Here is a 114,749-nt window from a genome sequence, read left to right as displayed (position 1 = left end):
TTCGCCTTTCTCAATCGCAAATTGCTTGTCGAGATGCTTGTTGTCGCCCTTGCCACCGGACGGGATACGTTTGTACTCTAAATCTTCGAGCTCACGACCATATATCAACACTTCAGAAAAACTGAGCAAGGATTCAGGCATATCTCTCTCTCCCAATTATGGGATCGACGAAGCCAGAACCCTCATCTCCCCCTCAAAATAAACTCGAAAAATATTCGAGCAAATGCGTTCCAATAAACTTCTTCCGATTGCATGCCATAAAACCGTTTAAAAATAAAGGAATTTGCAAGTTACCCTGGCACCTGCGTGCGAACCGAGGCCGAGTGGCTGTCTTCTTCGGGATCGGGAAGACGTGGACCGGCAGATGTCAGACCAATATCGCGCATGCGGAAGTTGCCTTCGATGATGTTGCGAAACGCACCGCCAGTGATTTCCTGATCAACCGCCAACAGGGCCTTTTCAACACCGAAATAGCTGAGCATATCTGCATCCAGCCGCTCCCAACTGTCGGCCAGATAGGTTCCCAGAAAATCGCGCGCCTCAAGCAAAGCAATCCGGAAACCTTCGGGGTTTTCGGCATAACGGGCATCAAACACACCCTGCATGACTTCGCTGTAATCCGGAGAGTCTTCTAGCTGATCGGACAGATGTTCTTCTTCGGGTGAGATCAGTCCATGCAGCAGCAGGCGCTCGTGATAAATGTCTACGAAAATGTCGAACATCGCTCCGGTCAACGGTTCGGAGAGATCGTGTTCGCTGGTCCATCCGGCCGCAAACTCTGACATGGACCGTGTGTTGGCGGCAATTCGGATTTGCGCGTTTTCCCCCAGTTCGGCAAACCGGTTCAGACGATTGAATGTGTACAGGTTGCCCCGCGTGTTTTTTAACAGTGCGTCAACAACCGAACCAAAATGCAGCGACGCAAGAAGGGCGACCATATCGGCAGCGGACTCGTGAAATCCGTAATATTCGCCCGACGCATCCCCGTCTGACGGCATACCAATGACGCTATAAATAATGGCATGTCCAATTTCATGGGAGACAACGTCAAAGTTCAGGCTGTATGGGCGGTACTCATCTCCATGTTCGTGTGTGCCGCCCGTTTCCAGAAACCCCCAGCCAATATGTGCGTTGTCCAGACTTGGTAGCAGGGACAGTTCAAGCCGGTCGAAATCGGGCGCGAAATGCCACGGGATTGGTCGATCAAAATACCCTTGCCACACATCCATTGTGAAATGGGCCGACCCGAACAAATGTGCCGCCTCAAATGCGGGGTCAGTTGGGGCAATATGAAAAAAATTTCCAAACTCATCGGGCATTGCGGGCGGCTGAATGTACCCGTCCCATGGCGGCAGATACATGCCCGGTCCATTCGGACCCGGAACGATGGCACCGTAAGGTGTGGTTTTGCCAACAGGATTGACGGTGTACATGCGCGGTCCGGACGGTCCCGGCCCGATACTGCCTTGCGGAGCCGAAATTTCGACAAGCTCCGGTTGCGCGCCTGGTTCCAGAAAAGGTGATTGCGGATACAGCAGGAACCGTGTTCCGGGTTCTTCGTCGCTTACAGTCTCATGTGTGTTCATCAATCGACCCCTCGTGCCGGGCGGAAGTCACCTTGCTTTTTGGGACGTCCGCACAGGCACTCCTGTGGCAAAACAAATACTCTGCTTCGATCAACGCACCAAGTTCCGCGCGCCCAGATAGGCCAAGCGAGGTCGCATAGCTGTCCAGGTTATCCGGCACTTCCCGATCAAGGCGCGTTTCAAAATACCACACGACCATTCGCAGACGATCTGCGCCCGAAATTTGCCCATTCACAATCGCAGCCTTTTCCTTGGCGGCCGCCCGTTCCCGTAGATCGATATACTTTCCGGTTCGTTTCAGTTCGGCCAGCAATGGCCCATCTAACTGGGTCAAACGCGCGGCGACCGTCGCATCGATCCGGGCGGCATCCGCCAGGATGTCCTCATATTCCACAAGGTTCAGATCATTGGCGGCCAGCCATTCCATCAAATGCGTTTTATGAGACAATTCAGCTTTGGCCCTATGGTCCGTCATCTGCAGGATCAGGTCTTCACGATCAGGTTGCCGATCCTGCTCGGCGGCTTCTTCCTGTGCCATCACGCTCAGCACTGCGCGGTTGCGCAATTCGGCGTACAGTTCCGGGTCTAACCTCAACTCGTCGATCACCGCGTGGTTCCTGGCCTCGTTGGTGTCGATGCGGTTGCGCAACTGTTTCCACACCAATGTTGGTTCGGTCCGCGTTACAGGACTTGGGGGTAGGGTGCCCTGCGACAGGCAATCCGCCATAAGGGCCAGCATCGCCCGGGCGTCATCTGCCTTGGCATCAATTTGGCCGTCGGGCAGCCAATCTAAAAAGGCCGCTATTCCGGGCAGGTCGCTTAACTCTTTGCCGATGTTCTGCCAGATGCGGTGCCGATAGTGTCTGGATTTCGCATGCTCTAGGATGGTGGCGACGCTTTCAGAAGGCAAAATCCCCTGGGCTTGCGCCTGTTTGACTGTGGCTCGGATAGACACCATCGGTGTACTGAGCGGTTGAAACCCCAGCTCTGCCGGGCTGTGCAGAACCGCGACCTCATCGTCATCCTGCAAAACGCCGCTGAGGAAGTCCTCAAAGATCCCGCCAACACCGATCATTCCAAAATCGGCTAGTTCCGCGGCACGCAGTGCGCCCATGCTGGCGCTGCCAAAGACCGGTATCCCTTGTTCCATCGCCCACAAGATTTCCTTGTGCCAGACCGAGGGCACACCTTCAAAGAACCCATCTATGATCCCGATGGCGTGCGGTTGGTCCTTTGCTGCACGATAAACATCACCCTGCTGAACAGGGGGCAGAATCGCGGCATTCAATTGTGCTGTGACTTCCTGTGCCGGCAGGGTAGGGCCCACAAATACGACGACGGTCATGCGGTTTCCTGCCTGATCTGCAGTGCTCTTAGGCCCGGTACATAATCCGCATCGTCATGTGGTGCTTCCAAGCCCGGTATGACCGCCCGAACAACCGATAGATCATATTCCGGCCGAGACAAGTCCACGATCACCACCTGAGAAATCCCGACGGTCTCTAACCTGTTCAGCAGCAAAGCCAGGTCATCCTCGAATGTCTTGGTTGAATGCGTCGGGCAGTCCTGGAAATTCTCTGTCAGAGGGGCACGATCGATCAGATCCCGCACATATCTACACCGATCCGTTTGCGCCTGGTCAGTGAATTCTGCCGGATCCAGATCATCGCGGGCGCCCGAGATATAGGTCAGCCGGGTCTGAGCAGCTTCTGTCACCGCGCGCAGCAACGCGATTGCACGATCCGGATGGCATCCGTCGCCGATGCCGATGTGACCAGGCTGCCCGCCGGCCTCACAGATCACGCAGCGAAAACTGGCAATTCCGATATCCGACGTGGTGTTCCACAGCCCGATCTCCAGATTTGCGCCGGTGATTTTTTCAATGGCCGCCTGACATCGTGGGTCGTCGACAGTGCCGAGATCAACGCGCGCGGTCGTGGTTTGATGAGACCACAGCGTCGTTGCATCGCGCTCAATCAATTCGCAAATCGCATGACAACTGGCTTCGGCATCATTATTGCCCGAAGCCAAACCGTTTGTTGTTCTGGGAAAGGCGCGTTGTCCGGCGAGTGGAGCGGAAGTGTAGTCAGTGTCCACCATCTCAAGCGGAACCCAGCAGGCATGTTGGCTTTTCAAATCCCGGCCTTCTACCCACAGCATGTTGCCGTTGGGATCAAACTGCGCGCCGGTGACCTTAGGCAATCGCTCCACATCCACAACGGTCGCTTCATCAGCCAAATCGGTAAATCTGGCAAGCCGTTGCGGAAGCCGCACACGTTCGGCATGCCAGGATTCGATCGCCTCCATAACGCCTGAAGCTTGTGCTGCCTGCAGTGACAGTCCTTTACCAAGTGACACCGCAACAGATCGGGAATTGGGACGAGCAACCATGACGGTAGGCAAACCAATCCGATCCAGGCCGGTCAGATTCGCGATCCGAGTTATGCCCATTTCCCGAAGAAATGGTTGCACGATGCTTAAGGTGTGCGCGGGGTCGCGCAGACGGTGGGTGTCATGCACGTAGGTCTTTTGTGAATTCTCGGTCATTTCATCGACCTTGCCAAAAAAACGTGCAGGTTAGCACAATACAACAAGCTATACGCAAATAGGATGGTAGATGAATTCGCGTGGGTCAACCTTGCAGGTATCCGGCGTTGATTTTCTAACTTGGCGACAACTCAAACACAGAATTATTAACATAAGACTGATTACACGACTTTTGAATGTAACCGCAAAGCTGAAATGTCACTTATGAGCAAAGCAGAAGTGTCACTCTACCCTCAAAACAAGATGAGGACGAGCTGGGATGTGTGATGATGAGCGAGCGCGTGTTGTATCGTGTGGATGTTTTGGTGCAGGTCGATGATGGTCGGCTGAGCGTTGATAATGCGGCGAACATGCTGGATCTGACGCGGCGGCAGATTTTCAGGCTGTTGAAGCGGTACCGCCAGGACGGTGCAGCTGCGATCAGGCACAATGCGCGCGGACGCCCGCCGAACAATCGGATCCAGGCGGCCAAGCGCGATTATGCGATGGCACTGATCAAGGAGAGCTACGCGGATTTCGGGCCCACACTGGCAGCTGAGATGCTGGCAGAACATCACGGGTTCAAGGTCTCGCGCGAGACGGTTCGCAAATGGATGCAGGAAGATGGCCTCTGGCTGTCGCGTAAGCAGCGTCGAACGTTTCATCAGCCGCGGCTGCGCCGGGAGTGTTTTGGCGAGCTCATCCAGATCGACGGCTCGGATCATCGCTGGTTCGAGGATCGGGGCGATCCCTGCACCCTGCTCGTCTTCATCGATGACGCCACCAGCACCTTGATGGAACTGCGCTTCGTCAAATCTGAGAGCACGTTCAGTTATTTCGAAGCGCTCGAGGGCTACCTAGTTCAGCATGGTCGCCCGGTGGCGTTTTACAGCGACAAGCACACGGTGTTCCGTGTGGCCGAGGAAGATGCCAGGGGCGGCGCGCGCATGACCCAGTTCGGCCGGGCGTTAAACGAGTTGAACATCGAGATTCTCTGCGCAAACAGCTCTCAGGCCAAGGGGCGTGTTGAACGTGCGAACCGGACGCTGCAAGATCGTCTGGTCAAGGAACTGCGCCTTGCCGGCATCTCTGACATGAAGGCCGGAAACGCCTATCTGCAAGGGTTCAAGGGGCGTTATAACGCCAAGTTCGCAAGGACTCCATCCAAGTCCTACAACCTGCACCGCGCTCTCAATGTCGAACCGGATCGGCTCGCGGATGTGCTGTGCTGGCGTGAGAACCGCTATGTCGGCAAGCAACTCACGTTCTCCTATGACCGCAAACGGATCATGCTGGAAGGGAGTGACATCACGCGCGACCTCGTCGGCAAATACGTGGACACCTATGCCTTTGTCGACGGCCGGTTCGAGGTGCGCTGGAAAGGCCGCACCCTGCCCTATAGCATCTTCGACATGGACCAGCGCGTCACTCACGCGGCCATCACAGAGAACAAACGCCTCGGCGCGGTGCTGGCGCATATCAAGGACATCCAGGACAAGGCGCCACCTAAATATCCGGTCAGGACAAACTCCGAGAAGATGGGTTATAAACCGCGAGACAGAAAGCCCGGCCGTCCCTCCGGATCACGCGCCAAAAAGACGATTGTGCAGGCGGCGGAATAACTTACTGATGTTGAGATATTTATTGAGAGAGAATTCATGGCTGCATTGAGCGGTTCAGCCGCATCCCTTCGGTTCTTTGGTGATGATCTGGACCACGATGAACTCACCAAGCTGCTCGGGTGCCCGCCAACCAAATCCGAGAGGAAAGGCGAAGAGATTGTTGGCAAAGTAACGGGGCAAAAGCGAATTGCCCGAGGCGGTGGCTGGCGACTGAGTGCCGAGCGGCGTGGACCTGGCGACTTTGACGATCAGATTTCAGAGATTCTAGATCGGCTCACCGATGACATGAACATCTGGCAAAATCTCACCTCACGATATCGGGCGGACATCTTCTGCGGCCTGTTCATGAAAGAAGGCAATGAAGGTGTCAGCCTATCGAACGAGACGTTGCAAAGGCTTGCTGAACGAGGTCTGACAATCGATTTCGACATCTACGACAGTTCAGGCAAATAGTCTCCGCAAGGCTTTTCAGCCCTGCCATATTTGAGGTCTCCGGGCTGCCAAGCCTTGCTACCGCCCGTGCTCTTGGTGACACTTCTCCATTGCAAACCCGGTGACATTTCTACTTGGTTGCAACATATCGCTGTTGAGGGTGCGCGCTATTTCCAAGTGTGACTCCTGTTAGAAGCCAATGAGTTATCTAATGAGGAGATCATGGCAAGAGCACAGTGTATTCGTAACTCAGCATCGAAGAACGCCGTAGAATTGAACGTTGGCGGCAAGCAAGAGTCCCGGACCGAGAGATGGCACGCGTGTTGAAGCGCTCGAAGGCAACCATCCATCGTGAGCTCAAACGGAACTACTTTTCGGATCCCTGTCTGCCTAAATGCGATGGATATTACGGCGCATCCGCTCATCGGAAAGCCGCAGATCGGCGTGCCCGACAACGCAAGCTGATCCGTTATCCTCAATTGCGTGAGTGCGTTGTTGAGCCGCTGAAGAATGGTTGGACACCGGAACAGATCGGCAATCGGATAATCTATGAAGGCGCCATGGTGCGCGTGCGTCAGGAAACGATCTATCGTTATATCTATTCTCAGGAAGGTTTGGCCGAAGAACTTTGGTGGTATCTGCCTGCGTACAGAATGTGTCGTTGGCCGCGCCGTGCCAGAAAACGTCGGGCCCCCAAGTTCGACCGTGATTTCAGCATTCTGAATCGACCGGATGATGTCGCGTACCGCCGCCATTTTAGGCATTGGGAAGGCGATTTGATGCTATTCAAGCAGGTGCTTGGCCAGTTGAATGTTACGTCGCTAGTCGAGCGCATTAGCCGGTTCACAGTGCTGCTGGAGAACCCGAACAAGCGGACGAAACCAGTCATGGGCAAGATCAAGAATGCTGTCCGCTATCTGCCCCACCTGGCGCGCAAATCCATCACTTTTGACCGCGGCACCGAGTTCGTGAGTTGGCCGCACCTTCAGGCCGAGATCCGAACGCAAACGTGGTTCTGTGATCCCTCATCACCGTGCAAAAAAGCACCGTCGAGAATACCAACCGCAGGGTTCGGCAATGGCTTCCCCGCAAGCGCGACATCACGGCAGTCTCAGATCACGAATTGAGAACGATCTGTGACCGCCTAAACAACACGCCTCGCAAATGCCTCGGATGGAAAACACCGGCCGAGGTCTTCCGCGAAAAGATGATGGAGGAATTGCGCTGAGACCCCTACCCTGACCTCAACAATAGTCGCGGTTCAGGTATCGCTCACTCCCCCATAATGTGAAAAACCAACTGGCCGCCTGCGGTCGTCGTATCGATCCCGTCTGTCAGACTCCGGAACTCGATTCCGCGATCTCCGAAAAGCTTCAGAATGTGGATGAGATCTGCGATGGACCGCCCTATCCTATCAAGCTTCCAGACCACCAGAAGATCACCTTTGCCAAGCAGTTCCAACGCTTCGGCAAAACCGGCGCGGCTCTCAGCAGCTGTTGCGCCGCTTTGCCTGATCGGGGATGATATGATCGCTTCCGGGTTCGGTCAGAGCCTCGACTTGTAGGTAGAGGTTCTGTCCGTCGGTAGATACTCGTGCATGGCCAATTTTGACGGATTCATTTTGCACTAGGTTTTTGCGGCAGTCCAGCACTAGCGAAATCAAGCACTTGGAACCCCGTCAAAACTGCCACGAAAAGGGTCGTTTTCGCATCACTCCGAACGAGAACATCCCTTCGCTGCGCCGCGTACGAAGTCGAAAGATGCGGACAGAGCCGGCTTCGCCAATCTTAGCTACCGTTCATGCAAGCTTTTGTCGTCGATCATGTTCAAGTTTGGTTTCGATAAGTAGCTTATTTTGCGTGGATTTACCGTATTTTAGTTCTTTATGGCCTAACCAATGCGGAGTGACACTTTTTGATCGCGGCAGGCCGCAGTCCGGTGATAGTAGGTTTCGCGGTAGTCCTTCAAATCAAAAAGTGACAGCAGCGCATCGGCGTTTAGATTTGACCCGATTGCGACCAGATCCCAATCTTCAGCGACCCCGATGAACATAGTGCTGAAAGGTGCAACCAGTAGAAAACGGCCTCCTACCTTTTCAAGACTTGGCATGCTGACGGCTGCGTAGCGCTGGAATGCATCGTCGCCTGATATACCAACCTCACCCATAGCAAGGCCCACCGGATAAGACGCAATGTCCCGCATCTTGAAGAAATCCTCCACCTCAGATCCCTTGCAACAGCCCTAAGTTTGACAATTGCTGCAACGGCGCTGCCCGCAATGGCGGAAACTCCAGTGATCAAAACAGTGGATGGTGTCGCTAACTACCCTGAGGACTATCAGGGCACGCCGGTGCGGGCCGCTGACGAAGACCCTTTTCTGTCAGCAACCAACTCGGCGCTGATCCTTATCGACTACCAGCTGCCGATTTTGGCTGGGGTAAAGAATATCGACCACGAAGAACTGATCAACAACGCCACTGGCCCGATCAAGACTGCGGTTATTTATGACATCCCGGTCGTCTTCAGCCATGTTGCCGTCGGCTTGAATGGCTATGATCCGATGATCGAGGAACTTAAGGAGCTGCCTCCAAAAGCTGTATTCATTGACCGGACCAATGTGAACGCTTGGAAAGAGCCCGAGATTGTTGCTGCCGTGGAAGCAACCGGGCGGAAGAAGCTTATCATGGGTGGCCTTTGGACCGACGTATGCCTGGCATACCCTGCGATTGAAGCCGAGAAATCTGGTTATGATGTTTACGTGCCCGAGGACGCCGTCGGCTCAATCTCGCAGTTAAGCCATGAAAACGGTAAGCGTCGTATGATCGAAGCCGGCGTCGAGCCGATCACCTGGAACGTCGTTCCCGCGGAACTGCAACGCGACCACGCCCGCCCGGACAACCTACAGGCGGTCACCCGAGTGTTCATGGAGCATCTGTTCAAAGTTGACCCAAACTCAACCTGGTAACCGTCAGCAGGTCAGGATCATCTGCGTCTATCCGCTGCCGTTCTCTGCGCCATGGATGGCGACCATTGACAGCCCGAAGCGGACATCCAAACCAAACTTTGCAGTTTCCGGGATCCGCAACAAAGCGGTCATAAGCGCCCCGTGGCACTTTTGACTGCTTTTGATATTCTCTTCGCGAAATGTTAGATCAAATTGGATATGCCGTTTGCCGCGACCCAAAGCCCAATTCCAAAGCTGAGATGTGCAAAGACGCTCTTGAGCCGCGCAGCTCGTGGTTCGGGTGTTAACCGTGCCGCCAACCCCGCTCCCATGCCCGGCTGAAGGATCAGAAAAGGCGCCAGCACTGTCAGTATTCCAAACGCAATCGCAGGCAGCAGGCTGGGCGCTTCAAGCCAGCCCCGACCGACCACGGCCAAAAAACCCAGCGCGAACACGACGCCCGTCAGATAATGTGCGCTCCAGCCCAACAAACGCTCCGCCGGAACAGGGTCGCTGGCCATGATGTGCCTATGAACAAACCGCCCCTGGGCGACATGGCCGAGCCAACGGCCCACCATCGCGTAGTTGAGCGATTGCTGAGAGAAGATCAACTTCTGGGCAAGGGCGATCACATCCATGAAGGCTGTCGCGCCGATGCCGATCAGAACCGCGCTGAAGAAAATTTCTGTTGTCATGGATGTATCGACCTTAGTTTCTGTTGATGTTTTGCAGTGGAGGGGCAACATGCAACTTCAAGTCCACTTGAGGTCAAGGCCATGCTCGACATTTCTGAACTTTCTCGCGCAAGCGGATTTTCACCGTCAAAACTCCGCTATTATGAAGAAGTTGGCCTGATCCGGTCGGTGGGTCGAAGGGGGTTGAAGCGTCTCTATGAGGATGAGGTGAAGACGCGGATTTCCCTCATTTCTCTGGCGCAAACCGCCGGGTTTTCACTCGTCGAGATCAAAGAGACGATGGGTTCAGAAGGCAGGCCCGATCTGGATCGTACAGCTCTGGCAGCAAAGGCTGATGCAATTGACGTGAGGATCAAGGAACTGACGGCCTTACGGGACGGCCTTCGACATGTCATGAATTGCACGGCCGAAAACCATCTGGATTGCCCTCGGTTTCAGCGCATCATCCGTGTTGCACTGACGAAGAAGCAGGTCGATGCGAAACGTTCCAAAAAGAACCCCATCAAATGGTGAAGGGATTGAGCGCGGACCTGACCCAACATTTTGGGGCTGTTGACGGGTCAAGATACTGGGACCCTTGCCGACCGGACGTCACGCATTTCTGGTGTTCAGCGCGGTAATTCGCTGAATGGGCAGACATCGTCCTCGAACGGAACATGCCGCCTCCGGAACGATGTTCCCTCGACGATCTCGGGGCGGCTGATCCTATCCATGCGAAAATGCCGGAAATCCTCACGGCTGGGATCCCAGGCTACGAGATACCAGAGCGGCGGCAGGATGAGCATAGCTTGCGGTTTGACTTCGCGGCTTGTTTCCGCGCCCTTGGCGTCCCGGTAGCCGAAGCGCAGGCTTTGCCGTTGCAGAAACGCGGTCCCGAAGGCAGGCAAAAGCGCAGGGTCAATAGTGCCCATGTCCGAGATGTCCTGTTTGGGCGAAAGTTGTCCGACATGCAGACAGTCAAGGAACCTGCGCAGATCCCGCACCTTGTCCGACGGCAAGGCCTTCTCGATCTTGGCGAGCCCCGCGTCGGCGAGACCGGAGAAGGGAAGGCTTCGCGCCGCACGCATGGCTGCGACACTGACGAGAAGTGCAAACACTTCTGTGACTGAGAGACGGGCGGTGGTCTGCACGGATTGCGGATCAAGTTGCACGCCCCCGCCGCGCCCACATTCGGAATGGATGACAAAGCCCTGGTCACGCAACGCCCCGATATCGCGCAATACCGTTCGTCTGGACGCACCGACCTGACTGGCCAGCTCGTCGACCGTTGCGGTTCCGTTACGGCGAAGGGTGCGCACGATGGCGTCATGTCGGAAGCGGATGTTCATTTATTCACTATAGAACTTTCGGTGACAAATTTTGTCACTGTAGGATTCTAAACCGCTCGCGGACCACTCAGCAAGGAGAATGAACATGACGTCCCGAAACCAGAATACATCCAACGGCGCATTACCGATCATCGTCAAACCACCGCATCTGCATGATCCCACGCCAAACGGCTATAGCACGGCAGTCGTGTCTCCTGCTGCGGGACGGCTTGCTTTTGTATCAGGACAGGGCGGACAGGATCAAAACGGAAGCCTATCGCCGGAGTTCAGCAATCAGGTTGAGCAGACCTATGCCAATCTGGCTGCGGTCCTCGACGCGCTCGGCGCACGCCCCCGTCACGTCGTGAAGCTGACCGTGTTCGTGGTCGACCACGATATGTCGAAGCTGGGTGTGCTGACCGAAAACGTGAAGCGGATGTTTGGCGATACATTGCCCGCGCAAACGCTGATCCCTGTACCGAAGCTCGCCATCGACCCGATGCTTGTCGAGGTAGATGCCGTCGTGCATTTGGATTGAGCGCTCGAATACGGCGGCGACTTGCCGTCGTATTCATTAACGCGACCTAGTTTGCGCAATTGGCCAGCCGATGTACCGACCTTGGGGGAGTTCTCTACGTATACGCCCCCAAAAAAGTCCAGCACCTGCAGTGGTAAAATTGGATAATTTCGAGAGTCGCGAGGTGGAAGGAGTAAAATTGTTTAGCTTGTCCTACTGTACTATCGCGCCCAAGGACTAAACATCGGGACACTATTAGAGCTGAGTTGAGGTTCACCATCCATTCATCGGGCGGCATTACCGGCCATTTGCGTAGCGCAGGCGCGGGCCGTCAAACAGGCCGTTCGCTGCGGGCGCAATACTTACGACAGACCAATCTGACGCAAACTTTGAAGCGGTCTTAATGTGATGTGAATAGCTTGTACCGCCCGGGCGCTTAGCCATTCCCCAGACGATCAGTTTGCAAAAAGGGCTATCGAGCAGGGTTCTACCCTGCGGAATCATACCTCAGATTTGTACACTGTCCGCTCATCCGGCACACCCTTCAGTTTATGCGTGCCAAAACTCGAGAACTTTATCCCTGATCCAGCAACCAAGTCCTTGACCGTGCGCGAAACAAGCACGTCAGCTTCGTTTCCAAGCTCGGAAATCCGTGACGCAATGTTGACCGCGATTCCACGAACATCATCGTCAGCAATTTCAACTTCGCCTGTATGAACGCCAATTCGGACATCCAAGCCGATCTGGGCTACTCCGCGACAAACGGCCTGAGCACATTGGATCGCTCGTGCAGGGCCATCGAAAGTTGTCAGGAAACCGTCACCCAAAGATTTAATCTCACGGCCTCGAAAACGAGCAATTTCCTGACGAACAATCTTGTCGTGGACAGAAATCAGGTCATTCCATGCCTGATCTCCCATCGCTTCTGCCTTTGCCGTGGAACCGACTATATCGGTGAAAAGTACAGTGGCCAGCACGCGGTCAAGTCTTGGTGCCGGGGTCGACCCTGTTACAAAGGTTTCGATATCGGATGCGATCTGGTCGGCATTCTCCCCCACGAATAAGATGTGGTCAGTACCCGGGTACTCCAAGAGGCGCGCGTTTGGGATCAGCTCTGCCAACATACGGCCCCCCGTCACATCGACGTTCACATCTTCTGTGCGATGAAGCACGAGCGTCGGAACCTGTATGATTGGGAGCACATCGGTTATATCGATCTCACTGTTCATGCGCATGATCTCGGTTGCAGCTCCCGGGTTTGCGCCCAGACTTTCGAATTTACCCCACCATTGCTGGAAGGCCGCATCGCCCACCATGGACGGAGCGAACATCGGTAGGCTTTCCCCGCTTCCCCAAGCTGTGTCGATATACTGAAAAAGCGCTTCCAGTGCTTCGTCAGTTGGGAACCAGGACTTAAACTTGGCGAATGCGCCATAAAGAATAAGACTTTGGCATCGTTCGGGATGATGCGCCGCAAACAGGGATGCTAACGAGCCGCCTTCGGATATGCCAAATACGATGGCTTCTTGTATGCCTGCCGCGTCCATAACGGCCCGAACATCATCCATGCGCTGATCCATGCTCGGAAGATTACCAGCCCGATCCGAAAGCCCGGTCCCTCGTTTATCGAAGATTACGACGCGCGCGAATGTCGCCAATCTATCTAACCACCGGGCACATCTGGGTTCGTCCCAATAGTTTTCGATATGAGAGATAAACCCAGGAACAAAAACAAGGTTTTTTGGCCCATCGCCAAAAAGCTGATAGGCGACATGCACGTCTTCACTCTTTGCGTATCGCGTCGTTGGCTGCATTTCTTCCCCTGCTCGACAGCTTCCAACTTAGCCAAGGTGTATCAGGATGCGGTCGCAAAAAATAGTTAGGTAGAAAACAGTTAAGAGCGTTTGTGTCTCGCCCAGGTTATTCCTTAAGCGGTGCATGTCCAGGCACGATAAGTTTTTTACTCCGTAAAACCAAAACGCCTGGGGGGCCAATAACAAGTACGCAAATCCGCTTGCTATCAAGCGCAATCCTATCCTCTCGTGGCTGGAAACTGCATTGCGGTGTGGCAGGAAACTGCTGATGAATCCAAGCCCCATTTTCAAAGCGACCTGGCCCGTTCCAGACATTCGTACACTGCATAACATCGTACGGTTAGTTCGTCGTTCAGCAGGACCATAAAGACCTTGGCCGCTTATCTCTCGGATGGATTTCCGAATTGGAAGTTCAACTGGCGGTTCGTCCTGAGATAGGACAACGGCGTCCCCAAGGTCTCCTCTGCTTTTAAGATCACAGAAGCCGAAGCACGGGCGTCTTCACCTGCATCATGGTGATGAAACTCGAGGTCGAGGTATTTCTTAAGATTTGCCAACCCGTGCCCACCGGCACCTTTCAACGATGGCCATGCTCGACGGGCAATCGACACGCTATTCGTCCAATGCGACGTGATCATTGGCAGGCCATACCGGGCACAAGCAACCGTCATCGCCTTTTCATCAAACGTACTGTGCTGCACAAGATTGTGGGTGTTCAGGACTTCAAATAAGGACGCGTAAACCGTTGGGAATGTTCCAGCCCCAATCACGGTTTTGGCAGAAATCCCGTGAAGCTCAGTATTGAACTCCTCAAATGGTCCCTCGGGGTCAATCAGTACAGAATAGGTTTGCATGGAACCAGTGTCGCTAACAAAACAAAGCCCAATCTGGCATATGCTACCGATAGATTTGTCCGCCGTTTCGACGTCCAATGCAATAAACCGAAAAGGTCCGGCAGGCAGCGTGCTGAGATGTCCAAATCTGTTCAACGTGTCCACCGTTTGAGCGCTCTGAATCTGTCAGAATTTCTTAACCCTCGCTGCCAGACCGACAACTGAGAATCCTAGTTTCTGCGGGTCGAATGGGTCTTGGCAAGTCATTCTCGCTTTCAAGGAGTGCATTCTGCCTTAATGAAGCGTCACTCACGGCCCCTACCAGTCGTTCACTCACCGCGCTGGTGTCGCATTGCGGCCCTTCTTCCTGACATTCGCTGCAACGGAACAGACTGGACGAGAAATAGTTCACACATTGTTTCCACGTGGTCGATCCGGCTTTAAGAGTGGATTCCACTTACTCGAGTTCTCAGGTAATACGTAACTATGGATATCGTCGTCATTACGACCATCATCACTTCTCTTTTTGTTGTAATCGGCGTGGCGGAACCGTTGGCCGCGCGAATGCGCCTGCCTTACAGCGTTATCCTTGCCGTCTTGGGGATAGTGATCGGGCTTGGAGCGACGTTCTTTCTCGACACTGACCTGACGGATGCGCTGAACCCGGGTGCGCAGGCAATTATCGATCTGCCAATCCGATCAGACGTCTTCCTTTATGTTTTCCTGCCAACGCTGCTCTTTCAGGCGACGCTCGGCATGAACCTGCGCAGGATGCTGGATGACTGGATGCCCATCCTGATGATGGCCGTTGTGGCAGTGATTGTCGCGACCCTCTCCATTGGCTATGCGCTGAGTTGGGCAAGTGCGCTGCCGCTGGCCGCCTGTCTGTTGATTGGCGCGATTGTGTCGACAACGGATCCCTCGGCAGTTGTCAGCATTTTCCGGTCGATTTCGGCACCGCGCAGGCTGTCGCGAATAATTGAGGGTGAAAGCCTTCTTAACGATGCTGCTGCGGTTGCTCTTTTCGGGCTATTCATGAGCTTTGTCATGCTCGGGAGACCCGATCCATTGCTAAGTGAAGCCGTGGGGCAGTTTCCGCTGTTGATCGTAGGCGGAGCACTCACCGGTTGGCTCATGGCGCGCATGGCGGTCTGGCTAATGGCTTTTGTAGATCGCTGGGAAATGGCGCAGATTTCAATTTCTATTGCGCTGCCTTACCTCGCCTACATCGTTGCAGAGCAAAGCGTCGGGGCTTCGGGTGTCATTGCGGTGGTGGCTGCAGGTCTTACGCTCAACCTCACAGGCCCCGGTCGTCTGTCACCGGTCGCCTGGACAAATCTGCAAGAAGTTTGGGATCTTCTGGCACATTGGGCAGGCGCGCTGATCTTTATTCTTGCAGCCTTGCTGATACCACGATTGCTGGAAGAGGTGCGGCCGTCCGACTTTGGCCTGCTGGTTGTAGTGGTTCTGGCCGCCATGTTCGCGCGGGCGGCAATTCTGTTCGGGTTGCTGCCATTGCTTACGGCAATCGGTCTGTCGCCCGCTGTCGAACGCCCCTATCGCACCGCAATACTGTGGGGTGGGCTGCGTGGTGCCGTTACGCTGGCTCTGGCTCTGGCAGTCACCGAAAGCACGCACATCCCGCTTGAGACCAAGCGCCTAGTCGGCATTCTGGCCACTGGCTTTACGCTGTTTACACTGATTGTTCAGGGTACAACCTTGCGCATGGTGATCACAAAACTGGGGCTCGACAGGCTTTCTCCACTTGATACCGCCCTGTCGCGTCAGGTGGTCGCCGTCGCCTTGCAATCGGTTCGCGAGGACGTTTCCCGCACCGCAGAAAACTATAACCTGACGCACGATATCGTCAGAAACGAAGCCAAACAGTTTAGTGAACGCCTGGACGAGGCCGTAAAGGCCGCCGAAGACAGTGCGCAGATCCTGGATCGTGACCGGGTCACCCTTGGTCTTATTGCGCTGGCCGGTGCAGAGCGGGACTCTGTTTTGGCCCGGATGCGGGAACGCACCATGTCATCGGTTCTGAGTGAGAAGATATTGTCCGATGCGGATCGGCTCATTGAAGGCGCACGGACTGGCGGGCGGATCGGCTATCAGCGCGCAACAAATCGGTCGGTCGTTTACGGCAGATCTTTTCGAATCGCCGTGTTTCTACACAACCGGCTTCGAATTTCGTTCCCACTCACGCGTATCACAACGGATAGGTTCGAAAGATTGCTCATGCAACGTCTGATCCTGCAGGACCTCGATGGGTTCGTCCGCGGCCGCATCCGTCGGATCCACGGCCGCCGGGTTGCGGAATTGCTGGATGAAGTGTTGGCGCGTCGATCCGAGGCGGTTGAGACGGCGCTTGAAGGCCTGCGACTGCAATTTCCCGGTTACGCCGAAAAGTTAGAACGACGATTCATCCAGCGAACCGCGCTGCGCCTTGAAGAACGTGAATATGCGGTCATGCGCGAAGACGGCCTTGTGGGCGAGGAACTTTATTCTGTGTTGATGCAGGAAGTCGCGACGCGACGAACGTTATCTGAAGGGCGTCCGAAGTTGGACATCACTCTTAAAGGACGGGATCTGGTCAGGCAGTTCCCACTGTTTTCCGATCTCGACAAGTCTTCGCTCAGGAAACTCAGCCGGGCGCTGCGTACCCGATATGCCAACGCAGGTGATATCATCATTTCCAAAGACGAATTCGCCCAGAGTGTATTCTTCATTGCTTCCGGAGCGGTTGAAGTGGAACTCGGCCGGCACACCTCGCGGCTGGGTCGTGGTGAAATGTTCGGGCAATTGGCCATGTTATTGAAACGGCCCCGTCGCGTAAACGTGCGGGCATTGGCACCGTCGACGCTGCTTATGCTCGACGAGGCAAGTTTCCGACGCTTGCTGCGACGAAGCAAGGCCATGCGAAACTCTGTCAAGATGAGCGCTGACAAGCGCATGATCGACCCCGCGGTATTGGATCTGGATGAGGCAGAGGGATCCCCTGGAAAAGGGACCAAATCTTGAGAGGTTCTCAATTGGAAAGGGGCCGCGAAATCAAAAGTGTTGTTTCACGGACACCAGTCGGGTCCTGTTTTGTTGAATGTCGATTCCTATCAGAGGTTTGTTCACTCGAAAAAACCGTCACTACCCTCAACATCTCGGACAATCGCCCCAGTTTCCGACCTCCCGTTTTTGGAGCGTCAGTCAAAAAGTGCTGCTGTACTAGACGGCTGGGTACGCGATCTGTGACAAATCCGGAACGATGCGACTATTCGTTGCGGCTTGCTCCAAGATCGGTTTTGCGGGGCTTTGCCGCCGTTGCCCCTCTGGGTGTTTGCTGGTGCAGCATCGACGCGCAGGTGCGGCACGCTCATCGCTGCATTATAGTCGATGTCGCCAGACCGGTCATTCAAAGTCAGTCTGAGGCGCGATATTCGAACCGCTCTTACCCTGCAACCAGGACCAGCTTTCGAGGAGCGGACAAACTGGGCTTTCGCTGCGGATGACCGAATGTCAGGTTAAGGCATGCGGCGTTGGAGCCGACGTCGCCGCGATTTCGAGGCCGCAGCTTATGTTACTTCATCCAATACCAGTTTTTCTTGCCCGTTGCTAAGTCCGCAAATCAGGCCTTGTCACGCCTTGCCCGATCCCATTTTAAGAGTAGTTCAAGTGTTTCCCGCAGAGGACGGGCTTTGAGACCTGCATTTCGCGCGCGGCTGGCATCCACTTCGAGAAAATGGCGGAAAGCTGGGGCGTCAGGCGCCATAAGAGGCACGTCTGTCCAAGGCTCGGCACCTGCATCCAAGGAAACACCGGCAGAAACTCAACGAATTTCACCGCCGATGCAGTGGTTCCATGGATCTCGTTAAGAATATCCTACATCGTCATGACATCGTCATTCACATTCCAGATGCCGCCAAGGTCGTCTTTGGCACAGAGCACTGCGAATTTTGCGGCGTCACGCGCATCAAGCACTTGAACGGGGCGGTCCGTTGGCAGCAGTGCAACCACTGTTGGACTTTTTGAGCGCCCGGCTTCATCAATTCGCCGAACCCACCAGGTAAGTCTGTCGGTATTGTCTCCTGCGCCAACGATTAGCCCTATCCGCAACGCAGTTGTTCTGTCTCCTTGTTTCTGTTCGGCAACGATTTCGCAAGCGCGTTTCAGCGGACCATACGATGGTCCGTAGGCAGCAGCTGACCCACGATTTTCAAGTGGCACAGCGTCCGCCCGTTCAAAATCATCTCGGGTCGCGTCTGGTACGTCAGCGGCTTCAATCAGGCCGGGCTTGTCATAACAACCGTACGCCGAAAGTGATGAAGCGAGAACGTATCGCTCGGGCTCATTTTCCAGTGCGTCCAGAAAAGTTGACACGGCATCCGGCGCGAATGCGCAGGTGTCAAAGACCTAATCGAAATGACGTCCCTCAAGCGCGCTCAAGCTGCCATGGCGACTAGCTTTCACGACTTCGACACCATCCGAAAGTGTTCGCGTGGTAGCACCTCTCGAAAGCACGGCGACCCGATGTCCATTCTCAACAAATGCGTCAACAATGGCTCCCCCGAGGAAACCCGTGCCGCCGACCACAAGTTTTTGAATGTCGCTTTGCACCATCTCATTTCCGGAACTTCATAGAGCGATAAATCGCGGCATAGGGGACATTTGCTGCGCCGCCAACGCTGGGGAAGTAGGGTCCACAATGAAATTTCGCCGCTGACTGTGCAAATCTCAGCATTCTGAATGCCCAATGAACGCGCATCGACAGAGATCGCAGTGGCGACTTTCGCAGCCCGTTTTGGAAACAGCCACTTAGCCATAACCATGCAAGCCCTGCCATCGCTCCAACGAATGTTCCCAGTGCGGGGTCTGGAATGTCTTCCAATCCCAAGCTTCGCAGGCAATACGCCAAAGCATAAAAAGCAGCAAACCCTATTGCCACCAGATAGCCCAGTGGCGTGGCTGTAGATAATTTCCGTAAAGGCCCAAAATACAGCAACACTCCGGCTAACACAATTCCGCCGCCAAGAACGTCGCGCCATTCAGGGACGCTTCCGAAAATGACAAAGGCAAATAGTACCGCGAAGACTGGGGGCAAACGCCTGAGAAGGCTTGCCCTTACAGCTCCAAGCAATTCGGTCGCACGATATAGGCAGATACGGCCAAAGAATGTGGAAAAGATCCCCGCAAAGGCAAAGATCATTAGCCCCCAGCGGCCCTCAAGCGTTTTGGCCTGCTCTGCTCCTGCATGCCCGTAGAACACCCAGATTAAGCCACTCATCACCACCGTCAGAAGCACTGACAAAAGACGCCATTGTCACGGTACTTGGTGCTATTGCCGCGTACGATCGCGACGCTGGCAGCGCTGAAAAAGAATGCCGCCAACAACGCGAGGACTTCACCCGGCATTAGCGCCGTGTCCGGTCCGTGCGTAGTGTCATGGCTTCAGGCCACAGCCTTCGAACGCAGCCTGCGTGGCGGTTTTTTCAGCGTCGCTCAACTCGAGCATCGGATGGCGTACAGAGCCACCGACTTGACCCAAAAGCTCTTGCCAGTACTTGCCGTGGGCCGTGGGTTTGCCACCTGGTTTTGTACGGCTTATGGCCTCTCGCACCGGATTTAGGCTATCGCGCACCTTGCGCGCTTCGGTAAATCTGCCTTGAAATGCCAGTTGGGTGTATTCGTGCATTCGCATGTCGTTCTTCGTTTGCAACTGATAGGGCGGGGATGAGCAGAGGTAGAGCTTCCAGTTCAGCTCTTCGATGTTATCCAGCCATTCAGGCTCGGCAGATGTTGAAACGTGGATCTTGTCGCCAATCATTCGGCTTAAGCGCACATACATCTCACGGGGCACCGAATATTTGATCGCCATTATGTTCGGAAGCTCAGCGATGCGCGCGCAGGTTTCCGGCTCCATCAAGTAGCCACTGTCGGGATGGCTCCACATTGCAATGCCGATATCCAGGCGGTCACACAGGTACTTGTAGTAGTTATAAAGAACCTCATCACGATCGCTGCAAAAGCTGAGCACCGGCGCGTGCACAACGACATAATCTGCGCCGCAGTCTTGAGCATGCCGTCCCAATTCAAGCACGGTGTTTACGTTCTGATCCGAGATCGACATGATAGTTCCGGCTTTGTCGCCACATTCTTCTACGGCAACAGTCATATTGCGTTTGCGTTCTTCAAGGCTCATTGAAAAGAACTCGCCTTGCTTGCCGGCTATGAACAAGCCCTGAATTTCCAGATCGTCAATCCAGTGGCGGATGTTACTGCGCAGCCCAGCTTCATTGAACGAACCATCTAAGTGAAATGGATTCAGGGCTGCGGCCCAAATTCCACGCATGTTTTCGCGGGCGTACTCCTTGGCGTCAAACTTGGAATATTTCATAGCGCGAGCCTTATGTAAAAATGGTTGTATTCATCGCCTTTTCTGCGCGCAAATTGAGGTGCTGGCCAATTCAATCACCTAAACTGGATATCAAAAAAGCATATAGCAGTTTTGATTGAGTTACTGATAACTTGCATCAACACAGCGGAGGTGGCAATGAGAGTTGGACTTATCGGCGACGGAGCGATTGCGCGCCATGTAAGGGAGCATATTGCATCATCCGATCATTCCCTAAGCGCTGTTTTGATGCGACCCAAGCACGCATCCGAGTATCAGGAAGAGCAATACGTCTTCTCAGTAGGAGAATTGCCTGATGGTATTGATATCATGATCGACTGTGCCGGACACACCGCCCTGGCGGCGAACGGTGCAGACATATTGCGGCGCGGTATTGACTTGGTCACAGTCTCTTTAGGCGCATTGGCAGATCACAACCTGCATGATGAATTGCGACGTGCTGCATTGCAAGGCAACACAAAGCTTCACCTTGCGAGCGGCGCGATTGGAGCTTTGGATTGTCTTCAAGCGGCACGAACAGGGCAATTGGAGAACGTTACTTATATAGGGCGAAAACCCCCGGCGGGTTGGGTGGGATCACCCGCAGAACAGGTGGTTGACCTTGCAGCCCTGACCAAAGGGGCTGCCGTTCATTTTGAAGGGAACGCACGGGAAGCAGCGATTAGTTACCCTAAGAACGCTAATGTTGCTGCCGCAGTGGCGCTGGCTGGCGTGGGCTTTGACAAGACCAATGTAAGACTCATCGTGGATGCAGACGTGCCAGAAAACATACATGAAATTCAGGCAAACGGTGACTTTGGCAGCTTTCAGTTCCAGATCCGCGGCAAATCCCTTCCTGACAATCCGCGTAGTTCCGCGTTGGCCGCTATGAGTGTGGTCAGTAAGCTGGAACAGCTTGCTAACCCCATCAGACTATAGGGCCTGATATGGTCGCCAATCACACCCGCATTGTTGATCGTGCTCTAACCCGCCTGAAACTGCGGCAACTTCGGCTGCTGATCGCCGTCGGGCGGCACGGTAACATTCAAAATGCAGCGCTTGAATTGGGTGTGTCGCAGCCTGCAGCTACCAAGATGATTCAGGACCTAGAACTTGATTTCGAGGTTAAACTGTTTCAACGCACCAATCGCGGCGCGATTCCAACCGTCTTTGGTGACACGCTAATTCGCCATGGTAAACTGATCTTTGCACAGGTCTCCAGTGCTGCTCAAGAACTGGATGATCTGAATGAGGGCAGTAGTGGTCGCGTGGTCATCGGAACCCTACTGGCCGCATCCCCCAATCTATTACCGGCAGCGATCGAAATCCTTTTGAAGGATCGACCAAAAGTCGCAATCAAGGTTGTCGAAGGCACCAATGAAACTTTGATGCCAGCCCTGTTGTCCGGTGAGATTGATTTGGTTGTGGGGCGCCTGCCGTCCCATCGTTTCAGGGACAAGATTATTCAAGAAGAGTTATATGATGAATACATCCAAGGTGTTGTGGGCAATCAACATCCTTTGGCTGACGCAGCATCGGTCACCTTTGAACAGATCAAGTCCTTCAGTTGGATTTTGCCCCCACTAGAGACAACATTGCGCCGACAGATAGATCAGTTCTTTGTAAGTCAGACGCAGTACGCGCCACCCCAATATGTTGAATCCGTTTCATATCTTGCCAACCGCTCTTTGCTGCAATCATGTGATCTGATCAGCCTCATGCCTGCGCATGTTGTGTCCGATGATATTGCGAGCGGGGTGTTGAAACCGTTGGCTTGGAATGTTCCCTTTGGGGAAGGGCCTGTTGGGGTATCGTTTCGAAGCGACGAGAGCATTTCCCCTGCCAGTCGCGCATTTGTGCGGGCGCTACGACGGGCAGCCAAAGCACTGTAGAGACAAATACTCTAGTGGTATCATAGCCAAGTTAGTGGGTTGCAGCCAGAAAGATATCGGGCTGGAGTATCAAGTTATGGAGGCTGGTGGGCTTGAACGCAAAATCAAAGTGTTCCGCCTGCCTGACGCGCCTTTGGAGAACCGGATCACGCATGAAGTGGATATTGATTTACATCAAGATGGAGACAATCAAATCTGGATTGCCGTTTATACTGAGGATGGTTTTCAGGCTTGGTCCAGCCCCATATATGTTCAGGCCATTTAAAGCTACTCAGCAGTACAAAGAGAATTGAAATACCCTGCCAGATTTGGCAGGGTATTCAGTTTTCCGGACAGCGTTATTTTCGTTTCAGGTCACTAACCCACGTGCCTGAAAACGATCTTCACGCCATGTTTCGTTCTTGATAATGGCTTCCATCGTGTCGACGGCCTTGTGGATGTCCGCCTCGCCGATGAACAGCGGCGTGATCCCAAAACGCATGACATTTGGCGCACGGAAGTCGCCGATGACTTTTTCGGCAATGAGTGCCTGCATACAAGCGTACCCGTGCTCAAACCGGAAAGAAACATGGCTGCCACGCGCCTGCGGGTCCCGGATCCCGGCATAGGTGACACCTTCGCAACGCGCTTCTACTTCTTTGATGAACAAATTGCTCAGCTCAATGGACCGTTCCTGCAAGTCGTTCATGTCGACGTGGTCCCAGATGTCCAGTGCGACCTCAAGGATTGCAAATGAAGCAATGGAAGGTGTCCCGATCCGCATACGTTCAATCGCGCCGGGCATGGGGCGAAAATCTGTGTCAAAGGCAAAGGGCGCTTCATGGGCGTACCAACCTGACAAGGAGGGTTCGACAACATCCATCAACCGCTGGGCGACATGGATGAATGCCGGAGCGCCGGGACCGCCGTTGAAGTATTTGTACGTGCAGCCGACTGCAAAATCAGTATCCAACCCGCCAACGTCCACGGGGATTGCACCTGCCGAGTGCGCAAGATCCCAGACCACCACAGCACCACACTTATGCGCCTTTTCGATGATTGCTTTCATGTCGTGTTTGCGCCCGGTCCGGTAATCCACTTCGGTAACCATGATCACCGCCACCTCTTCGGTGATGCTGTCCAAAACCATTTCGGGATCGGGGATGCGAAGCTCGTACCCGTCATCTTTGAGTTTCATCAGGCCTTCGACCATGTAAAGGTCGGTTGGGAAGTTCCCGTTATCCGACAAGATTACCCTGCGATCAGGGACTAGGGCCAATCCGGCAGATACCGCTTGAAAAACCTTGATCGACAATGTGTCACCCACCACCGTGGTACCTGCCGGCGCGCCGATCAACTTCCCAACGCGGTCCCCCAAGGTATTGGTCTGCATGAACCAACCCTTGGTGTTCCAGCCTTTGATGATTTCTGTGCGCCATTCATCTTTCAGAAAGCGATCCATCGCCTCTGGAGCGGCCTTTGGCATTGGGCCAAGCGAGTTGCCATTCAGATAGGTCATCCCGTCTGGTATATCGAACATCGAGCGAGTCTTGCTAAAGTCGGTCATTGGGTCTCTACATTTATGTGAGGGGATTTAGGTGCCGTCGGTTGCGTACCATACGTTTTTGATCGTCAAATAGCTCTCTAGCCCTTCAGTACCGCCTTCGCGCCCGTAGCCGCTGGACTTGACGCCACCAAAGGGCGTTTCTGGCAAAGAGGCTTCAAGGGTGTTTATGGAGAAATTACCCACTTCAACCTCATCAATCATCCGGTCGATATAATCGGCACGATTGGTAAAGCCGTAACCGGCAAGCCCGTATGGAACGGAGTTGGCTTGTGCGATAGCATCATCCAGATTCCTTACAGGGTTGATAATGGCGATTGGGCCAAAAGGTTCTTCTTGCATTATTTGCGCCGTGTTGGGCGCATTGGTCAGAACCGTTGGTTCAAAGAAATACCCCTTGTCGCCGTGCCGTTTGCCACCCGTGCGCAGTTGCGCTCCCTTTGAAATTGCGTCCTCCACCAGCGCCGAAAGGACAGGAATCCGGCGTTCATTGGCCGTAGGGCCCATTTCGACACCAGCGTCAACGCCATTGCCAACTACGGTTTGCGCCGCCCGTTTTGCGAATGCTTCGGCAAATTCATCAAAGATACTTTCATGCACAAAGAACCGCGTAGGTGAGGTACAGACTTGTCCCGCGTTGCGCATCTTGCGCACAGCGCCGCTGATCGCTGCTTTCTGAACATCTACGTCTTCACAAACGATGACAGGCGCGTGGCCGCCCAGTTCCATCAAAACACGCGTGTCATGTTTTGCGGCAAGACTTGTCAGATGCCTGCCCACCGTCGTTGATCCAGTCAAAGCAACCAAACGCACCGCAGGATGCGGGATCAGAAATTCCGAGATTTCCGACGGAATACCAAAGACCAAGTTCAAGACACCCGCTGGCAGGCCTGCTTCTTCAAAGGCGCGAACAATGTGGATAGCCCCGGCAGGGGTTTCTTCGGCGGCCTTCAGAATAATAGAACAACCAGAGGCCAGAGCACCTGCAATTTTGCGGGCCGGCTGGCTCATCGGAAAATTCCAGGGAGAAAATGCCGCGACCACGCCGATAGGGTGGTGGTGGACTGAAATTTTGGTGCCGGGCGCCGATGGGATGACCCTCCCATAAACCCGCATCGCTTCGCCTGCGTCCCATTCAAAGAATTCGGCACCTCGGATGACTTCCAGCCGGGCCTGTGCCAGCGGTTTACCATGTTCGGCTGTAATCGACTGCGCGATTTCTTCCTGATTTGCACGCATGATCCCGGCGGCGCGAAGAATGGTGTCAGCGCGTGTGCGAGGCGATGTTCTCCGCCAAATTCCCAATCCGGCTTCGGCGGCACTCAATGCGTCTTTCAAATCCGAAACTCGCGCGCGTGGTAGGCGCCCAAGCTCTTCTTCAGTGGCTGGGTTAACAACAGCAATATGCTCAGGCGTATCTCGCCATTCGCCGCCGATAAACAGTTTTAGATCCGCGTAGTTGCTCATTGCCACCTCGTTAATGCCTTATGACATAACCAAGTTTCGTTTGGTCGAGACATATCCACAACCGAATTGAACAAATACTGATATCATAAATGTTTATATCGAATTGTTGGATGCAAGTGAGTCAAATTGGCTGCAGCGCTGAGTAAGGAGTTTGAGGCTGCGATGCTTGTCCTTGATTAGTAATGTTTCGCCAAAAAGACCCACTGGCCATGGCTGCACCTAAAAGTCGTCCTTGAAACTACCGTAACCAGTCATTTGAAGAACGCGCAGCGAAAGGATGTTAAGTCCGCTCCATGTGAATTGACCGTTCCAGCCTGGATGCGCGCAGAGAATAATCACAATGACAGGGTTGGGCTCAGAGCCGCTTATCGTCCCGATCCGCACGAACGGCCGGTTCGGTGGTGCTAAATTTTGCTCAACCTTGTACATAGCTGAAATGCCTTCCTCCACAGTACTAAAAATTAGCACGGATCGTCCGCTGTATTCGATGATGATCCGCCATCATTCATACAACTGCAATATGGGTCTTTTGAGGGCTTACAGCAAACCTCAGAGCAAGTGCCACAATGCCCCTGCCCCACCAAAATCTGACCACGTAGACGGCCTAGAGCCGCCTTTCGTTCTCATTGGATTTAGGGTCGCAATCCAAACAACTTCAACTCTGTTCGCCTCGCACGTCATCAATCGATGTTGCGCGAGGGTTTGCCGTCACCGCCTCCAACTTCCTCAGCACTTCGGCTTTCCAGCCTGCTTTGATCTGTATTGCCAATTGGGATGGTGGCCTGTGGTCGGGTTCGAGGAGAGCGTATTCATATCTTAACGGTTTCTCGAAAGGTAAAAACACAAGCTTTCCGTTGGATAGATTAAGCTCTCGCTCGGTTGCAACTGTCAGCGGATCAACGATGCTGCAACACTGCCCCGAACTGACAAAGGGGATAAGAGGTAGAAAATACTGGCAGGTAACTGTCTGATTGTACTCCGCGGCAACGTCCTCGAACTCCTGCCGGACTTTACGTTGGAACGGGTGTGAAGGATGCAGACCGCCCATTGGCGTTCCGTCAAGATCCGATAGTGTCAGAACCTTGCGCGACGCAAGAGGATGTTCACAGTCAATAGCACAAAAGCAATCAGCCCGGATAAGTTCAGCGGAATACTGGGGTTCTTTGCCGGCTGAATGCTCGAAGTCAGCAAAGCCGAAGTCGATATTTTGCGTCCCGGCAAGCTCCATAATCTGCGGTGAGCTGCGTGTCGAAAGCGTGATGCGAATATCGGGGTTTTCACCAACTGACTGGCTTATGAAACGTGGAAACAAAAAGGCAGATGGACCCGGCATCGTTGCAATATTCAAGCTTCCGGCATGCCCTTTGATGAGTCCTTCCATCGTGCTGGAGATCGTCGCGAGACGGTCCAAAATACCCGTAGTTTCGGCTAAGAGATAGTGCGCCTCGGGGACTGGGACCAATCGTCTTCCCTTACGTTCGAACAACGTCAGGCCCAATGTCTTTTCAAGGTTTTTCAACGCAAGGCTAATCGCAGGCTGCGTGCGATTTAGTTTCTTGGCGGTTTGAGAGATGGAGCCGGTCTCCATCACCTCACGAAATACGGTTAGCTGAGTCAGATTCATAATCTTAAGCATAAGCAAAACTTTAGTTTAGTGAAATATAACAAATTTGTATTTATGCAGTTTGTCTCTACGCTTGCAGGATCGAAGTTTGGGAAAACCAAAACCGAATTTCCAACAAGGGAGATGATAATGAAATTTGTGAAATGCTTGACTGGTCTTGCATTGGCGGGCGCGCTGGCAGCCCCCGCGCTGGCGCAGGACCCAACGTTCTTCCGTATTGGCACCGGTGGCGCTGGCGGAACCTATTTCCCCATCGGTGGCACCATTGCAAATGGAATCTCTGCCCCTCCGGGATCGCGCCCGTGTGAAGAAGGCGGCCAGTGCGGTGTTCCGGGCCTGATCGCGATCGCGCAATCCACCACCGCTTCGGTCTTCAACAATGCCGCCGTGCAGAACGGAGAACTTGAGGCCGGGCTGGCTGCAGCCGACGTCACCCGTTCGATGTATCTGGGTGAAGGTAAGTTCGAAGGCAAACCCCATCCCAAACTGCGCATCGTGGCCAACCTGTTCCCCGAAGACCTGCACCTTGTTCTGCCGGCCGGCTCGACGATCAACGATCTGAGCGATCTGGAAGGCAAGCGCGTTGGTATTGCGCAGGCTGGTTCCGGCACGCAGGTTGCCGTTTTGCAGATGCTGGATGCTTGGGGCGTCAACCGTGACAACATGGATGAGGCTGAGCTGAACAACAGTCAGAGTGCCGAACGTCTGGCCGATGGTCAGCTTGATGCCTATTTCTATGCCGCAGGCTGGCCGGTTGCAGCGATGGTGCAGCTATCGTCGACCAAAGGTATGAACCTGCACTCCTTCTCCGACGAAGATCTGGGCAAGATCAACGAGATCATTCCGGCCTATATCCCCTCAGCCATTCCAGGTGGCGTGTATGAAGGCATCGACGGCGAAACCAAGACCCCTGCGGTTAGCGCGATGCTGGTTGTGTCGTCAGACCTGTCCGACGACCTGGTCTATGAGCTGACCAAGGCGATGTGGAACGACAACACCCGCAAGCTACTGGATAACGGTCATGCTAAGGGCAAGCAGATCACCCCTGATACTGCTTTGGATGGAGTCGAAGCACTAGGCGTTCCGCTGCATCCGGGTGCTGAGAAATTCTACAAAGAAGCCGGACTTCTTCAGTAACCCGTTCTCATCTCAACTCATCGTCCGGTGCCCCTATTTGGGGCACCGCACACTCGAAATGCGCGAAATCAGGGGGCCATCATGTCCACGACTCAAAATCTTGATGACCACGAACTCACAGCCGAAGAACTAGCGGCTATCGAAGAACAATTCGACGAGGGTGCCGCCGTCCGGCAGGTTACGCCGACAACTGGCAAAGTCCTGCGCGTTGTGGCCCTGATCTTTGCATTTTACGAATTTTTCACGGCCGGTTTTGGCCTGCCGGCCGATCACTGGCACATGGGTATCTATCTGGCACTGCTGTTCATTCTGGTCTACGCGACAATCCCGATTATCGGAGCCAAAAGCCTCTATGCGCTTAAGGTCAGCCGGTTCCGCATCGGCAACATCCCACTTTACGATCTGGTCTTCATGGCCCTTGGGATCATTGCAGCTCTGTATGTTGGTGTTGCCTGGCGTGGCATTCCGTTTCTGGGAATTGAGGAACAGACCTTCCGCATGGGCAACCCAAATAGCTATGACGTAGTACTGGGCGTCATAATAATCCTGCTGGTGCTCGATATCGCGCGCCGCACGTTAGGCTGGGTGCTGCCACTGATTATCTGTGTGTTTATCTCGTATGCGCTGCTAGGCCCTTATTTCCCCGGATTGCTACAGCACCCCGGCGTGAACTTTAAAACCTTCGTATCGTCGATGTATTTCCCGCAGGAGGGCATCTATGGCGTCACGCTGTGGGTCGTCTCGACAATCGTTTTCCACTTTGTGCTGTTTGGCGTGATCGCGCAACGCACCGGGTTGGGGCAACTTTTCATCGATAACGCTACAATTTTGGCGGGCCGCTATACCGGCGGTCCGGCAAAAGTGTCGGTGGTATCCTCGGCCTTCTTCGGCACGATCTCGGGCTCTTCGGTGGCCAACACCGTATCAACCGGCGCGCTGACAATTCCCAACATGAAGCGCCTTGGATACCCCGGCCATTTTGCGGGTGGGGTCGAGGCTGCTTCCTCGGCGGGTGGTCAGATCACTCCGCCGATCATGGGGGCCGCTGCCTTTATCATGGCAGAGTTCCTCGAGGTTCCATACACCACCATCGTAATCGCTGCGATCTTCCCAGCACTACTGCACTATGTCGGTGTATTCGCCGTCGTGCATCTGATGGCACGCAAGCTGAATCTCAAAGGTCTGACCAAAGAGCAACTGCCGCAGCTCAAAGCCGTCTGGGCCGAAGGCTGGGCCAACATAGTGCCCCTGATCGGCCTTCTAGTGGTTCTGTTCACGGGTTACACGCCCTTCATGTCGGCCTTCTGCGGCATATCACTTGCGGTAATTGCTGGCATGTCGCGCTTGAGGCAACCTCCGACACTGATCTATGCGGCAGCGTTCCTCAGCTTTGTACTGTGGAAGTTCTCAGACGGCGGCTTTGACCTGACCATGACAACAATCCTGTGCGGATTGACGGTGGTCGCAACTATGAACCCTCAGAAACGCGTCGAAGTGCCCGAGATGCTACAGGCGGTAGAATTGGGTGTGAAATACTCGCTGGCCGTGGGCGCCGCCGCTGCTGCGGTTGGTATCGTGGTAGGCGTGATCAACACCACTGGTATCGGTTTTCGCATCGGTTTCATGGTTACACAAGGCGCAGGCAACCTGGCATCGGATCTGTACAACATGATCTCGTTCGGCAGCTTCCAGTTCTTTGCGATGGAAGACTTACAATTGTTCATCTCGTTGGTGTTCATCGCCGTCGTCTGTATCCTGATGGGCGCCGGCATTCCGACCACCGCGCTGTATATCATGCTGGTGTCCGTGGCGCAGCCTGCGCTGGCGCAACTGGGTGTTCCACCCATCGCCAGCCACCTTTTCGTGCTCTACTACGGCGTGGTGTCCGAGATTACACCGCCGGTCTGTACTTCAGCCTATGCCGCGGCTGCCATTGCGAACTCGAACCCGTTCCGAACTGGTCTTTCTGCCTTCACCCTTGGATTGGGCAAAGTGATCGCGCCCATGGCCTTTGTCTATGCGCCGGTGCTGCTATTTGTGTCCTCAACCGGGTTTAACCTGTGGGAGTTCACCTATACCGCAACCAGTTGCATCGCCGGGGTTATTGCCCTGTCGGCGGCTGTGGTTGGGTATTGGTTGAGTCCGCTGAATATCGCATCGCGCATTCTGTTGGCCATCGCTGGGATTATCTTTGTAGCGCCCAGCCTGACTGCTGATCTGATCGCGCTGGTCGTGGCATCACCTGTCATCGTCACCCAACTGATCGCCCGCAACCGAAGCCACTCTCCGGCCTGATGCGATGACAGAACAAGTGACCATCATCGGCGCAGGGATCGTCGGCATTTGTTGCGCGTTGTCGCTACAACAGCGCGGCATTCCAGTTCGGCTTATAGACCGCGGTCAACCGGGGCAAGAAACCTCCTTCGGGAATGCAGGTGTAGTGTCGCCGTGGTCAATCATTCCGCAAGCGATGCCGGGCATATGGAAATCACTGCCCCAGATGCTACTGGATCCTAAAAGCGCGCTTTCGGTCAGACCCAGTTTCTGGCCAAAAATGATCCCCTGGGGGCTGCGGTTTCTGGGAAACTCCAGCGAAAGGTCAGTGCGCGAAATCTCAGACGCGATGGAGCTTTTGTGCCGCCCTTCTATCGACCTGTATCGTCGTCATCTTCAAGGCACCGGGCACGAAAACCTGATCACTGACAGCTACTATATTCACGCTTTTCGCCACCGGAAGCAGGCTGATCTGAATGGGCTTGGATATCTGATCCGTCAGGAAAAAGGAGGCGATCTGGAGCTTGTCGATGGTGCCGAGTTGCGCCGCATGGAACCTGCACTGTCAGAGGAATTCCAAGCCGCGATCGTGATCAAAGGTCAGGCACGCGTAATCTCACCGGGACGTGTGGGGGCAGTTCTGGCTGAAAAAGCGCGCTCGCAAGGCGCCGAATTAGTAAAAACCGAAGTCACCAAGCTGACATCTGCTGAAGATGGTTGTTGGCAGCTTGCGACCTCGCAAGGCACAATGCGTGCCGCCAGCATCATCCTCGCGGCAGGTGTATGGTCCGCCGACCTGCTGAAACCAATGGGGATGCCTGTGCCGCTTGTGGCCGAGCGGGGCTACCATGTCGAATTCCCGACCCCGTCGGCCCAATTGAACAACTCGGTCATGGATGTGGATGCAAAGGTCGTCGCAAGCTCGATGCTGGGCGGCCTGAGAGTCGCCGGCACGGCCGAATTTGGCAGCGTCGATGCGCCCGCTGATCCGCGCAAGAAAGAAATCCTGACCGAACAGGCAAAGGCGATGTTGCCAGACCTCGATACCGGCGAGGCACAGTTTTGGATGGGTCGCCGCCCGTCCTTTCCGGACAGTTTGCCAGCGATTGGACCAGTTAAAGGCAGAGAAGGGCTCTATACTGCGTTCGGGCATTCTCATTATGGGCTGATGATGGCCCCGAAAACCGGCGAGCTTGTGGCTGATCTTGTGTCCGGTCGCAGCCCAAACATCGATCTGGCCCCGTTTTCGCTGGCCCGGTTTTGAACCTTCAAATCAAAAGGATCAGATGACAATGCCAATCTACCAAGGTGGCCAGAACATTTGCGGGGCGTCAATTGGTGTTCTGTGCCTTGAAAGCTATTTTCCAAAACCACCGGGCCATATCAAGAACCCTTCCAGCCTGCCATTTCCGGTTCTGTATGAGATGATCGACGGTGTGACTGTCCCAACCTTGCTGAACAACCCTTCGCCCGAGTTACTGGCACCGTTCATCGAAGGCGCCAAGCGGCTTGAGGCTGAAGGCGTGCGAGCCATCACTGGCAGTTGCGGCTTTCTAGCCTTGTTTCAAAAAGAGTTGGCAGCTGCGGTTTCTGTGCCTGTCTTTGCCTCCAGCCTGATCCAAGTGCCGCTGGCCTTTCACATGACCGGTGCCAACGCGCCAGTGGGCGTGCTAACCGCGGATGCATCCGCATTGACGCCCCGGCATTTCGAAGGTGTCGGTGCATCAGGTGTTCCTGTGGCCGTGAAGGGATTGGAGGATACAACAGAATTCGCCGAAGTGATCTTGCGGAACACACGGACCCGGATGGATACGGACCTGATCGAAACCGAGGCCTTGGATGCGGCCCGTAGTCTGGTTCTTGAAGCTCCGGACATTCGGTCGTTGGTTTTGGAATGCACGGACCTGCCGCCTTACGCATCGCGGCTTCAGGAAGAATTGCGGCTTCCTGTTTTTGACCTGACCACACTGGCGCAAATGGCGCACGCTGTAACCACTCGGGCGCCATATTCGGGGCTGATGCCGTGGCAGCGCTGACCGTGCCAAAATAGTCAATGAAAGAGAAATAAAATGGACCCTGGCCGGGAATTCAGGATATCTGAGGCCTTGCGACATTGCTTTGGTCCATAGGAGGTTTGAGTGTCCGTTGACCTGTCCATCCTGATGATTGCCATCTGCCTTGGCGCAATGCTGCAAGTCGGCGTTGGTATCGGGTTCAGCATCATCGCGGGACCGCCCATGATGATTTTGCTTGGCACGTCGACGGCAGTTCCAGTCTTGCTCTTGTTGAACACGTTTGTTTCAGTGGTAGCGACGGACCGGCATGTTCTAAAAAACAACCGTCAACTAATCCGCTCCGCGGTCATTGGATGCTGTGTCGGAGTGGCCGCTGGCCTTGTTGTGTATCCCTTTTTGAGCGAAGCATTTGTTCTTGCTCTGACGGCGTGTCTATTGCTGATCGGGTTGATTACAACCTTGCTCCCCTTGCGGGGATCCATTGGCAACGCTGGGTTTTCAGCCGTTACAGGACTGTCTGGGCTTGCGACTGTTTGGGCGGCGACACCGGGCCCTCTTATGGTGTTCGGTTTGATAGCAAAGGGTCATTCCGCCAAAGAGGTGGCAAAGTTGGTTCAACCGATAGCGCTGGTGGCATATGGCATCGCATTTTTGTTGCACAGCTTGTCCAACGCGCAGGTAATCTCATATGAACCGCAAATACTGGGGTTCGTTGCTATAACTCTGATCGGCAGCCTACTTGGTCGTGCGGCAGGCCCTTACTTACCACAGTCGGTCGTCATAACAGTGATCCGCGTGGTATCTCTGATTGCCTGCTGTGTTTTGTTCTATCGCGCGCATTTATTGGCTTGGTCTTGAAGGTTACACAATGACACGAAACGATAATCTGCACAGATTTCCACGCGCCCAACTCATGTCCGGTCCAACTCCTGTGGAGCGCCTGGACAACTTGTCGGCAGAACTGGGCATCGATCTCTGGCTGAAACGTGATGATCTGACTGGGCTTAGTTTTGGTGGCAACAAAACACGGCAGCTTGAATTTTATCTCGGAGATGCGCGTCAGCAGGGTGCCGACACCATTCTGATCACCGGCGCCGTCCAATCCAATTTCGTTCGATCGGCGGCCGCTGCGGCAGCCAAACTGGGCATGCAATCCGTGCTTCAATTGGAAGAGCGTGTCGCTGACATGGGGGCGGATTACTATTCGTCCGGGAACGTGCTGCTGGCACAAATCCTGGGTGCCGAGCATATGGGTTATCCTGAAGGTGAAGACGAAGCGGGAGCCGACGCAGCGCTGCATGCGCGCGCAGTTGAATTGAAAGCCAAAGGTCACAAACCGTACGTTATTCATCTGGGGCTGGGCCATCCGCCCTTGGGTGCCTTGGGCTACGTCGTGGCCGGACAGGAATTGTATCAGCAGATGCCGGATTTCGACGCGGTCGTCGTCCCCTCAGGTAGCGGTGCCACACATGGCGGACTGCTGACCGGTCTGGCGTTAGAAGAAAGCACTGCCTCGGTGTTTGGGATTTGCGTGCGCAGAGATCGTGAAAAGCAGCAGGCCCGAATGAAGGTCGTTCTGCAGAAACTTGCGGACTTGCTGGATGTCGACGCAGGACTTCTCCAAGGCAAGATTGATGTTTTTGACGAAGCATTGCCGCCGGGTTATGGCAAAGTGAATGCAATAACGCGCGCTGCATTGGAAAAGATGGCCCGGACGGAAGGGGTATTCCTCGACCCGGTTTATTCTGCAAAAACGTTCGCTGGTTTGCTGAACCTGGTCGAAAGTGGGAAGATCAAGCCAGGCGAAAAAATCGTATTGTTACACACGGGCGGATTGCCCGCGCTCTTTGGATATCAAAGTGAATTGATCGATAACCCAACTTGAAGCGTTCGCAGTCTTCATACGTTTCAGAAACTTTCTTGCCTCCATTTTTGGTGCCCAAACGAAATTCCTGAAACTCCAGTGCTGAGCCATCTGTGTCTCTGTGAAACTCGAAAGACCATTTCAGGATTCGCGTAACCAGACCAGCCAGCATCACAGCCAATTTCAACAACGAGAAGATACTAGACATGACAATCACTCGTATTGAAACCAGTCAGCGCATGAGCAGGATCGAGAACCTGTTGAATAAGGCGGGCAGCGATAAGTCCCGCGTTCTGAAATGCGAGATATGGCTGGCAGGCATGGCGGACGTTGCTGAGAAAAACGCCGTTTGGGACACATGGATACCCGAGGGCCACGCTCCTGCTCGGGCTTGCGGAGAGTCCAAGCTCGCCCGCAGTGTATTGAAGGTCGAAAAGACTGTAACGGCTGCGTACTCCTGAACCACTGCCGAATGGCACCAATGGGATCGGCTATTTTCTGTTGAGGAACTGTTAGGCGAAGTCCTGAGCGTTGAACGTGTTGTCGGCTTTTAAATTACAGTCTAGCGTCTGTTTTGATATGCGGATGACTGTTTTGGCAATGCTGACAATTGATCCATGCTTGCGCAGCGAGCGTCTTGTTCCAGCCCTAACCCGACAATTCCGTCCGACAAACGTCGGTATGACCTGTGGTTCGTTTTTTGAGAGAACTACAGGCCATACCACCCATTTATCTGACTAAGTTGAAGAGCCTGGTGCTGATTAACTATGTTCCCGGATCCAGGCCGTTTACTCTCATTTTTCGTTGTTGTTGTTTGTGTTGTTGCCTTGAAGATAGGTGAATGGGGTCATCGCAACTGCCTAAACAACTTTGCGAAACATCCGCAAAAGACCCACAACATGACAAAGCCCCAGCATGTCTCACCGACGCCTGATCGTTTTCTCTATTACGTCGTAGGGCAATTCACGCTCATCATAAACACCGATAAAAATACCGACATCAGCCGCACTCCCGTCTCGCTTCTTCAGCAACGTATCACTTGAAACCGTTGTACGTTGCGATGGACGGCGCGCCCATTCTGACAAGCGCTTCATGAACATGTTGATCACTTCGGCATGGCCTAGGTCGGCACCGAGATCATTCAGCTCATTAGGATCATTTTTCAGGTCGAACAATAACGGGCGGAACCCGCCATCGGCAAAGATGAATTTCCAGCCCTTGTCCGCCAGCATGAACAGGCGCGCCTGTTTGGGATCAAGGCCCAGAGCCGCTGCTTCGGGCGTGGCGGAATAATCATATTCGCTAACCACATATTCGCGCCATGTCTCGGGGGGCTGACCATGCAGGAAAGGCAGCAACGAGCGCCCTTCAATAATGTGATCTGGCACATCGCCACCTGCCAGATCAACAAACGTAGCTGCAAGATCGATACTTTCGACCAGCGCGTCACAGACAGTCCCACGTGTTGCGTCAGCTTCGTGTGACGGGTCATAGATGATCAGGGGTACACGCACCGACGGGTCATGGAACAGATCCTTTTCACCCATCCAATGATCGCCGAGGTAGTCCCCATGGTCGGAGGTCACGACGATCATCGTATCTTCCATGTGACCAGCCTCTTCAAGCCAATTGAACAGGCGGCCCATCTGATCATCAGCCTGTTTGATCAACCCCATATAAGCAGGGATCACCTTTTCACGCACACCCGGTTTGCTGAATGTCTGGCCGATTTCGTTCTGCATGAATTGTTCATAGACCGGGTGTGGATTCTGCAATTCGCCATCCGAGCGGACCACCGGCAAAATCTCTTCTGCACGGTACATGTCATGATACGGCGCAGGAACGATATAGGGCCAGTGCGGCTTGATATAGGATAGATGGCACATCCACGGTCCGGCGGAATTGGCATCCTGCGTTTGAATAAATTCAATCGCCTGTCCCGTCAGCCACGGCGTTTCGCTATCTTCTTCCTTGATGTTTGCGGGCTTATCAGCGTGCCGCATAAACCAACCCGAAGCAACGCTGCCATCTTCGTCCAGCCCCGCATTGGCATTGTGCTGCCAGGGGTTTTCGGCCTCATACCCCTGCCCTTTCAGATACTCGTTGTAAGGCGAGCGTCTCTTGTCATAAAAGCCTTTCGGCCCCTCACCCCACAAGCCGTCATCACGGAGGAAGACATCAAAACCACATTCTGCCACACGTGCTCCGATCACGCCGTCGCGCGAGATGCCAAGGCGGTCCATACCTGCCTGATCCACATTCATATGCGTCTTACCGATCAACCAACTATCCATCCCACGTTCGCGCAGATGATCGCCCAGAGTAACCTCTCCGACCTTGAGCGGAAAATTATTCCAAGCCGCGCCGTGGCTGTGTACGTAACGCCCTGTGTAAAAGCTCATCCGTGAGGCACCGCAGATGGGCGACTGAACATAGCAATGGGAAAACCGCACTCCCTTGCCCGCAAGCGCATCCAGATGGGGGGTGTTCAAACTCGGATGTCCGGTGCAGCTCAGGTAGTCGTACCGAAGCTGATCGAACATGATAAACAAGATGTTCTTGGCTTTTTTGGTCATGTTGCCTTAACCACCCTCTCAGTCACCCATTTATCGAACTGTTTGAGTACAGCTTCGCAGAAGGCGTCGTCATTGATATGAGCGCCAATTTCCGTAGTTGATGCAACCGCAGGCATCACGTTACGGGCCTCGTCAACCATTTCGGCAAGCGCTTCCGGGTCATGCGCTTCCTGACCTTCGCGATCCCATTCCTCAACACCGCCGGAGGGCAGAAAAAAATGGGTTGGGCCCGTCGCCTGTTTTAGACGATCAGCCATTTCCCGAATAGCGGCCCGTCGCTCTTTTGCATTGAACACCGCACTTTTGATCAGGCGATTATGTTCGTGGAACGAACGGTTGGCATATTGGTCGGGAATGTCCTGCCAACCGGCAAAATCCAAAAGATCGAGCGCGCCCGGAGCCACCATTTGCGGCACGCCCGCGCGCCCGGCATTTGTCAGCCGGTCCTGCCCCGAGGACACCAACGAACCTGCGAGCATGTTTGCGAATTCCTGCATGCAAAAATCCATTACGCAGCAGAACGCACCCTCTCCCGCAAGTTTCTCAAAGGCCATACCGCCCATGCCCGTGGAATGGAACACGGCCACTTCATATCCCCGATCTTCCAACGCGGGTTTCAGGGTTTTCATATATCGCAGGCAGGATGAGCCCAACGAGGTCATTCCGATCATCGGGCGATCGTGCCGTGGGCGTTGGACGGCGCGGGCAGCGCCCAAAACAGCGCCTGCCGCCTGGCTCAGCGATGAACGACAAACCGAGTTCATACCATAGAGCCCGCCTGCCCACAGGATCATCTGAATGTCCGGTGCCAAACGGTGCGGCGGAATCAGCGGTGAAAAACTGACGGTGGAGACGATGTATTTCGGCACACCCATTGGCAAAGCCTGCGCGCAATCCAGCGCCAGATCAGTGCCCATTGTGCCTCCGGTGGCGAGCATCCCATCAAATTTGCCCTCTGCGTGGACCTGCGCAACCAGTGCTGCTGCGCCCCGCGACATCACGCGAAAAGCCTTGTTTTCGTCACCCAGCGCGATCACCTCTTCTATGGTCATGCCGCCGGCGGTAGCAACATCATGCTTGGAAATGTCCGTGGGCTTGGTCGGATCCCCAAGAACCGAGACATCCATGGTCAGCACTTTGCCACCCTGCGCCGTGATGCACTCTTCGATGTAGCGCATCTCGGGGTCTTTGGTGTCATAGGTGCCGATCAGCAGAATTGTCTTTTCGCCCATGGTAATCTTCTCCTCGCAGGCTATCGTCTTACAGCTGAATCCAGGCTGTTTTCAGATCGAAATACTTTTCCATTGCGTGCAAAGACTTGTCGTGACCATTGCCCGACTGCTTTACTCCGCCCAAAGGCACTGTGCCGTCCGCGCCGCCATAAGTATTGACGTGAACAACGCCAGAGCGGATGCCCGCTACCATGCGATGCGCACGGCTCAGGTTTGCAGTCCACACGCCCGAGGCCAATCCATAAACGCTGTCATTTGCCAGGCGCAGTGCCTCATCTTCGTCCCTGAACGATGTCACGGCCAGAACCGGACCAAAGACCTCGTTGCGGAACAGATTGTCGGTGGGTTTGACCCCGTTCATTACAGTGGGTGCCATGTAAAAACCCCCCGTTTCGGTCAGTATTCGGTCACCGCCGGCACGGCGCTCAGCACCTTCAGCTTCAGCTTGGGCGACGAAATCCAGATTGCTTTCCAGTTCCGGCAATGAGTGCACTGCCCCGATCTGTGTGTTCAGGTCCAGCGGATCGCCAACTCGGAAGGCCTGCGCGTGTTTAACGATCTCGGCGACGAAGTCTTCGTGAATATCCTCCTGCACCAGCAAGCGCGATCCCGCGACGCAAATCTGACCTGAATTTCGGAAAATACCTGCGGCGGAGACCTTGGCTGCCTGCGCGAGATCGGGGGCGTCGTTGAACACGATATTGGGGGACTTTCCGCCAAGCTCCAGGTAGCAGCGTTTCAAGTTCGAGCGCGCGGAATACTCCAAAAGCCGCCGCCCGGTCGCGCCCGAGCCGGTAAAAACCATGATGTCTACATCCATCGACAGGGCCAGTGTTTCACCAACAACGCTGCCTTTGCCTGTGACGACGTTTAGGACACCGTCCGGCACACCTGCCTCAAGCGCCAACTCGGCCAATCGCAAAAGTGATAGCGAGGCCGATTCCGCAGGTTTCAACACCACCGAGTTACCCGCCGCCAGCGCCGGCGCGATTTTCCAGGCACCTATCATCATCGGCATGTTCCAAGGCACAATCGCCCCCACAACGCCGACGGGCGCGTGATGCACAAGACCCAGCACATTTTCAGCTGTGGGCGCAATCTGACCATAAATCTTGTCAATGGCCTCGCCATAATAGCGGAACGTGCCCGCAGCCGACATCGGCTCGGCCTTCATGGCCATATTGATCTCAGTGCCGTTGTCCCGCACGCCCAGAACGGCCAGTTCCAAAGCGTGTTTTTCAATCAGATCGGCTAGTTTCAACAACACCTTCTTGCGTACGGGGGGTGCAGTCCGCGACCAGCGCCCGTCTTCAAACGCCGTGCGGGCCGCCGCAATAGCCCGCTCCATATCTTCGGACGTGCCCTCAGCAATTTGGGTTAGAACCTGACCGTCAATTGGGGAAATGACATCCAGTTGCCCACCTTCCGCTGCGGCCTCGTGACGCCCGTCAATTAGAAGGCTCCGGGCCGGTACGGGCTGACCACGTAGCGCGTCGATGGCAAGTTGATCCATAGGTCGTTTATCCTTGCTGGTTCGGACTATCGGAATCCACGGGTTGCATCGTAGGTTCCGGTCGCAGCTTGTTTTTGAATTCGAAATACAGCGTTCGGCAGTGCAGGATCAGGATCAGAACGATCAGGCCAAACAGAATGGCCGCGATGGGCCGGTCGATGAAGTCGAGTGGCGTCTTGACTCGTGCCATTGCGCTGCGCAACTTGGTTTCCATAATCCCGCCAAGAACCATGCCCAAAATGATTGGAACAATCGGCAGGTCCAGCCGTTTTAGGATCAGCCCAAAAACCCCGAACCCGGCAGCAATGGCACAATCTGTGATCGAGTTGCGTAGGCTATAGACCCCCACGAATGCCAAAATCAGGATCATGACACCAAGGAACCGGGTCGGGATTTGGATAATCTTCAGCAGCAGGTTCGTCGAAAATAACAAGAACACAAGAACGATCACGTTAAGCAGGATCAGCGCCATATACAGGGCCAATACGAAATCCATCTGGTTTTCGAACAGCTGCGGTCCGGGGATCACGTTGTGGACATAAAACACCGACAGCATCATCGCCGTCAGCGCCTCACCCGGAATACCCAGAGCCAGTAGCGGAATCATAGCAGCGCCAGGAACAGCGTTGTTCGCAGCCTCGGACGCCACAAGACCCTCGGGTGAACCATCACCGAACTTTTCCGGGTTTTTCGATGTCTTTTGAGCATAGGTGTAGGACAGAAATTGCGATGTAAACTCGCCCGTGCCCGGCACCATGCCCATAACAACACCGATACTTGAGGACACGGTGGCAACGCGCTTCACGCCCAGAAGTTCTTTGAGGCCGGCAAAGATATTGCCACTTACATGGGTGTCGCCTGGCGCGTGATTCTTTTCCAATAGCAGCAGAAATGCCTGGCTAATCGCAAACAGACCCAGCACGACCACAATGAGATCAATGCCCGAAGCCAACCAACTTTGATCAAAGGTGAACCGGCGGGTGTATTTCACGGGCTCCAGCCCCACCGAATTCAGGAAAATACCGAAGGCCGCCAGCATACCAGCGGCAAAAATCTGCCCCCGGTGGGCCAGCACAACCAGAATGATGCCCAATAGCGCGGCCAGGAAAATCTCGCGGCTGCCGAAATGTGGGGCGACAAGGGCCAGAACCGGTGACAACACCATCAGACAGATGATCGCAAACACGCCCCCGAAAAACGAGGCCGAATACGCCAGAGACAGCGCACGGTGGCCCTGCCCCCGTTTGGTCATGGGATATCCGTCATAAGTGGTCAGCGCGTTCACCGCTGTGCCGGGGGTGTTGATCAGAATCGCGGGAATGGCTCCGCCATACATGGACGAGCCGTAGATACCCAATAACAGGGTTAGTCCTACGATGGGCTCGAACGCAAAGGTGGCAGGCAATAGGATTGCGATGGCCACCGCCGCACCCACGCCGGGCAATGCACCGATGATGACGCCGCCGATCGAACCGATCAGCAGGGCGACGATGACCTGCCATTGTAGCAGGATTGAAATACCGGAAAGAAGCGTTTCCATAGTGGCCCCTTACAGATAGGTCAGCGCAAAGGCGCGCACGGAATCCGGAAGGTATTCATAGACCGCTCCGGCGGGGATTTTGACCTGAAGAAAGCCACGGAAAACGATGGTGACCACAAAGCCGAACAACGCAGCTATGCCGACAGCATTTACACCGCGAAATCCCACACGAAGGGTCAGGAAGACTGCGAACAACATGGTTGAGGGCAGATATCCTAGCTGCGGAACCACCAGCACATAGATCAGGAAATAGGCAACATATTCGAACGACCGAACCCAGAACCCGACCTCGGTCCAGCGGCCGCTGATCCGGTCTGACAAGGCCGAGCTAAGCCAATGAAGAAACCCGAACACCACCATGCACCAGATTGCAATTGTGGGCCAAAGGCCCGGCTGCGCGAACCATTTGGTTCGTTTGACGACTTTGGTCTGATCACCCAGCTGGGATAACAGAAACACCGCGAATGCCAGAAACAGTACGGCGAAAACGACATCGCCGGGTCGGCGATATCTTTTGAACATGTCCTGTAAAGTCTTTGCAATCATCGTTTCCTCCCAACCTGAAAGAGGCGTGAGGCAGTGCCCCACGCCCGATCTGGATCTTACTCGCCCAGAATTTCTTCAATCTTAGCGAAAGAGGATTTGTCTTGTTCAATCTGAGCATTGGATGCGTCTGGGTCCTGCCAGTAGATCAAAGCACCGGTTTCCTCGGCAAGCTGCTTGGCCTTGTCCGACTGCACCGCCTTTTGTGCTGCTGCGGTGATTTTTTCGCGTGCCTCGGGTGGAGTATCCTTGTGAACGAACAGGCCGTTCCACAATGCCAGCGGCAGATCCGGGTTAAGCTCGACGATCGTCGGCGTATCGGGGATCAGCGAAATCCGCTCGCCACCAATGCTCGCCAGAATGTTCACGTCATCCAGGCAAGGTAGTACAAGCTGCAACGTGGTGTTGATGACGTCCACGTCACCCGATGCCAGCGTGTTGCAATCCAACGCGTCAAAGGCTGCTTCACTTGCAAAATCAAATCCACTGCTTACAGCAGCAGCAAAGGTGACCTGCGTGGGCGGCAAGACCGAGCCGAAGTGACCAAGCGCCAAATCGTTATCCTTGCCGTGTTCCGCCAGTTCTTCCCAGTTCGAGAACGGTGCATCCTTGCTGGATGCGATTACGAATGGGTAAGTCAGAAAAATACCGATCGGATCAAACGGGTTCGGGTTCAGTTCAGGGATACCGATTTCCGGTCCAATGACGGGAACGCCAATGACGAAAGAGCCGATGGTGTAACCATCCGCCGGGGCGGTGGCGACTTCGACCGCACCTGGGAACGGACCGCCGCCGCCGCCGGGCTTGTTCACGACCGCAGCCGGGACGTCGTACATGGCCTGAAATTCGTCCGCGATCATTCGCGTCAGCACGTCCTCAAGATCGCCCGGAGGCCATGGAACCACGAAGGTTACCGGTTTCTCTGGATACTCTGCCAGTGCAGCGGTTGCTGACGCTACAAATGCGGCGGTTGCTAGAAATTTCTTCATTGACACCTCCCGTTAGTGGTTCATTAAATGAACCTCGTTAACAATAATAATGTTGCGTTGTTAAGTTTATTCTGTCAAGTATAACCTGACCGGGAGGAGGCAAAACACATGGGCACCGCACTTAATGCCTTGAAAATGCTAGAGTACTTTTCAAGCTCTCAGCCGGAAATCGGGCTGAGTCACATTGCGCGCCTGGCTGGTTTGAACAAGGCGACCGCCCTCCGCCACTTACGAGCACTGGAAGAGTTCGGCCTGATCGAGCAGAATCCGCAGACGAAATCATATGCCATCGGACCAGCTGCTCTACGGTTGGCCGCCCTGCGCGAAATTGCCAAACCGGGCCTTGATGGTGCACGCCAGAAAATGCAGGCAGCGATGCATGAGGTTGGCGAGAGCCTGCACCTTACTCTGCTTGAAAAAGACACTCTGCAAACCGCGCTGGTGGTTGAAACCACGCAGCACAGCGTTCGCGTAAGTCTCGACCCTAGCGAAATTATTCCGGTCAACGCGACTGCTTCGGGATTATGTATGCTGAGCTTCGGTCCCGCATTCCTTCTGGAACGCTTGGAATCCGACACACTCACCCGATTTACCGAGGCAACAATGACGGACCCAAAAATTATTCGTGACCGCGTTACACAAATCGGCCGGGCGGGCTGGACCAACAGCAACGGCAGCTTTGAAGATGGCGTTTTCGGATATGCGGCGCCTATCTTCGGCATTGATCAGATCGCGATTGGAACTATTGCGATTGCCGTTCCCGAAATTCGTGCAACCAGCGCGCGACAGCCGCTGATTTTGGCCTCACTCCACACCCTTTCGAAAGAACTGACCGCAAACTTTGGCGGCCAGATGCCCGAAACTTTTCCAACCGAATTCCACCCATGATTGACGGGCGGACTTAATCTCCGGAGACACGCTACATGAAAGACTCCAACTTTCTGAAGGAAAACAACGCCCGACATTTCTGGCAACCAATGGCGCACCCGGCGGACAGCCAGAAAAACCCGCCGACCATTCTGACCGGCGGTGAAGGGGTCAGTATCATTGATGTAGATGGCCACAAGGCGCTGGATGCAGTAGGTGGCTTGTGGAACGTCAATCTAGGCTACTCCTGTGATCCTGTGAAGCAGGCCATCACCGATCAGCTGAACGCGCTGCCCTATTATTCAACCTTTCGCGGCACCAGCAACGACAAGGCGATCGAACTGTCCTATGAGCTGGCTCAGTTCTTTGCGCCTGACGGATTGACCCGTGCATTCTTTACTTCGGGTGGATCGGATTCGGTTGAGATCGCGCTGAAACTGGCGCGCCAGTATCACAAATTACGCGGCGAGGCTGGCCGCACCAAATTCATCAGCCTGAAACAGGGTTATCACGGCACCCACTTCGCGGCTGCCTCGGTCAATGGCAATCAAAAGTTCCGCGCGGCTTATGAGCCGATGATGCCGGGCTGTTTCCACGTGCCCGCACCCTGGACCTATCGCAATCCGTTCGATGAGGCGGACCCTGAGCGTCTCGCGCAGCTTTGCGTAAAAGCGCTGGAGGCCGAAATTGCATTCCAGGGTGCAAACACCGTCGCCGCATTCATCATGGAGCCAATCTTGGGCGCAGGTGGAGTGATCCCGCCGCACAAAAGCTTTATGCCCATGGTGCGTGAAGTCTGCTCGAAGAACGGAATTCTGCTGATTTCGGACGAGATCATTACTGCCTTTGGGCGTACAGGCAGCGAAAGTGGCGCGCGACATTGGGGGGTGCAGCCCGATATCATGACAACGGCCAAGGCCATCACAAATGGCTATTTCCCATTCGGCGCGGCAATGATCTCTGGCGCAGTTGCGGAGGTTTTCGAAAGCGACACTACCGGCAGAGCTTCTGTCGATCAGGGCTACACCTATTCCGGGCACCCGGTTGGCGCGGCCGCAGCCTTGGCCACGCTGGCCGAGATCAACCGCCTGCGGGTATGGGAAAACGCAGCTGCACGGGGGGATGAGTTGTTTGCCGGGTTGAAAAAACTGGCCGACAAATACGACGTAGTCGGTGACGTGCGAGGGGGTGAAGGCCTGATGTGTGCGCTCGAGCTGGTTTCGGACCGTGCGACCAAGGCACCAATTGCCAAACATCTTCCGCTGCAGGTTCAAAAAGCGACTTATGAAGATAGCGTGATGGTCCGTGTATCTGGAAACAACATCATATTGTCTCCGCCGCTGGTCATCACGCCTGATGACGTAGCCAAGATCCTGTCAGCCCTGGATACAGGACTAGCGAGTCTGTAGTGATCACGCTGGCCCCGGCCTTCAAGGTCGGGGTCAAACCTTTACGGCCTGCAATTCCTCAAGTAGATCCAGCAGGTTGTCGATTTTTTCCTGTCCCATTTGTGCCTCGATTGTATTGTGAATCGCCAGCGAGGTCGCAAGGTTCTCTTCAAGAATTTGACGCCCCTCATCGGTGATCTTCACCATGGTGCGACGCTTATCCGTGCTGCCCTGACGGCGGGATATCTGCCCATCACTCTCCATCGTGCGTAGAATTCGCGTCAGGCTGGGCAGCAAAAGGCAGGCCTCATTTGCAATAGCGCTTTGTTCCACTTCGCCCATTTCGTCCAGAACACGAAGGATACGCCACTTTTGCTCGGTCAGCTGTATCCCCTGTAGCATATCCCGAATTGGGGCCATAACGGTTTCGCGTGCGCGCAGCAGGGCAATCGGAAGAGCGCGAGAGGTTCTCGTGGTATGGCTTTGTCGGTTCATTCCAGCCTTCTAGAACGCCATTTCAGGAATTGCAAAGATTAACAAAGCAAGTTCTTGACGGTTGCGATACATTTTACTAAACATGTTAAGTAGTAAAGGAGAGGTCATGCCACACTTCCACGTCGAATACTCCGGCAATCTGGACGATCGGGTCGACATCGGTGGCTTGTGCGAATGCATACGAGACACCGCTGCGGGGATTGAGGCTTTTCCAATGCCGGGAATTCGCGTCCGCGCCACGCGTGTTGACTATTTTGCCATTGCGGATGGAGATCCCAAGCATGGCTTTGTGGACATCTCAATCCGCCTGCGCGCTGGCCGTCCTGACGACGTTAAGAAGGACGTAACACACCGTATCTTTGACGCGGTTGAGGCGTATCTGGAACCGGCCTTCTCGAAACACTCTATCGCGCTTTCGCTAGAGATGCGTGACATCGACCCAGACCTTTCGCCCAAGACCGGCACAATCCGGAATCATTTGGCTGCGACAAAGCAGGAGACCTGACGCATGAGCGTACTGGATACGAATATCGAGAAACTGGCAGGCTTTCTGGCCCGGTTCAAAGAAACGGGCATCAAGAACCGTATCGCAGGCGTAGACCGGGATGGCGCAGCGGGCGTTTTCCAATCCACCTCTCCGGTGGACAAATCAGTAATCTGCGACGTTGCGCACGGTACGTCCGACGATATCGACGCGGCGGTCAAAGCGGCCCATGCTGCCTTTACTGAATGGCGCGACATGCCCGCCACCGAACGCCGCCGGATCCTGCTAAACGTTGCCGACGCCATCGAAGCCCGGGCCGAAGAAATTGCGCTGTGTGAATGTTGGGATACGGGCCAAACATTGCGGTTCATGTCCAAGGCCGCGCTGCGCGGTGCAGAGAATTTTCGCTACTTTGCGGATCAAGTCGTGCAGGCTCGCGACGGGCAACACCTGAAATCGCCGACGTTGATGAATATCACCACTCGTGTACCTATTGGCCCAGTTGGTGTGATCACTCCGTGGAACACGCCCTTCATGCTGTCGACTTGGAAAATCGCGCCCGCTCTGGCCGCGGGCTGCACCGTGGTCCACAAACCAGCCGAAGATTCACCTTTGTCTGCCCGCCTGTTGGTGGAAATTGCCGAAGAGGCGGGTTTGCCCAAGGGCGTGCTGAATACTGTGAACGGGTTTGGCCCTGATGCCGGTAAGGCGCTGACAGAGCACCCCTTGATCAAAGCCATCGCTTTTGTCGGAGAAAGCAGGACAGGCAGCATCATCACAAAGCAGGGTGCCGATACGCTCAAGCGGATGCACCTGGAACTGGGCGGCAAGAACCCCGTTATCGTGTTTGATGACGCCGATCTGGACCGGGCTCTGGATGCGGTAATTTTCATGATCTACTCGATCAACGGTGAGCGCTGCACCTCGTCCTCGCGGCTGCTGGTGCAGGACACTATCAAGGAGGAGTTCGAGGCCAAACTGGTCGAGCGTGTGAACAACATCAAGGTCGGGCACCCCCTGGACCCTGCGATCGAGATCGGCCCGCTGGTCACTGAGGAGCATTACAACAAGGTGACCTCATACTTTGACATCGCAAAAGAGGATGGTGCGACCGTCGCGGCCGGTGGCGTCAAGGTTGGTGATGACGGATATTTCGTACGCCCGACATTGTTTACCAATGCCAACAACGACATGCGCATCGCACGAGAGGAAATATTTGGCCCCGTGCTAACTTCCATTCCATTCTCGACCGAAGAAGAAGCGCTGCATATCGCCAATGACACGCCCTATGGGTTAACCGGCTATGTCTGGACCAACGACCTTACACGCGCCCTGCGCTTTACCGATAAGTTGGAAGCTGGGATGATCTGGGTGAACTCGGAAAATGTTCGCCACCTACCCACACCGTTTGGCGGGGTTAAGGCGTCGGGTATCGGCCGCGATGGCGGTGATTGGAGCTTTGAGTTCTATATGGAGCAGAAACACGTGGGCTTTGCCACTGGTCAGCACAAGATCATGCAGTTGGGAAAGTAAACCCTTTCGAGCGGTGTCCGGACAAGGTGCCGCCCGAAAAAAGTTAGGATACGCGCGCGCATCTATGGTCCAAGACCTCTCCGAGGATCGGGCCAAACGACGTCTGGTCGTCCGCTCTCCCTTCGAAGCGGTCAGACGCCACCTTTAATGAGGAGGAACTGTCATGGGAAAGATTGTACAGGCTGCTAAGATCACACATGTGCCGAGCATCTGGATGTCCCACACGATGCCGAAATACAAAGGTATTCGGCAACCTGCGATAGATGGCTACGCACATCTACGTCAGGACGCGATAGATCGCGAAGTCGACACGTTCATCATATTCGATACTCATTGGATCACCAATCAGGGCTTTCACCTGAACACAAAGGAGCGCCACAAGGGCCGCTTTATCAGCCATGAACTGCCGCACATGCTGGCGGATATGGAGTTCGATTATCGCGGTGATCACGAACTTGGTGAAACAATCCTCGACGTTCTGAGAGAGCGTGGGGAAAGGGCCCTGGGTCATTCGCATCCCGACATGGGAATGGAATACGGTACCCTTTTGCCGATGTATTTCATAAATGACGGTGTGAATGCCCGGGTGCTGCCGGTTGCGGTCAACCAGTTCTCGTCCATCGCCGAGAACCGCGTTTGGGGCGAAGCCATCGCCGAAGGTATCCGGCGTTCGAACCGCAATGTTTCGATTCTGGCCTCCGGGTCTCTAAGTCATGACTTCACGCCGAATGAGCGCTCGGTCGAAGGTCTGAACGCAGTGAATGGCGAGTTCAACCGCCAGATGGATATGCGCGTTCTTGAATTGTGGGAGCAGGGCCGCTTTGAAGAGTTCCTGGAGCTTCTGCCCGACTACGCCCAAAAATGTACGGGCGAGTGTGCAATGAACGACACCGCTCTGCTGTTCGGTGCGTTGGGATGGGGCAGTTACAAAGGCGAGATCGACATATACACCCCCTATTTCGGAAGTTCCGGAACAGGTCAGGCAAATATCAGCTTTTCGGTCTGAGGCCGAGACACAGGAAACCTGCAAATGACAGACTTACGTCTCAACGACCCCACGTTGCTTGTCGAAGCGGCGCGGGTAGGGTCCAGATGGGTCGGCGTTACTGAGGTATCGACCTCTTTAGATGTGACCAACCCGGCCACTGGTGAATTAATCGGACGAGTTCCCAATCTTGGGGCTGTTGAAACTGCCGAGGCAATCGCCGAAGCGGGGTTTGCTCAAAAGAAGTGGGCCAAACGCACCGCGAAGGACCGCAGCCAAATCCTGCGCCGCTGGTATGAGCTGATGATCAAGAACCAGGGCGATCTTGGCGCTATCCTAACCGCCGAGCAGGGCAAGCCGCTGGCTGAGGCCAAGGGTGAAATCGCTTATGGCGCCAGCTTCATCGAATGGTTTGCCGAAGAGGCCCGTCGTGCCTATGGCGACGTCACCCCCGGCCACGCGCCGGACAAACGGATCATCACCGTCAAGCAACCAATCGGGGTTGTCGCGGCGATCACGCCGTGGAATTTTCCCAATGCTATGATCACGCGAAAGGCAGGACCAGCACTGGCGGCAGGCTGTTCCATGGTGCTCAAGCCTGCAAGCCAGACGCCGTTCTCGGCTATCGCGCTGGCGGTTCTGGCCGAACGGGCGGGGTTGCCTGCGGGATTGTTCTCGGTCATCACTGGATCAGCGCGCGCCATCGGAGGTGAGATGACCTCGAGCAAAATCGTGCAGAAACTGACCTTTACCGGGTCCACCGAAATCGGCGCGATGCTTTATGCGCAATGCGCACCGACGATCAAGAAACTGGGTTTGGAATTGGGCGGCAACGCGCCGTTCATCGTATTTGACGACGCCGATCTGGACGCCGCTGTCGAAGGGGCAATAATCGCCAAATTCCGGAACAACGGCCAGACCTGCGTCTGTGCCAACCGTATCTATGTGCAGGTTGGGGTCTACGACGCATTCGCCGAAAAACTGGCCGCCAAGGTCGCAAACCTACCGACAGGAAACGGCTTTGACGAAGGCACCGTCTTTGGCCCACTAATCGATCAAGCCGCAGTCGCGAAAGTGTCTGAGCATATCAAAGACGCAACCGCCAAAGGTGCAACAGTTACACTGGGCGGCAAACCGCACGCCCTTGGCGGCACATTCTTCGAGCCAACCATCCTGACTGGCGTGACCGCAGGCATGGCCGTGGCGACCGAGGAAACCTTCGGCCCAGTCGCGCCTTTGTTCAAATTCGACAGGGAAAGCGAAGTTATCGCGGCCGCCAATGATACCGAATTCGGCCTCGCTTCGTATTTCTATTCCCGCGACATGGCCCGTGTCTGGCGCGTGTCAGAAGCATTGGAATATGGCATGGTTGGCATCAACACCGGCCTGATCTCAACTGCCGAAGCGCCCTTTGGCGGCGTTAAGATGTCAGGTCTGGGGCGCGAGGGGTCGCGCCATGGGCTGGATGACTTCATGGAACTCAAATACTTGTGCATGGGTGGCATTGACGCCGCCGAGGAGGCCTGATGCGTTTTGCAACTTTCACCGCAAACGGAGCAACTTTTTTCGGCGCGATCACCAATGACGGTGCAATTGCGCTGAACGACGCCTTTCCCGATCAGGCCAGCCTATACGAGGTGATCGCCGCGGGCGCGTTTGAAAAGTTGACCGAGGCCGCGGCAGGCCGCGAAGTGACCCACAAGGAATTCACTTACGAAATGGTATTGCCGGATGTCCGGCGCATCCTCTGCGTCGGAGTGAACTTTCCCGACCGCAACGCGGAATACAAAGACGGCAGCGAACAGCCGAAATACATGTCGTTGTTTCCGCGCTTTGCCAGCGGTTTCACCGGGCACGACCGCCCGTTGATCCGTCCTCCGGAGAACCACACGCTGGATTACGAGGGCGAGGTCGTTATCGTGATTGGTAAATCCGGTCGGCGAATTTCGCAGGAAGATGCCTATGACCACATCGCGGCCCTGACCTTGTGTAACGAAGGCACAATCCGCGACTGGGTCCGCCATGCCAAGTTCAACGTCACACAAGGAAAGAACTGGGACAATTCCGGTGCTATCGGCCCGTGGCTGGTGCCATTCACCAACGCGGCCCAGTTGGACGATGCCCGTATTCAAACCCATGTGAATGGTGAGTTGCGCCAGGACGATACGCTGAATCGCATGATGTTCCCGATAAGGCGCGAGATCGAATATATTTCGACCTTCATGACGCTTTTGCCCGGTGACATCATCGTCACCGGCACCCCGACGGGTGCGGGCGCGCGGTTTGATCCACCGAAATACCTGGCACCGGGTGACGTAGTGGAAATCTCAGTCGAGGGCATTGGAACGCTGCGCAACACAGTCGAGGACGAATAGGTATGACCCCCGAAGATCATGCCCGTGCCGCAGCCGACTTATTGCAGGCTGAATGCTCGCACGAACAAATTGGCCTTTTGACACTGCGCCATCCCGAAATGGGAATGAGCGACGCCTATGAGGTGCAGAACGCCATTTATCGACAAAAATTGGCCGAAGGGCGCAAGGTGATCGGCTGGAAAATCGGGTTGACCTCGAAAGCGATGCAATATGCGCTGAATATCGATATTCCCGACAGCGGAATTTTGTTCGATGATATGAAGTTCGATCACGGCGGAACCGTTCCTGCGGGCCGGTTTATCCAGCCCCGGATCGAGGCTGAGATTGCTTTTGTTATGAAATCTGCGGTAGGCGGAGAGAACGTCACCCGTGACGACATCATTGCCGCCACGGATTACGTCGCACCTTCGATTGAAATCCTCGACACGCGTATTCAGCGTGTCGACCCAGCGACCGGACAAATGCGTACCGTCTATGACACAATCAGCGACAACGCCGCCAATGCGGGCATCGTGTTGGGCCCTGAGCGTCACGCGATAGATGCATTTGATTTGCGTTGGGTCGGGGCACTGACTTTCCGCAATGGTGAGATCGAGGAAACCGGTCTGGGCGCGGGTGTTCTGAACGACCCGGTCGAAAGCGTCGTCTGGCTGGCCCGCCGCATGGCGCAGTACGACCAAAGCATAGAACCGGGCCAGGTGATCTTGTCTGGCAGCTTTATTCGACCCGTCGAATGCCCGCCGAGCAACGAAATCCATGCTGATTTCGGGCTGTTTGGCTCGGTCGATATCAACTTTGCCTAAAGGAGGCCAGGATGCCTGCGCCACTAAACGCTTTCAAGGCCGCGCTGCAGGCTGGTCGGCCACAGGTCGGCTGCTGGATTGGAATGGCAGACACCTATGCCGCCGAAATCGCAGCCACCTCCCAGTTCGACTGGTTGCTTGTTGACGGGGAACACGCCCCAAACGATCTTCGCTCTATCCTGGAACAGGTGCGGGTCATCGAAGGAAGCGGCAGCCAACCTGTCGCACGTTTGCCGATCGGCGAAACCTGGATGATCAAGCAATACCTCGATGCCGGCGTTCAGAATATTCTGGTGCCGATGGTCGAAAGCGGAGATCAGGCGCGGGATTTGGTGCGGGCTGTGCGATACCCGCCCCACGGAGTTCGGGGCGTGGGTTCAGCGTTGGCCAGGGCCTCGCGCTTTGCGGCGATCCCGGACTATCTGAAAACAGCGGATGAACAGATCTGCCTGCTCGTTCAGGTTGAAAACCGCGCCGGGTTAGAGGCACTAGACGATATTCTTGCCTCTGATGTTGATGGGGTCTTTCTCGGTCCCTCCGATCTGGCCGCTGACATGGGCCATATCGGTGATGCTGGTCATACAGAAGTGGTAGAGGCCGTTTTGGACGCGATTACTCGGGTTGTCGCAGCAGGCAAATCTGCCGGGATACTAACACTCGATCCGGCCATGCAGCGTAAATGTCTGGATCTGGGCGCAACCTTTCTTGCCACAAACATCGACGTTACTTTGTTCGCGCAGGCGGTGCGCCGGGCCGCCGATGAGGCCTTGGCGTTGCTACCTGACCAAAGCGTCTCGGGTGTTGCCCAAACGGAAGCGGCCAGCAAGTACTTGCAGCAATTGTGCAAGCACTGGTCCCACAAGGCCCAGGTGGCTTTTGACGACAACCAGGGTCGCGTGGAATTTCCGGGTGGAAACCGGCTGACCTTGGTCGCAGGTGAAACCAGCCTTTCGCTGACGGCCGACACCGGCCCTCGCGGAGATCTGGGCCGCTGGCAGGAAGTCATCGAAGCGCATCTGGTACGGTTTGCTTTTCGCGAAGACTTCAGCATTGACTGGGTGGACTGATCCCAAATCAGCTACCGCCTGACGACGACGACAAGGAACACTCATGTCAGATCCGGTTTATGCAATTGGCGATATCCATGGCCAACTGGGGATGCTTGAAGACGCACTGGACCGGATCGAACGGGATGGAGGACCAGACGCCAAGATCGTGTTTCTTGGTGATTATACGGACCGGGGTGCGCAAAGTTGCGGGGTTTTGGATCTGCTGGTCCGAGGGAACGCCGACGGTAAGAACTGGGTCTTTCTACGTGGCAATCATGACCAGATGTGCGCAATGTTTCTGGAGGACTATCCGCGCAATGATGCACGCCTGCTAGTCGGGTATCACTGGCTTCATCCTCGGATCGGCGGTATCGAAACGCTGCAGTCCTATGGGGTTGAAGCCACCAATGTGGACAGAATCTATCAAGTTCACGCCAAGGCCAAGAAGGCCTTCCCTCAGGCTCATATCGATTTTCTGAACGGGCTAAAGACGTTCCATCTGGACGGCGCATTGCTGTTCGTGCACGCAGGTATTCGACCCGGGGTGAAACTGGATCAGCAAGACCATGACGATCTTGTATGGATTCGTGACGAATTCCTGAACCATAAAGACCCATATCCATGGTTAGTTGTCCACGGCCACAGCCACGTGGCCGCACCTGAACATCATGGAAACCGTATCAATCTGGATACAGGAGCAGGCTATGGCCACGCCCTGACCGCCGCCGTGTTCGAAGGCACCAAGTGTTGGGAACTGGATGCTGGTGGGCGTAGACTTGTGACTCACTGAGACAGCCTCTGGCTTACATGGCGCGAAAACGTAGCGTCGCCGATGTCGTTTCTTTTTCAAGAGCTTCCCAACCTTGATCGCCGTCAGCAGATTCTGTCGCAGGAACTTGGCCGCGACGATTGGAAATCCAGAAAAAATCAAATTGCTCCGCCTACACGGCGCCATGTGGAAACTGAGAGAGACCGGACGTGAATCGACGCTTGCGGGTCATGTTGACCATTTCGATCCGATACAACGTGGAAGCCATTAGCGCTAAGCCTTGAACCACCCCATTGGGTCTATCAGGCGCTTAATGGAACAGTAGTTCTTTACGGCGGTCGACATGATTGGCTGCAAAATAGCTGGAATGGACAACATTTTTCTACGCCGGCAACTTCGCAAAATCTTCGAATGCACTCAGCAACAATAGTTCAAACACGTAACTCCAAAGGAAACGGCATTGACTTTAGTTTCATATGTAACGATATTCGTTGCAAATGAAACAAAACGAGTCACGCGAGCGACATACTTCGGGAGAACACAATGGCTAAGGCATTCGCATCTCAGGGAGATTTGGGTGAAAAGACGATTAGCTTCACCGAAGTGGGTGAAGGGCTCTGGGCCTTTACTGCTGAAGGTGATCCCAATTCCGGCGTGATCATCGGCGATGATAGTGTCATGATTGTTGAGGCGCAGGCCACGCCACGTCTGGCTGGCAAGGTAATTGAGAAAGTCAGAGAAGTTACCGACAAACCGATCGCGCATCTGGCGCTAACTCACTATCACGCGGTTCGTGTTCTGGGCGCTTCAGCATATGGCGCAGATCAGGTTCTCATGTCCGAAACAACCCGAGCGCAGGTTGTCGAACGCGGTCAGGAAGATTGGGACAGTGAGTTTCAGCGTTTTCCACGTCTGTTCGAAGGCCATGAAAGCATTCCCGGACTGACCTGGCCCACCACGACCTTCAAGGATCGCATGAGCGTCTACCTCGGCAACCGACGCGTCGATCTTATGCATCTTGGTCGCGCTCATACTGCCGGGGACATCGTCATTCACGTCCCCGACCAGAACGTCATGTTTACCGGTGACATCGTCGAGTACCACTCTGCCTGCTATTGCGGCGACGGCCATTTCAACGATTGGGGTGGTACTCTGGACAATATCGCAGCATTTGACGTCGATGCTATTGCGCCCGGCCGCGGTGATGCTTTGCTGGGAAAAGACATGGTTGAAGCAGCAATCGAGTCCACCCGGGATTTTGTCGAAAGCACCTATCGCCCGGCCGCTCGTGTCGCCGCTAGCGGCGGCAGCCTAAAAGATGCCTGGGACGCTGTACGTAACGCGTGCGACCCGAAATTCGCTGATTACGCGATCTACGAACACTGCCTGCCGTTCAATGTTGCGCGCGCCTATGACGAAGCCCGCGGCATCGACACGCCACGTATCTGGACGGCGCAGCGGGATCTGGAAATGTGGGAGCAACTGCAAGGCTGAACGCCTGAAGGGAGGGGATTTTCCAATGTTTGATGACCGTTACACGCTCGCCTACAAGAGCTACCCATACGAGAAATCACCCGATCAGGATACTGATGCGCCGGTGCGTCACCCGGTTGTGGTCATGGGCGGCGGGCCGATCGGAGTGGCGACCGCGCTGGACCTCGGCCGCCAGGGTATTCCTGTGGTTGTGCTTGATGATCATGAGGGGATCGGCATGGGCAGTCGGGCGATTTGTTTCGCAAAGCGCTGTCTGGAAGTGGCCGACCGCTATGGCTGCGGCGAACCAATGCTCAAAAAAGGCGTTGTCTGGAACCTCGGTAAGGTATTCCATCGCGATGACAAGGTGTTCGAATTTAACCTGCTGCCGGAAGACGGACATAAATACCCCGCCTTCATCAATCTACAGCAGCCATATTTCGAGCAATACATGATCGATCGCCTGCGCGAGCTGCAGGACAAGGGTGCCCCGATCCAGTTGCGTGGCAAGAACCGTGTGGACGCGATCGAAGTACACGACGATCACGTCACCCTGAAGGTGATGACACCGGATGGGCCTTACACGCTTGAAACAGACTGGCTTGTCGGTTGCGACGGTGCCAATTCACCATTGCGCGGGATGCTTGATCTCGATTTCAGCGGTCGCGTCTTTCAGGACAGCTTCCTGATCGCCGATATCAAATTGAAAGGCGATCTTAACTTCCCCACCGAACGCTGGTTCTGGTTTGAACCGACCCACGGCTCTGGCGCCTCAGCTTTGTTGCACAAGCAACCTGATGATGTCTGGCGGATCGACTTCCAGATCGGCTGGGATGTTGACCGCAAAGAAGAACTTAAAGAAGAGAATATCCGTCGCCGTTTGGATGCGATGCTGGGGGATGTGGACTATGAAATGGTCTGGTCCTCTATCTACACCTTCCAGTGCAAGCGAATGGACAGTTTCCGCTCGGGGCGGGTGTTTTTTGCTGGTGATGCGGCGCACCAGGTCTCGCCCTTTGGTGCGCGTGGTGCCAATTCCGGCATGCAGGACGTGGACAATCTTGGCTGGAAGCTAGGGCTGGTTATTCAAGGCAAAGCGCCTCAGAGACTGCTTGATACCTACGATACCGAACGGGTTCATGGCGCAGACGAAAACATCCTGAATTCTACACGGTCCACCGATTTCATCACGCCGAAATCAGAAACCAGCCGGATATTTCGCGACGCTGTGCTCAGCCTGAGCGGAACGTATGAGTTCGCACGACCGATGGTCAACTCTGGTCGGCTGTCGGTTCCCTGCGTCTACAGTGAATCCTGCCTAAATTCGGCCGACGCGCTGTCAGGCGGCCCCGAAAGGACGCAGCCCGGCGCCCCCTGCCCCGATGCACCGCTGGGCGATGAATACCTGTTGTCGAAGCTGGGCGATGAGTTCATCCTTTTGACAATCGATGCAGAAGCACCTGAAATTCTGGAAGAGGACGGGATCACGGCACGCCGCTTCGCTCTTTCGACCCGCGACGACCCGACCGGTCAGCTCAGGAAGCGCTATCTCGGCGAAGCCAGTTCGGCGGTCTACCTAATCCGCCCAGATCAGCATGTCGCTGCCCGCCGAGCGGAATACAACGAAACCCTGATGCGCACCGCCTTGCGCCGTGCGGCCGGTAAGGAAGTAAGCCAATGAGCGATCTGACCCTGACACCGAATATCGACCGAACCGACGACTTCTACGCCGACCTGCTGGCAACGCATGAAGGCAAGACCAAGGCCGAGAGCGATATAATCAACGCAAGGTTAATTCTGATCCTGGCTAACCACATAGGCGACCGGAACGTCCTGAGCCAGGCGCTCAATGCCGCCGACATCACATAATCCAAGGGAGGATACCATGAATATCAAACTGAAGGGCAACACCCTGCTGCTCGCCGGCATTGCAACCGCTGCAATGTCTATCGCAACGACTACCGTGGCAGAGACCAAACTGGCGCTTTCGAGCTGGCTGCCGCCGCGCCATCCGATCGTAGTCGAGGCAATCAAACCCTGGGCCAAGCAAGTGGAGGAAGTCACCGATGGCCGTGTGACTGTACGTGTGCTTGCAAAGCCCATGGGCCCGCCCCCGGCACATTACGACATGGCTGCTGAAGGTATCGCTGACATCACCTATGGCTTGCATTCCTTTACCACAGATGACCGTTTCACCCGCTCTCGGATCGGTCAGTTCTCGTTCATTGGTGACGATGCCGTTGCTGGTTCCAAAGCATTCTGGAATGTCTATTCCGGCCCGCTGGAGGCGCAGAAAGAACATGAGGGCACCAAGCTTCTGGGGCTCTTCGTGCATGGCCCCGGCATGTTGCACAACAATGTTCGTAAGATCGAAAAGACAGACGATTTCTCGGGTCTCAAGATCCGCGTTCCTGGTGGCTACATCTCAGACCTGATGTCTGGTCTCGGCTCCACAACGCTCTTCATGTCTTCGGGTGAGGTGTATGAAAAGCTTTCGCGCGGCGTAATCGATGGCGTGACGTTCCCCTACGATGCTCTGGCTGCGTTCAAGCTGACCGAGGACGTCAAGTACACGATGCAAGTCCCCGGCGGCATCTACAACACCACTTGGTTCATGGTCATGAACGAAGACAAATGGAACGAGATCTCTGAAGAGGATCAGGCAGCCATCGAGGCGATTTCCGGTGAAGCCTTTGCCGCACTTGTTGGCGAAGCTTGGGTCGGCGCAGACGAGAAAGGCAGCGCCGCGGCCGAAAAGGCCGGGATCGAAATCTACGAAGCGCCAGGCGAAGTCGTTGATGCGATCAAATCACAGGCAGCAGATGCAGAAACAGCGTGGTCCGAAGCCATCTCGGCGGACGGCTACGACGGCACGGCGGCACTGGAAGAAATGCGCAAACAAGCTGGCGTGGACTTCTGATCCATGGAGCGGCTTCGCCATCGTTTCCCCGACCAGCCCCCTGATGAGGGGCTGGACATCGGGTTGCTGCTCGACAGATCTCTGGGTGTCGGGGCCGCACTGATCCTGTTCAGCCTCGTCCTCATCACCTGTGTCGATGTGGTTGGGCGTTACCTGTTCAACGCACCGCTTTCCGGCGCCTTTGAACTCACTGAAATACTCCTGGCAGCGCTTGTTTTCCTGGCCTTACCACTGACGACAGAGCGCCGCGAACATGTCGAGGTCGACCTGCTGAATCTGGCGCTTGGACGCAAAACGCAACGTCTTTTGTCTGCGTTTGCAGGCCTGTTCTCTGCGGCCCTGTTGGCCACCTTTGCCTGGCGGCTTTTCACCCATGCGGCCAAGGCCGCCCATGACGGCGCGGTGACCAACGCGCTGGAGATTCCACTGGCGCCATTCGGCTATCTGGCTGGGGTCTCCTGCATGATTTCGGCGTTCATCGCATTCCTGCGCGGACTACAACCGCCCATCGAACACGACACCGATCAAGATCACCTAGAGGGCGCCCCATGATTGAATCACTGATCGGCTTTGCGATCCTTCTGGGACTTATTCTACTGCGCGTGCCCATCGCCTTCGCAATGGCGGCCGTAGGCGGCTTTGGATTTGCCTATATGCGTGGTTGGGAGCCTGCCTGGGCTATGACAGGGCAAGTGGCCTTTGACACTTCTTTGTCTTACTCCCTTTCGGTCATCCCCCTGTTCATCTTCATGGGCAACGTGTTGGCCGGCTCAGGCGTGGCACACGGGCTGTTTGCCGGTGCCGATCGGCTTTTTGGCAGGCTGCGCGGCGGACTTGCCATGGCTTCGGTCTTTTCTTGCGGCGGGTTCTCTGCGGTGTGTGGCTCGTCCTTGGCCACTGCTGCCACGATGTCAAAAGTTGCCATGCCTTCAATGCGTCGTTTTGGCTATGATGACCGGCTGGCGACAGGCTCTATCGCCGCGGGTGGGACACTGGGCATTTTGATCCCGCCGTCGGTGATCCTGATCATCTACGGCCTGCTGACCGAAACCAATATTGCCAAGCTTTTTATCGCGGGAATTGTGCCAGGTATCATTGGTGTGCTGTTTTATCTTGGCGCGGTCATGGTTGCGGTACGGTTGAACCCTTCTCTGGCTCCGGAGGAGGAAAACACCGAACCGATGAGCCGGGCTGACGTCATAGGCGTCATCTGTGTGCTGGGCCTTTTTCTCTTCATCATGGTTGGCATTTATGGCGGCTTCTTCACACCAACTGAGGCGGCCGGAATGGGTGCAGGTGCTTCGATCCTGATCGCCATTGCTCTCAGGACGATGACCTGGCGCAGCTTTTTCGCAGCTACGCTGGATTCGATCCGGGCTACTGCCATGATCTTTGCTGTGATCATAGGTGCCGAGCTGTTCACCAACTTCATAAACTACGCCGGACTGCCGGATGCCCTATCAGGCTTTGTTGTCGACAATGAATTGCCTGTCTGGGCAGTCATCGTGTTCATCATGCTGACCTACATGGTGCTTGGTTGTGTGCTTGAAAGCCTGTCGATGATCTTGCTAACAGTGCCGGTCTTTTACCCGCTGATGTTTGAGCTTGAGTTTGCCAATGAACTCCTGCTCGATCCCGAAAACGCCCTGATCTGGTTCGCCATTGTCGTTGTTGTGGCCACTGAAATTAGCCTGATCACACCCCCGGTCGGTATGAATGTCTTCGTGCTAAAGGGCGTGTTGCAAGATGTCTCACTTGGAACGATCTTTCGCGGCGTACTGCCATTCTGGATCGCAGACATCCTGCGGCTGACCCTGCTCATCCTTGTACCCTCCCTGTCACTCTGGCTGGTGGGGTTGATGTGACCGCCTGAGGCGACCGTACGTTGCCTTGGCCTTGAAAACTGCACCCTCGGAAAGGAGAAATCGATGAAAATCGAGAAGATCCATCACGTCGCTTACCGCTGCAAAGACGCAAAAGAGACGGTCGAATGGTATGGAAAAATGCTGAACATGGACTTCATCCTGGCCATCGCCGAAGATCACGTCCCATCGACGCATGAGCCGGACCCCTACATGCATCTGTTTTTGGACGCCGGGAATGGGAACGTTCTGGCCTTCTTCGAGCTACCCACGAAGCCGGAAATGGGCCGGGATCCCAATACCCCTATCTGGGTGCAGCACATCGCCTTCAAGGTGAAGGATCGTGAAACGCTGCTTCAGTTCAAGGACCATCTGGAAGCTAATGGCGTCGAAGTACTCGGCGTGACCGACCATTCGATTTTCCACTCTATCTACTTCTTTGATCCTTCCGGCCATCGTATCGAACTGGCCTGCCCGGACCCGGAAGAAGAAGCGCTGCTGGAGCGCATGGACGAAGTGAAATGGCTTATGTTGGACGAGTGGTCGAAGACCAAGAAAGCTCCGAAACATGCCGATTGGCTGCATGCCAAAGAACTCAACAAGTCTGCCTGACGGGCGTCCCGTGCCGGATGGGTTTCCGGCGCGGGAACCTATCTTTGGCAAAATCCGAGACGGTTTACCACAAAACAAGGAAGTCATGAAACTATACGGCTATTGGCGCTCGACGACCTCTTTCCGGGTCCGGATCGCACTGAATCTCAAGGGTGTTTCCTATGAAACAGTTCCGGTCAACCTTGTTGCCGGAGAACAACGCGCGCCGGACTATGTCGCGTTGAACCCCGGGAAGGGCGTCCCTACGCTGATCCTTGAGGACGGTCGTGTATTCACCCAATCACTTGCGATCATCGATTATCTCGACGCCACTATACCCGAACCTAGGTTCCTGCCGGTAGACCCGTTCGAGCGTGCGCGGGTACAGGCTGCGGCCCATACCATCGCGATGGACATACATCCGGTTAACAACCTTAGAGTCACCGCGCATCTGAAGTCCCGGTACGGGCTTACGGCTGAGGATGGGATCGAGTGGTTCCGGCATTGGATGACCGAAGGTTTCCATGCCTACCAAGCGCTTTTGCCAGCTAACACCACCTTCAGTTTTGGTGACAAGCCGGACCTTGCCGATATCTGCCTTGTCGCGCAGCTTTACAATGCACATCGCTGGGGCGTCGATATGGCTCCATTCGACCGTCTGCTTGAGATCGAAGAACGCGCATTCACCCTGCCCGCTTTCGACGCCGCCCGACCTGAAAACCAACTCGACGCCTCCTGAGAGAAACACACTGGCAGACCTCATTCTCTTCTAGGTCGACGGTGTCAACTCGGCCGAGATGGCAATGCCCTTCCGCGTCACCGAATACGCGGATTTCTACGCCGGTCGGCAGCCAGCGCTCCAGATGGCCTGAGTTGCGCAGATTGGCTTACGTACCTATGTCACCGACGCGGCCTTAAGCAGCGCAGTCACGCCTCGGTCCAGTGCTGCACGGTCCTCGGCCGACATGGAATTCAGCATCCCTTGCGCGCAAGCATCGACTTGTGGCAGCAACTGTTCGAAACGCCGATGGCCTTCCGGCGTACAATGATAAACCCTTATCCGGCGATCTTCTTCGGAAATTGCTCTGGTTATCAAACCTTTATCGTCAAGCCTCTGCGCGGCCCGGCTGACTTGAACCTTATCCAGAGTGGTGCGTTGCGAGAGTTCAAGAGAGGTCAGGCTTTTGGCATTGGCAAGTAGAAAAAGCAGGCGCCATTCCTCCCGTGATAGCCCGAATTCGCGCTGGTATACTTCCGTGAGTTTTCGTGAGAACGCTTCGGACGCCACGGCGAGGCGATAGGGAAAGAAGGAATCTAGTTGCATACGAAACTATATGTCCGCTTTGTTTCACATGCAACGAAATTTCCTGCACTGATCTTCACCTTCTTAACGCCGGTTGTTTTGCACACTACAAGCCGAAGTTGACGAAATCGCGTTTCCCAGTGTTTTGATTCTGTTACGAAGTATTTTTCTGCTTGCAAGAAAACTGCGGATCCGCTGGATCAAGAGTCCGGATCGGCAATCTGCTGAAACGGACAGATTCCCAGCGTGAACCGACCTTTGCAAAAATTAGCAGTTCTGCAACGCAAAATCCCAAAAACGAAAGTTGATCGTTATGTCAGCTTCAGCTTCCAAGAAGGGTCAACACAAGCCTTGGTTATAGGCACGCACCGAGACTAGCGGAAACACTGGATCCGGAAGTGCAACAAAAACTATTAGCATTCTTGCAGAATACTTTTTACCATGCGGTCAAATTTGGGGGTAGATGGATGCTCGACATAATCATCAGACAGGCCTGCCTGCCGGATGGCAGCGGGCCGGTAGATATCGCGATCAAGGGAGACCGCGTCGCGCAAATTGCGCCTGATATCAAGGCTGACGCGCAAGAAGAGATCAACGCAGGTGGGCGCTTGGTTTCCCCTCCTTTTACGGACCCGCACTTCCATATGGATGCGACCCTGAGCTTAGGGTTGCCGCGCATGAATGTCTCGGGCACGCTTTTGGAGGGCATCGCGCTTTGGGGTGAGTTGAAGCCCCTGCTGACACCCGAAGCAGTGATTGAGCGGGCCATGCGCTATTGCGACCTTGCCGTGTCGCAGGGGTTGCTGGCCATCCGTTCCCACGTGGATGTTTCATCCACTCCATTGGTGGGTGTTGAAGCGCTCTTGGAGGTACGTAAACAGGTTGCCCCCTATATCGACCTGCAACTGGTGGCATTCCCGCAAGATGGCCTTTACCGATCAGAAAACGCAGAGAGAAACCTGATCCAGGCTCTCGATATGGGCGTCGATGTCGTGGGCGGGATCCCACATTTTGAACGCACGATGTCGGATGGGGCACGATCGGTCACAAGACTGGCCAAGATAGCGGCGGACCGCGGCCTGATGCTGGACTTGCATTGCGACGAAAGCGACGATCCTATGTCACGCCACGTAGAAACGTTGGCCTTTGAGACTACGCGCCTTGGGCTTGGGGGCCGTGTAACTGCAAGCCACGTCACTGCGATGCATTCTTATGACAACTACTATGCATCGAAGCTAATCCCGCTCATCGCAGAAAGCGGTATGAACGTGGTACCCAACCCTCTGATCAACATCACGCTGCAAGGGCGTTCGGACACCTATCCGCGCCGCCGAGGCCTGACCCGCGTGCCAGAGCTGCGCGCTGCCGGCGTAAACGTTGCCTTCGGGCAGGATTGCACAATGGACCCGTGGTATTCGCTCGGGTCCGCCGACATGCTGGAAGTGGCCCATATGGGTGTGCACGCGGTACCGATGACTTCCCGAGAAGCGATGGAATGGGCATTCACATCGGTAACCCAAAATGGCGCCAAAGCCATGGGCCTGCCCGACCCGACAATCCGCGAGGGCGGCCCTGCCAGTATGGTTGTACTGCAGGCGCGTGATCCGATTGAAGCTGTTCGCATGAAACCCACCCGCCTTGCCGTAATCAAAAACGGAAAGGTGTTGGCGCGCACAGAACCCCGAATGGCCGCGCTTTCGTTGCCCGGCCGCCCCACGACCCTGGATCCCGCAGATTACGCGCCCAGGCCCAATACTCAGGAAGCTTAAGAACAAGAACAATCGCCACCAACAGAAGAGGATCTACCAATGAAACTCACCACAACCCGCCGTCAACTCATGGTCGGCGCTGCGGCCACGCTGGCCCTGCCGGCTTATGTCCGTCGCGTGAACGCACAACCTGCGACCCGAGTCGCTGGCGTGCATATGTCTCCGGTCGAAAACGCGTGGAACAGTCGTATCCACATTGCGATGCAGGAGGCCGCCGATGCTGGTCTGATCGAGTATGAGTTCTCGGAAGGTGTGGCTCCGACCGACTATCCCCGCGCGATGCGCGAGTATGCCGAAGGTGGTGCGCAAATCATTTGGGGCGAATCCTACGCCGTGGAACGCGAAGCACGCGAAGTGGCGGGCGATTACCCGGATACCGCTTTCCTCATGGGCTCTTCCGGTGGGCCGGAAGGGGACAATTTCGGCGTCTTCGGCACCCGCAACCACGAAGCCGCCTATTTGGCCGGGATGCTTGCGGGCCAAATGTCAGAAAGCAATGTCTTTGGTTCGGTCGGCGGTTATCCGATCCCCGAAGTGAACTTGTTGATCAATGCCTTCCGAATGGGGGTGACTGAGGTGAACCCAGAGGCCACCTTCGTCAACGGCTTTATCGGAGCATGGTTTGATCCGGCCCGCGCGCAAGAAGCTGCGATTGCCCAGATCGATGCGGGCGCAGATGTCCTGTTCGGTGAGCGCATTGGCACCGCGGATGCCGCCCAAGCGCGGGGCGTGAAGGCCATCGGTTCGCTTATTGACTATACACCGCGCTATCCGGGTACAGTCTTTGCCAACGCGATCTGGAATTACGGTCCTACTATCGAGGCCATCGTAGCGGACGTTCAAGCCGGTAATCCAACGGGGCGCAACTACACGGAATATTCCTTCATGGCCTATGGCGGCAATGAACTGATCTATGTCGCCGATGAAGTGCCTGCTGGCGCCATCCCGGCGATGGAGGCCAAACAGGCCGCGATCCAATCCGGCGAATGGGATGTTCCGATCGACGAAAGCGAGCCCTCCTGATCCCGCGGGCTTTGACGTGACCGATGCCACGGTTCTTGCGGCTGCCATTACGGCAGGGCAGATCACTGCCGTTGACGTAATGGAGGCAAGTCTTTCTGCCTGCCACGCGCAGTCGGATTTGGGGGCCGTGGCATTTCTGGACGAAGACATGGCGCGCGCCGGGGCAAGGGCAGCAGACGCATTGCCATCTGACCAGCGCGGTCCATTTCATGGGGTTCCGTTTTTGGTGAAAGACCTCGGTGGTTTCGCAAAAGGGCTACCTGCTGCGGCAGGATCCGCAGCAATCCGAGCACAAGCGCGTAAACCCGAAAGTGACAATCGCCTGTTACAGGATTTGCGCCAAACTGGATTGATCCCATTTGGCTTAACTACAACACCCGCATTCGGCCTTTCCCTGACATGCGAACCAGATGGCATGGCTGCGACCCGAAATCCATGGAATCCCGCGTTGACACCCGGTGGCTCATCTGGCGGCGCTGCGGCTGCGGTTGCGGGTGGTATCGTTGCCATTGCTCATGCCACGGATGCAGCCGGCTCCATCAGAGTACCTGCTGCGTGTTGCGGTTTGACCGGGCTCAAGCCATCTCGTGGTGCGGTGCCCGGAGGCCCTGATTTTGCCAACCACCTGATGGGCATAGCATCTGAGCTGGTCTTGGCGCGCTCGGTTCGCGACGTGGAGACCGCCCTTCATGCTGTAGTCCGGCCAATGGCCCCGGTGCACTTCCCAAAACGTCCCCGTGTCGCGGTGGCATTGCCGGATCGTTGTGGACCTGATCAGCGCAAAGCTGCGGAAGGTGCTGCCGACGCGCTGCGCGACGCAGGCTGTGAAGTGCATGATGTTCGTGCCCCCGACCGGATTGGGGCTGAGGCTCATGAAATCGCCCGAACCATACTGGCTGTTTCGTTAGCTGAATGGCTGACCGCGCTCAGAATTTCTGATGATCAGGTCCCGCCACTTGCCGCCGCCATGGTCGCCGAGGGTCGTGCGACACATGCCACCGCGCTTTTTGCGTCTTCGCGACAGCTGGCACGCCTGACACATCGCTCCCGCAAGCTTTTCAATTCCGCCGATGCCATCCTGATGCCGGTCCTATCGTCTGCACCGCCCGTTGTCGGCACTTTGGATCTGTCTGGCACTTCCCCCGATGAACACATGGCGCGGCTGGAGGCCTTTGCCCCTAACGCGGCACTTGCCAATGTAGCGGGCTTGCCTGCCTTGGCGTTGCCTTGTGGAACGGCAAACGGCCTGCCGCTCGGAGTGCAACTGATTGGTCCCACCGGCACCGATTTCGCACTGTTAAAACTGGGTGCACTTATCGAATCCCGCGCGCCCGCACTTTCCTTTCCGTCCCCAATCGCAGGCCTACCCGCATGACCAAGGTTCTGGAGCTCCATGGCATCACCAAGCGTTTTGGAACGCTTACCGCAAATGATGATGTGACGCTGACACTGGCGGAGGGAGAAATCCTTGCGCTTCTGGGTGAAAACGGCGCAGGCAAGACGACGCTGATGAATATCCTGTTTGGCCATTACGCAGCCGACGCAGGCACTGTCAGGGTGTTCGGCGAAGAGCTGCCTCCGGGCCTGCCGCGCGCAGCAATCGAGGTGGGTGTGGGCATGGTGCATCAGCACTTCACGCTTGCGGGCAACCTCACCGTTCTTGAAAACGTCATGCTTGGATCCGAGTCCCTGACACGCGCACGTTCTGCCCGCAGCGAAGCCCGCAAGAAGTTGCTGCAGATCGCAGAACGGTTTGGTCTGCCCGTGAACCCCGAGGCCAAGGTTCGGTCGCTTTCCGTGGGAGAACGCCAGCGTGTCGAAATTCTGAAAGCACTCTATCGCGACGCGCGCATACTGATCCTGGATGAACCCACTGCCGTTTTGGCCCGACCCGAGGCGATGCGCCTGTTCGAGACCCTGCGCGACATGACGAAAGAGGGTCTCTCGCTTATCTTCATCAGCCACAAACTGCATGAGGTCATGGCTGCCTCAGACCGTGTGGCCGTACTTCGTGGCGGCAAGATGGTTGCAGAACGCAAAACCTCTGAAACCAACCCCGGTGAGCTGGCGGAACTGATGGTTGGCCGCAAAGTGGAACGGCCCGTGCGCCATGACCATGAGATTGGAGCGCCGGTCTTGATTGCAAACAATGTACGCGTGGAAGAGGACGATGAAATGCGGCTGGATGACGTGTCATTCACCGTCCACGCTGGTGAGATTCTTGGTATCGTCGGCGTTTCAGGCAACGGTCAGGCTTCGCTCGGCGGGCTGCTATCTGGATTGGTTCACCCAAGCGCCGGGCAACTGGCACTTCTGGACGAAGATATCGGCCAGCTGGGGCCCCGCGGCATGATCCGCGCTGGGGCCGGCAGAGTACCGGAAGACCGACATGCAGAAGGTGTCGTGGGCGAGTTAAGCCTGTGGGAAAACGCAGTGCTTGAACGGCTGCGCACACCGGAGTTTTCGCGGCGAGGTTTTGTCCGGCAACGTGCCGCCCGCGAGTACACTTCAGGGCTGATTGAACGTTTTGATATCCGTGGGGCCAATCCCGACACGCGAACAAGGTTGCTGTCTGGCGGCAATATGCAAAAGCTGATCCTCGGTCGGGTCCTGACCAACGGACCGCGTTTTGTGCTCGCCAACCAGCCGACGCGCGGCCTTGATGAAGGGGCAATTGCCGCCGTTCATGCCGAGCTTTTGGCGGCACGAGCCGAAGGTGCCGCGATCCTACTTATCTCGGAAGAACTGGAAGAAGCCGTGGCCCTGTCAGACCGGATCCAGGCCATCGTTAAAGGGCGCTTGTCAAAGCCCATATCCGCCGACGAGGCTGACCCGCAACGCCTTGGCCTGATGATGGCGGGTGTCTGGAAGGAAGATGATGATGCGGCTTGAACGACGCACACATGTACCGCTGTACCTTGTGGTCATTGCGCCGCTGGCCGCGATCTTTATCGCATTGCTTCTGGCTGCGGGTCTCATCGCCGCTGCTGGGGTAAACCCGCTCACGGCGTATGGCGAAATGCTGACCGGTGCGCTTGGCTCACGCCTTTCGATCACCGAGATGCTGACCCGCGCCACACCGCTCATTTTCACAGGGCTTGCTGCGGCAGTCGCCTTCCGTGCACGGCTTTGGAACATCGGAGGTGAGGGACAGTTCTTTGTTGGTGCGCTGGTCACCGCTTGGATCGGGCATTCGCTCGGGGTTCCGGGATGGATTGGTATTCCACTTTTGATGCTGGCAGGCATGGCTGCGGGCGCGGCTCTTTTGGCGGGACCTGCCTATTTACGCCTGCGTTTCGGGGTGGATGAGGTGGTGACAACCCTTCTGCTCAACTTCATCGTAATCCTTTTTGTGGGCCTCATGATTGAAGGCCCGATGCGCGATCCGTTGGCTTTTGGGTGGCCCTCTTCTGTGCCCGTAGACGGGGATTTTCGTCTGCCGGATCTGATCCCGCGCACGCGTCTGCATATCGGGCTGCTTTTTGCCATCGCAGCAGCAGGTGCCGTTTGGCTGATCCTGGCGCGTACCGTTTTTGGTGCTGAAACGCGCGCCGCAGGTTTGAATGCCAGTGCCGCCGCTTTTGCCGGAATATCCCTGCCCCGAACGATCATGGGCGTAGCTCTGCTTTCGGGCGCCCTGGCGGGGCTCGCCGGGTCTGTCGAAGTCATGGGTGTTACAGCAGGGGTCACGACCACCATGAGCCCCGGTTTTGGCTATGCAGGCATCGTTGTCGCAATGCTCGCCGCTTTGCATCCGGCCGGGGTCGTTGCTGCCGCTGTTTTCGTTGCTACAGTCTTCGTCGGGGCCGACGCCATGAGCCGCGCAACCGGTGTTCCCAGTTTCATCGCTGATGTGATTGTAGCGCTCTGTTTGCTTACTATGATCGTGGCCCTTCTTTTCACAACCTACCGGGTGCGCCGATGAGTGATGCTATTGATCTGCTGCTGAATACCAGCCTGTGGGCTTCCGTGTTGCGTATTGCCACCCCACTCATATTCGGCGTTCTTGGCGCATTGCTCTGCGAACGTTCGGGCGTGCTCAATCTGGGGATCGAAGGGATCATGACTATGGGCGCGATGAGCGGTTGGCTTGCCGTCTACATGGGCGCTCCTTTGCTCGTGGGCCTGATGATTGCGGCCCTTTGCGGCGCGGCGATGGGCTTGCTGCATGCCATGCTGACGGTACCACTTGGGCTTTCGCAACATGTATCGGGGCTTGGTATTACGCTGTTTGCATCCGCTTTGGCCTATTACCTCTACAGGCTCCTTGTCGAAGTGGGTGACCTTCCCCCAACGATCGAGGCTTTTCAGCCACTTAACGTTCCAGGGCTATCCGACATACCTATTCTCGGCCCGATCCTGTTTTCCCAAGCCCTTCCGACTTACCTGGCGCTCTTTGCTGTAGCTGCGATGGCTTATGTTCTTGCCCGAACACCCTTGGGGCTGGCCATTCGTATGACCGGTGAAAACCCGCATGCGGTTGAGGCACAGGGGCTGAACCCCATCCGCATCCGCATCGGCGCAGTTGTTGCCGGATCGGCTTTGATGGCGGTGGGCGGGGCTTTCCTGACGACAACGGCGTTTAACAGCTTTTTCCCGGGTATGGTTCAAGGGCGTGGCTGGATTTGCATTGCGCTGGTCGTCTTCGCCAGCTGGCGACCCGGCAAGGCGCTGATTGGCGCGGTATTGTTCTCATTCTTCGATGCATACCAGCTGCGGCTGCAGACTGCGATTGAAGGCGTACCCTACCAGCTCTTCCTGATGGCGCCTTACGTGCTTTCCATCGTCGCGCTCGTCCTTGTCGCCCGCAGAGCCGAAGTACCTGCGGCGTTGATGGCACCCTACCGGCGCGGTGAACGTTAGCGGCATTCGTTCGCGCATATTGGCTGGCACCAACGAAACTCCCAGAAAGAGTATTGGTTCAAGGCGGCCATATAAAACAGGGTATTCGACATTTGACCGAGATCCGGAAGCTTCCGAGCGCGCCAGTTTTGTTGGCCATCAGACGCAATGCAGCAGCTCAGATTGAACCCCAGTTCATAGGTATCCTGAATGTCTGCTTCCAACTGTTGGTACTGACGGGCTCGCTACCGCAGAGAACGGCTGCGTCCTCGTCCTGACGACCCAAAGTAGTAAACGCCCATTGCGGACCTTCGCGCGGATGTTGGTTGCTGTCTCGCAGCTCCCCAAAAGCGGACATTGAATGGCGTTTGTTGAAAATTAAGCAGCTCGAAACAAAGCAAAGAGTCGATTAAACATCCAGAATGGCTGTCAGGTGGCCGGGTCAATGAATTTACCTAGCCACCTTGGATTCAGAAACCTAGTTCCATTGCACTGCTATCTAAGGGCGTTCGATTGGCGGTTTGTTGGGGTTATCTTTCCATTCTTTGAACTCACGGGCTCTTCGTTGTCTTCCTCATCTTCCACTCCTCAGTGGTTACGATGAGCCAACAACACTCTCTTATCAAATCACCCTATTTGGACCCATAGGCGCTGACGTCAAACAATCACCTCGGCACCGGAGACTTTCGTTGTATTCCGAGCAGTTCGTGACCCGGTACCTAGCTTTGGGAAACTTGTCGCGACGGGCATCATTGAATTTGTCGGGCATCGACCGTCGCTCACGTCACAGAAAACGCGGGGAATACGTTGAGCGACCGATCCGTGCAACACAGTCATGCATCCTCAAACAACTTGGCAATACCCTCCCCCGTCATGGCAAAAGATCGGATACCTTGCTGAACCCCGTCAGATCAAATCCAAAGGAGATCGGGTCTCCTGCGGTATTTTTACTTTCGATCGTCAATTGGTTACCAGTCCGCAACGCAGACATCCATTCGGATGAGACAGGGGAACGGGCAAAGCAGCCTTGAGCCTCGCAAGTCAGAAACTCCAGCCGCGCAACTTCGACGTCATCGACTTTCGCTATCAGCCCCTCGGAAAACAGAAGACCAAACGGCAAGGTCAGCACGGCTTCGGTCTCACCTTTCCCCGCAGGTTTTACAAACGCAATAGAAGTCAGCCTCTGATTGTTTTCGGTCAAAACAATGCTCTGGGTCATTTCACAGACCAGCTCGGTTCCGATGCCCGGATTCCCGCAATTCACCGACCACGGGAGTTTGCCATTCTCTTGCGCGGCAAGAGGGTGTGCCAAACCCAATGAGATCCCTAGTGCGCCAAGCCATATTTTCATACTGCTGTCCCTTATTGCTTAAAATTGTAGCCCGAGGCCCAGACCAACCTGGAGAGCCTTGGTAGAGTCCCCGAACATATGGTCGAGGCTCAGATTGATAAAGCTGCTGTCATCCAACGCAAACAGCCCCAATCGCGCCGAAACCAGCCCATGGGCGTCTCCGATAAAGCTGCTATTCGCAAACCCGCCATCGGCTGCGTTTGCACCTGCAAAACCGGCGCGTACCGATACTGTGTCGTTCGATGAGATGATGGCGCCGGCGCGGAAACTTACGCGTAGTTTTTGAGAGGCGCTGAGAATCTGTTCCGTCCCGATCTCAAGCGATGGGGTCAGGGAATAGATCATCTCGCTATCATCCTGCAGGACGATCCCCGAAAGGGTTGCATCACCGTTGCTTTCCGTCGCCAGACGGGTGGCATCAACAGCGATCTCGGGTCGCAGATAGGAACTGCCACCGGCAAATCTGTGATCATAGGCAAAACTCAACCGCAGGTTTTGCTGGTTCATCTTGTGCTTGATCGAACTGACGCCAACGGTGTTAACCACGTTTCCGTTGGGCAGCACACCACTGATCCCACCCGACCGGTCTGTGTCATAGTCTGACCAACCGGCTGACAGCATGGCCGCAAACTCCCACGGGCCGGTGTATTTTGTCAGCGAAGCACCCAGATTGAACCGGTCACCGGTCGCATTGTACTGCGAACCATTCCGAAGGCTTATTTGGTCGTGACCCAACGCGAAACCGGCATAGAGCTCATCCCCAACCGGCAAACGGACACCGGCAGACAGGTTGGTATTGTTGATGTCCAACTCATCGTAGATACCAGTCTGCTCGCGGTCGTAGAAGGACCTTCCTCCGGAGAACCAGACACAATTACGCGGATCGTCTCCAGCTTGGTAATCGGTAAAACGCTCGCAATTATGCAGTGCGTCTGCGAATACCCGGGTACCGTAGTAGGCATCTACCGCATCCGCGGCATAGTCGGCCACAGTGAATGCACCAATTGCCGCGATAACGTCAGCTTCGGAGGTCATATTCCCGATCAGAGCAAACAACTCACCCTGTGCCGCCGAACCCTGCCCGTTCAGCACCTGATTGATGTAATCACCAACAGCCGCCTCGTTCGCGTTCATATTCGCGGTCGAATAGTCCGGAGTTATCACCAGATCAATCGAACTGCCGTCCGATGTCGAACCGTTCAGGCCAATCGAGTAATCCAACACTACTGTGTCCTGAATCGTGGTGCCCGCATCTGCAGCTGTCCCATTCGGGTTGATGATGACGAGGGGCAAAGCTCGCTGAAGCGTATTGAGCTGTGGTGTCAGTGTGCCGCCCATTGTGGCGTCACCGCTGACATTAACCAGATCGCTATTGCCACCCGATGCACCCGTTGTCAGGAAATATGCGTCGAAGGTCGAGGATGCCGTCGCACCAAAGGCCAGGCTTCCAGTCAGGTTCGTGGTCTGGCTAACGTTTCCAGTAAAGACAAAGTCACCCGACTTAACGGTCGGCGTCATGTCCGTATTCAGACCCCAGTTCGCCCCCAAAACAAAGTCGCCATTGACCTGCATCAATCCGGCATCACCCAGATTGACCGTATCGAGGGCATAGAAGGCGCCCTCTTCCTCGACAGTCAGTCCGTTCGTACCCGCTCCAAGGTCCAGATTACCCAGTGCTCTACCCGCCAACGAGATCTGTTCATCGCCGTCTCCGCCATTCACCAATTGGTTGTTCCCGGAGAGAAGCACTGAGTCTTTGGACAATGTCAGCGCGTTGTTCGCGCCGCCATCCAAAACGACAGACGCAACAGCGTCTACCTGCCCGGTCCCGCCCATGACGACGCCATCGAAGTCAAGTGTGATTGCACCCGCTCCGTCGCGCCCCTCGGATTGGGCCAGAACGCCGATGCCGCCTTCGCCCACGGACAGGATATTGCCGTTCAGCGCCATGTCGATGGTGCCACCGGCCCCGGCACCGCCTGCGGATCCACGGAAGACCGAATCCACCATGCCTCCGCCACCGCCGAGCGACTGCGCCACAACACCAATCGCGTTTTCACCGGTGATGACGATATTACCGGATTGCGTAAATCCGATATCGCCACCATCGCCGCCATTGTTGGCTGAAAGATCCACGGCGATCCGGCTGGATTCCATGTCTGTTGAGACGAGGCCGCCACCGCCACCGATGCTCTGAACAACGAACCCGTGCGATCCGGTGCCGCTGGTGGTCACGTCTCCGGTATTGGCAAAGTCAACATCACCGCCGTCACCGGTCGAGCCGTCCTGCGCACCCAGCGTAATATCAACCTGACCTAGTCCTGAGATGACAACTTCACCACCACCTGCGCCGATGCTTTGGACACTCTGTCCATAAGAACGGTCGCCGCTGGTGAACACGTCCCCGTCCAACGAAAGGGCGATATCACCGCCGTCGTTATTGAAGCTAGCCATGGAGTTCAGCCACGTCTACGCACGGGCTGGTGTTCAGGTGACGATCCTTGAAGCTTTACCGCAACTGCTGCCACGCATGGACAATGACGCCGTCGCGGCTCTGCAAGCGGAAACCGAACGCCTCGGCGTAGTGGTCAAAACCGGAGTATCGGTGACGGCAATCGAGAAGACTGCCGACGGGTTGCGCGTTGAATTCGAACATGACGGCAGAAATCGAAGTCTGTCGGCCGAGCGGGTCGTCAACGGCGCGGGCCGCGTCGCCAATATCGACGGGCTGAACGTCGATGCCGCAGGTGTCGAGCATGACGGACTTCGCATTCTGATCGACGATACGATGCGGTCCACCTCCAACTCTTCAGTCTGGGTTGCGGGCGATGCTGTCACCAGCTCCGCTCAACTTTCCCCCATCGCAACGTATGAGGGTCAGATTGTCGGTCACAACATCGTGCATGGACCAACTAAAAGGCCGGATTACAGCGTGATCCCCAGCGCCGTCTACACCGTTCCGGCGCTCAGCACCGTGGGCCTGACTGAAGCCGAAGCGCGGGAAAAGGGTCTCGATGTCTCAGTTACGGTTTCTGATATGTCGGGGTGGTTTTCCACCAAGACCTACGCGGAAACGGCAGCCTGGTCCAAGGTTTTGGTCGACAAGAGTACTGATTAAGTCTTGGGTGCTCATATTCTGGGGCATCACGGTGACGAACTGATCCATCTCTTTGCGATGGCCATGCGCCATCGTATTTCAGCCAGCGATCTCAAGTCCTCGCTTTATGCGTTTCCGACCTTCGCTGCCGATATGAAGTCCTTGATTTAGGGCAGCTTCAAGTAAGCTGCTCCTTCCAGAAGGAGAGCCGCCATGAACGATAAAGTTTGTCTGATTACAGGTGTCGGAGACGGGACCGGTGCATCAGTTGCCCGCCGGTTTGCACAGGACGGATACCGTATCGCCTTGCTGGCCCAGAACGCGGTTAAATCGATGTCAACAGCCATGAACGCTCGCGCGTCGATTACCTGAGAGCCGAAGGTATTGGTAACTCTCAATTGTGCGCCTTGCACAAGACGAAACGCGCGGCCCGTGCGGGCCTTCAGCACAAAAGTCTCTGCCATCAGAACAGCAAAGCGCCAGTTGTTGGCAGGAGGACCGCATATACGCTTGTGGAGGCGGTGATGAACAGGCGATTGCGTTTCGGCCCGCCAAAGCAAACATTCGAGACCTCTTCTGGGACGAAAATCTTGCCCAGCAGCGTGCCATCCGGGTGGTAACAATGAACGCCGTCCTTTGCGCTCGTCCAGATACGGCCTTGGGTATCGAGCCGAAATCCGTCAAAGACGCCTTCTTCGCATTCAGCAAAGACATCCCCGCCTGAGAGCTTGCCGTCTGCACTAACGGAGAACGCGCGGATATGATGCTCTCCGCTTGCGTAACGCGTGCCACCACTGTCAGCGATATACAGCGTTTGCTCGTCTAGCGAAAATGCAAGTCCGTTCGGACAGGCGAAGTCAGTAGTCACTTGTATGACATCGCCGGTGGCCGGATCGAGACGATAGACATGTTCACCGTCAAGCTCTGGGTCTGCCTGAAACCCTTCGTAGTCAGACTCTATCCCGTAGGCCGGGTCACTGAACCAGATCGTGTCATCTGATCGCACCACAACATCGTTGGGGCTGTTGAACCGCTTTCCCTCGAAATGACTGGCCAGAGTCGTAACCGACCCATCATGCTCAATCCGGGTGACACTGCGCGTCCCATGCTCACAAGCCACGATCCGCCCTTGCCGGTCGAGCGTTGAGCCATTCGTGTAGCATCCGAGGCCTGAGCGGATGTCTCCGACTGCTCCGGTCAGTTCGTCCCAACGGAGCCGTCGATCGTTGGGAATGTCGCTCCAGATCAGGCATCTGAACGTCGGAGAATACACCGGTCCTTCTGTCCATTTGCCGCCTGTCCAGATTTGGTCGATCGGCTCATCCAGTTTGATGCTGCGTTTGAACCGATCATCACGGATTTCGTAGGTGTCTGTCTTGGTCATTGCAATATCGACTTGGGTTGCTACAAATTACATAGCAATATAGGTTGCTACAGAAAGTATAGCAAGTGACTAAGATACCGATACCAGGTCAGCCTGTTCGTGGTTCAAAAAGCGGCGCGCCCATTATGGCTCTGTTCGACCTGCTTGGACGGCACTGGGCTATGGGAGTCCTTTGGACGTTGAGCGAGGCTGGCCCATGCACATTCCGAAAGCTGCAAGAAGAGTGCGAAACAATCTCACCTGCGGCACTCAACACCCGACTGAAAGAGCTTCAAGCGGCGGGATTTGTTCATCGCGTTGCTGAAGGATATGCGTCGACTGATCTGGGACAACACCTCTATGATCATCTTTGCCCACTCGGAGACTTCAGTAAGGAATGGGCAAAACACTTACACGCTCAGGAATAGGAGAGCGGACGCTCAGAATCATAGATTGAAGGTTCGGTTTGTCCTGCGATCCAGCTCTCTGTCACCGCTGAGTTCGTGCAGATACAGCGAACAGCTGCTTTGCGGATTCGACCGCTGCATCCAAGTGGTCTGCCAGATGTCTCCTTCGGGCCATGAGCGGCTGATTGGATTAGTGAACCTGCACTGGATTCAGGTTGCGCAGTTTCTCGGGATTTCTCATGATCAGGATCTCCTGAACGAATCCAGCCTCGTCAAAGGTTGCAGAGACAACCGAACTTGTCTGCCCATCAGCCTGAATCAAAACGCCGTGTGCTCCATTCAGATCTGCCCGCGTCCAGTCAAGCTCTGCCCAGTAGCGCCGTAATTTGCGAGAAACGAAATCGCAGATCGCGTCCCGGCCAAGGATCGGATCACGTATCGCCGCCACCTTGCCACCACCGTCTGTGCTCAACCTTGCATCCTGAGCCAGCATTTGGGCTAAGGCACCGAGCTCGCCGGTTTCCACGGCTGACTGAAACGCTGTCAGGAACTCTTCCTGGCGCGGTTCTGGTGTTGCGTGGCGTGTCTTTGTTTGGCTGACGCTTGCACGAGCTCGCGACACCAGTTTTCGACCGCCGGATTCAGATATGTCCAGGGTCTCCGCAACTTCGCCATAAGTAAGATCGAAGATGTCGTGCAACAGGTAGGCCGCGCGTTCCTTCGGGGTCAGCCGTTCCAGCATCATCATGAACGCCATCGACAGAGATGAGGCCAGCTCAACCCGCGTCTCGGCCTCGGGCGGCATGACACTATGCGATCGTTCGGTGGCCGGATCATCGTGATTTCGCAAACGCTGTCGCGCCTGCAGGACATCTATGGGCATGAAGGTGTGCGGGCGATGCTGGCAAACGCCGGGACGCAAATGTTTGCGGCCTCTGAAGATTCAGAGGTACGCGAACACGTGTCCAGGTCCATCGGGGACAAAACCGTCATGAGCAAATCGAAGTCTCGGGCGCTTGGTAAAATGGAAATGGGCAGCATATCGGAACGAGAGGAAGGCATTCGCCTGCTGCGGCCCGAACACGTTGGCCGATTGCCTGAAAATGAGGTTGTACTGATCCGCGAAGGCAAGATGCCGGTGATTGCAAACAAGATCCGATACTTCGAAGATCCGTATTTCATGCAGTTTTTGGGCGGCGATAGTCCGAAGATCAAAGGCACACACCTCGATCTTGCTGCAGATCAAGCCAGGGACACAGCAAAGGCGTTGGCTGAAGCGAAACCGGCCCCTGCCCCGGTAAAAGAGGTTTCAGAAAAAGATCAGGAACTTCAGGCGGCATTTGATGCACAGCGCACGGTCGCAAAACGGAAAAGCCGGTCAGCGAAGGATATGGCGATGGAGAAAATGAGAGCCAAACGGCCACCAAGCAGACCTCCGCTGCTTTTGTAGCACTGGGCCTCAGAGACGGCAGTAGCGCGTCGAAACCAGACCTTGCATAGTCGAGCGGATGGCCCAAAAGTTGCTCTCAACCAAGTGACGAACATGGTGCGGTGCGGTCAAGCAAACCTGCCGTTCGCAGTTTCCTACAGAGTCTTTTTTCGGAACCAAGAATTGCTTTAGGATTGCGTAAACTACGTTGGTTCATCACTTTGAGACAAAGTTATCCAAAGCAAGATTGAAAGAGAAATGAATGAAACGCCTGTTTCCATCTCTGCCGGAGAACGCGACACTCGGAAGTGTTTATCAAGCCTTTCCGGACAAACTTTCTCCGCTTTGTGCGTACGAAAGCCTTGTGATGAGGGGCGAGAGCGACCTCTCGGTTGCTGAACGTGAATTGATTGCAGCCTATGTCTCTGGCTTGAATGCTTGTGCGTATTGCCATGGGGCGCACATCGTTTTCGCCAAAGGCTACGGCATTGAGGTCGAGACAATCGAAGCACTGATGGAAGACCGCGATACGGCACCGGTCGAGGATCATTTCAAACCGCTACTGGCTTACATTGAAAAGCTCACCGTCTCGCCATCACGAATGACGGAAGCCGACGCAAAAGCGGTCTACGCCGCAGGCTGGTCAGAGCGCGCGCTGTTCGATGCTATCCAGGTCTGTGGTGTCTTTAATCTCGTGAATCGCTTCATAGAAGGAACAGGTGTCCAAAGCCCTGGCACCGACCCAAGAGAAGCGGACGAAGCCACTTTAAACCGATGCCGCAGTGACAGCTTCTATACCGATTTCGGAAGAGAGAACGGTCTCGACATCCCTTGAATTGATGTCGTTCTAACTTTCGAACGTCGACAAAAAGTTGGTCCGATAGAACGGCAGATACGTCCTTCGCTCTCGGGGCTAAATCATTCGTCGGATCAAGTCGGCGCATCCATTTATTGTTGGTGGATCCATGTTCAAGACTCAACGATCCATCCTGCTTTTCGTAGATAACCCAATTTCTGATAAGGTTTGGAGGCTTGTGGGCTTTGTAAGGGGGGAGAGAGTTGCTTAAATTTGACGCTGAGACAACGAGATTACTTGAAATCGCCTATCAAGGAGCGGAATTGACTCGGCGAAGACAGGCTTCATTTGATGCGCTGTGCCCTGCTCCCGGTGAAACCATTTTGGACATCGGATGTGGCAACGGGATGTTAACAGCAGAGTTGGCTCGCGCAGTTGGCTCGGATGGTCATGTCATCGGGATCGACCCAAGCGCTGACATGACAGCAGCCGCAAGAGAACGATGCAGCGACTACGCAAACGTGGAGTTTCGTGCTGGGGCGGCAAATAGCTTGCCCGTTGAGGATGAGAGAGCTGACAAGGCCGTCTCGGTACAGGTCTTTGAGTACATCGAAGACGTAGACGGTGCATTGGCTGACACGCTGCGGTGCGTCAAACCCGGCGGGCGCCTTGTCATCAGCGATCTACACTTTGGCAGCTTGATTTGGTTCAGCGACGAGCCCGACAGAATGCAAAAGATGCTGACTTCCTGGAACCAGCACTTTGTGAGTGGTTCCGTCCCGGAAAGACTGCCTGCACTAATAAAGGCTCGCGGCGACCATGTGGAAGATGTCTTGTCGTTCACTATGACGGATCACCAGCTAAAGCCTGATGGCCTCGCAATCATGATGATGCACCTCATGAAGCAATACGCTGTTGCAAATGACCATGTTGATCCCACTGTTGCGCAATCGTGGTTCGACGAGCAGCTCAACCTTGCAAAAGTTGGGCGCTTCTTTTTCTCCATGACCCAATTTATCGTCGTGGTGCGTAAAAAGGGTTGATCGTTCTACAATGCGCCACTTGACCTCGGCCGTGCGCGCTAAACCATCGTTATCGAGCAAAGTTTGTGGCTGGCATCTGTTTACTGTCGCGACTCGAATGCCAAGAGTTTATGGCCGCCTCGCAATCAGTGTTGCAAAGACCTGATAGCCAAAAAGTATCCCCTCTCTTGCTCGACGGCGATACTCGGCGATTAATCCATTGTGCAGATCCTCCCCAATTTCACCGCTTTTCATCAGCACTTTTCCAGTCTCTTCGACCCAGGGGAGCATTTGGTCATTGTCCAAAACACTTCTACTTTGAAGGCTGAAGTCTTCGACTGTGAATCCCGCATTTGAGGCCAGGCCGCGCAACTTGGCGACAACAAATGGGTCGGTGACAAACTCGTTCACAAATATCTTGGCGCAGGCGTCCAGAGGATCGTTTGACAAGTTTCCCAGGGACGCTTTCGAAAAGTCAGCGTCACACACCACGAGACACCCTCCCGACCTTAGAACACGCCTCGCCTCGGTCAAAAGCGGCGCCGGGTCTGCCACATGGGTAAGCACCGTGTGCATTATCACGTTATCAACTGAGCCATCATCCAGGGGCAGCGACGCTCCTCCTGCGACCTCAAACTCCACATTGTCGTAGCCCCCGACCCGCGCTCTTGCTTCGGTCACAAAGCCGACAGACGGCTCGAAACCAATGACACGCGCGGGGTTGACCTTCTCCGCAATGCGGCGCGTGACGGCTCCTGCACCGCATCCGACTTCAATGGTTAGACTACCTTCGGCAAACTCAAGTTTGGCCAGATACTTTGAAACGATCTTTTCCATTGTGGGATCGGACTGACGCGCGTCCATCGAGTCGGCAAACGCGGAAATAAACTCCGCACCCGCAGCATCTACATCTTGAAACGGATCAGCCATCCCAACCACCCTCGAATAGCGCTCAGTATTTTCTACCGAAAACCCTAGCATCACCTGAACCAAGAACAAGACGTGCCGAAATGGGTGCGCACCACCTCATCGCCCACATTATGTCGGGGCCTGATCGGCGCCGCAAAGTAGGACTATTGCGAGTGCAACACTACCGCTTCGGTGATCTTGTGAGCACGGTAGATACGGTGCGCGTTCTTCGGCTTCTTGTGATCGCAATTGCACTCAGAATTAGCGCACAAGCCCAGGCCTGAGGTAATGAGATGGCCTCGTCAAAGGCCAGAAATCCCACGGCAAACATTGTGGGTAATTCGATGCTTCCGACGACCGCAGTTTGGGAAGCCCCAATGACCGGCGAGCAGATTGTGTAGATAAGCTGGGGCACCAGAGCGGTTACAAGTCCGATACCCACAATGAGAAGCCAATCGGATTGATCCCTTGGGAGAAGCTCTCCAACCTCTGCACCGAGAATGAGCGGCGCGAGGCCCAATACAGACCCCAGAGAAACTGATGCGATGCGGGCCAAGGGCGCAATCCGGGATAACCTGTGCACCAGGACGCAAATTCCGAAACCAAACCCGAAAGGAGCGGCAAGTGATATCAGCAGCGTTGGTAGATGCGCCACAGGAACTGACGCGGGCGAGCCAGCAATGACAGCGGCGACCACAATCAGACCAGCAGCTGACAAGGCGCGCCGCGTCGGTGCATCGGCAAACACAGCCCAGGCAATGACCAGTGTGAACACCGGATAGGTCATGTAAAGCACGCCGACTGTCGACGCAGGCAACTTCTCCAGCGCCGTTACATATCCGATCCAACCAAGTCCCATCACCGCTCCGGCTGACAGGCCCCAAGTGATCTCTCGCCATTCATGTCGGTGCCGGATGAGGACGGGAAGCAGAAGAAGCGCTGCAACAATGTAGCGATAGAATGCCACAGCATAGGGTGCTACACCCTGCTCGGTTAGACTGCGGCTGAAGTAGGGAACCAATCCGAAACAGATCGAAGCAATAAGAACGCCTATTACCGCAACTGCGTGGGGGATGGACGGTCGATCTTTAGCAGATGTATTTGCCATAGTCTGGAGCTAACACGCATTTGCGATTTCGTCTCAAGAGATTCGACAAACGACGGATTTGTTGCGCTCTACGAAACAGCAAAGTCTCCTTGTAAACGTCCGCTGCGGGCTGCGACCAGCCAATTATGCAAACAGCAGAGAACGACTGCATCGAGCCCAAAGCCGACTCACACGGATACCAAATCGCGCGATTGCTGCGTAAACATTGATTGGCTGAAACACTCTGCTCGCCTAGGTAAAACTACGGTTCGTCGTGCACAGAACGAGCATTTTGACCATTACTGGCGTTCTTCGAGATCATCGTAGACCCGCACAAAGTAGGGAAACTGAGCGCGGGCCAACATGTATTATTCGACGCTATCGGATCACAAAGTTAGTTAAAGATGCGAGACATCAAGACGTCCTGATGGCCCCCCTTAATCGAGAGGTTCAGCAACCCCGATCAGAGGGGTATTCACGGGCGCGGCGATCCCACCGTAGATTGCGACTACTCCGAAGCCACCGCCCCAAGTCGATTTCTTTTCAGACTTGTCCGTTTGCGCAATGACGTCGCCATCATTCCAGTTGTTTGCGGCCCAGACTGTGCCTGCGGAATCGACAATTGCGTCGGTGACCAATTCGATGATCCCGGAGGTATAGTTCCCGATCATTTCGCCTGTCTTCACGCCTTCGGGGCAGTTTTCGACCCGTGCGCCACAAATATGAACGACGCTTTCACCGACAAAATTCCCAAACCAAAGGTTCCCTTTACCGTCCACAGTCATCCCCCAAGGGACGTTGATCGCACCCGCGTCCATCAATGTCGCAGTCCAACTGCCCGCTTCTCCAGAAATCATGTGCAGTGTGCCCGTCGGAAGCTTATCTGCGTTAGCCACAAGGTTTTCATAGGCCAAGCGGAACTCATCCATGATGGAAGCCCCATCAGGGATTGCAACCAACGGAAAGCCGGGGGTCATGTTGCTTACCGCCCAGATGTTGCCATCAAGATCAGCAGCAATTCCGCGCACCCCGACACCCACAGTAATTTGCTCGGCAGATTTCGGATCATCCGCCGGGAAGGTCGTTACAGTGTTGCCCTTAGAGTTGCTGACCCAAACTCGGTTGTTTTTGTCGATGACCACACCAAATGGTCCGGCCAGACCTTCGACTTGAACGATTTCGCCACTGTTGGGATCACCACTTGGAAAGTGCAGCATTTGATCCATCGTGGAATCGGCAACCCAAACATCGCCGTTGATGGCTGTCCCAACCCCCTGAAGGCCACCATTCTCTTTTCCAAACGAAATGCCTTCTGGTCCGACAAGTGGCTTGCCATCAAAATCATACACACCGATATTTCCGGAAAAACCACTGACCCAAACAGCGTCTTTCGTCACCGCGGTTCCCCAGCCAATGCCGTCGACATTTACACCGTTAAAGCCAGTGATTGCAGGTGACAAAGCCTTGCCAGCAGGGTCCTGCTTGACCAATCCGCCACCAATGCCTTTTACGACACTGGATTGACTGCCCGGCATCCAATTCTGACCGCTCCAGATGTTGCCATTTGGATCGATGTGCAGTTTGCCCGGCGCGTAAAGACCACCACCATCGAACCGCACCATCAGCGCAAAGTTTGCGGGAGTGTAGTCAAGGTAAGGCACGTAAGGTGCACTCAACCGCTCGCTGCCGTCAGGAATAGGCCACGCTGATTGCGACAATTGAAACAATTCGTCGGTGTTCGTCTGCGGGAACCGCGCAACATTCGACAATGCCGAAATCGTGTCACTCCCACCGGCCAGTTCGAGGAACTTGCCACATTCGGCATCTTTGCCATCTGTTGCACACAACGATGTCAGGTTGGCCAAAGAGTTCATTCTGGCCAGCGACGTCGATTGCCACGCATTGATCCCATCAACAATTCGGTCGCCCCAACCACCGGTCTCAATATTGGCAAGGTTCGCTACGTTAAGCGCCCCGACGTATAGCCCCATTTCGGGTCCGTTAATTTCGCCGTCCTTCAGGAACGCATTGATTGGCCAGATAGACCCGACGGTCGTAATGGGCGTGATCGAAACGTGATCCGGCATGTCAGCCGCGTCGGTGACCACAGCCATCAGAGCCAGTTGATCCCCTTTGCGGGCAGTGAAATATAGAACATCGCCTCTTGAAAGCTCTTGCGTGGCATAATCAATTTCGAACGCACCAGTTTCGGAAGTGTTGGCAGAGGCTAGGTTTTCCGGCGCCTTCGCAGGGGAAGCTTTCCACAAGGTGACTTCAGCATCCGAAAGGCCCTGCTTGCCAACACTCACAGTGCCCTCAAGTGCCGAGGCAACACTGGGAGACATAAGCAGCAACAAGGCAGCCAGTGCCGCAGTGCAGGTCTTTTCAGATTTGGGTTTCGAACCAGCTGCGAGACCTCGCAAACTAAAGGTGTTGGGGTGTAGATTTGAAGACATTGGGGCTCCGATCAGCAGGCGACATACGTTTTGTTAGTTAGGCACCTTTTACAAACATTGTCTAAAGAAGTCACTGCTGCGTGCACTACTTTGGAATCTGTAACGTGTCAAAACGTTCCTATTTACGCTGCAACAGCATCAGGCGGGTTTGTCCGCATCTTACCAGTTCAGGCAAGGTGCCGCGAAGGGTCGATTTTCGACCCATCCCGTACGAAAGATTCCATGCCGCCCTGTTTTGCACCGAGCCTAAATCTGGTCCTGCTGTATCTGAATAACCTTCTGCGTAGCCCCTACAAGCTATGCCCCTCATCTTCATGGATGTGGGCGGCCTGTTCGCGGGTATTGGCAATCTCTTGCACCACGGCGGCAATCTTGCTGGATGAAACCTGATGCAGCTCGCCGACAACGGCCTCAGCGCGCTCGTAGCTGTCCGGAACGCCTTGACTGTTAAAGTGGGCAGCAGCGGTGGAAATATCCGCATTTTTCCAAGTCGCCGTGGTGCCGACCGAAACGCTGTCATGATCGTTGTAGCGGGCCAGGAAGGTGTTTCCGTCGAGACCGAAGCTGTTGGCGGTTGCAACAATGTCATCACGCACTGCCAGCCATTTCTCGGCTTCCGTCGGGTCCAGGTTGTCCAACTCGGCCGCATCCATGGAAGTGGTGTAGCTGTCGTCAGCTTCAGTGTACGCCTGCAGGTCGGTGTCGTATGGGCGCAGTTCGGCAAAATCGCCCTTCAGCTCTCCGATCTGGACATCCATTGCGGCGCGCAAATGCGGATCTTCGACCTCTCGCGCAAGTGCCTCCATGTTCTCGATGGAGTTCACGATGTCCTTGGTCTGCTGCTCGTAGTTCTTGAATATGGCCTGCCCCAAAGCTGATTGCATATACTGAACATAGCGATCACCGGGCGACTGGTAGTCATCGGAATCCTGAAAACCTTTGTCGCCGGACAGATCCGCAAGGGACGAATAGTATGGGTGATAGAGATCGTATTCCTGAGCATCACTCATGTGCTGAGAAACCAATGCCCGCATATCGTTCAGATCTACTGGCTCCCCTAACCGCTCGGCAGCCTCCAATTCGATTTTCAGTTCTTCGACCAGATCTTGTTGTGCCGTATGTTCGTCAACACGGCGGTTGGCCTGGTCCTCGATGTCAGCCAGTCGGCCACCAATGGCGGCATTGTCATACCCCATACTCCGATGCTCTTTCGTGATGATGTCGATCTGCTCAGAAACGCGGTCTTCACGCGGGGCGGATTGATCAAATCTGGAATAGGGTGCGAAGTGTTCGACTTCGTTCAAAAGATAGTCTGTACGCGAAACCATAGTTTTTCCTGTGCGAGTTGGTGGATAACTCTGTGATGGGCCGGCCTGCGGCGTTGGCGCGCGCATCAGGCAGACCGGGTGACGTCCTTATAAGCTGTGTCCGTCATCGACGCCGCGCCCTTGCAAGAGCGGGTGCGTTGCGTGGGCGTGAACCTCTGAGAGTTCTTCGGAGATGGCGATGATCTTGGAAGAGGCAAGCTGGTGCAGCTCGTCAACAACGGCCTCAGCGCGGTCGTGGCGATCGGGCAATCCTTGCGCCCGGAAGTGGGCCGCTGCGGTCGAAATATCCTCGCTGCGCCATCCCATTGTTGTACCCAAAGTGACGTTTTGGTGGTCGCCAAAGCGGGCAACAAACGCCTCGCCATCGAGGCCGTAGCTGCTGGCCGTGTCGGTGACCTCCTTGCGGATCGCCGCCCACTGTTCGGCCTCTGGATAATCCAAGACATCCATTTCGGCGGTGCCCATTCCCATCATCGTTGAATAGCGGCGGTCCTCAATGATGAAGGCTTGAAGGTCCGGATCATTGGTGCGCAGATCCGCAACGTCGCCCTTCAGCTCGCCAATTTGAATATCCATAGCGACGCGCAGATGCGGGTCGTCAACCTCACGGGCCAGCCCTTCCATCTTGTCGATGGATTGCAGCAGTTCTTTGGTCTGCGTCTGGAAGTCCTCATAGACCCCCTCGCCCAAGGTGTCCTGCATATAAACCTCGTAGCGGCGTGCTGCCGGTGCATAATCTGCGGACGCCTGGAACGCCTTGTCATCGACAATGTCAGCAAGGGCGGACAGGTACGGATGGCTCTGTTGGTTGTCACGAACGTCGCTGATATGGGCAACAACCTGAGCCTTCAGCTCGGGCGCGATGGTTACCTCAGAACCGCCTGTTTCGATGTGTCGCCGCAAGTTGCTCATAACTTCGGGCGACACGTAAGACGGGTCTCCCGGCGCGCCGTAATCATCAAAATGATGGGCCTGATCCAATAGGTATTCCATGCGCGAAACCACTGGTTCGTCTCCTTCAACGAGTTGGATGGCAAACTCTTCGATCCGGTCTTTGACAGCGTTGGCGCGCTCATCAAACAGATCCGACATTCTTGCGATGGAAAGAGTCATCACATCACCGGCCATGTCGCGGGCCGTAACTTCGACGTCCGGGGTGCTCTCAACAAGTGACAGTCCGGCCTGAACTTTCCACGTATCGGTCTCCACTTCCTGCCGTAATCCGCGCTCAAGGCGGGTCGTCGCGGTCAGCTCAATGCCGTATCCTTCGGCAACCTCGACCTGGATGGCGCGCTGAACGTCGATGTTCATGTCGCTGCTCATGCCCATAGCGAGCCACTGCCCATGCTCGACGCCTCGGTTGTTCACAACGATGTGGACATGGGGGTTGTCGGTGTCGTTATGGAACACGGTCAGGTAGTCCCAGGAATCGCCAAAATCACCGCTTCCAAACAGGCGATCAGCGAACTCCAATCCGGCCTCATGCGCGGCGTCCGGATAGGTGCCTTCGGGAAAAGAAACGATCATGTGACGGGTGTAACCGTAGTTGGTTTTCCCGTTGAAATCCTCGGCCCAGGTCTCGATCAGATCACTGACCTGATCCGCATCGAGCGGGGTCACGCCATTGTCCCGGATGTCCAATACGCCCTCTGCCCGGACGGTCAGATAGTTGATCTGGCGGCGCAGTTCCTGCGCGTTTTTGACCCCACCTTTGCGGACGTGTTTCACAACCGCCTCGGGTTTTCCAACCACGGCACCAAGCCGCGCCTTGATGGATGAGGCCCGCGAGATCATGAACTTCATGCGCTTGGCAGTTTGCAGCTGCTGGCTGATCTGCTTGGACCGATCGACACCCTTCTGTGCTTCCCGGAAGGCAAGCTCCAGGAAATCCCCCGCTGTTAGATTGCGAGCTGCGGCGTTCATTCTTCCGGTGTCCAATCGTCGTCACGCAAGATCCGGCGAATGGCGGCCTCAGGTTCCCGGTTTCGCCGGGCCGCTGTGATCAGCGCCTTCAGGTCTTGCCGGTGCTGGATGATCGCACGATGGAGGTTTTCGACGTCGCGCCGGTCGTCATCCGTCCAGATGACCGTGCCGCGCTTGGCCGATTTTGCAAGTTGATTGAGGTTGGTGTAGCCCCCCTGAACCTGCCGCAAGTGCTTCTGCCAGAGATCGACAACAGCGGGGTCAGGATCGAGATACCCGATCAGACGATAGATCAGTCGTTGGATGACTTGATTCCGGCTCTTGGCCCCAAGCGACTGCACAGCCTCCTCCAATCGCTCCAACGCATCTGACGGCAATCGAACAGAGAAGACAGTGGTGTCGGCGGGCTTGCTCAATATATACCTCTGGTTGTATTTGTTACTTGTAACACAACTACCTTATCCTGTCATACTCTCCAAGAGGAAACCGGGGGTGATTTCAGAAATCCGCATTTTCTCAAATTGCCCTCGGAACAGTTTTGCTCTTGGAGGCAATCTCCACGCCGGGGAAAGGGTCCCGCCCCTTTTCCAGCCAGCAGGCGTGGGTGCCGGTGGACTGGCGCAGGGCAATCACGCAAAGCGGGAGCTGCCCGAACAGCGCCCGTCACATTCCGGCACGTTCAAGGTCAGTATGGCATTTTCCGCGCGCCTCAGCGCGCTCTGTTTCCCGCCGCTTGCGCGGCGGGTTTGGCAGGGTTGTCTGCTGCCGCGTCGCGGTGGGACAGTACCCCTGCCCGGCCGTTGGACCGCGCGCCACCTTTGGCGCATATGTGGTCCGGCCTGCGGCCGGAGCAGAAGAAAGGGCGGCTTGCGCCGCCCTGCCCTCTGCTCATTCGGTGACGGGATCGTCATCGGTGCGCTTCGGGAAAGCCACCATCTCGACGCCGGGGAACATGCTGTGCTTGACCTGGATCGAGGTTATGGTGCCGGCCTCAACCTACAAGGCGCTTGCTGAACTGGGTCGGGCCATCAAGACCATCTTCCTGTGCCGCTATCTCCGATCCGAGGGTTTCCGCCGCGAGATTCATGAAGGTCTGAATGTGGTCGAGAACTGGAACAGTGCCAACGGTTTCGTGTTCTTTGGTAAAGGCGGAGAGATTTCCAGCAACCGGATTGCCGATCAGGAAGTCTCGGCCCATGCCTTGCATCTGCTCCAAGCATCCCTTGTCTATGTAAACACGCGTATGGTGCAATCCGTGTTGTCAGAACCGGGATGGGCAACCCGCTTGTCCGAGCGGGATTACCACGGCCTGACGCCACTGATCTATTCCCATATCAATCCGTATGGCCGGTTCGATGTCGATTTGGAAAAGAGGATCGACTTCGGAGCAAGGGCGGCCTGATCTGTGCGTCACAAAAGGGTACACCCGCAGGAGACAGGCCGCTGTGACAGCCCAATATGTCACAAATAGGTGGCTATGCGCCCATTGTTACAGTATCAGGGTGCAAACTACCCTAATGTGACAGTTTCCCATGCCCAAGATCGGTTACGCCCGTGTCAGCTCATCAAGTCAGGATCTGGATATTCAGAAAGCCCAGCTAGAAGCCTCGGGCTGTGAGGTCATCCGCTCGGAAACGGTTTCCGGCGCGTCTCGTGATGATCGTTCTGAGCTGGCAACGGTGATGGAGTTCCTGCGCGATGGGGACGAGTTGGTGGTGCATCGTTTGGACCGCCTTGGCCGATCCACTCGTGATGTATTGAATCTGGTGCATGAACTGGACGCCAAAGGTGCATCGCTGCGCGTGCTTGAACCCGAAGTTACCACGACCGGAGATATGGGCCGCATGGTCATTACCGTTCTCGGCATGGTGGCGGATATGGAGCTCAAGTTCATCCGCGACAGGCAGCGCGCCGGGATCGAGGCCGCTAAGGGCAAGGGCGTCTACAAGGGGCGGCGGAAATCGGTTGATGATGAGGAAATCCGGCGATTGGCTAACGAGGGCACCGCAAAAGCCCAGATCGCGCGTGAACTAGGGATTTCAAGAATGACCGTATACCGGGCGCTTGCTGATACAGACGTCTGAACCAGCCCTTCGTGTTTCGCGCGGCGGAAGTCTTCGGAGCGAAGATACCCGCCAAGGAAGATGGATTTGACGCAAGAGTTATACGATGCGGCAAACGAGATTTCGGAAGGGGTCAACTTGAGCGACAAAACCGTGTTCCTTCAGGGTGATTCAACAAACCTTTCTTTTCCCGACAACCATTTCGATGGTGCGGTTCCAGTTCACGTCGCTATGAACGTCCCGGAAAAGGCTACGGTCTATGCCGAGGCGCGACGTTTTCTCAAACCCGGCGCAAGGTTTTGAATTTATGACATTTTGCAGGGAGAAGGCGGTGAGTTTTGTATCCGGCACCTTAGGCTTCAGAACCTTCGATCAGTCATCTCGCGACATCCGAGGAAATGTCCACGCATCTATTGGCCGCTGGTTTCAAAATTCTGAGTGAAGCGGACTCAACTTTGGAAAGTCACAGCTGGCTCAAGGAAAGAGCCGAAGCACCGAAGCCTGACAAACGACTTCTGGTGACGATCCAGCTATTGTTCGGAGCCGTTCGTGGGGAAATGACAAAGAACCAACTCCGGGGCTTCATGAATGCCGGATGCTAACCTGCTCCTTAATTTGTGAAGCCTAATCAACCGTTTCCGCATTGTCCGTTTCTCAGAAACTGAAAAACCTGCTGGTGAATATCCTGCGTGGATGGCACCTGCATAGCAAGACATTGATCCACGTGGTCATTGCGTCCACGCTTCAATGGCGTAGTCTCTTTTCACCCGAATTGGCGTAGTTGTCCCATGATAGACAATCATCAAAGCCTGCCCCAAGAGTCCGCCGATAGAATAACAAAACCCTTCGCTCGCTTCCTAGAGATCCAAGCGGCCGCGAGTGGGCTCCTGTTCCTGGCTGTTCTGCTGGCTTTGGCGCTGGCAAACTCGCCTTGGCAAGAAGGCTTCCTGGGCTTCTGGAAGACCCCAATTGGCCTGACATTCGGTTCGTTCGATTTCACCCGCTCGCTGCGACACTGGATCAACGACGGGCTGATGACCCTCTTCTTTTTCGTGCTTTCTCTGGAGCTCAAGCGCGAGATCGTACTGGGCGAATTGCAAAACCCGCGACAGGCCGCCCTGCCATTCGCGGGCGCTTTGGGCGGCATGGTGGTGCCGGTCGCGCTCTATCATTTGTTGATGTCCGGGCAGCCCGGGGCGCACGGCTGGGGAACCGTGATGGCAACCGATACGGCGTTCGTGATTGGGTGCCTGGCGCTTTTCGGAAGGCGGATCCCGTCCACCTTGCGTCTGTTCCTTCTTTCTCTGGCCATTTTTGACGATATTGGCGCAATTCTCGTAGTCGCCTTCGGTTACGGGGAAGCGTTGAACTGGTCGGCGCTCGGTTTGGGTCTGCTGGGAATTGGTATCGTCGCAGGCGCCTCGCGCGTCGGGATCAGAAGTGTCCCGGTTTTTTTTCTTCTCGGTGCGGCAGTCTGGCTATGCATCGACGCCTCCGGCGTTCACGCGACCAGCGCAGGGGTCATTCTGGGCCTTATGACGCCGACGCGCATATGGGTAAGCGATGCCCGGCTGCATGCAATCCTTGGGCGCCTACGCGCCGTTCCGGCCGGCGATCGGCAGCAGGGAGATACCGCAACCCGCCATAACCTGCGCCAAGCAAGCAGAGCGGTCACGGAGGCACTCTCGCCAGTCGAACGGCTCGAGACAATGCTGCACCCTTGGGTCGGCTTTGCAATCATGCCGATCTTCGCGCTGGCAAATGCCGGCATCACGGTTCAGGGTGCCGATTTCGAACAACCGGTCTCCTTGGCGATAATTGTCGGCCTGGTGTTAGGAAAACCGATCGGCGTCCTCGGGTTCAGCTGGCTAGCTGTCCGATCAGGCCTGGCAGTGTTAGCGCCGGGCTTGTCGGGGCCGTTAATTCTGGCCGGCTCGTTTCTAACTGGTATCGGTTTCACGATGTCGCTGTTCATAGCGGGCTTGGCCTTCGATCCGGCGACGCTGAATGCCGCAAAGCTTGGAATTCTCTCAGGATCAGCTATTGCCGCAACGGCCGGGATCCTCATGCTGCTCCTGCTGACAATTCATGCAGCGCGCGCAAAATGCGCTACAAGCACCGCAGAACAAGACCGGATACCCTAGAATGGGAAGAATACCGGGATCACCCCGACCACGGCTGCGCCGACGATAAGATTCATCGGAACGCCGATCCTGAGGAAGTCGGAAAACCTGTAGTTCCCTGCGCCATATACCAATGTGTTGGTCTGATAGCCGACCGGAGTGGCGAAACTTGCACTTGCGCCAAACATCACAGCGACGACGAACGGCTTTGCGTCGACACCGAGTTGTTCCGCAACACCGATCGCGAGAGGTGTAACGACGACGGCAACGGCGTTGTTGGTAACCGCCTCGGTGAGCGCCGAAGACAGTATGTAGATCGCAGCGAGCGTAACAATTAGGGGCAACTCTACGAGAGTCGGCACCAATGTCTCCACGATCAGGTTGACAGCTCCTGCATTCTGCATACCGCTTCCGACGATTAGCATGGAAAAGATCAGCACAAGGACGCTGGCGTCGATGGACGCCCAGGCTTCGCCGCTGTCGATGCACCGGAGCACGAGGATGGCAGCGACCGCGACAAGGGCAAGCACGCTGATCTCGGCGAACCCGGCTGCGGCGAGCGCCACAACCGCGAAAAGCGCGAACAGAGCTAGCGGCGCTTTCCCGCGGCGGAAGGCGCGGCCCCCGGCATCCGTGATCGCGGCAAGATCGCCCGCCTCGGTCATTCGGGCAAAGCCTTCAGGTGTTCCTTCCAAAAGCAGCTTATCGGCGGGGCGCAAAAGCGCCGTCGACAGGTCGGGTCCAAGCACTTCCCCATGTCGATGGGCGCCAAGAACACGCATGCCGTATCGGTGCCCCATGGCAAGCTGGGCAATGCGCACTCCGCGGCTTCGGCGTGAAAGCGTCACGATAGCTTCGGCGACGATCAGCTCCGAGGTGTTTTCGGCCGCTGGCCCCTGGCGCAACCCGACTTCGATCCCTTCAAGTTTCCTGAGGGTGAGCAGTTCTGATGTCGCAACCTTGGCAATGATCCTGTCGCCCGGTTCGAGTATGTGTTCACTCAATCCCTCTCTCTTGACTCCAGACCGCGCACGGATGCCGACGATTTCAACACCTCTTCGGCTGAGGGCGGCGATTTCATGAATCGTTCGACCAATATTCGGGTAGTCCTCTTGCGGGCGTACCTCGGTCAAAAAAGTCGCTTTATCGTCGCCGCCCTGTTCCGCAATATCCTTTCGGTCCGGCAGTAGGACAGGTCCAAGCAGGAGGAGCGCCACACCGCCTGTGGCCGCGGCCACCAGACCGACCGGTGTGATCTCGAAAATTGAAAACGGTTCCAAGCCAGACGCCTGGGAAACGCCGTCCACCAGAAGGTTGGTCGACGTGCCGATCAGAGTACACGTCCCGCCCAGGACGGACATGTAGGATAGCGGAATCAACAGGCGTGTCGCAGCAAAGCCCAGGCCTTGCGCCAAACGAATGGCCACCGGTATGAGAACGATGACGACCGGCGTGTTGTTAACCAGACCCGAGGCGACTAGCGTCGCGATGAGAAACGCCGCTATACCAGCGACCGGGCGCTTGCTCCCTGCGGCGACAACCTTGTTCGCAAGTGCGTCGAGAAGCCCGGTTCGGACCAGCGCGCCGCTGATTACGAACATCGCGGCGATCGTTATGGGTGCAGGGTTCGAAAACACTGCCAGAACTTCATTCGTGGGGACAAACCCCAATACGACAAACAGCGCGGCGGCCCCCGCAGCGGTTACGTCCGGTTCGAAGCGCTCGGAAAGAAATGCTGCGAACAGAAGGATGACAATTGCGAGCGCAAGATAGGGTTCATAGTCGGCTATGAGATCAATCAGTCCGCCCTCCTTCATTCATACCTTTGCCGCTGACGATATGCCGGTCGCAGCATCCACCTTCCTGAATAGAGCGACAACTGAATAGTCAGCCCAATTGTCCCGACAATACTGGCTCAGAAAGAAACTCTACTGGCACAGACGTGGCCGTCCGTGGAGCAACAAATGTCCTATTGAGATGCTCCCAGTTTCCTATCCAACGCACCAATTCACTGACCAGTGGCAATATTACGCAAGGCTCAGGTGGGAAGTGCCCGGGCCTCTGCAAACGACAGCAATCTGCGGCTTTTCTCATCCCAAAGGTGCAGTCGCGCGCAGCGGAAGCTTTCCCAAAGCGTAATGCGTCTGGTCTGTGCCAGGACGTCGTGATCCTTGACTACGTCGTGTAAACGGTAAAACGGGATGCGGCTGGCCAGGTGATGCACATGGTGGACTCCGATGTTCCCGGTGATCCAGCGCAGGATGCCGGGCAGAGCGTAGTGCGAACTGCCGTGAAGGGACGCGTCCCGGATGTTCCAGTCTTCCTCGTGCCGCCAGCTGGTTTCCTCAAACTGATGCTGCACGTAGAAAAACCACATGCCGGCTATTGCGGCCAGAAGCATCGTCGGTAGGAAGACGAACAGCATTACCTCCCAACCGCCCAGCAAGACAATCACTGTCAGAGTGAGGCCAATGGCAACATTTGTCGCCATCGCACTCAACCAGTAGCGCCAGCCGGACCGCATCAGGTGTACTGGCAGCCGGTTGTGCAGGAAGAACGTGTAGAACGGCACCACCCCGAACAGGAAAACCGGATGGCGTAACAGGCGGTAAAGCGTACGGCCTGGCCATCCCTTCCCGCGGTACTCCCTGACTGTCAGCACCGGCAGGTCTCCGATGCCCCGCCGGTCCAAGTTTCCGCTCGTGGCGTGGTGGATCGCGTGGGTCTTGCGCCAGACGTCGTAGGGTGTCAGCGTGATAACGCCGATCACGCGACCGATCCAATCGCACAGACGCCGGTCGCGGAACAGGGAACCATGCCCGCAGTCGTGCTGGATTATGAACAGCCGGAGCAGGAAGGCTGCATTCGCCAACGCGAGAGCCAGTGCCAACGCGGTGCTGATCGAGAGCACCCACCAGGCAACCGCCCATATTGCCACGAAAGGCGCGAGCGTGACCGTCAGTTCGAAAATACTGCGAGAGGGGATTGGCTGCCGGTACTTCATCAGGGTTCGTGTCCAGTCTGATACGGTCAGCCGCGCCTCTTCCTGTCTTGGACCGGTTACACCGGAGGGGTATCCCGCGCCGGGTGCCCCGCCCGTGACGGGCAAGGGTCCTGGCTGGACCCGCGCTTGCCGCGCGGTCGAGGCAGATCCGGCAGTCTGCATGTCGGTTTGGATGCTGCCGTCTTGGTGGCCCATGCCACCCGGCATGTCCTGCTGGTTGGGCTGTTGGCCCCGTGCGTTATTCGAGTTGGACGAAAACGGCATGGGCGATATCTATCTCGCTGAAATTATGTGTCATCCCGGCGGCCTCCGAACGGAGTTCCCGCTAGCAATGATCCGGTTGATGAGAACCGCCACGGACCGATGCGCCTCTATCTCTCCATCAGTTACAGCCGCGGTTTCATGCGTCTTTGCAGCATCGCGAAGGATGCCCATGATCTCACGTTCTGCGAGAAGCTTGTGATCGTTCATCGCCAGCAGCATCGACTCGCAGATTGCGAGGGCCGCCATTCCCGAGAAGACCTGTTCGCTACGCATTTTGTGACTTCCTTCCAGGTAACGGTTAAAGTAACGCGCGACCGGGCGGCCTCGCTTATCACAAGCATCTTCGCAGAAAAAAGGCTATGTTGGGCTAACCGAAAGCAGTCTCTGCACGATTGCGTCTGGAGCTTTTCCGGCTTGTGAGGCCCCGATGACGGAAATCTTTGAAAGCCCGCTGACACGGAAGCTGCAAGTCTTCGTCGCCTTGTCTGACGATGAATTGGACGTTTTGAAGCGTTTGCATCTGCGCCGCCGGTCCTTCACCGCGGGGCGTGATCTTGTGCATCAGGGGCAGTCGGATCAGGCCGCCTACATTCTGGCCGCTGGTTGGGTGTGTTCCTACAAGCTTCAGCCGGATGGAACCCGACAGATCGTAGACTTCCAGATACCAGGGGATTTTCTTGGCTTGCGCAGCGTCCTGCTGCGCACCTCCGACCACAGTTTCGAGCCGGTCACGGACATTCAGGCGGTGGAGGTTTTGGGGGGCGACCTTCTGGAAGCATTCGAGAAAACGCCTCGCCTGGCGGCAGCCGTTCTCTGGGCAGCATCACGGGACGAAGCCATGGTCGTCGAGCACCTCGTTGGGGTTGGCCGACGCGCCGCAGATGCGCGCATGGCGCATTTCTTCTTGGAACTGGCGGAACGGCTGAGGCTGGTCGGAATGGGGAGCAAGAAAGGATTCACTTGCCCTTTGACGCAGTACCATCTTGCTGATGCACTCGGCTTAAGCGCCATCCATGTGAACCGTGTTTTGAGGCAGCTTCGCGAAAAACGGCTGCTGACCTTTCAGGACGGCCGCGTGACGTTCGACGACTATGACGGATTGGTGGCCATTTCAGGTTTCGATACGGCGTATCTGGATCAGACCGGCCCACTTTTGAAATGAAGGAGGCCGCCCTTCGCTAAACTTGGGCGGCCTGATTTTCTTCTAAGACGAGATAAGTCAGTAATAAGACGAGATAAGTCAGATAATCTCTTCTGCAGCCGCGTTGAGTTCCCTGTCCGTCTCGTCGTAGTTATTCGCCTCGTGCGCTTTCTCGGCAGCCTGGTAGTGTTCCAGCGCCCGATCCTTTCTGGGACCGGCAGGCGCTTTGTCACAAGCTGCTTTGACCGAGGTCATCTTCTCGGTGACATTGGTTTGTTCAGGCGTCATTAGAATGTCCTTTCCTGGACATTCCGAGAATAGGAAACGCTGGGCAATGCGGCTCGTTTCAAAAACCGCACGCTTCACGCGCTTCTATTTTGCTCGGAACTGAGTGCCGCCGGAGATTCGGCAGGCACGAAGCCATGTACTCATCTTCTCCGCCCCGCAACACTGACGCAGGTTAGCTTGGGATAAAGCCACACCGCCTGGGTAATGATCTGAGGGGGAAATCGGTGACGCTTGTAGCTGCTGGATGTTGAATTCATCGATGTCACCTACGTCCAAATCATATCATCGGCAACCGAACGACGGTTAACGTGACGACACCGTTCAGACCCACCGGATTTTCATGATTTCTTGGGGTCAGACTTGACCTGTTCCGGGCCGATGAAGGCAGGTTTGAGTTTGGGTTCGACTTCTGTGTCTTCAGCAGCCTTCGAATTCAGCAACGCTGCCGCTCTGATCGTCAGATCCTTGAAAGACATGCTTTTTCCTTTGATTGCCAACAAGTATTTCGAACTCGCGATGGAACATAAAATTCACTTGTGGCTAGTGCACATATAGGTGTTGGAGACCCGATTTACTATGGGCTACCAAGAGATCGGTTCCTCTATCGTGATTTGATGCTGCCTCAATTTGAGCTCATCGGCCTATATCACCGTTGGATGCACACGATCCGGTTCTATCACAGCTCCGTTCCAAGTTGTTTCACTGACAAAGACCTTTTCGACATCGGTCGCGTTCATCGCCCTCATGAGCGCACCGTAGTTCAACTGACACCTGATTTCGGCCCCAACCTGCAAAGCGCATTTGGAGGTTTCAGTGACAGTGTGATCACTCGTCGCGCCGACAAATGTGATGTCCGTAGGAAAGCTCAGCCCGCCAACATTCGTGTCCTGCAGCCCGACAGCAAGAACCGAACGGGACTTGCTGGAACTATCCTGCACAAGACGCAATGCCAAAAGAGCCGGATCAATCAGACGCAAGGGAAAGGGCCTTGTCTTGAACTTTGTTTCGATCACCTCGACCACAAGAGTGAACGCATCTGTATGAAGCCCATCTATCTGCTCGCCGGAAACGGGATCGGTGCCCAACAGGATCGCCTCGCCCAGGCGCAGTTCGTTGATACGTCCCTTTGTCGGTAGATCCAAAGCCCAAGGTAAATTGGCGGAACTGCCTCCTGATACGGTCTCAAGAAATGGGCCGCAAGCGCCCTCGATTTCGTATGCGAGCGTCGTTACGACCTCCATTGCATCAGCGTTCGGAGCAATGTTGCCCAGGCAGGCGAAGTTGGCACCAATACCTTTGAGAGCTACGCCAGGCATCTTCATCACCATTGTCGCGATACGCTCAAGATCTTCTGGCATTATCCCATCGCGCATATCTCCCATCTCAATCATCAAGATAACGCCATGCACCTCGCCTTTGAATAGCGCGGCTGCGGAAAGTTCCGCGATAACGTCTATCTCTGTATTGTAACTGGTTTCACAGGTCTCGATGATTTGATCGATTTCGCTCAGCATAGGAGAGCGGATCATGGATATTGGGCAGATGATGCCGGCGCAACGCATGCGCTTTACGTTCGCGACCCGGGCATCGGCCAACTGGGAAACGCCGCTTTCTAGCATGGCATGGGCGACGGCTGGGTCACCGCAAACAGCCTTTGTCACGCCTGTCACACTGATCCCGTGCGAAGCAAGATGGTCCACCAGAAAGCGCGTATTCTGGCGGATCTTGCACAAGTCGATTTCGATCCGCGGCGTCGTCATTCGGCAACCACACGCGGCAATGGCCGCAATTGGGGATAGGCAGAAAGAACCAACTCTGCCAAGTGCGCCGCTGGTCGGAGCAGAGCGTCAGTCACTGGGAGACAGAAGTTGCGTGAAAAGCCCCTGATGGCTGTTTCCACCTCGGTGTTCGTCATTCCTTCATGATTGAGCGTGACACCAATCACTTTCGTTTTGGCGAAAGCTTCGATAAGTTTTATCTCGAGGCGCGGATCGGGCATCGGCATGTTGGGAAAATCGCAACGGTGGGTCCGTTTGGGGGCGTGTTGCAGAATGACGGCGTGTGGCTGGCTACCGCGAAGAATGAATGCTGATGTGCAGAAAGCCGGATGGCTGAGCGCGCCTTGGCCTTCAATTAGGATGACATCTGGTTGTTCCTTTTCGGATGCCGCAACAATGACACGCTCAAGCTCGCCACAGCAGAACTGAGGCGGCACTGCATCCAAGGCAATACCATACTTGGCTCCCTGCATCACGCCGGTCTGACCGGTTCCGACCAAAACCGTCTTGATCCCCCGTTCATTCAGGGCATTCGCCAGCAAAGTTGCCGTGGTCCGCTTTCCGATTGCGCAATCAGTGCCCAACACAGCGATACGGATCGCTTCAACATCTGCAACGCAGCCGTCAAACAGACGCATGTTCTTGCTAGGCTGCGGCTTCCGAATGTCCCGAATGGTAACACATCCAAACTGGGCGGCTGAGCCAATTTCGAGATCGTCGCCGAGATATTCGTGTAGCCCACTGACGATATTCATGCCTGACGAAATCGCGTCCAGAACAACGCCTCTGTCTGCCGTGGACAATGTACCACTGGACGGTGCCATTCCATAGATCAGAGTGTCTGGGGCTACCGCTTCGTGAGCGATGGCCGCGCTAAGATCGCCATGCACTGGAATGCCGTTGTCGATACCATCGAGAACCTCGCCGCTGTCACGCCCTTCTAGAGTGCTGTCAATTACTGACAGAACACGAAAGACCTGCGAAAACCGGACTAGACCGTTTGCAGTCTTGCCGTCAGTCTTGCCGAAATTCCCTTCACAATAGACGGTGGCGGTTGGAGCGTCATAAGAGATTATCTTAGGAGGGTTGTCTGGACAAATTGAGAGTTCCATCGGCGGCGCCTGTGCTGCTCTTGCGACCGGTCTCTTCATTTGCGCTAAATGATCTTCCGTTTTCATGTCCGTTCCTTTCTATGTCGAGCCAAACCCGGGACAATGAAGCCACCAGGGTCAACGAAGTGACGCCTGATTTGGGATCAGCAGGCTTCGCGTTAGTTGTTCAGAACGCAAACGCCCTTTGATCGCTGGAAATTTCGGTGGCACTCCCAGCGGTTTCCGGCCCTGTCCAAGTGGGCGTTGGCCGGTAAGTCTATGAAAACGCATCCACTGGCAGTTTCCGCATACCCGCGGTCACATTTCCAACCTTGTCCATGGGAGGCATCGTCAAAGTAAGCGTTCTCGGGAACAATAACCGGTTCACAAGCGCCAACTCGCTGGAAGTACCCGCGCTCGCATGTCCAGGGTTGCCCATAAGACGATCCATTCAGAAAGGCATCGGCAGGTACCATGATTGGGGCACATATCTCACCTTCAGCCCGATAGCCCCGATTGCAAACCCAGACATCACCATAAGACTCGCCCGACAGGTATCCGTTGTCAGGTACTGCAACTTCCAGGCAAGTCTCGTCAATTTTCACGTAGCCGCGCAGGCACCGCCAACTTTTTCCTGAAGAGGCGAGATATCCGCCTTCGGGTACGGGTACTTCGACACAAGCCAGGCCATTTTCTTCTAGAAATCCATGCAAACAATCCCAGCCCCTGCCATAGGTCCTGTTTGTTGCGTAAGCATTCTGAGGGACTATAATGGCGACGCAAAGGTCGTCTTCGACCCGGTAGGATCGGTCGCATTCCCATCCGTCCCCGTAACTCCTGGAGTGTGCATTCTCAGGCATGAGGGCGTCTGCAGATTGTGCGAACACAGGGAATGCGAATGACGCGAAGATACCAGCCAGAATGTACATTCTTACCGAAAGCCGTTCTGACGGTTTCTTTTTGGGCAATTTTCTAGGTGTCATAACTGGCTCCCTTCTGACCTAATGGCATCGGCTTTTATTCTTGGGTTTCAGTTGCCCTGTTAAGGTCGTGTTGGGTGCGCCACGACTCAGGCCGTTCGTCTCGTAGTGGTGGCACGTCTTCGTTCTCGATAGTTTGGATAGGGTGTCCCGTCAGTTCCGCTGATTGAACGGCCATCGTCATCACAAAAGACAGCTTCTGCAGCGCCATTTCAGCCAACGGTTTTGGTGTGGCATGTTTCATCCCTTTTCCACCGTGTTTTCCGCGCGTTCCGGCGGCTTGTCGACGTCAAGGCCGGCAAGACAAGCTTGAGCGATGTCACGGTCCGGAACACCCGTGCCCGGAATGGTTGCCCAGCCTGTCTCCATGACGGCATCGTGGCGTTTGTAGGTTGTGGCTTTTCGAATAGTGTCAATATGTGCAACCCGATCCGGATCCACGCGTGCCATATCGAGGCAGACCGGCACCATCGCCGCTATGACTTGGTTTCGAGCCATCGCCGTCGCTCTGGTATCTGCGGTTCCGCCAGTCACCCAACCGCCCCATGAAAATCCAACCACACTGACAAAGACCGCACCGATCACGGCCCCATAGATGCCAGGTTTCAGCCATTCAGGAGTGTTCATTTCGAATCCTCCAGCGGAGAAAGCGCCGCCTCGCTATCATTTTTCAGTCTGGGTCAATGCGCCGGTCCCGGCGCAGCGCCGTTTCTAGGTCTTTCTCGGTGATTGGACGCTGTTCGGTGCGACCAATCTGGCTCCCTTTCCCATGGACGACCAAGTAGGTCCCAGTCCGGCGAAAGGCCTCAAAGCTGAGGCTTTGCAAAAGCTCTTCTTCGACGACGATTTCATATTCTCCTGCGGCCAGCTCGTCCGAGTAGCCCGGCAATACAAACGCATTGGCAAAAGTCACCATCGATCTCGACGATCGCGTGCTCATCCCTGACCTCCAGACTGTCTGCGGGTCTTTCCCGCGCCATTGTCACTCACCACCAGATTCCAGGGGCTACATGGTCGAACGAACTCCCTCCTTGTATCTCATGATCATTCGACGGGCGCTGACGCATGTTAGTCTCGGCTACCGGAATGCAATCTACCGAAGGTCCCTGGACCGCCAACTGGACTGACCTGTGTAAGGGCACCGCGACGAGCGATCGCGTAAAATTGGTTAAATCTGAAAATGCTCCACCTGTGTGCGTCCAGAACTTCGTTTTGCCCGGTGCGTACTGGTCAAGAGCTGACCGTCAATAAAAGAGGAGAATAAAGATGTCTGAAAACAAAGCACTGGGTACTCGCCCACCTGAATTCGAACGCTTTCTCTATGCACCTGTCGGCGAAGACCGGAACGGATATGTCGTGACGGTTCTCTCGGCGCTTGCACGTCTTGGCCTCGATCCCTGGAACGAAACCGCCGAACTCGTGAAGTTGCGGCGGGAAGAAGCCTGCGCGCGGCTTGAGATCCTCCTTTCGAAATTCAGGGACGTTCCCGAGCTAAAGGAGGACCACAATGCCGTCGCGCAGGAATTGAGCCTGTTGCTTCCGGAAAGCCCACGAGTAACTCCTCTGACGCGGGTGAGCTCGACAGTTGCCAATGGTCGCTTGGTGTCCAGCGGTGCAATCTGGACGATACTCGCGATCGTCTTCGTCCTGATACAAATGCTGTTCATCAATTCGCCAGGATCAGACGAATGACCTCTGCCCATCAAGCGCCCGTGGACCACCGGCGATCGATTGTGAAACCTGAGGTCACGTCGGCGATCGAAGACGCGTTCCTTTGGAGCCTTGAGGAGAGGTTCTGGACTAGTGGTCTAGATAGCGCGCGCGCGACGACTGCACAGAACGCCGTCATGATCTTTCCCTTTCCGCCCGGCATCCTTCAAGGCGAACAGGTCTGGGACCACTTGCAACGGAATACAGGCTGGCGATCTGTTGTGATGACCGACCGCAATACGACGCTTCGCGGCAGCATTGCAATGCTCGCGTATCGCGCTTCGGCCGAGAAGGCCGGCGTGCCGATCTATGAGGCACTCTGCGCGTCCACATATTTGCAAGATGAGGACAATTGGCTTCGGATTTCGCACCAGCAAACACCCGTGATCCCGACTGAGTTGCTCACCAAATTCGTTTGGTCCTGATCCGTCCAATCCGCGGGCTGAAACAAGGTTTGCAGATCGGCGGCAGTTGATAGAGATGAAGAAAATAACTGCTGGTATGACCTGTGCAGGTTTTAAATGCCTTGTCATGTTCGAGCACCGGCGCAGTGCAATCTGTGGGCGTCGATCTCGCAGGTTTCGGGCATGTCCTCCTCCTTTCCTGAAGGAGTGTGTTTGCATCGGGTCCAAAGCACCAGCTACTGCGCATTGTGAAAGGAAAAACCACTATGTTGATACTCGATTTCCTTTCGGTCTTTCTGATAGCTGCCCAAATATTGGCTTTGTACCTAATCGCCTCAGATTTGATGATGAACAACACGCCGGTCGTCATTGTCTTAATCCCGGTGGACATTCGATTGGCGCGAAGCCTCATTTTTTGCCGCAACACGCCTGCTGATCCCGCTATCATACATGGCGGTTCTTGGAGGAACTTGCACACTTATCGGGACTACAACCAATTTGCTGGTTGATGGTGTGCCGCAGGCATCGGGAATCGAGCCCCTTTCAATTTTCGAAATTATTCCGGTCGGTTTGGTTGCGGCAGCCACGGGCGGTTTGGCATTGCTCATGCTCGGGCCTTTTCTTTTGCCCGATCGCGGGGATATTGCACGACTGGGCGCAGACAATGAAACAGCCTTCTTCACAGAGCTTCGTCCGTGGGAGGATTATCTGGGCGTGGGTCAGCGCATGGGCGGAATTTTTGACCTGAACCGGCGAGGCATGGAGATCATTGGTGTCCGGTCGCGATCCGAGGTAAAGCGCGATCGCCTGAATGAGCACGTTCTCGAGCCAAGTGACAAGATCATTGCCAAGGTGACGACATCGGAACTCCTCACCCTCCGTAGGATCGAAAGTAGCGAAGTTAGTTTGCGTCAAGGACCAGTCCCCGAGACCGTCACCGACGTGATAGTCGCTGAGGCTATCGTTACCCTTTCCCGTCGAAGTCGTGGTGTGCGAATTGCCCAGCTCGCTATGGCATGCGCGTCATTGGCGCCCACCGGCACGGGGAAACAATTGGACCTGACTTGTCAACGGCACTCCTGCGTCCGGCTGATACGCTGCTTTTGGAGGGAACACTTGAAGGCTTTGCGCAGATGACCGAGGCGGGCGATCTCGCAGCGATCACGGATGCCGGAGGCCGCGCTTTCCGCCGCGAGAAAGCGCCGCTCGCTCTCCTAGCGCGGTGTGTGGTCGTGGTCCTTGCAGCCGCTAGGATAGCCGAGGTCAGTGTGCTTGCTCTCATCGCCGTTGCGACCATCCTCGTATTGCGGTGCATCGACAGCAACGAGGCCTGGAGTTCCATCGACGCAGGTGTTCCTGTCCTGATCTTCTCAATGTTGATTGTGGGGATAGGTCTTCAAAACTCTGGGACCGTTGGCCTGATCGTCAAAAGCGTAACCCCGGCACTAGACGGAATGCCTCCAATTGTAACGCTTGCTGCTGTCGACCTATTGTCCTCGGTGCTGACCGAAGCAGTCACCAATAACGCAGTGGCCGTCGTGGTGACCCTGTTCGCAATCGGCCTTGCCGAATAGCACGGCATTGACCTGCGGCCCTTTGTTGTTGCGGTGATACTTGGGGCGAGTACAAACTTTGCTACGCCTGTTGGCTACCAGACTAATAACTTGGTATAGTGTTTCAATGCCGTCGCCTTTTTGGGGCCTTCAGGCGCTTTGTCCCAGGCGGCCTTGACGGAGGCCATGTGCTTGACGGTGTGGTTTTCCTGACTCTGGTCTTCATCATTCATTGGAATGTCCTTTCCTGGACGGTCCGAGAATAAGAAGCACGAGACTCATACAGCTCTTTTGGGGAGCTCCATGTTCCCCGCGCCCCTCTGATACTCAAAAAAAATGCCAACCAAATACACAGCGGACACATGTTACCTAACGGGTTTCAGAGCACCTTCGTACTGACGCAGGTTAGCCCGCTTTAGCCAGATAAAAGATCCGCGCAAGTATCAGAGCGCCCATGAGTGCAATCAGCATCCAATAAATCGGGATCTGCCTCTTCCCTAGGTTCTAGGCTCTGGACCTATTAACGGGTAGCAATTTCAACGGCAGCTTCTACCAGCACCGGACGTTCGTCGAAATCACCGCTATGACCGGGTTGCGGACACAGCCGCCTTTTGATGATGCGGCTTTCGCTTGCGCAGAAAATGTTCGCACTCGCAGCGGTGAGTTTTCGGCGATGCAGCGGATTTCACCAAACCAGCCGTTCATCCGTATCGATCCAGCCGAATTTCAAACCGCCCTTTCGCTGCGGGCGGATTTAACAATCGAGATGCGGGACAAGCCTGCCGCTCGATGCAGCCACATTAATGGCAGCTTTAGAAACTAAAGTTACCTCCTTTTTAGCTCGGCAATCACGATGTTGGCGGTTTGCAGTGCCAGCTCAATTAGTGGAATTTTTTCTGCCCCATTCTGTTTCGTATCAATCGCGGCCCAGATCAACCCGAGCGTAAGATGACACTCTCTAGCGAGTGGTTCATTGGGCTCACCAGGGACGGCCCAAACCGGGCTTTGATGGAATGCCGAAAAGAGCGCACACCAGCCGCAGGTTTCGGATGCGGCATTGGTTGGAATGGGCGCAATGAGACCTACGCTGCAGAACGCACCAAGGTCCGTATTGGAGTGTTTGGTCTTAGGGAAACGTGTTAGCTAACGCTCAAGTGACTGTGTAAAATTGGCCATTTAGGTGCCGCCCATATTGCCTAAAAATTCCAGCTAACTCTAATTCCTCCACCGAACTCTTCGCCATAAGTGTTCACCGTGTATACAAGGCCGGCGGATACGTCCCATGCACTACCGGGTGCGGCCCGAAGACCAAGTCCAACGGACAGTGAATCCGGCCCGCGATGTGTACCAACGAACGATTGGGAAACTCCGGGTGTGGAGGCAAAGGAGGCGTCGATACTATGCGTTCTTTGTGAGGAAGCGAGGAAATCGTGCTCATAGCGCGCAAATCCGATTGGGATAAGCCCGCCGCCAAACTCCGGCCCGGAAAAATTCAACCCGATACTTGCGACGAGGCTTTCTGCTGAAGTATCGTAAATATTTAGAGCTGAAGATGAAGCACCAGTTTCAGTGAAGCCATCCTGACTATAATGGGCGTAGCCCAATCCAAATTCAGGTGCGAAACTAAATGCACCTAATGGTTGCCAACCATTGTATTCGGCACGAACGGCAGCTTCGATTGTGCGGCTGCTATAATTTGCATTGTGCGTATTTGCACCGCTCCCAGTGATGGCTGTGCGTGTGCCATCCGTCTGTGCCCAAGACATACCGGCCATCCCTGTTAGCGACCAGTCGTCAACATCGTAGGCACCGTATGCACCGAGGTGAAATGCGGTGGATGAAAGATCCGACGCAATTGCAGATGTATGTTCGTCCATAGAATATGTACCATAGCCAACATATGCGCCGATCCGCCCTTCCGGCGAACTCCACAGGTCAGCGCCCAAAATAAGCTCTCCCAGATTGTAGTCGAAACCAGCAAGATTACCGTCTGAATCTACATTACCCGCGGAAATTGCAGTATCGATCCAAAAGCGCCGTCCGTCATCCGTGAAGCCTTCAGCTTTGCCATCGGCGACACCCATTCCACGAGCATTCAACAAGACCATGTTTCGGCGCTGATCACTGTGCTCTAAAGCGACAGTCATGTATGATGCGTAAGCCTCAGGGTGCAAAGTTTGAACCTGCAGTAGGTCGGCGTGCGTCAAGGTATTGTTGCTATTCACAACTAGGCTACCATAACTCATGGTGTTTCCCGTGCCAGTGGCAATCAATGGATGGTTCAGCAACCCAATATCCACAAAAGAAATATCCACGCGGTCATCAGCCACCGGATTGTTCACAATGGTATAGACGAGATTTGCGGGTAGATCAGAGCGAGCGGCACTAAGCTGCGTGGCCGTTGCTGTCATCGGGGCCGCGTCAAAACCTTGTACATTGGACGTCAGATCCGGATTATAGTCCGCCCTCGCAACAGTGTAGATACCATTGTTCCCCCCAGCTATGTAATCCGCCGCAACCGCATTCGCATCAATGGCGAAAGGTACGAACAGGACCGTATCGAATCCAGTCAGCGTTGAGGTCGACGAGCCACCCACATTGGCAACAAGCTCCCCTGCGTAAATGGTTGTACCCGGGGTGCAAATGCCGGCAACGCATTCTCCGGCGGGGCTGATGCCAACCCTAACTTGGTTGGTTCCTGCAAACGCGAGGTTCTCTGCATTCAGCACCACCGATCGCAATCCAACAGACACGTTGCCACTGGCTGAGCCCGCCGAAGATGACGAGACCAGATCGATTGTGCTGTTCGTAAACCGTGCAGTTTCAATGCCATCGGCGGCTCCAAAAAAGTCTCCGAAACTGGAATTCGTTAGCAGCGTGCCGCCATCGACGATCAGTCTGTCGATGTTGCGGTAAAAGGCAGCTCGGTCGTAAAACGTACCACCGTTCTCAACGCTGAGGTACTGCCATGCATCCGTTACATCGTCTCTTACCGAATAGCCGGTTGTGTCCAAAGTGCCGCCGTCAATTCTTACCTGGTCGACTTGCAGGCCGCGCCCCAAGTTGTTCACCCCACCGGTATTAGTTATTGTCGTCGTGCCCGCGCCAACTTCCAATATTAAGGCTTGCGGGTTGGCATCGGCACCCAATACGGCCGCTTCGGGGCTTCCAAAGTTCAAAGTATTGTCGCCGCTAAACGATAGGGTGCTGCGTACGCCATTGCGTTGCTCGATGCGCAGTGTACCGCCATCTTCAAGTGAAACCGTACTGTTGTTGAAAACGGGTGCCGTTAGGCGAAGTTCGGAAGATAAGCCATCCACCGTAACAGTGCCGCCATTCACCGTGGATTGTGGCAAGCTGGAGCCAACGTTACTGAGCAGCCCCAAGACGGAATTGTTTTCGATTACCAGGTTTGCCCCTGAGCCAACAGTCAGATTTCCTTCGGTGCGCGGCGTGATTGCCGTTCCATCGAATGTTAGATTGGCGCCATCGTCGACCACCACTGACAAACGGTTCAAGTTCGTTGACTGATTGCCAAGTTGGAGGAGGTTGTCGCCAGTTTCGGCGCGAATCACAGGCGTGCCGCCATCCGGTGCTGCCATGAACAAGTCTGTGCTGTCCTCAAACGTCAGTGAGGCATTGCGCAGCGCCAAAACGCCGCCGCGCCCAACGGCTCCATCCCCTATCAGCAGGTAACTAATTTGACCCGTGTGTGCTCCATCATCGCTTGCGCCATCTCTCAGCGTTACAGCAGTATTTTCAAGGGTAAGCCGGTCAAACTGCAACTCAACGACTGTATTGCTTGGGACGGTATTTTCTGTTGGTATATCATACGCGGTGATTTCTAAGGCTGTTCTCCCGCCGTCAGTTCGCGCAGAGCCGAAATAGGTATTCGCCCAACTGCTATTAAGCCCCCTTGTAAAACTTACGTTGCCGCCAAACCTCAGATGCCCCCCACGCGCAGAATTTGCAATCCAGTCGGAATCAAAAACCAGCCCATCATGCGACCCAATTATTGGATTGATCAAGCGGTTCGCGGGGTTTAGCCCCAATAAAAGACTCGCATCAACAAGTGTTCGGGCGCATCCCAAACTCAAGCCCGGCTCGGACGCGACAGAGCAGTAGCTTTGTGCTGTGGCGGGCACGGTACTTGCGAGGAACAGACCTGTAACTGCCGAAGAACACAGTAAGGCTGCTTTGATTCGACGTTTCATTCTGGGCTCCTCGGAAAAAATGACTTCCAACAATTTAACGTTTGTCGCGGAAAAGCAAGTATTTTGCATGCGCGCTCAAACATGCACTAAAAATGTTACATTTAAACAGTATGCTATGGCTATAGGGGCTACGAGGCCCACTCTTATTCTGTACCTGACCGTTCTTGACCCGGTTTGTCGTGTTTGACTGTAAGATCGCGCAAATTAACATCCCGTTGAGGAAAGGGAATCTCGATACCCGCTTTTGACAGGTCTACATAGATTCGAAACAAAAGGTCGGATTGCGTCGACAGCATGGTGTCGACATCGCGCAGGTAACACCGCAGCTCGAAATCCAGAGAGCTGTCCCCTAACCCGCGAAACAGGACACTGGGCGCGGGATGTTGTACCAAACTGCCCTCATCAGCCGCTGCCGTTTCAAGAATTTCTTTGGTTTTCTCGAGATCGCTTCCGTAGGCGACACCAACTGGGATAATCAAACGCCCCATGCGGGAAGACAGGGTCATATTCTTGACCGCCCCCCCAATCAAATCCTGATTGGGCACAATAACGTCGTGTTTATCGAAAGTTGCAATCTGCGTCGAACGAACTGCAATCTTTTTGACGATGCCAGAATGCCCAGAGACTTCGATCCAATCTCCTTCGGCAATCGGGCGCTCAATAAGCAGAATGATGCCCGAAACAAAATTCGACACAATTGTTTGAAGCCCGAAGCCAATGCCAACCGACAATGCCCCGGCCACCACGGCCAAGTTGGACAAATTCAGCCCGGCAACGGATACGGCAATCAGCGCAGACAAAGTCATCCCGACATAGCCAAGCCCCGTAATCAACGCATTCTGCGCACCAGCGTCCATCTTTGTGCGGGGTAGGACGGTCTCGCGAAGACCACGTTGCATCCAGCGTGTGATGACGACGCCAACAAAGAAAACGAAGACCAGTGAGAAAATGACGCTTAGCGACAAACGCATTCCGCCAACATCTGCCCCCACAGTAAGTATTCGCCAGACTTCTAAAACGTCCGAGGGCCGCGCGCCCCATGTGATCGCCAATACAGGCAGCAAAAGCGTGGCAATCAAAAGACCCACGAAGAATGGTATCAATGGCAGCGTGGTCTCGGACTCGGCGCTGCCTTTGCTGGTCAGAGCGCGGATGCTGCCTGTTAAGATCGAATACAGGAACAGTGCGATGCCCAAATTTGCGGCGGTCATGACCATCGCGTCGGATATCTGCCTTGCAAGGTAAACATAGCCCAGCAGCACGAGCGGAACCGAGATAAGCGCCACGGCGCGTAAAACGAAAACGATAATTTTGTTAAGGCTGGTAAAACCATCAGTAGACGGCAACGCTGTCTGATCGCCCGGCACAGCGACACCAAGCTTACCGGCATGTAAAAGGCCGGCTAAGCGCCATAACAATACAGCGGCGACAACGATGATTGGCGCGGCAACAACCGAGACTGTTTCGGGGCTGCGAAATGAAACCGAACCCAATGTTTCCGAGAACCGTTCGATCCCTTCGACAAAACCCAGCGCCTGGCACAACCGTAAACCCGTTAGCGCCTTTTCATCATCCATCCGAACCAATCGCCTGCTTGGGGCGAAAGGTGAAAACAACGTGTGTCCAAGCCAGTTGGAAAACACGAGTAGGAATAGAATCTGCAATACAAAATGGCCGGCGAAGTCTGCCGCCGACGCCCTAACGCCAAGCACAGGCAAGATGCCTGCAATTGCGACAATCCCGAATAGTGGGACAATAAGGCGTGAAAGGCTCGACATTAAAACCCAAAAGAAACGCAATGCACCAGAACTGCCTTCGAATTTTTTGTCAAAGAAACGCCCAACCAATGAGCGTACATAAAAGATCAAAAACAGACCCAAAGCCCCAAGGAACCCGGCAAGAGATAGGCGTTCCAGGCGGGCGTTCTTGAATTCCTTGCGACCCATTGCTTCGGTCAACTCGTTGCCAGCGCCAGCACCGTAGCTCTCGATCTTACCGATGCCTTTCACAATGGTGCCAGGCCAAAGGACGCTTGGGAAACGTTGAAAAAGCCTATTCCGGTCTTTTTCGCGTATTAGTTGGTCTACTTCGTGGATGAGCAGTTCTACCTGACTAAGGCGGGCTTGCGCTTCGCGGATCGGTTGGCTTGCCTGCTTGAGTTTTTGTGCAAGCGTTTTTCTCTTTTGGGCCAACCCTTCAGTTTCCACGCTCCCATCATCTGGAACTGGTCCCAGTGCTGACAACTGCACCTCGATCACTCTGGCTTCGATGCTCCCGGCGTCAACAATGTCAAACATTTGCTGGCGCAGGTCATCTAAATCCTTGCGCAACACGCTAAGAGCGTCGGCTGATGCGCGTCCGGTTTCCAGCGCTTCTTCGGCGCGCAGGGTCAGAGCATCCTGTGCGTTAGTTACATCAGAGTCTTGCGCCAGAGCAATTGTTGTCGAGGACACAAATAGAAGTATAGCTAATATCAAGCGGCGCATGGTCGTCTCCTCAACAGACTCGAGTTACTCGCACAATCTGGGGAATCGACCATTCCTGTCCAGTCAGAACTTTAATTGTCTTGATTGAGATGTCTATTCGCAATAGTTGCGGCTAGCTTTTCGTGTTGCGCATTACTTTGGGCATACATGACATCCGGCTTTTGGTGGAACACAGATGACAATGGAAGCGAAGATCATTCTTCTTTCCTTGATCTTTCGCTCGTTGAATTTGGAGAAATGTGTCTCTATTCCAAAGCCAGAGACATTAATCGGAACGCAGGACGTTCACTTGCCCGAACCCTTAATCAGTAACTTGCCGATCTAGTGCGAAGGACGGGTCAGGCGCATTGCCCCAAACCGTCCAGCCTTTTACGCAGAGCCTTCGTTTGTCAAAGACGTGATACCGGTGGTCGTTCCGTCGCTATAGGCAATGCACTCCCAGGGTGCTGCATCTGGGCCAACACCAACTGTAACCAAAGTTCCCGCTTCAGAAAACTCAGATGACAAAAGCCGAACTTCGCTATTGCCAGTCGACTGTGCAACCGCATTTAGACAAGCCTGGTCTGCCGGAGTAGGCGACAACGTCGCAGAGCCAGTGTCTTCCACGCACGCTGACAATAGAGTGCCAAAGATCACACAAGACGCCAGTTTAAGTGTTGTGTTCATGTTTATTCCTTTTCTGTGTTTTACGAAGTCATTTTGGTAGAACGTGTTAGATCGGCGACGAAAGCGATGAGACTTGCTAAATTTGAGACAGCGGGCCGCCGAGACATCTTAGTCAATTGCATTGGTTGTATTGGTAGTCTCCGTATTCGATCCAGTTCATGTTGCCATCTTTGAAGACGAGGAACTCGGACCGGTCTTCTCCCAACAATGCGACCACAAAACCTTGTGGCGGCTGTGCATTACCAAAGTAACTGTAGGCCGTCATTGCACGCGTGGTGTCGCCGTTGACTGTCACGATAGCGTCCCATTCGCCATCTGCCTTATCAAGGATCAGGTACTCGATCTGGCGTTTTACTTGGCCACCGCCGCAGTACACCACCCCCTCTGGGGCCTCCATGGTGTTGTTGACTGCTTGGGGTGCAGAACCGCAAGAGGACCGCAGTGATCTAATGACTTTTCCCGACCCTTTAAGGTCAAAAAGCCCATAGCTCACATCTTGATCCGCCATGGATAGATTGAGGATGGCGTTGGCTGCAATCTGATCAAGAATGAACTGGTAGTCAGCTGGGTCTTGGAACACAACTTCGACAGGGTAGTTATCGACAACCCGCAGAGTGGCGTTCCCTTGACCCGCTTGAAAAGATCCAACTTCTGTCGAGCCATTTTTCATAAACCGAATTGAAAGGCTTTGCTTTTTGACGATATCTTCGCTGTCGGCGTACCCAACAGGTGCGAAGCGCAATCGGTCACATTGCAATTCCAGCGTCATGTCGCCTGTCTGAATAAACGCATTTGGGGTCTGGCCACCGCTAAATCCCCATTCAGCAAGTGCAGGTGCAGCGGACACGCAAAACAGTAGACACCCAGAAAGGAAAGTATTCTTCATTCTTAACTCCTAAAAATCCCCGATTTCTGGGGTGATAGCGGTTCTAGAGTGTAAAGGTAAAGGTGATTGATCACCCGTTTACGACTGTGCTCCATAAGCATTCGTGCCTTCTTGTGAAGGTCGAGAAAGCCACCAAATCATCAAGACTGAAAGGCCAAGTTGGATAGCGTACATGGCTATCAAACCTGTTCCGCCAATAAGGGCTGCCGGCTCTCTCAGAGCCTCAGGATTCTCGCTGCCGGACTCGACGACTGAGAAAACAGCGACGCCGGTCAATAGCATTATCATTGTTGCGAGACTGAAGGCCAAAGGCAGAAGAAGATACCATCCAGGACGGCCTGTATCATGTAATCGACGCCACCCTGCGGCAAGCAAGGGAAGCATGATCGCCAGTTGAAAAACCGAGCTCAGCAAGTTCGATCCCTGTCCCGTTTCCGGATCAGTGCCAAAAAGGACCGCACCGAGTATCGCCAGCCCAACGCTGACCAAAATTGCGAACAGCACGAACCACCAATACTCTGATCTACGCGCGCGGCCAGAAAACACCACATACTTGGACAGGCAGGTCTTGACCGATTGCGTGAAACCCATTGCTGAACTCCTACTTCTACTATTGAATTCCCATTCAGTTCTTTGAATAATTTCCGACAACCGGCGGCAACGCAAGTTTTTTTGCAAAGTGAGAACTTTTGACTGGGAAACCGCGAGACAGATGATTTACTTCAAATCGAGCGCTCCCAACGCCAGGACGTGTCGCCTGACAACACAAACCGTCCTCTCAAACCAAAGGTAACAATGTCACACCCTGAATACATTCATCTGGTTTTGGGCGGAAGTGCCGGCGGCTGTGTGCGCGCCGCAGTTGTAACTTACGGCTTGACCGGACGTGTGCATGTGTTCGATGATGATCTGAGCCACGGCCCGTTGAACGACAAGCAAGCTCGAGCAGCATATTTCAGAGCGCTTTACCAAAACTATGGTCAGCTGCCTGAAGATCCGGTTCCTTCATTGGCCGATTTTGATATCCCATCAGTCCATTTAGCGCAGGATCTCTCGCCGGAAGTTTGCATATGGGCGGGCGAAAATGCGTCGGAACGAACGTTCATGGAGATGGCTTGTCATAGCCTGCGCGATTTCAGAGGGCCAGTGACGCGCGTTGGCAAGACGGGTCTAAAGTCACTGCCCTATATCGGCGCACAAACTCCGGCTCTATTGGCGAGCCTTTTTGATCAACGAGACGCGATAGACTCTATGACAAGAGCAGCTCTGTCTTCTGATTTTCTGCATCAGCGAGACAGCGGAGCAACACTGCGCAAATGGGAAGCAGGCAAGATCTTCGATGTTCCCGCTGATTACTATGATAGCCTGCTGTTGGCCTGCTGTTCAAAAGACTGGGTTTCTGCTGCACGTGTTGTCGGAACGGCGATGGGGCGTTGCGATGAAAACAACTTGTTGGGTGATGTGTTTCTGTCCGGCAGGCTTCAGCACCTAATTACTGAGGGTTTGACTGAAGCATCCGGCCCTCAGGCAAGTTTGCGTGACTATGACGTGCGCCTTAGCTAATGTTACAGAACCTTGCAGCAATACGTACCTACAAAGTGGCGAACATTAATTGACTTTTGGGCAACTGAGAACTTGTTTGAAGGACTGCGAATGACAAAGAATAATTTATTGATCGTCGCGGCAGTCATAGTGATTGCAGCTATGTCGTTCTGGGCTGGACTCAATTTTCAGAAGGCACAATATAATGATGTGTGCCTTGATCTTGGCGGGGGGCAAAATCCCGGGCAGCACCCTATTTGCGTCGTTGAACAGCAAAACGCAGCGCTTTGGCTGGGACCGATCAGGATCACTCAAAATGATGTGATCGAACTAGAGATTCAACACGGGGAGGATGGGCAGTCGCAGGTTCGACTTGAGTTGACATCTGAGATCGCAAACCCTCTGGCTGCCTTCACAGAGCAATCAATTGGTAAGAATATGGACATTCGTATTGGTGGCCAATTGGTCAACTCTGTGCAAATTGCCAGCGCGATCCAGGGCACGAGCTTCATCTTGGCATTGTCTGATGGACAGGCCGAAAAACTGAAAACACTGCTCTCTCCGGACTCAAACTGATTCAGAGATACGCCACTTGTTTGGGTGTCTAGCACCCGGTTCTGATCCAAAATGGAAAAATTGTCATGAAATCTAAACTTCGTTCCATCGGCTTTGTGGCTTTTATTCTCGCCGGGCTATCATGGCTGGCCGAGACAGCGTTTTATGGGGATATCGACGCAAACGGTATCCTTCAGGAAAGCTTTTTCCTCCCTCTGACGTTCATTCTGGCTGCATTGGGGATTGTATTGCTATTAGCTTCTCTGCTGGTCAAGTTCCGTCGATGATGGGCCAGTCGGGTCTCGCTGTTTCGCACAACAGCCAAGCTTTGGACAAAGACGTGAAAGGTTTCACATGAAGTCTCTTCGACTACGACTGGCCGTCGGCATCGCAGTCATTTTGGCGGCGGTTTGCGCAAACGCGTCAGGTCACCTCACTGTGGGGGGTGTGCAAGAAGGGCCCGGAGGCGAAATCGAGGCGTTGACCGAAGGCCAGTTCTACATAGACGGCACTGCCTCCAGCGCCAGAGTGTTCACGTTCTCGAACGGAACTCGGTTTCTCTATTTCATTCCTATGATTCACCAAGCCGAGCCAGCGTTTTATGAGGCGGTGGCTGGCGAGGTAAAGCGTCTTAAAGCGCAGGGTAGCGACCTTTTCTATGAGTTCATCGACTTCGAAGCAGCGACCCTCGCAGACAAGCGTAGGATCAGGGCTATGTATGGTCTCATTCCTACACCGGCTTTTTATGCGCAGAATGCATCTGACGACTTTATAGGGCAGGATAACGCGATGTTCTTGGGTTTTCCGGGTGGCAGAGACGTCAACGTCGATCTGTCTCCGGCAGAGTTGGCAGATGCCTATGAGAATTTGGTTGGTCCGCTTGACATCAGTGACGAGAACCTCACCACACCAATTGAGGAGTTCGTCATGCCAGCTGCGGATGTCACGCAACTTACGAGTGTCACAATCGATCAGAGAAACGGGCACTTAGCGAGGGTGATCAATGAAGCACAGAGTAGTGTCATTGTTCTCTACGGCGCGGCCCACGGCGCGGGAACAATGAAAAACCTGCTTGCTCTCGACCCACACTGGCGTCGGGAAAATTGAGTCCAAAGCGACGCAACAACGTGGGATGTTGGGTCTTGGAGCCTATTTTATAACTCTCTTACTGGCATTTTCAGAAGGATGCGCTGCTTCATCAGTTAGAGAGATGAGTGGCTGCAATGGGCCGACAGCGGCTGTTCTGTCAATTTCGACTAAGGTCCGGAAAGTCCGCAGTCTGTGAATTCGACCTCTGATCCTTGCTGCACGCTGCGCGAATGGCTGGTTTTCACGCTGCGCGGGAGCACCCAATTTTACGCTGACGCAGCATTTTCTACGCTGCGAGCGCAGGCAGGGGGAAATCGGACTCACAGAATGGGCTCGGTGCCGTCATC

109 protein-coding genes and 3 pseudogenes (1 of these 112 running past the window's edge) are annotated in these 114,749 nt (G+C 55.0%); 62 read left to right on the top strand and 50 right to left on the bottom strand.

Translation table 11 applies throughout. The features are described from left to right. The 4 genes from DS906_RS00710 to DS906_RS00695 form a co-directional block, all read right to left on the bottom strand. On the bottom strand, nt 1-141 hold the 5' end (the start) of the coding sequence (locus DS906_RS00710; protein ID WP_113788352.1) for a pentapeptide repeat-containing protein. The gene continues 435 nt to the left of window position 1, outside the view; 141 of the gene's 576 nt are visible here — the first part of the coding sequence; its start codon is at nt 139-141; the stop codon falls past the left edge of the window. Nucleotides 142-290: 149 nt separating this feature from the next. Beyond that, the gene (locus DS906_RS00705; RefSeq protein ID WP_113788351.1) at nt 291-1,586 is read right to left on the bottom strand and encodes a hypothetical protein; all 1,296 of its coding nucleotides are present in this window, start codon (nt 1,584-1,586) and stop codon (nt 291-293) included. Further along, entirely contained in the window at nt 1,573-2,931 is a 1,359-nt protein-coding gene (locus DS906_RS00700) for a TfuA-like protein (protein WP_113788350.1), read from the bottom strand. The genes DS906_RS00705 and DS906_RS00700 overlap by 14 nt, the downstream gene beginning before the upstream one ends. Further along, the gene (locus DS906_RS00695; RefSeq protein WP_113788349.1) at nt 2,928-4,133 is read right to left on the bottom strand and encodes a YcaO-like family protein; all 1,206 of its coding nucleotides are present in this window, start codon (nt 4,131-4,133) and stop codon (nt 2,928-2,930) included. The genes DS906_RS00700 and DS906_RS00695 overlap by 4 nt, the downstream gene beginning before the upstream one ends. Nucleotides 4,134-4,387: 254 nt before the next feature. Between DS906_RS00695 and DS906_RS00690 the strand changes: the two genes are divergently transcribed. The 4 genes and pseudogenes from DS906_RS00690 to DS906_RS00680 all read left to right on the top strand — a co-directional run bounded on the left by DS906_RS00690 (nt 4,388) and on the right by DS906_RS00680 (nt 7,293). Continuing rightward, the gene (locus tag DS906_RS00690; protein ID WP_113788348.1) at nt 4,388-5,734 is read left to right on the top strand and encodes an ISNCY family transposase; all 1,347 of its coding nucleotides are present in this window, start codon (nt 4,388-4,390) and stop codon (nt 5,732-5,734) included. 36 nt (nt 5,735-5,770) lie between these two features. After that, nucleotides 5,771-6,187, top strand: a complete 417-nt coding sequence (locus tag DS906_RS00685; protein ID WP_113788347.1) for a DUF4279 domain-containing protein — start codon at nt 5,771-5,773, stop codon at nt 6,185-6,187. A gap of 233 nt (nt 6,188-6,420) precedes the next feature. After that, nucleotides 6,421-6,477 (top strand): annotated as a pseudogene (locus DS906_RS22680) (hypothetical protein); the annotation flags it as partial. Then, on the top strand, nt 6,478-7,293 hold the full coding sequence (locus tag DS906_RS00680; protein WP_233494638.1) for an IS30 family transposase: 816 nt from the start codon (nt 6,478-6,480) through the stop codon (nt 7,291-7,293). It begins immediately after the preceding pseudogene. 145 nt (nt 7,294-7,438) lie between these two features. Here the strand turns inward: DS906_RS00680 and DS906_RS22675 are convergent, their stop codons facing one another. Continuing rightward, nucleotides 7,439-7,627: a recombinase family protein gene (locus DS906_RS22675; RefSeq protein ID WP_369933845.1), complete on the bottom strand. Its 189-nt coding sequence runs from the start codon at nt 7,625-7,627 to the stop codon at nt 7,439-7,441. Nucleotides 7,628-8,056: 429 nt separating this feature from the next. Beyond that, the gene (locus DS906_RS00670) at nt 8,057-8,386 is read right to left on the bottom strand and encodes a hypothetical protein (RefSeq protein WP_113788345.1); all 330 of its coding nucleotides are present in this window, start codon (nt 8,384-8,386) and stop codon (nt 8,057-8,059) included. 57 nt (nt 8,387-8,443) lie between these two features. Between DS906_RS00670 and DS906_RS00665 the strand changes: the two genes are divergently transcribed. After that, nucleotides 8,444-9,130 (top strand): isochorismatase family protein, encoded by a 687-nt coding sequence (locus DS906_RS00665; protein ID WP_113788344.1) that lies wholly within the window; start codon nt 8,444-8,446, stop codon nt 9,128-9,130. Nucleotides 9,131-9,312: 182 nt separating this feature from the next. On the opposite strand, the gene DS906_RS00660 is transcribed toward DS906_RS00665, so the two are convergent. Next, nucleotides 9,313-9,804 carry a DUF2938 domain-containing protein gene (locus DS906_RS00660; RefSeq protein WP_113788343.1) on the bottom strand — a complete coding sequence of 164 codons (492 nt, stop codon included), beginning with the start codon at nt 9,802-9,804 and terminating at the stop codon, nt 9,313-9,315. Nucleotides 9,805-9,885: 81 nt separating this feature from the next. Here DS906_RS00660 and DS906_RS00655 point away from each other — a divergent pair, with 81 nt between their 5' ends. Next, nucleotides 9,886-10,317 carry a helix-turn-helix domain-containing protein gene (locus DS906_RS00655; protein ID WP_113788342.1) on the top strand — a complete coding sequence of 144 codons (432 nt, stop codon included), beginning with the start codon at nt 9,886-9,888 and terminating at the stop codon, nt 10,315-10,317. Between the two features lie 95 nt (nt 10,318-10,412). Here the strand turns inward: DS906_RS00655 and DS906_RS00650 are convergent, their stop codons facing one another. Beyond that, nucleotides 10,413-11,132 (bottom strand): YafY family protein, encoded by a 720-nt coding sequence (locus tag DS906_RS00650; protein WP_113788341.1) that lies wholly within the window; start codon nt 11,130-11,132, stop codon nt 10,413-10,415. An 85-nt stretch (nt 11,133-11,217) separates the two neighbouring features. On the opposite strand from DS906_RS00650, the gene DS906_RS00645 reads away from it, so the two are divergent. Continuing rightward, entirely contained in the window at nt 11,218-11,649 is a 432-nt protein-coding gene (locus DS906_RS00645) for a RidA family protein (protein WP_113788340.1), read from the top strand. Between the two features lie 479 nt (nt 11,650-12,128). On the opposite strand, the gene DS906_RS00635 is transcribed toward DS906_RS00645, so the two are convergent. Further along, entirely contained in the window at nt 12,129-13,442 is a 1,314-nt protein-coding gene (locus tag DS906_RS00635) for an adenylate/guanylate cyclase domain-containing protein (RefSeq protein ID WP_113788338.1), read from the bottom strand. 380 nt (nt 13,443-13,822) lie between these two features. Further along, complete coding sequence (locus DS906_RS00625; protein ID WP_369933841.1) at nt 13,823-14,440, bottom strand: exonuclease domain-containing protein; 618 nt, start codon at nt 14,438-14,440, stop codon at nt 13,823-13,825. A 321-nt stretch (nt 14,441-14,761) separates the two neighbouring features. Between DS906_RS00625 and DS906_RS00620 the strand changes: the two genes are divergently transcribed. Continuing rightward, on the top strand, nt 14,762-17,296 hold the full coding sequence (locus DS906_RS00620; protein ID WP_113788336.1) for a cation:proton antiporter: 2,535 nt from the start codon (nt 14,762-14,764) through the stop codon (nt 17,294-17,296). 852 nt (nt 17,297-18,148) lie between these two features. Here the strand turns inward: DS906_RS00620 and DS906_RS22375 are convergent. From DS906_RS22375 to DS906_RS00605, 4 genes are all read right to left on the bottom strand, one after another. Next, on the bottom strand, nt 18,149-18,646 hold the full coding sequence (locus DS906_RS22375; RefSeq protein ID WP_233494636.1) for a hypothetical protein: 498 nt from the start codon (nt 18,644-18,646) through the stop codon (nt 18,149-18,151). A gap of 33 nt (nt 18,647-18,679) precedes the next feature. Further along, complete coding sequence (locus DS906_RS22370; RefSeq protein ID WP_233494635.1) at nt 18,680-18,886, bottom strand: NAD-dependent epimerase/dehydratase family protein; 207 nt, start codon at nt 18,884-18,886, stop codon at nt 18,680-18,682. A gap of 1 nt (nt 18,887) precedes the next feature. Beyond that, nucleotides 18,888-19,568 carry a DMT family transporter gene (locus DS906_RS00610; RefSeq protein ID WP_147235126.1) on the bottom strand — a complete coding sequence of 227 codons (681 nt, stop codon included), beginning with the start codon at nt 19,566-19,568 and terminating at the stop codon, nt 18,888-18,890. Nucleotides 19,569-19,706: 138 nt separating this feature from the next. Beyond that, nucleotides 19,707-20,660, bottom strand: a complete 954-nt coding sequence (locus DS906_RS00605; RefSeq protein ID WP_113788334.1) for a dihydrodipicolinate synthase family protein — start codon at nt 20,658-20,660, stop codon at nt 19,707-19,709. Nucleotides 20,661-20,816: 156 nt separating this feature from the next. Here DS906_RS00605 and DS906_RS00600 point away from each other — a divergent pair, with 156 nt between their 5' ends. The 3 genes from DS906_RS00600 (at nt 20,817) to DS906_RS00590 (ending at nt 22,814) form a co-directional block, all read left to right on the top strand. Further along, complete coding sequence (locus tag DS906_RS00600; protein ID WP_113788398.1) at nt 20,817-21,596, top strand: aspartate dehydrogenase; 780 nt, start codon at nt 20,817-20,819, stop codon at nt 21,594-21,596. 8 nt (nt 21,597-21,604) lie between these two features. Continuing rightward, nucleotides 21,605-22,549, top strand: coding sequence for a LysR substrate-binding domain-containing protein (locus tag DS906_RS00595; protein ID WP_113788333.1), 945 nt, complete (start codon nt 21,605-21,607; stop codon nt 22,547-22,549). 76 nt (nt 22,550-22,625) lie between these two features. Further along, nucleotides 22,626-22,814 carry a hypothetical protein gene (locus DS906_RS00590; protein WP_113788332.1) on the top strand — a complete coding sequence of 63 codons (189 nt, stop codon included), beginning with the start codon at nt 22,626-22,628 and terminating at the stop codon, nt 22,812-22,814. An 84-nt stretch (nt 22,815-22,898) separates the two neighbouring features. Here the strand turns inward: DS906_RS00590 and kynU are convergent, their stop codons facing one another. From kynU to DS906_RS00570, 3 genes are all read right to left on the bottom strand, one after another. Beyond that, on the bottom strand, nt 22,899-24,095 hold the full coding sequence (gene kynU, locus DS906_RS00585; RefSeq protein ID WP_113788331.1) for a kynureninase: 1,197 nt from the start codon (nt 24,093-24,095) through the stop codon (nt 22,899-22,901). A gap of 27 nt (nt 24,096-24,122) precedes the next feature. Beyond that, nucleotides 24,123-25,559, bottom strand: coding sequence for an NAD-dependent succinate-semialdehyde dehydrogenase (locus DS906_RS00580; protein ID WP_113788330.1), 1,437 nt, complete (start codon nt 25,557-25,559; stop codon nt 24,123-24,125). Between the two features lie 655 nt (nt 25,560-26,214). Continuing rightward, nucleotides 26,215-27,183, bottom strand: a complete 969-nt coding sequence (locus DS906_RS00570; RefSeq protein ID WP_113788397.1) for a LysR family transcriptional regulator — start codon at nt 27,181-27,183, stop codon at nt 26,215-26,217. 129 nt (nt 27,184-27,312) lie between these two features. On the opposite strand from DS906_RS00570, the gene DS906_RS00565 reads away from it, so the two are divergent. The 7 genes from DS906_RS00565 to DS906_RS00535 all read left to right on the top strand — a co-directional run bounded on the left by DS906_RS00565 (nt 27,313) and on the right by DS906_RS00535 (nt 34,934). After that, the gene (locus DS906_RS00565) at nt 27,313-28,320 is read left to right on the top strand and encodes a TAXI family TRAP transporter solute-binding subunit (protein ID WP_113788396.1); all 1,008 of its coding nucleotides are present in this window, start codon (nt 27,313-27,315) and stop codon (nt 28,318-28,320) included. Between the two features lie 81 nt (nt 28,321-28,401). Next, nucleotides 28,402-30,615, top strand: a complete 2,214-nt coding sequence (locus tag DS906_RS00560) for a TRAP transporter fused permease subunit (RefSeq protein ID WP_113788328.1) — start codon at nt 28,402-28,404, stop codon at nt 30,613-30,615. 4 nt (nt 30,616-30,619) lie between these two features. Further along, nucleotides 30,620-31,858, top strand: coding sequence for an FAD-binding oxidoreductase (locus DS906_RS00555; RefSeq protein WP_113788327.1), 1,239 nt, complete (start codon nt 30,620-30,622; stop codon nt 31,856-31,858). A gap of 28 nt (nt 31,859-31,886) precedes the next feature. Further along, nucleotides 31,887-32,630: an aspartate/glutamate racemase family protein gene (locus tag DS906_RS00550; RefSeq protein WP_113788395.1), complete on the top strand. Its 744-nt coding sequence runs from the start codon at nt 31,887-31,889 to the stop codon at nt 32,628-32,630. A 102-nt stretch (nt 32,631-32,732) separates the two neighbouring features. Continuing rightward, nucleotides 32,733-33,467, top strand: a complete 735-nt coding sequence (locus DS906_RS00545) for a TSUP family transporter (protein WP_113788326.1) — start codon at nt 32,733-32,735, stop codon at nt 33,465-33,467. A gap of 55 nt (nt 33,468-33,522) precedes the next feature. Further along, nucleotides 33,523-34,494, top strand: a complete 972-nt coding sequence (locus DS906_RS00540) for a D-cysteine desulfhydrase family protein (RefSeq protein WP_233494634.1) — start codon at nt 33,523-33,525, stop codon at nt 34,492-34,494. Nucleotides 34,495-34,643: 149 nt separating this feature from the next. After that, nucleotides 34,644-34,934 (top strand): RidA family protein, encoded by a 291-nt coding sequence (locus tag DS906_RS00535; RefSeq protein WP_369933865.1) that lies wholly within the window; start codon nt 34,644-34,646, stop codon nt 34,932-34,934. A gap of 459 nt (nt 34,935-35,393) precedes the next feature. Here the strand turns inward: DS906_RS00535 and DS906_RS00530 are convergent, their stop codons facing one another. From DS906_RS00530 to DS906_RS00505, 6 genes are all read right to left on the bottom strand, one after another. Then, a complete protein-coding gene (locus tag DS906_RS00530; protein ID WP_113788323.1) occupies nt 35,394-37,049 on the bottom strand; it encodes a sulfatase-like hydrolase/transferase in 1,656 nt (551 codons plus the stop codon). Further along, nucleotides 37,046-38,281 carry a Tm-1-like ATP-binding domain-containing protein gene (locus DS906_RS00525; RefSeq protein ID WP_113788322.1) on the bottom strand — a complete coding sequence of 412 codons (1,236 nt, stop codon included), beginning with the start codon at nt 38,279-38,281 and terminating at the stop codon, nt 37,046-37,048. Before DS906_RS00525 ends, DS906_RS00530 begins: the two co-directional genes overlap by 4 nt. Before the next feature lie 28 nt (nt 38,282-38,309). Beyond that, nucleotides 38,310-39,794, bottom strand: coding sequence for an aldehyde dehydrogenase (locus tag DS906_RS00520; RefSeq protein WP_113788321.1), 1,485 nt, complete (start codon nt 39,792-39,794; stop codon nt 38,310-38,312). Between the two features lie 7 nt (nt 39,795-39,801). Next, on the bottom strand, nt 39,802-41,334 hold the full coding sequence (locus tag DS906_RS00515; protein WP_113788320.1) for a tripartite tricarboxylate transporter permease: 1,533 nt from the start codon (nt 41,332-41,334) through the stop codon (nt 39,802-39,804). A gap of 9 nt (nt 41,335-41,343) precedes the next feature. Further along, nucleotides 41,344-41,856, bottom strand: coding sequence for a tripartite tricarboxylate transporter TctB family protein (locus DS906_RS00510; protein WP_233494633.1), 513 nt, complete (start codon nt 41,854-41,856; stop codon nt 41,344-41,346). 80 nt (nt 41,857-41,936) lie between these two features. Continuing rightward, nucleotides 41,937-42,866, bottom strand: coding sequence for a tripartite tricarboxylate transporter substrate binding protein (locus DS906_RS00505; protein WP_058274540.1), 930 nt, complete (start codon nt 42,864-42,866; stop codon nt 41,937-41,939). A gap of 108 nt (nt 42,867-42,974) precedes the next feature. On the opposite strand from DS906_RS00505, the gene DS906_RS00500 reads away from it, so the two are divergent. After that, nucleotides 42,975-43,754: an IclR family transcriptional regulator gene (locus tag DS906_RS00500; protein ID WP_113788318.1), complete on the top strand. Its 780-nt coding sequence runs from the start codon at nt 42,975-42,977 to the stop codon at nt 43,752-43,754. Nucleotides 43,755-43,789: 35 nt separating this feature from the next. Next, entirely contained in the window at nt 43,790-45,142 is a 1,353-nt protein-coding gene (locus DS906_RS00495) for an aminotransferase class III-fold pyridoxal phosphate-dependent enzyme (protein WP_113788317.1), read from the top strand. 33 nt (nt 45,143-45,175) lie between these two features. On the opposite strand, the gene hpaR is transcribed toward DS906_RS00495, so the two are convergent. Then, on the bottom strand, nt 45,176-45,616 hold the full coding sequence (gene hpaR, locus DS906_RS00490) for a homoprotocatechuate degradation operon regulator HpaR (protein WP_113788316.1): 441 nt from the start codon (nt 45,614-45,616) through the stop codon (nt 45,176-45,178). Nucleotides 45,617-45,722: 106 nt separating this feature from the next. On the opposite strand from hpaR, the gene DS906_RS00485 reads away from it, so the two are divergent. The 16 genes from DS906_RS00485 to maiA all read left to right on the top strand — a co-directional run bounded on the left by DS906_RS00485 (nt 45,723) and on the right by maiA (nt 61,199). Further along, nucleotides 45,723-46,121, top strand: a complete 399-nt coding sequence (locus tag DS906_RS00485; RefSeq protein ID WP_113788315.1) for a 5-carboxymethyl-2-hydroxymuconate Delta-isomerase — start codon at nt 45,723-45,725, stop codon at nt 46,119-46,121. A gap of 3 nt (nt 46,122-46,124) precedes the next feature. Continuing rightward, nucleotides 46,125-47,633 carry a 5-carboxymethyl-2-hydroxymuconate semialdehyde dehydrogenase gene (hpaE, locus tag DS906_RS00480; RefSeq protein WP_113788314.1) on the top strand — a complete coding sequence of 503 codons (1,509 nt, stop codon included), beginning with the start codon at nt 46,125-46,127 and terminating at the stop codon, nt 47,631-47,633. 163 nt (nt 47,634-47,796) lie between these two features. Next, nucleotides 47,797-48,639 (top strand): 3,4-dihydroxyphenylacetate 2,3-dioxygenase, encoded by an 843-nt coding sequence (hpaD, locus tag DS906_RS00475; RefSeq protein WP_113788313.1) that lies wholly within the window; start codon nt 47,797-47,799, stop codon nt 48,637-48,639. Nucleotides 48,640-48,663: 24 nt separating this feature from the next. Next, nucleotides 48,664-50,145 (top strand): NAD-dependent succinate-semialdehyde dehydrogenase, encoded by a 1,482-nt coding sequence (locus DS906_RS00470; RefSeq protein WP_113788312.1) that lies wholly within the window; start codon nt 48,664-48,666, stop codon nt 50,143-50,145. Beyond that, nucleotides 50,145-50,993, top strand: coding sequence for a fumarylacetoacetate hydrolase family protein (locus tag DS906_RS00465; protein ID WP_113788311.1), 849 nt, complete (start codon nt 50,145-50,147; stop codon nt 50,991-50,993). Before DS906_RS00470 ends, DS906_RS00465 begins: the two co-directional genes overlap by 1 nt. Before the next feature lie 2 nt (nt 50,994-50,995). Then, the gene (gene hpaH, locus DS906_RS00460; protein WP_113788310.1) at nt 50,996-51,796 is read left to right on the top strand and encodes a 2-oxo-hept-4-ene-1,7-dioate hydratase; all 801 of its coding nucleotides are present in this window, start codon (nt 50,996-50,998) and stop codon (nt 51,794-51,796) included. Nucleotides 51,797-51,807: 11 nt separating this feature from the next. Further along, nucleotides 51,808-52,863, top strand: coding sequence for an aldolase/citrate lyase family protein (locus tag DS906_RS00455; protein WP_113788309.1), 1,056 nt, complete (start codon nt 51,808-51,810; stop codon nt 52,861-52,863). A gap of 43 nt (nt 52,864-52,906) precedes the next feature. Further along, the gene (locus tag DS906_RS00450; RefSeq protein ID WP_113788308.1) at nt 52,907-53,635 is read left to right on the top strand and encodes a metallophosphoesterase family protein; all 729 of its coding nucleotides are present in this window, start codon (nt 52,907-52,909) and stop codon (nt 53,633-53,635) included. 522 nt (nt 53,636-54,157) lie between these two features. After that, on the top strand, nt 54,158-55,108 hold the full coding sequence (locus DS906_RS00445) for an MBL fold metallo-hydrolase (RefSeq protein WP_113788307.1): 951 nt from the start codon (nt 54,158-54,160) through the stop codon (nt 55,106-55,108). A gap of 25 nt (nt 55,109-55,133) precedes the next feature. Beyond that, complete coding sequence (locus tag DS906_RS00440; RefSeq protein WP_113788306.1) at nt 55,134-56,768, top strand: FAD-dependent oxidoreductase; 1,635 nt, start codon at nt 55,134-55,136, stop codon at nt 56,766-56,768. Then, the gene (locus tag DS906_RS00435; protein WP_113788305.1) at nt 56,765-56,956 is read left to right on the top strand and encodes a DUF2783 domain-containing protein; all 192 of its coding nucleotides are present in this window, start codon (nt 56,765-56,767) and stop codon (nt 56,954-56,956) included. Before DS906_RS00440 ends, DS906_RS00435 begins: the two co-directional genes overlap by 4 nt. Before the next feature lie 16 nt (nt 56,957-56,972). Then, a complete protein-coding gene (locus DS906_RS00430; RefSeq protein ID WP_113788304.1) occupies nt 56,973-58,007 on the top strand; it encodes a TRAP transporter substrate-binding protein in 1,035 nt (344 codons plus the stop codon). A gap of 3 nt (nt 58,008-58,010) precedes the next feature. Then, nucleotides 58,011-58,559, top strand: coding sequence for a TRAP transporter small permease (locus DS906_RS00425; protein ID WP_113788303.1), 549 nt, complete (start codon nt 58,011-58,013; stop codon nt 58,557-58,559). Beyond that, a complete protein-coding gene (locus DS906_RS00420; RefSeq protein ID WP_058278629.1) occupies nt 58,556-59,872 on the top strand; it encodes a TRAP transporter large permease in 1,317 nt (438 codons plus the stop codon). The genes DS906_RS00425 and DS906_RS00420 overlap by 4 nt, the downstream gene beginning before the upstream one ends. Before the next feature lie 63 nt (nt 59,873-59,935). Continuing rightward, nucleotides 59,936-60,481, top strand: a complete 546-nt coding sequence (locus DS906_RS00415) for a VOC family protein (RefSeq protein ID WP_058274548.1) — start codon at nt 59,936-59,938, stop codon at nt 60,479-60,481. An 85-nt stretch (nt 60,482-60,566) separates the two neighbouring features. After that, complete coding sequence (gene maiA, locus DS906_RS00410; protein ID WP_113788394.1) at nt 60,567-61,199, top strand: maleylacetoacetate isomerase; 633 nt, start codon at nt 60,567-60,569, stop codon at nt 61,197-61,199. Between the two features lie 156 nt (nt 61,200-61,355). On the opposite strand, the gene DS906_RS00405 is transcribed toward maiA, so the two are convergent. Next, nucleotides 61,356-61,784 carry a MarR family winged helix-turn-helix transcriptional regulator gene (locus DS906_RS00405; protein WP_113788302.1) on the bottom strand — a complete coding sequence of 143 codons (429 nt, stop codon included), beginning with the start codon at nt 61,782-61,784 and terminating at the stop codon, nt 61,356-61,358. Between the two features lie 446 nt (nt 61,785-62,230). Between DS906_RS00405 and DS906_RS00400 the strand changes: the two genes are divergently transcribed. From DS906_RS00400 to DS906_RS00375, 6 genes are read left to right on the top strand one after another with little or no spacing between them, the layout of a single operon-like run. Further along, nucleotides 62,231-63,532 carry an amidohydrolase family protein gene (locus tag DS906_RS00400; RefSeq protein ID WP_113788301.1) on the top strand — a complete coding sequence of 434 codons (1,302 nt, stop codon included), beginning with the start codon at nt 62,231-62,233 and terminating at the stop codon, nt 63,530-63,532. Nucleotides 63,533-63,571: 39 nt separating this feature from the next. Next, on the top strand, nt 63,572-64,555 hold the full coding sequence (locus DS906_RS00395; protein WP_113788300.1) for a BMP family protein: 984 nt from the start codon (nt 63,572-63,574) through the stop codon (nt 64,553-64,555). Next, on the top strand, nt 64,524-65,930 hold the full coding sequence (locus DS906_RS00390; protein ID WP_158541252.1) for an amidase: 1,407 nt from the start codon (nt 64,524-64,526) through the stop codon (nt 65,928-65,930). Before DS906_RS00395 ends, DS906_RS00390 begins: the two co-directional genes overlap by 32 nt. Then, on the top strand, nt 65,927-67,447 hold the full coding sequence (locus DS906_RS00385; protein WP_113788298.1) for an ABC transporter ATP-binding protein: 1,521 nt from the start codon (nt 65,927-65,929) through the stop codon (nt 67,445-67,447). The genes DS906_RS00390 and DS906_RS00385 overlap by 4 nt, the downstream gene beginning before the upstream one ends. Next, the gene (locus DS906_RS00380) at nt 67,437-68,480 is read left to right on the top strand and encodes an ABC transporter permease (RefSeq protein ID WP_113788297.1); all 1,044 of its coding nucleotides are present in this window, start codon (nt 67,437-67,439) and stop codon (nt 68,478-68,480) included. Before DS906_RS00385 ends, DS906_RS00380 begins: the two co-directional genes overlap by 11 nt. Further along, nucleotides 68,477-69,418, top strand: a complete 942-nt coding sequence (locus DS906_RS00375) for an ABC transporter permease (RefSeq protein ID WP_113788296.1) — start codon at nt 68,477-68,479, stop codon at nt 69,416-69,418. The genes DS906_RS00380 and DS906_RS00375 overlap by 4 nt, the downstream gene beginning before the upstream one ends. 850 nt (nt 69,419-70,268) lie before the next feature. On the opposite strand, the gene DS906_RS00370 is transcribed toward DS906_RS00375, so the two are convergent. Then, nucleotides 70,269-70,748 (bottom strand): invasion associated locus B family protein, encoded by a 480-nt coding sequence (locus tag DS906_RS00370; protein WP_113788295.1) that lies wholly within the window; start codon nt 70,746-70,748, stop codon nt 70,269-70,271. Between the two features lie 18 nt (nt 70,749-70,766). Continuing rightward, nucleotides 70,767-73,202, bottom strand: a complete 2,436-nt coding sequence (locus DS906_RS00365) for an autotransporter outer membrane beta-barrel domain-containing protein (protein ID WP_113788294.1) — start codon at nt 73,200-73,202, stop codon at nt 70,767-70,769. Here DS906_RS00365 and DS906_RS00360 point away from each other — a divergent pair. Next, nucleotides 73,201-74,016, top strand: a pseudogene (locus DS906_RS00360) (FAD-dependent oxidoreductase). The gene DS906_RS00365 and the pseudogene DS906_RS00360 overlap by 2 nt on opposite strands. A gap of 42 nt (nt 74,017-74,058) precedes the next feature. Continuing rightward, nucleotides 74,059-74,217: a hypothetical protein gene (locus DS906_RS22360; RefSeq protein WP_233494632.1), complete on the top strand. Its 159-nt coding sequence runs from the start codon at nt 74,059-74,061 to the stop codon at nt 74,215-74,217. Nucleotides 74,218-74,308: 91 nt separating this feature from the next. Here DS906_RS22360 and DS906_RS00345 read toward each other — a convergent pair whose 3' ends face one another. Beyond that, nucleotides 74,309-75,229 (bottom strand): SMP-30/gluconolactonase/LRE family protein, encoded by a 921-nt coding sequence (locus DS906_RS00345; protein WP_113788290.1) that lies wholly within the window; start codon nt 75,227-75,229, stop codon nt 74,309-74,311. A gap of 125 nt (nt 75,230-75,354) precedes the next feature. Here DS906_RS00345 and DS906_RS00340 point away from each other — a divergent pair, with 125 nt between their 5' ends. Further along, a complete protein-coding gene (locus DS906_RS00340) occupies nt 75,355-75,636 on the top strand; it encodes a helix-turn-helix domain-containing protein (RefSeq protein ID WP_113788289.1) in 282 nt (93 codons plus the stop codon). 169 nt (nt 75,637-75,805) lie between these two features. On the opposite strand, the gene DS906_RS00335 is transcribed toward DS906_RS00340, so the two are convergent. Next, nucleotides 75,806-76,498, bottom strand: coding sequence for a sigma factor-like helix-turn-helix DNA-binding protein (locus DS906_RS00335; RefSeq protein ID WP_113788393.1), 693 nt, complete (start codon nt 76,496-76,498; stop codon nt 75,806-75,808). Here DS906_RS00335 and DS906_RS00330 point away from each other — a divergent pair. The 3 genes from DS906_RS00330 to DS906_RS00320 all read left to right on the top strand — a co-directional run bounded on the left by DS906_RS00330 (nt 76,454) and on the right by DS906_RS00320 (nt 78,883). Beyond that, a complete protein-coding gene (locus DS906_RS00330) occupies nt 76,454-77,065 on the top strand; it encodes a type IV secretory system conjugative DNA transfer family protein (protein WP_158541251.1) in 612 nt (203 codons plus the stop codon). The genes DS906_RS00335 and DS906_RS00330 overlap by 45 nt on opposite strands. Nucleotides 77,066-77,306: 241 nt before the next feature. Beyond that, on the top strand, nt 77,307-77,879 hold the full coding sequence (locus DS906_RS00325; protein WP_113788287.1) for a carboxymuconolactone decarboxylase family protein: 573 nt from the start codon (nt 77,307-77,309) through the stop codon (nt 77,877-77,879). A gap of 224 nt (nt 77,880-78,103) precedes the next feature. After that, nucleotides 78,104-78,883 (top strand): methyltransferase domain-containing protein, encoded by a 780-nt coding sequence (locus DS906_RS00320; RefSeq protein WP_113788286.1) that lies wholly within the window; start codon nt 78,104-78,106, stop codon nt 78,881-78,883. 108 nt (nt 78,884-78,991) lie between these two features. Here the strand turns inward: DS906_RS00320 and DS906_RS00315 are convergent, their stop codons facing one another. The 6 genes from DS906_RS00315 to DS906_RS00290 form a co-directional block, all read right to left on the bottom strand. Further along, complete coding sequence (locus tag DS906_RS00315) at nt 78,992-79,843, bottom strand: methyltransferase domain-containing protein (protein ID WP_255415354.1); 852 nt, start codon at nt 79,841-79,843, stop codon at nt 78,992-78,994. 109 nt (nt 79,844-79,952) lie between these two features. Further along, nucleotides 79,953-80,879, bottom strand: coding sequence for a DMT family transporter (locus tag DS906_RS00310; RefSeq protein ID WP_113788284.1), 927 nt, complete (start codon nt 80,877-80,879; stop codon nt 79,953-79,955). Nucleotides 80,880-81,295: 416 nt separating this feature from the next. Continuing rightward, on the bottom strand, nt 81,296-83,314 hold the full coding sequence (locus DS906_RS00305; RefSeq protein ID WP_113788283.1) for a hypothetical protein: 2,019 nt from the start codon (nt 83,312-83,314) through the stop codon (nt 81,296-81,298). A gap of 290 nt (nt 83,315-83,604) precedes the next feature. Beyond that, entirely contained in the window at nt 83,605-84,642 is a 1,038-nt protein-coding gene (locus DS906_RS00300) for a hypothetical protein (RefSeq protein ID WP_113788282.1), read from the bottom strand. An 87-nt stretch (nt 84,643-84,729) separates the two neighbouring features. Continuing rightward, a complete protein-coding gene (locus DS906_RS00295) occupies nt 84,730-86,565 on the bottom strand; it encodes a relaxase/mobilization nuclease domain-containing protein (protein WP_113788281.1) in 1,836 nt (611 codons plus the stop codon). Continuing rightward, a complete protein-coding gene (locus DS906_RS00290) occupies nt 86,562-86,981 on the bottom strand; it encodes a ribbon-helix-helix protein, CopG family (RefSeq protein WP_158541249.1) in 420 nt (139 codons plus the stop codon). The genes DS906_RS00295 and DS906_RS00290 overlap by 4 nt, the downstream gene beginning before the upstream one ends. Nucleotides 86,982-87,559: 578 nt before the next feature. Here DS906_RS00290 and DS906_RS00285 point away from each other — a divergent pair. The 4 genes and pseudogenes from DS906_RS00285 to nhaA all read left to right on the top strand — a co-directional run. Continuing rightward, nucleotides 87,560-87,967: pseudogene (locus tag DS906_RS00285) on the top strand (Tn3 family transposase); the annotation flags it as partial. Nucleotides 87,968-88,097: 130 nt separating this feature from the next. Next, nucleotides 88,098-88,649, top strand: coding sequence for a recombinase family protein (locus DS906_RS00280; RefSeq protein WP_113788279.1), 552 nt, complete (start codon nt 88,098-88,100; stop codon nt 88,647-88,649). Nucleotides 88,650-88,715: 66 nt separating this feature from the next. Next, nucleotides 88,716-88,931 carry a class I SAM-dependent methyltransferase gene (locus tag DS906_RS00275; RefSeq protein WP_158541248.1) on the top strand — a complete coding sequence of 72 codons (216 nt, stop codon included), beginning with the start codon at nt 88,716-88,718 and terminating at the stop codon, nt 88,929-88,931. A 485-nt stretch (nt 88,932-89,416) separates the two neighbouring features. After that, nucleotides 89,417-90,772 (top strand): Na+/H+ antiporter NhaA, encoded by a 1,356-nt coding sequence (gene nhaA, locus DS906_RS00265; protein ID WP_113788276.1) that lies wholly within the window; start codon nt 89,417-89,419, stop codon nt 90,770-90,772. On the opposite strand, the gene DS906_RS00260 is transcribed toward nhaA, so the two are convergent. The 3 genes from DS906_RS00260 to DS906_RS00250 all read right to left on the bottom strand — a co-directional run bounded on the left by DS906_RS00260 (nt 90,769) and on the right by DS906_RS00250 (nt 94,292). Then, complete coding sequence (locus DS906_RS00260) at nt 90,769-92,568, bottom strand: SLC13 family permease (protein WP_113788275.1); 1,800 nt, start codon at nt 92,566-92,568, stop codon at nt 90,769-90,771. The genes nhaA and DS906_RS00260 overlap by 4 nt on opposite strands. A gap of 221 nt (nt 92,569-92,789) precedes the next feature. After that, nucleotides 92,790-93,755 (bottom strand): fatty acid desaturase, encoded by a 966-nt coding sequence (locus tag DS906_RS00255; protein WP_233494643.1) that lies wholly within the window; start codon nt 93,753-93,755, stop codon nt 92,790-92,792. A 294-nt stretch (nt 93,756-94,049) separates the two neighbouring features. Next, nucleotides 94,050-94,292 (bottom strand): hypothetical protein, encoded by a 243-nt coding sequence (locus DS906_RS00250; RefSeq protein ID WP_113788274.1) that lies wholly within the window; start codon nt 94,290-94,292, stop codon nt 94,050-94,052. 154 nt (nt 94,293-94,446) lie between these two features. Here DS906_RS00250 and DS906_RS00245 point away from each other — a divergent pair, with 154 nt between their 5' ends. Then, the gene (locus DS906_RS00245) at nt 94,447-95,181 is read left to right on the top strand and encodes a Crp/Fnr family transcriptional regulator (protein ID WP_113788273.1); all 735 of its coding nucleotides are present in this window, start codon (nt 94,447-94,449) and stop codon (nt 95,179-95,181) included. Nucleotides 95,182-95,259: 78 nt separating this feature from the next. Here the strand turns inward: DS906_RS00245 and DS906_RS00240 are convergent, their stop codons facing one another. From DS906_RS00240 to DS906_RS00205, 7 genes are all read right to left on the bottom strand, one after another. Next, complete coding sequence (locus DS906_RS00240; protein ID WP_113788272.1) at nt 95,260-95,448, bottom strand: hypothetical protein; 189 nt, start codon at nt 95,446-95,448, stop codon at nt 95,260-95,262. A 338-nt stretch (nt 95,449-95,786) separates the two neighbouring features. Beyond that, a complete protein-coding gene (locus DS906_RS22090; RefSeq protein ID WP_158541247.1) occupies nt 95,787-95,924 on the bottom strand; it encodes a hypothetical protein in 138 nt (45 codons plus the stop codon). Between the two features lie 165 nt (nt 95,925-96,089). Then, a complete protein-coding gene (locus DS906_RS00230) occupies nt 96,090-97,208 on the bottom strand; it encodes an alanine/ornithine racemase family PLP-dependent enzyme (protein ID WP_113788271.1) in 1,119 nt (372 codons plus the stop codon). Beyond that, a complete protein-coding gene (locus tag DS906_RS00225) occupies nt 97,205-98,338 on the bottom strand; it encodes a DUF1611 domain-containing protein (RefSeq protein WP_233494631.1) in 1,134 nt (377 codons plus the stop codon). The genes DS906_RS00230 and DS906_RS00225 overlap by 4 nt, the downstream gene beginning before the upstream one ends. A gap of 996 nt (nt 98,339-99,334) precedes the next feature. Continuing rightward, nucleotides 99,335-99,541 (bottom strand): hypothetical protein, encoded by a 207-nt coding sequence (locus tag DS906_RS00215; protein ID WP_113788268.1) that lies wholly within the window; start codon nt 99,539-99,541, stop codon nt 99,335-99,337. Next, entirely contained in the window at nt 99,538-99,924 is a 387-nt protein-coding gene (locus DS906_RS00210; protein ID WP_113788267.1) for a hypothetical protein, read from the bottom strand. Before DS906_RS00210 ends, DS906_RS00215 begins: the two co-directional genes overlap by 4 nt. Before the next feature lie 43 nt (nt 99,925-99,967). Continuing rightward, nucleotides 99,968-100,237 (bottom strand): hypothetical protein, encoded by a 270-nt coding sequence (locus DS906_RS00205; protein ID WP_113788266.1) that lies wholly within the window; start codon nt 100,235-100,237, stop codon nt 99,968-99,970. A gap of 326 nt (nt 100,238-100,563) precedes the next feature. Between DS906_RS00205 and DS906_RS00200 the strand changes: the two genes are divergently transcribed. From DS906_RS00200 to DS906_RS22350, 4 genes are all read left to right on the top strand, one after another. Continuing rightward, complete coding sequence (locus tag DS906_RS00200) at nt 100,564-100,989, top strand: hypothetical protein (RefSeq protein WP_113788265.1); 426 nt, start codon at nt 100,564-100,566, stop codon at nt 100,987-100,989. After that, a complete protein-coding gene (locus tag DS906_RS00195) occupies nt 100,986-101,432 on the top strand; it encodes a hypothetical protein (RefSeq protein ID WP_233494630.1) in 447 nt (148 codons plus the stop codon). Before DS906_RS00200 ends, DS906_RS00195 begins: the two co-directional genes overlap by 4 nt. A gap of 429 nt (nt 101,433-101,861) precedes the next feature. Further along, a complete protein-coding gene (locus tag DS906_RS22355; RefSeq protein WP_233494629.1) occupies nt 101,862-102,548 on the top strand; it encodes a hypothetical protein in 687 nt (228 codons plus the stop codon). Continuing rightward, complete coding sequence (locus tag DS906_RS22350; RefSeq protein WP_233494628.1) at nt 102,545-102,985, top strand: SLC13 family permease; 441 nt, start codon at nt 102,545-102,547, stop codon at nt 102,983-102,985. Before DS906_RS22355 ends, DS906_RS22350 begins: the two co-directional genes overlap by 4 nt. 74 nt (nt 102,986-103,059) lie before the next feature. Here DS906_RS22350 and DS906_RS22085 read toward each other — a convergent pair whose 3' ends face one another. Continuing rightward, a complete protein-coding gene (locus tag DS906_RS22085) occupies nt 103,060-103,197 on the bottom strand; it encodes a hypothetical protein (RefSeq protein WP_158541246.1) in 138 nt (45 codons plus the stop codon). A 350-nt stretch (nt 103,198-103,547) separates the two neighbouring features. Between DS906_RS22085 and DS906_RS00185 the strand changes: the two genes are divergently transcribed. Further along, nucleotides 103,548-103,787: a hypothetical protein gene (locus DS906_RS00185; RefSeq protein ID WP_113788264.1), complete on the top strand. Its 240-nt coding sequence runs from the start codon at nt 103,548-103,550 to the stop codon at nt 103,785-103,787. A 373-nt stretch (nt 103,788-104,160) separates the two neighbouring features. On the opposite strand, the gene DS906_RS00180 is transcribed toward DS906_RS00185, so the two are convergent. From DS906_RS00180 to DS906_RS00160, 4 genes are all read right to left on the bottom strand, one after another. Next, a complete protein-coding gene (locus DS906_RS00180) occupies nt 104,161-107,178 on the bottom strand; it encodes an autotransporter outer membrane beta-barrel domain-containing protein (protein ID WP_158541245.1) in 3,018 nt (1,005 codons plus the stop codon). Nucleotides 107,179-107,321: 143 nt separating this feature from the next. Next, nucleotides 107,322-109,664, bottom strand: a complete 2,343-nt coding sequence (locus DS906_RS00175; protein ID WP_113788262.1) for a mechanosensitive ion channel domain-containing protein — start codon at nt 109,662-109,664, stop codon at nt 107,322-107,324. 778 nt (nt 109,665-110,442) lie between these two features. Further along, the gene (locus DS906_RS00165) at nt 110,443-111,216 is read right to left on the bottom strand and encodes a hypothetical protein (RefSeq protein ID WP_113788260.1); all 774 of its coding nucleotides are present in this window, start codon (nt 111,214-111,216) and stop codon (nt 110,443-110,445) included. A 78-nt stretch (nt 111,217-111,294) separates the two neighbouring features. Beyond that, the gene (locus DS906_RS00160) at nt 111,295-111,807 is read right to left on the bottom strand and encodes a DUF805 domain-containing protein (RefSeq protein ID WP_113788259.1); all 513 of its coding nucleotides are present in this window, start codon (nt 111,805-111,807) and stop codon (nt 111,295-111,297) included. A gap of 204 nt (nt 111,808-112,011) precedes the next feature. Here DS906_RS00160 and DS906_RS00155 point away from each other — a divergent pair, with 204 nt between their 5' ends. From DS906_RS00155 to DS906_RS00140, 4 genes are all read left to right on the top strand, one after another. Then, nucleotides 112,012-112,779: a DUF1835 domain-containing protein gene (locus tag DS906_RS00155; RefSeq protein ID WP_113788258.1), complete on the top strand. Its 768-nt coding sequence runs from the start codon at nt 112,012-112,014 to the stop codon at nt 112,777-112,779. A 90-nt stretch (nt 112,780-112,869) separates the two neighbouring features. Next, complete coding sequence (locus DS906_RS00150) at nt 112,870-113,334, top strand: hypothetical protein (RefSeq protein ID WP_073253581.1); 465 nt, start codon at nt 112,870-112,872, stop codon at nt 113,332-113,334. Nucleotides 113,335-113,399: 65 nt separating this feature from the next. Then, nucleotides 113,400-113,600, top strand: a complete 201-nt coding sequence (locus DS906_RS00145) for a DUF3955 domain-containing protein (RefSeq protein WP_073253578.1) — start codon at nt 113,400-113,402, stop codon at nt 113,598-113,600. A gap of 67 nt (nt 113,601-113,667) precedes the next feature. Then, a complete protein-coding gene (locus DS906_RS00140) occupies nt 113,668-114,420 on the top strand; it encodes a hypothetical protein (protein WP_113788257.1) in 753 nt (250 codons plus the stop codon). Nucleotides 114,421-114,749: the final 329 nt, after the last annotated feature.

It is taken from the genome of Ruegeria sp. A3M17, assembly GCF_003318255.1.
GTDB lineage: Bacteria > Pseudomonadota > Alphaproteobacteria > Rhodobacterales > Rhodobacteraceae > Ruegeria.
The sequence above is the reverse complement of the archived record's forward strand: the minus strand, read 5'-3'. Positions and strand labels throughout refer to the sequence as shown.

What these genes read in the sequence shown, in the direction of transcription:
- DS906_RS00180 (WP_158541245.1), bottom strand. Translation starts at nt 107,178, where the DNA reads ATGAAACGTCGAATCAAAGCAGCCTTACTGTGTTCTTCGGCAGTTACA.
- DS906_RS00555 (WP_113788327.1), top strand. Translation starts at nt 30,620, where the DNA reads ATGACAGAACAAGTGACCATCATCGGCGCAGGGATCGTCGGCATTTGT.
- DS906_RS00230 (WP_113788271.1), bottom strand. Translation starts at nt 97,208, where the DNA reads ATGACGACGCCGCGGATCGAAATCGACTTGTGCAAGATCCGCCAGAAT.
- DS906_RS00225 (WP_233494631.1), bottom strand. Translation starts at nt 98,338, where the DNA reads ATGGAACTCTCAATTTGTCCAGACAACCCTCCTAAGATAATCTCTTAT.
- DS906_RS00520 (WP_113788321.1), bottom strand. Translation starts at nt 39,794, where the DNA reads ATGGATCAACTTGCCATCGACGCGCTACGTGGTCAGCCCGTACCGGCC.
- DS906_RS00175 (WP_113788262.1), bottom strand. Translation starts at nt 109,664, where the DNA reads ATGCGCCGCTTGATATTAGCTATACTTCTATTTGTGTCCTCGACAACA.
- DS906_RS22350 (WP_233494628.1), top strand. Translation starts at nt 102,545, where the DNA reads ATGACCGAGGCGGGCGATCTCGCAGCGATCACGGATGCCGGAGGCCGC.
- DS906_RS22085 (WP_158541246.1), bottom strand. Translation starts at nt 103,197, where the DNA reads ATGAATGATGAAGACCAGAGTCAGGAAAACCACACCGTCAAGCACATG.
- DS906_RS00455 (WP_113788309.1), top strand. Translation starts at nt 51,808, where the DNA reads ATGCCTGCGCCACTAAACGCTTTCAAGGCCGCGCTGCAGGCTGGTCGG.
- hpaD (WP_113788313.1), top strand. Translation starts at nt 47,797, where the DNA reads ATGGGAAAGATTGTACAGGCTGCTAAGATCACACATGTGCCGAGCATC.
- DS906_RS00165 (WP_113788260.1), bottom strand. Translation starts at nt 111,216, where the DNA reads ATGAAGAATACTTTCCTTTCTGGGTGTCTACTGTTTTGCGTGTCCGCT.
- DS906_RS00550 (WP_113788395.1), top strand. Translation starts at nt 31,887, where the DNA reads ATGCCAATCTACCAAGGTGGCCAGAACATTTGCGGGGCGTCAATTGGT.
- DS906_RS00160 (WP_113788259.1), bottom strand. Translation starts at nt 111,807, where the DNA reads ATGGGTTTCACGCAATCGGTCAAGACCTGCCTGTCCAAGTATGTGGTG.
- DS906_RS00200 (WP_113788265.1), top strand. Translation starts at nt 100,564, where the DNA reads ATGTCTGAAAACAAAGCACTGGGTACTCGCCCACCTGAATTCGAACGC.
- DS906_RS00375 (WP_113788296.1), top strand. Translation starts at nt 68,477, where the DNA reads ATGAGTGATGCTATTGATCTGCTGCTGAATACCAGCCTGTGGGCTTCC.
- DS906_RS00705 (WP_113788351.1), bottom strand. Translation starts at nt 1,586, where the DNA reads ATGAACACACATGAGACTGTAAGCGACGAAGAACCCGGAACACGGTTC.
- maiA (WP_113788394.1), top strand. Translation starts at nt 60,567, where the DNA reads ATGAAACTATACGGCTATTGGCGCTCGACGACCTCTTTCCGGGTCCGG.
- DS906_RS00660 (WP_113788343.1), bottom strand. Translation starts at nt 9,804, where the DNA reads ATGACAACAGAAATTTTCTTCAGCGCGGTTCTGATCGGCATCGGCGCG.
- DS906_RS00390 (WP_158541252.1), top strand. Translation starts at nt 64,524, where the DNA reads ATGTTCCGATCGACGAAAGCGAGCCCTCCTGATCCCGCGGGCTTTGAC.
- DS906_RS00560 (WP_113788328.1), top strand. Translation starts at nt 28,402, where the DNA reads ATGTCCACGACTCAAAATCTTGATGACCACGAACTCACAGCCGAAGAA.
- DS906_RS00380 (WP_113788297.1), top strand. Translation starts at nt 67,437, where the DNA reads ATGCGGCTTGAACGACGCACACATGTACCGCTGTACCTTGTGGTCATT.
- DS906_RS00400 (WP_113788301.1), top strand. Translation starts at nt 62,231, where the DNA reads ATGCTCGACATAATCATCAGACAGGCCTGCCTGCCGGATGGCAGCGGG.
- DS906_RS00420 (WP_058278629.1), top strand. Translation starts at nt 58,556, where the DNA reads ATGATTGAATCACTGATCGGCTTTGCGATCCTTCTGGGACTTATTCTA.
- DS906_RS00415 (WP_058274548.1), top strand. Translation starts at nt 59,936, where the DNA reads ATGAAAATCGAGAAGATCCATCACGTCGCTTACCGCTGCAAAGACGCA.
- DS906_RS00445 (WP_113788307.1), top strand. Translation starts at nt 54,158, where the DNA reads ATGGCTAAGGCATTCGCATCTCAGGGAGATTTGGGTGAAAAGACGATT.
- DS906_RS22355 (WP_233494629.1), top strand. Translation starts at nt 101,862, where the DNA reads ATGGCGGTTCTTGGAGGAACTTGCACACTTATCGGGACTACAACCAAT.
- DS906_RS22370 (WP_233494635.1), bottom strand. Translation starts at nt 18,886, where the DNA reads ATGGTGCAAAGCGACATTCAAAAACTTGTGGTCGGCGGCACGGGTTTC.
- DS906_RS22360 (WP_233494632.1), top strand. Translation starts at nt 74,059, where the DNA reads ATGAACGATAAAGTTTGTCTGATTACAGGTGTCGGAGACGGGACCGGT.
- DS906_RS00385 (WP_113788298.1), top strand. Translation starts at nt 65,927, where the DNA reads ATGACCAAGGTTCTGGAGCTCCATGGCATCACCAAGCGTTTTGGAACG.
- DS906_RS00635 (WP_113788338.1), bottom strand. Translation starts at nt 13,442, where the DNA reads ATGCAGCCAACGACGCGATACGCAAAGAGTGAAGACGTGCATGTCGCC.
- DS906_RS00395 (WP_113788300.1), top strand. Translation starts at nt 63,572, where the DNA reads ATGAAACTCACCACAACCCGCCGTCAACTCATGGTCGGCGCTGCGGCC.
- DS906_RS00405 (WP_113788302.1), bottom strand. Translation starts at nt 61,784, where the DNA reads ATGCAACTAGATTCCTTCTTTCCCTATCGCCTCGCCGTGGCGTCCGAA.
- DS906_RS00495 (WP_113788317.1), top strand. Translation starts at nt 43,790, where the DNA reads ATGAAAGACTCCAACTTTCTGAAGGAAAACAACGCCCGACATTTCTGG.
- DS906_RS00540 (WP_233494634.1), top strand. Translation starts at nt 33,523, where the DNA reads ATGTCCGGTCCAACTCCTGTGGAGCGCCTGGACAACTTGTCGGCAGAA.
- DS906_RS00650 (WP_113788341.1), bottom strand. Translation starts at nt 11,132, where the DNA reads ATGAACATCCGCTTCCGACATGACGCCATCGTGCGCACCCTTCGCCGT.
- DS906_RS00370 (WP_113788295.1), bottom strand. Translation starts at nt 70,748, where the DNA reads ATGAAAATATGGCTTGGCGCACTAGGGATCTCATTGGGTTTGGCACAC.
- hpaE (WP_113788314.1), top strand. Translation starts at nt 46,125, where the DNA reads ATGAGCGTACTGGATACGAATATCGAGAAACTGGCAGGCTTTCTGGCC.
- DS906_RS00250 (WP_113788274.1), bottom strand. Translation starts at nt 94,292, where the DNA reads ATGCGTAGCGAACAGGTCTTCTCGGGAATGGCGGCCCTCGCAATCTGC.
- DS906_RS00315 (WP_255415354.1), bottom strand. Translation starts at nt 79,843, where the DNA reads ATGCTAGGGTTTTCGGTAGAAAATACTGAGCGCTATTCGAGGGTGGTT.
- kynU (WP_113788331.1), bottom strand. Translation starts at nt 24,095, where the DNA reads ATGACCGACTTTAGCAAGACTCGCTCGATGTTCGATATACCAGACGGG.
- DS906_RS00425 (WP_113788303.1), top strand. Translation starts at nt 58,011, where the DNA reads ATGGAGCGGCTTCGCCATCGTTTCCCCGACCAGCCCCCTGATGAGGGG.
- DS906_RS00240 (WP_113788272.1), bottom strand. Translation starts at nt 95,448, where the DNA reads ATGACGCCTGAACAAACCAATGTCACCGAGAAGATGACCTCGGTCAAA.
- DS906_RS00655 (WP_113788342.1), top strand. Translation starts at nt 9,886, where the DNA reads ATGCTCGACATTTCTGAACTTTCTCGCGCAAGCGGATTTTCACCGTCA.
- DS906_RS00665 (WP_113788344.1), top strand. Translation starts at nt 8,444, where the DNA reads ATGGCGGAAACTCCAGTGATCAAAACAGTGGATGGTGTCGCTAACTAC.
- DS906_RS00150 (WP_073253581.1), top strand. Translation starts at nt 112,870, where the DNA reads ATGACAAAGAATAATTTATTGATCGTCGCGGCAGTCATAGTGATTGCA.
- DS906_RS00185 (WP_113788264.1), top strand. Translation starts at nt 103,548, where the DNA reads ATGACCGGGTTGCGGACACAGCCGCCTTTTGATGATGCGGCTTTCGCT.
- DS906_RS00620 (WP_113788336.1), top strand. Translation starts at nt 14,762, where the DNA reads ATGGATATCGTCGTCATTACGACCATCATCACTTCTCTTTTTGTTGTA.
- DS906_RS00695 (WP_113788349.1), bottom strand. Translation starts at nt 4,133, where the DNA reads ATGACCGAGAATTCACAAAAGACCTACGTGCATGACACCCACCGTCTG.
- DS906_RS00255 (WP_233494643.1), bottom strand. Translation starts at nt 93,755, where the DNA reads ATGAAGTACCGGCAGCCAATCCCCTCTCGCAGTATTTTCGAACTGACG.
- DS906_RS00440 (WP_113788306.1), top strand. Translation starts at nt 55,134, where the DNA reads ATGTTTGATGACCGTTACACGCTCGCCTACAAGAGCTACCCATACGAG.
- DS906_RS00260 (WP_113788275.1), bottom strand. Translation starts at nt 92,568, where the DNA reads ATGAAGGAGGGCGGACTGATTGATCTCATAGCCGACTATGAACCCTAT.
- DS906_RS00515 (WP_113788320.1), bottom strand. Translation starts at nt 41,334, where the DNA reads ATGGAAACGCTTCTTTCCGGTATTTCAATCCTGCTACAATGGCAGGTC.
- DS906_RS00210 (WP_113788267.1), bottom strand. Translation starts at nt 99,924, where the DNA reads ATGAACACTCCTGAATGGCTGAAACCTGGCATCTATGGGGCCGTGATC.
- DS906_RS00485 (WP_113788315.1), top strand. Translation starts at nt 45,723, where the DNA reads ATGCCACACTTCCACGTCGAATACTCCGGCAATCTGGACGATCGGGTC.
- DS906_RS00140 (WP_113788257.1), top strand. Translation starts at nt 113,668, where the DNA reads ATGAAGTCTCTTCGACTACGACTGGCCGTCGGCATCGCAGTCATTTTG.
- DS906_RS00680 (WP_233494638.1), top strand. Translation starts at nt 6,478, where the DNA reads ATGGCACGCGTGTTGAAGCGCTCGAAGGCAACCATCCATCGTGAGCTC.
- DS906_RS00505 (WP_058274540.1), bottom strand. Translation starts at nt 42,866, where the DNA reads ATGAAGAAATTTCTAGCAACCGCCGCATTTGTAGCGTCAGCAACCGCT.
- DS906_RS00600 (WP_113788398.1), top strand. Translation starts at nt 20,817, where the DNA reads ATGAGAGTTGGACTTATCGGCGACGGAGCGATTGCGCGCCATGTAAGG.
- DS906_RS00310 (WP_113788284.1), bottom strand. Translation starts at nt 80,879, where the DNA reads ATGGCAAATACATCTGCTAAAGATCGACCGTCCATCCCCCACGCAGTT.
- DS906_RS00595 (WP_113788333.1), top strand. Translation starts at nt 21,605, where the DNA reads ATGGTCGCCAATCACACCCGCATTGTTGATCGTGCTCTAACCCGCCTG.
- DS906_RS00345 (WP_113788290.1), bottom strand. Translation starts at nt 75,229, where the DNA reads ATGACCAAGACAGACACCTACGAAATCCGTGATGATCGGTTCAAACGC.
- DS906_RS00325 (WP_113788287.1), top strand. Translation starts at nt 77,307, where the DNA reads ATGAAACGCCTGTTTCCATCTCTGCCGGAGAACGCGACACTCGGAAGT.
- DS906_RS00205 (WP_113788266.1), bottom strand. Translation starts at nt 100,237, where the DNA reads ATGAGCACGCGATCGTCGAGATCGATGGTGACTTTTGCCAATGCGTTT.
- DS906_RS00500 (WP_113788318.1), top strand. Translation starts at nt 42,975, where the DNA reads ATGGGCACCGCACTTAATGCCTTGAAAATGCTAGAGTACTTTTCAAGC.
- DS906_RS00300 (WP_113788282.1), bottom strand. Translation starts at nt 84,642, where the DNA reads ATGGTTTCGCGTACAGACTATCTTTTGAACGAAGTCGAACACTTCGCA.
- DS906_RS00525 (WP_113788322.1), bottom strand. Translation starts at nt 38,281, where the DNA reads ATGGGCGAAAAGACAATTCTGCTGATCGGCACCTATGACACCAAAGAC.
- DS906_RS00450 (WP_113788308.1), top strand. Translation starts at nt 52,907, where the DNA reads ATGTCAGATCCGGTTTATGCAATTGGCGATATCCATGGCCAACTGGGG.
- hpaH (WP_113788310.1), top strand. Translation starts at nt 50,996, where the DNA reads ATGACCCCCGAAGATCATGCCCGTGCCGCAGCCGACTTATTGCAGGCT.
- DS906_RS00465 (WP_113788311.1), top strand. Translation starts at nt 50,145, where the DNA reads ATGCGTTTTGCAACTTTCACCGCAAACGGAGCAACTTTTTTCGGCGCG.
- DS906_RS00580 (WP_113788330.1), bottom strand. Translation starts at nt 25,559, where the DNA reads ATGAGCAACTACGCGGATCTAAAACTGTTTATCGGCGGCGAATGGCGA.
- DS906_RS00340 (WP_113788289.1), top strand. Translation starts at nt 75,355, where the DNA reads ATGGCTCTGTTCGACCTGCTTGGACGGCACTGGGCTATGGGAGTCCTT.
- DS906_RS00530 (WP_113788323.1), bottom strand. Translation starts at nt 37,049, where the DNA reads ATGACCAAAAAAGCCAAGAACATCTTGTTTATCATGTTCGATCAGCTT.
- DS906_RS00155 (WP_113788258.1), top strand. Translation starts at nt 112,012, where the DNA reads ATGTCACACCCTGAATACATTCATCTGGTTTTGGGCGGAAGTGCCGGC.
- DS906_RS00195 (WP_233494630.1), top strand. Translation starts at nt 100,986, where the DNA reads ATGACCTCTGCCCATCAAGCGCCCGTGGACCACCGGCGATCGATTGTG.
- DS906_RS22090 (WP_158541247.1), bottom strand. Translation starts at nt 95,924, where the DNA reads ATGTCTTTCAAGGATCTGACGATCAGAGCGGCAGCGTTGCTGAATTCG.
- DS906_RS00700 (WP_113788350.1), bottom strand. Translation starts at nt 2,931, where the DNA reads ATGACCGTCGTCGTATTTGTGGGCCCTACCCTGCCGGCACAGGAAGTC.
- nhaA (WP_113788276.1), top strand. Translation starts at nt 89,417, where the DNA reads ATGATAGACAATCATCAAAGCCTGCCCCAAGAGTCCGCCGATAGAATA.
- DS906_RS00435 (WP_113788305.1), top strand. Translation starts at nt 56,765, where the DNA reads ATGAGCGATCTGACCCTGACACCGAATATCGACCGAACCGACGACTTC.
- DS906_RS00685 (WP_113788347.1), top strand. Translation starts at nt 5,771, where the DNA reads ATGGCTGCATTGAGCGGTTCAGCCGCATCCCTTCGGTTCTTTGGTGAT.
- DS906_RS00510 (WP_233494633.1), bottom strand. Translation starts at nt 41,856, where the DNA reads ATGTTCAAAAGATATCGCCGACCCGGCGATGTCGTTTTCGCCGTACTG.
- DS906_RS00215 (WP_113788268.1), bottom strand. Translation starts at nt 99,541, where the DNA reads ATGAAACATGCCACACCAAAACCGTTGGCTGAAATGGCGCTGCAGAAG.
- DS906_RS00430 (WP_113788304.1), top strand. Translation starts at nt 56,973, where the DNA reads ATGAATATCAAACTGAAGGGCAACACCCTGCTGCTCGCCGGCATTGCA.
- DS906_RS00305 (WP_113788283.1), bottom strand. Translation starts at nt 83,314, where the DNA reads ATGTCTTCAAATCTACACCCCAACACCTTTAGTTTGCGAGGTCTCGCA.
- DS906_RS00570 (WP_113788397.1), bottom strand. Translation starts at nt 27,183, where the DNA reads ATGAATCTGACTCAGCTAACCGTATTTCGTGAGGTGATGGAGACCGGC.
- DS906_RS00145 (WP_073253578.1), top strand. Translation starts at nt 113,400, where the DNA reads ATGAAATCTAAACTTCGTTCCATCGGCTTTGTGGCTTTTATTCTCGCC.
- DS906_RS00565 (WP_113788396.1), top strand. Translation starts at nt 27,313, where the DNA reads ATGAAATTTGTGAAATGCTTGACTGGTCTTGCATTGGCGGGCGCGCTG.
- DS906_RS00470 (WP_113788312.1), top strand. Translation starts at nt 48,664, where the DNA reads ATGACAGACTTACGTCTCAACGACCCCACGTTGCTTGTCGAAGCGGCG.
- DS906_RS00295 (WP_113788281.1), bottom strand. Translation starts at nt 86,565, where the DNA reads ATGAACGCCGCAGCTCGCAATCTAACAGCGGGGGATTTCCTGGAGCTT.
- hpaR (WP_113788316.1), bottom strand. Translation starts at nt 45,616, where the DNA reads ATGAACCGACAAAGCCATACCACGAGAACCTCTCGCGCTCTTCCGATT.
- DS906_RS00590 (WP_113788332.1), top strand. Translation starts at nt 22,626, where the DNA reads ATGGAGGCTGGTGGGCTTGAACGCAAAATCAAAGTGTTCCGCCTGCCT.
- DS906_RS00280 (WP_113788279.1), top strand. Translation starts at nt 88,098, where the DNA reads ATGCCCAAGATCGGTTACGCCCGTGTCAGCTCATCAAGTCAGGATCTG.
- DS906_RS00605 (WP_113788334.1), bottom strand. Translation starts at nt 20,660, where the DNA reads ATGAAATATTCCAAGTTTGACGCCAAGGAGTACGCCCGCGAAAACATG.
- DS906_RS00645 (WP_113788340.1), top strand. Translation starts at nt 11,218, where the DNA reads ATGACGTCCCGAAACCAGAATACATCCAACGGCGCATTACCGATCATC.
- DS906_RS00335 (WP_113788393.1), bottom strand. Translation starts at nt 76,498, where the DNA reads ATGCCCATAGATGTCCTGCAGGCGCGACAGCGTTTGCGAAATCACGAT.
- DS906_RS00245 (WP_113788273.1), top strand. Translation starts at nt 94,447, where the DNA reads ATGACGGAAATCTTTGAAAGCCCGCTGACACGGAAGCTGCAAGTCTTC.
- DS906_RS00365 (WP_113788294.1), bottom strand. Translation starts at nt 73,202, where the DNA reads ATGGCTAGCTTCAATAACGACGGCGGTGATATCGCCCTTTCGTTGGAC.